105 protein-coding genes (2 of these 105 cut by a window edge) are annotated in these 113186 nt (G+C 66.2%); 32 read left to right on the top strand and 73 right to left on the bottom strand.

The window, feature by feature from the left end; translation table 11 throughout:
• The 3 genes in view from G7Y50_RS01700 to gluQRS are tightly spaced (at most 13 nt apart) and all read left to right on the top strand, a layout consistent with a single transcriptional unit that may run on beyond the window.
• A protein-coding gene (locus tag G7Y50_RS01700) for a thiamine pyrophosphate-dependent enzyme (RefSeq protein WP_165054807.1) crosses the window boundary here: on the top strand, positions 1-111 show its final stretch. 1620 nt of this gene lie to the left of the window's left edge; only the last 111 of its 1731 coding nucleotides appear in the window; its start codon lies beyond the left edge, outside the window; it ends in the stop codon at positions 109-111.
• A gap of 13 nt (positions 112-124) precedes the next feature.
• Complete coding sequence (locus tag G7Y50_RS01695) at positions 125-706, top strand: indolepyruvate oxidoreductase subunit beta (RefSeq protein WP_165054810.1); 582 nt, start codon at positions 125-127, stop codon at positions 704-706.
• Positions 707-1732 carry a tRNA glutamyl-Q(34) synthetase GluQRS gene (gluQRS, locus tag G7Y50_RS01690; protein ID WP_241156499.1) on the top strand — a complete coding sequence of 342 codons (1026 nt, stop codon included), beginning with the start codon at positions 707-709 and terminating at the stop codon, positions 1730-1732.
• Between the two features lie 21 nt (positions 1733-1753).
• Here gluQRS and G7Y50_RS01685 read toward each other — a convergent pair whose 3' ends face one another.
• Positions 1754-2650 (bottom strand): prenyltransferase, encoded by an 897-nt coding sequence (locus G7Y50_RS01685; protein WP_165054973.1) that lies wholly within the window; start codon positions 2648-2650, stop codon positions 1754-1756.
• Positions 2651-2842: 192 nt separating this feature from the next.
• Positions 2843-3406 carry a hypothetical protein gene (locus G7Y50_RS01680; RefSeq protein ID WP_165054812.1) on the bottom strand — a complete coding sequence of 188 codons (564 nt, stop codon included), beginning with the start codon at positions 3404-3406 and terminating at the stop codon, positions 2843-2845.
• A 938-nt stretch (positions 3407-4344) separates the two neighbouring features.
• On the opposite strand from G7Y50_RS01680, the gene G7Y50_RS01675 reads away from it, so the two are divergent.
• The 12 genes from G7Y50_RS01675 (at position 4345) to G7Y50_RS01620 (ending at position 18016) form a co-directional block, all read left to right on the top strand.
• Complete coding sequence (locus tag G7Y50_RS01675; RefSeq protein ID WP_165054815.1) at positions 4345-5655, top strand: hypothetical protein; 1311 nt, start codon at positions 4345-4347, stop codon at positions 5653-5655.
• Positions 5656-6022: 367 nt separating this feature from the next.
• Entirely contained in the window at positions 6023-8293 is a 2271-nt protein-coding gene (locus G7Y50_RS01670; RefSeq protein ID WP_165054817.1) for a molybdopterin-dependent oxidoreductase, read from the top strand.
• Between the two features lie 119 nt (positions 8294-8412).
• Positions 8413-9570, top strand: coding sequence for an AAA family ATPase (locus G7Y50_RS01665; RefSeq protein WP_165054819.1), 1158 nt, complete (start codon positions 8413-8415; stop codon positions 9568-9570).
• 9 nt (positions 9571-9579) lie between these two features.
• Positions 9580-10059 (top strand): hypothetical protein, encoded by a 480-nt coding sequence (locus tag G7Y50_RS01660; RefSeq protein WP_165054821.1) that lies wholly within the window; start codon positions 9580-9582, stop codon positions 10057-10059.
• Between the two features lie 32 nt (positions 10060-10091).
• Positions 10092-10541, top strand: coding sequence for a hypothetical protein (locus tag G7Y50_RS01655; RefSeq protein ID WP_165054824.1), 450 nt, complete (start codon positions 10092-10094; stop codon positions 10539-10541).
• Positions 10542-10561: 20 nt separating this feature from the next.
• On the top strand, positions 10562-10834 hold the full coding sequence (locus G7Y50_RS11875) for a hypothetical protein (RefSeq protein WP_206214725.1): 273 nt from the start codon (positions 10562-10564) through the stop codon (positions 10832-10834).
• A gap of 86 nt (positions 10835-10920) precedes the next feature.
• Positions 10921-12078, top strand: coding sequence for a (Fe-S)-binding protein (locus tag G7Y50_RS01645; protein WP_165056917.1), 1158 nt, complete (start codon positions 10921-10923; stop codon positions 12076-12078).
• A 2-nt stretch (positions 12079-12080) separates the two neighbouring features.
• Positions 12081-13382 carry a radical SAM protein gene (locus G7Y50_RS01640; protein ID WP_165054829.1) on the top strand — a complete coding sequence of 434 codons (1302 nt, stop codon included), beginning with the start codon at positions 12081-12083 and terminating at the stop codon, positions 13380-13382.
• Positions 13383-13401: 19 nt separating this feature from the next.
• Positions 13402-14820, top strand: a complete 1419-nt coding sequence (locus G7Y50_RS01635) for a B12-binding domain-containing radical SAM protein (RefSeq protein WP_165054840.1) — start codon at positions 13402-13404, stop codon at positions 14818-14820.
• Between the two features lies 1 nt (position 14821).
• Positions 14822-15358 (top strand): NADH-quinone oxidoreductase subunit NuoE, encoded by a 537-nt coding sequence (gene nuoE, locus G7Y50_RS01630; RefSeq protein WP_206214724.1) that lies wholly within the window; start codon positions 14822-14824, stop codon positions 15356-15358.
• Positions 15348-17321, top strand: a complete 1974-nt coding sequence (locus G7Y50_RS01625; RefSeq protein WP_165054842.1) for an NADH-ubiquinone oxidoreductase-F iron-sulfur binding region domain-containing protein — start codon at positions 15348-15350, stop codon at positions 17319-17321. The genes nuoE and G7Y50_RS01625 overlap by 11 nt, the downstream gene beginning before the upstream one ends.
• Complete coding sequence (locus tag G7Y50_RS01620) at positions 17318-18016, top strand: 2Fe-2S iron-sulfur cluster-binding protein (RefSeq protein WP_165054975.1); 699 nt, start codon at positions 17318-17320, stop codon at positions 18014-18016. The genes G7Y50_RS01625 and G7Y50_RS01620 overlap by 4 nt, the downstream gene beginning before the upstream one ends.
• Positions 18017-18112: 96 nt before the next feature.
• Here G7Y50_RS01620 and G7Y50_RS01615 read toward each other — a convergent pair whose 3' ends face one another.
• A complete protein-coding gene (locus G7Y50_RS01615; RefSeq protein ID WP_165056915.1) occupies positions 18113-18610 on the bottom strand; it encodes a TetR/AcrR family transcriptional regulator in 498 nt (165 codons plus the stop codon).
• Positions 18611-19663: 1053 nt separating this feature from the next.
• Here G7Y50_RS01615 and G7Y50_RS01610 point away from each other — a divergent pair.
• From G7Y50_RS01610 to G7Y50_RS01590, 5 genes are all read left to right on the top strand, one after another.
• A complete protein-coding gene (locus G7Y50_RS01610; RefSeq protein WP_165054847.1) occupies positions 19664-20128 on the top strand; it encodes a low molecular weight protein-tyrosine-phosphatase in 465 nt (154 codons plus the stop codon).
• A gap of 165 nt (positions 20129-20293) precedes the next feature.
• A complete protein-coding gene (locus tag G7Y50_RS01605; RefSeq protein ID WP_165054848.1) occupies positions 20294-21310 on the top strand; it encodes a helix-turn-helix transcriptional regulator in 1017 nt (338 codons plus the stop codon).
• A gap of 163 nt (positions 21311-21473) precedes the next feature.
• Entirely contained in the window at positions 21474-22232 is a 759-nt protein-coding gene (locus G7Y50_RS01600) for an AAA family ATPase (protein ID WP_165054850.1), read from the top strand.
• Entirely contained in the window at positions 22229-23488 is a 1260-nt protein-coding gene (locus tag G7Y50_RS01595) for a nitrogenase component 1 (protein ID WP_165054852.1), read from the top strand. Before G7Y50_RS01600 ends, G7Y50_RS01595 begins: the two co-directional genes overlap by 4 nt.
• Before the next feature lie 3 nt (positions 23489-23491).
• Positions 23492-24733, top strand: a complete 1242-nt coding sequence (locus G7Y50_RS01590) for a nitrogenase component 1 (protein ID WP_165054854.1) — start codon at positions 23492-23494, stop codon at positions 24731-24733.
• 111 nt (positions 24734-24844) lie between these two features.
• Here the strand turns inward: G7Y50_RS01590 and G7Y50_RS01585 are convergent, their stop codons facing one another.
• Complete coding sequence (locus G7Y50_RS01585; RefSeq protein WP_165054856.1) at positions 24845-25528, bottom strand: Crp/Fnr family transcriptional regulator; 684 nt, start codon at positions 25526-25528, stop codon at positions 24845-24847.
• A 140-nt stretch (positions 25529-25668) separates the two neighbouring features.
• Between G7Y50_RS01585 and G7Y50_RS01580 the strand changes: the two genes are divergently transcribed.
• The 5 genes from G7Y50_RS01580 to G7Y50_RS01565 are packed head-to-tail and all read left to right on the top strand — an operon-like array spanning position 25669 to position 29874.
• Complete coding sequence (locus G7Y50_RS01580; RefSeq protein ID WP_165054858.1) at positions 25669-26880, top strand: molybdopterin molybdotransferase MoeA; 1212 nt, start codon at positions 25669-25671, stop codon at positions 26878-26880.
• Positions 26881-26882: 2 nt separating this feature from the next.
• Positions 26883-27443, top strand: coding sequence for an iron chelate uptake ABC transporter family permease subunit (locus G7Y50_RS12140; protein ID WP_206214722.1), 561 nt, complete (start codon positions 26883-26885; stop codon positions 27441-27443).
• Between the two features lie 8 nt (positions 27444-27451).
• Positions 27452-27892, top strand: a complete 441-nt coding sequence (locus tag G7Y50_RS12135) for an iron ABC transporter permease (protein ID WP_206214721.1) — start codon at positions 27452-27454, stop codon at positions 27890-27892.
• A complete protein-coding gene (locus G7Y50_RS01570; protein ID WP_165054860.1) occupies positions 27892-28755 on the top strand; it encodes an ABC transporter ATP-binding protein in 864 nt (287 codons plus the stop codon). Before G7Y50_RS12135 ends, G7Y50_RS01570 begins: the two co-directional genes overlap by 1 nt.
• A gap of 30 nt (positions 28756-28785) precedes the next feature.
• A complete protein-coding gene (locus G7Y50_RS01565) occupies positions 28786-29874 on the top strand; it encodes an ABC transporter substrate-binding protein (protein ID WP_206214720.1) in 1089 nt (362 codons plus the stop codon).
• 301 nt (positions 29875-30175) lie between these two features.
• Here the strand turns inward: G7Y50_RS01565 and G7Y50_RS01560 are convergent, their stop codons facing one another.
• The 7 genes from G7Y50_RS01560 to relB all read right to left on the bottom strand — a co-directional run bounded on the left by G7Y50_RS01560 (position 30176) and on the right by relB (position 35723).
• Complete coding sequence (locus tag G7Y50_RS01560) at positions 30176-30760, bottom strand: TetR/AcrR family transcriptional regulator C-terminal domain-containing protein (protein ID WP_165054862.1); 585 nt, start codon at positions 30758-30760, stop codon at positions 30176-30178.
• Between the two features lie 135 nt (positions 30761-30895).
• Positions 30896-31480, bottom strand: a complete 585-nt coding sequence (locus tag G7Y50_RS01555) for a 4Fe-4S dicluster domain-containing protein (protein WP_165054864.1) — start codon at positions 31478-31480, stop codon at positions 30896-30898.
• A gap of 9 nt (positions 31481-31489) precedes the next feature.
• On the bottom strand, positions 31490-34132 hold the full coding sequence (locus tag G7Y50_RS01550) for a molybdopterin-dependent oxidoreductase (protein WP_165054867.1): 2643 nt from the start codon (positions 34130-34132) through the stop codon (positions 31490-31492).
• Positions 34133-34351: 219 nt separating this feature from the next.
• The gene (locus G7Y50_RS01545) at positions 34352-34621 is read right to left on the bottom strand and encodes a hypothetical protein (RefSeq protein WP_165054869.1); all 270 of its coding nucleotides are present in this window, start codon (positions 34619-34621) and stop codon (positions 34352-34354) included.
• The gene (locus tag G7Y50_RS01540; RefSeq protein WP_165054871.1) at positions 34611-35168 is read right to left on the bottom strand and encodes a DUF3990 domain-containing protein; all 558 of its coding nucleotides are present in this window, start codon (positions 35166-35168) and stop codon (positions 34611-34613) included. The genes G7Y50_RS01545 and G7Y50_RS01540 overlap by 11 nt, the downstream gene beginning before the upstream one ends.
• Positions 35162-35386, bottom strand: coding sequence for a DUF3791 domain-containing protein (locus G7Y50_RS01535; RefSeq protein WP_165054872.1), 225 nt, complete (start codon positions 35384-35386; stop codon positions 35162-35164). Before G7Y50_RS01535 ends, G7Y50_RS01540 begins: the two co-directional genes overlap by 7 nt.
• 109 nt (positions 35387-35495) lie before the next feature.
• Positions 35496-35723, bottom strand: a complete 228-nt coding sequence (gene relB / locus G7Y50_RS01530) for a type II toxin-antitoxin system RelB family antitoxin (RefSeq protein WP_165054874.1) — start codon at positions 35721-35723, stop codon at positions 35496-35498.
• 128 nt (positions 35724-35851) lie between these two features.
• On the opposite strand from relB, the gene G7Y50_RS01525 reads away from it, so the two are divergent.
• Together G7Y50_RS01525 and G7Y50_RS01520 are read left to right on the top strand one after the other, a co-directional pair.
• Positions 35852-36136 carry a type II toxin-antitoxin system RelB/DinJ family antitoxin gene (locus tag G7Y50_RS01525; RefSeq protein ID WP_165054876.1) on the top strand — a complete coding sequence of 95 codons (285 nt, stop codon included), beginning with the start codon at positions 35852-35854 and terminating at the stop codon, positions 36134-36136.
• Positions 36129-36566: a PIN domain-containing protein gene (locus G7Y50_RS01520; protein WP_165054878.1), complete on the top strand. Its 438-nt coding sequence runs from the start codon at positions 36129-36131 to the stop codon at positions 36564-36566. Before G7Y50_RS01525 ends, G7Y50_RS01520 begins: the two co-directional genes overlap by 8 nt.
• A gap of 198 nt (positions 36567-36764) precedes the next feature.
• Here the strand turns inward: G7Y50_RS01520 and G7Y50_RS01515 are convergent, their stop codons facing one another.
• The 4 genes from G7Y50_RS01515 to G7Y50_RS01500 form a co-directional block, all read right to left on the bottom strand.
• Complete coding sequence (locus G7Y50_RS01515) at positions 36765-37208, bottom strand: hypothetical protein (RefSeq protein ID WP_165054882.1); 444 nt, start codon at positions 37206-37208, stop codon at positions 36765-36767.
• 113 nt (positions 37209-37321) lie between these two features.
• Positions 37322-37735: a dUTP diphosphatase gene (dut, locus tag G7Y50_RS01510; protein WP_241156500.1), complete on the bottom strand. Its 414-nt coding sequence runs from the start codon at positions 37733-37735 to the stop codon at positions 37322-37324.
• Between the two features lie 31 nt (positions 37736-37766).
• Positions 37767-38216, bottom strand: coding sequence for a transcriptional regulator NrdR (gene nrdR / locus G7Y50_RS01505; protein ID WP_165054889.1), 450 nt, complete (start codon positions 38214-38216; stop codon positions 37767-37769).
• Between the two features lie 98 nt (positions 38217-38314).
• Complete coding sequence (locus G7Y50_RS01500) at positions 38315-38581, bottom strand: hypothetical protein (protein WP_165054893.1); 267 nt, start codon at positions 38579-38581, stop codon at positions 38315-38317.
• Between the two features lie 112 nt (positions 38582-38693).
• Between G7Y50_RS01500 and lexA the strand changes: the two genes are divergently transcribed.
• Positions 38694-39326, top strand: coding sequence for a transcriptional repressor LexA (gene lexA / locus G7Y50_RS01495; protein WP_165054897.1), 633 nt, complete (start codon positions 38694-38696; stop codon positions 39324-39326).
• A 61-nt stretch (positions 39327-39387) separates the two neighbouring features.
• On the opposite strand, the gene hflX is transcribed toward lexA, so the two are convergent.
• From hflX to G7Y50_RS01370, 25 genes are all read right to left on the bottom strand, one after another.
• On the bottom strand, positions 39388-40716 hold the full coding sequence (gene hflX, locus G7Y50_RS01490; RefSeq protein WP_165054911.1) for a GTPase HflX: 1329 nt from the start codon (positions 40714-40716) through the stop codon (positions 39388-39390).
• Complete coding sequence (dapF, locus tag G7Y50_RS01485) at positions 40716-41669, bottom strand: diaminopimelate epimerase (protein ID WP_165054915.1); 954 nt, start codon at positions 41667-41669, stop codon at positions 40716-40718. Before dapF ends, hflX begins: the two co-directional genes overlap by 1 nt.
• A gap of 32 nt (positions 41670-41701) precedes the next feature.
• Complete coding sequence (miaA, locus tag G7Y50_RS01480; protein ID WP_241156501.1) at positions 41702-42685, bottom strand: tRNA (adenosine(37)-N6)-dimethylallyltransferase MiaA; 984 nt, start codon at positions 42683-42685, stop codon at positions 41702-41704.
• A gap of 9 nt (positions 42686-42694) precedes the next feature.
• On the bottom strand, positions 42695-44044 hold the full coding sequence (miaB, locus tag G7Y50_RS01475) for a tRNA (N6-isopentenyl adenosine(37)-C2)-methylthiotransferase MiaB (protein ID WP_165054927.1): 1350 nt from the start codon (positions 44042-44044) through the stop codon (positions 42695-42697).
• 9 nt (positions 44045-44053) lie between these two features.
• A complete protein-coding gene (locus G7Y50_RS01470) occupies positions 44054-44356 on the bottom strand; it encodes a stage V sporulation protein S (RefSeq protein WP_206214727.1) in 303 nt (100 codons plus the stop codon).
• Between the two features lie 161 nt (positions 44357-44517).
• Complete coding sequence (locus G7Y50_RS01465; RefSeq protein ID WP_165054939.1) at positions 44518-45591, bottom strand: ATP-binding protein; 1074 nt, start codon at positions 45589-45591, stop codon at positions 44518-44520.
• Position 45592: 1 nt separating this feature from the next.
• Positions 45593-47158 carry a ribonuclease Y gene (rny, locus tag G7Y50_RS01460; RefSeq protein ID WP_165054941.1) on the bottom strand — a complete coding sequence of 522 codons (1566 nt, stop codon included), beginning with the start codon at positions 47156-47158 and terminating at the stop codon, positions 45593-45595.
• 212 nt (positions 47159-47370) lie between these two features.
• Positions 47371-47847 (bottom strand): regulatory protein RecX, encoded by a 477-nt coding sequence (locus G7Y50_RS01455; RefSeq protein ID WP_165054944.1) that lies wholly within the window; start codon positions 47845-47847, stop codon positions 47371-47373.
• Between the two features lie 9 nt (positions 47848-47856).
• Complete coding sequence (recA, locus tag G7Y50_RS01450; RefSeq protein ID WP_165054955.1) at positions 47857-48912, bottom strand: recombinase RecA; 1056 nt, start codon at positions 48910-48912, stop codon at positions 47857-47859.
• A gap of 362 nt (positions 48913-49274) precedes the next feature.
• A complete protein-coding gene (gene pgsA, locus G7Y50_RS01445; protein WP_165054965.1) occupies positions 49275-50537 on the bottom strand; it encodes a CDP-diacylglycerol--glycerol-3-phosphate 3-phosphatidyltransferase in 1263 nt (420 codons plus the stop codon).
• 3 nt (positions 50538-50540) lie between these two features.
• The gene (gene rimO / locus G7Y50_RS01440; protein ID WP_165054981.1) at positions 50541-51920 is read right to left on the bottom strand and encodes a 30S ribosomal protein S12 methylthiotransferase RimO; all 1380 of its coding nucleotides are present in this window, start codon (positions 51918-51920) and stop codon (positions 50541-50543) included.
• A 21-nt stretch (positions 51921-51941) separates the two neighbouring features.
• Positions 51942-52439, bottom strand: coding sequence for a YajQ family cyclic di-GMP-binding protein (locus G7Y50_RS01435; protein WP_165054966.1), 498 nt, complete (start codon positions 52437-52439; stop codon positions 51942-51944).
• Positions 52440-52483: 44 nt separating this feature from the next.
• On the bottom strand, positions 52484-53578 hold the full coding sequence (locus tag G7Y50_RS01430; RefSeq protein ID WP_165056913.1) for a helix-turn-helix transcriptional regulator: 1095 nt from the start codon (positions 53576-53578) through the stop codon (positions 52484-52486).
• A 31-nt stretch (positions 53579-53609) separates the two neighbouring features.
• Entirely contained in the window at positions 53610-56288 is a 2679-nt protein-coding gene (locus tag G7Y50_RS01425) for a DNA translocase FtsK 4TM domain-containing protein (protein WP_241159485.1), read from the bottom strand.
• Between the two features lie 126 nt (positions 56289-56414).
• Positions 56415-58319, bottom strand: coding sequence for a ribonuclease J (locus G7Y50_RS01420; protein WP_165056595.1), 1905 nt, complete (start codon positions 58317-58319; stop codon positions 56415-56417).
• 104 nt (positions 58320-58423) lie between these two features.
• On the bottom strand, positions 58424-59323 hold the full coding sequence (gene dapA / locus G7Y50_RS01415) for a 4-hydroxy-tetrahydrodipicolinate synthase (protein WP_241156622.1): 900 nt from the start codon (positions 59321-59323) through the stop codon (positions 58424-58426).
• A gap of 137 nt (positions 59324-59460) precedes the next feature.
• Positions 59461-60231, bottom strand: coding sequence for a 4-hydroxy-tetrahydrodipicolinate reductase (gene dapB, locus G7Y50_RS01410; protein WP_165056594.1), 771 nt, complete (start codon positions 60229-60231; stop codon positions 59461-59463).
• Between the two features lie 336 nt (positions 60232-60567).
• Complete coding sequence (locus G7Y50_RS01405; protein ID WP_165056593.1) at positions 60568-62799, bottom strand: polyribonucleotide nucleotidyltransferase; 2232 nt, start codon at positions 62797-62799, stop codon at positions 60568-60570.
• A 171-nt stretch (positions 62800-62970) separates the two neighbouring features.
• Positions 62971-63258 carry a 30S ribosomal protein S15 gene (rpsO, locus tag G7Y50_RS01400; protein ID WP_165056592.1) on the bottom strand — a complete coding sequence of 96 codons (288 nt, stop codon included), beginning with the start codon at positions 63256-63258 and terminating at the stop codon, positions 62971-62973.
• Positions 63259-63438: 180 nt separating this feature from the next.
• Positions 63439-64203, bottom strand: a complete 765-nt coding sequence (gene recO, locus G7Y50_RS01395) for a DNA repair protein RecO (RefSeq protein WP_165056591.1) — start codon at positions 64201-64203, stop codon at positions 63439-63441.
• 6 nt (positions 64204-64209) lie between these two features.
• On the bottom strand, positions 64210-66378 hold the full coding sequence (locus G7Y50_RS01390; RefSeq protein WP_165056590.1) for a PASTA domain-containing protein: 2169 nt from the start codon (positions 66376-66378) through the stop codon (positions 64210-64212).
• A 323-nt stretch (positions 66379-66701) separates the two neighbouring features.
• On the bottom strand, positions 66702-67115 hold the full coding sequence (locus G7Y50_RS01385; RefSeq protein WP_165056589.1) for a hypothetical protein: 414 nt from the start codon (positions 67113-67115) through the stop codon (positions 66702-66704).
• On the bottom strand, positions 67115-69568 hold the full coding sequence (locus G7Y50_RS01380; RefSeq protein WP_165056588.1) for a molybdopterin-dependent oxidoreductase: 2454 nt from the start codon (positions 69566-69568) through the stop codon (positions 67115-67117). Before G7Y50_RS01380 ends, G7Y50_RS01385 begins: the two co-directional genes overlap by 1 nt.
• 70 nt (positions 69569-69638) lie before the next feature.
• Positions 69639-70052, bottom strand: coding sequence for a hypothetical protein (locus G7Y50_RS01375; protein WP_165056587.1), 414 nt, complete (start codon positions 70050-70052; stop codon positions 69639-69641).
• 9 nt (positions 70053-70061) lie between these two features.
• Positions 70062-72632, bottom strand: a complete 2571-nt coding sequence (locus tag G7Y50_RS01370; protein WP_165056586.1) for a molybdopterin-dependent oxidoreductase — start codon at positions 72630-72632, stop codon at positions 70062-70064.
• Between the two features lie 154 nt (positions 72633-72786).
• Here G7Y50_RS01370 and G7Y50_RS01365 point away from each other — a divergent pair, with 154 nt between their 5' ends.
• Positions 72787-73479 carry a Crp/Fnr family transcriptional regulator gene (locus G7Y50_RS01365; protein ID WP_165056585.1) on the top strand — a complete coding sequence of 231 codons (693 nt, stop codon included), beginning with the start codon at positions 72787-72789 and terminating at the stop codon, positions 73477-73479.
• On the opposite strand, the gene era is transcribed toward G7Y50_RS01365, so the two are convergent.
• The 11 genes from era to G7Y50_RS01305 form a co-directional block, all read right to left on the bottom strand.
• Positions 73461-74420, bottom strand: a complete 960-nt coding sequence (gene era / locus G7Y50_RS01360; protein WP_370457947.1) for a GTPase Era — start codon at positions 74418-74420, stop codon at positions 73461-73463. The genes G7Y50_RS01365 and era overlap by 19 nt on opposite strands.
• An 18-nt stretch (positions 74421-74438) precedes the next feature.
• Complete coding sequence (locus G7Y50_RS01355; protein ID WP_241156620.1) at positions 74439-74996, bottom strand: diacylglycerol kinase family protein; 558 nt, start codon at positions 74994-74996, stop codon at positions 74439-74441.
• Between the two features lie 9 nt (positions 74997-75005).
• The gene (gene ybeY / locus G7Y50_RS01350) at positions 75006-75551 is read right to left on the bottom strand and encodes an rRNA maturation RNase YbeY (RefSeq protein WP_165056584.1); all 546 of its coding nucleotides are present in this window, start codon (positions 75549-75551) and stop codon (positions 75006-75008) included.
• Positions 75552-75572: 21 nt separating this feature from the next.
• Positions 75573-76538: a PhoH family protein gene (locus tag G7Y50_RS01345; RefSeq protein ID WP_165056583.1), complete on the bottom strand. Its 966-nt coding sequence runs from the start codon at positions 76536-76538 to the stop codon at positions 75573-75575.
• A 299-nt stretch (positions 76539-76837) separates the two neighbouring features.
• Positions 76838-78106, bottom strand: coding sequence for a tRNA (N(6)-L-threonylcarbamoyladenosine(37)-C(2))-methylthiotransferase MtaB (gene mtaB / locus G7Y50_RS01335; RefSeq protein WP_165056911.1), 1269 nt, complete (start codon positions 78104-78106; stop codon positions 76838-76840).
• Positions 78106-78954 carry a 16S rRNA (uracil(1498)-N(3))-methyltransferase gene (locus G7Y50_RS01330; protein ID WP_165055892.1) on the bottom strand — a complete coding sequence of 283 codons (849 nt, stop codon included), beginning with the start codon at positions 78952-78954 and terminating at the stop codon, positions 78106-78108. The genes mtaB and G7Y50_RS01330 overlap by 1 nt, the downstream gene beginning before the upstream one ends.
• A 69-nt stretch (positions 78955-79023) precedes the next feature.
• A complete protein-coding gene (dnaJ, locus tag G7Y50_RS01325) occupies positions 79024-80163 on the bottom strand; it encodes a molecular chaperone DnaJ (RefSeq protein ID WP_165055895.1) in 1140 nt (379 codons plus the stop codon).
• A gap of 124 nt (positions 80164-80287) precedes the next feature.
• Positions 80288-81337 (bottom strand): heat-inducible transcriptional repressor HrcA, encoded by a 1050-nt coding sequence (gene hrcA / locus G7Y50_RS01320; protein ID WP_165055897.1) that lies wholly within the window; start codon positions 81335-81337, stop codon positions 80288-80290.
• A 375-nt stretch (positions 81338-81712) separates the two neighbouring features.
• The gene (hemW, locus tag G7Y50_RS01315; protein WP_165055899.1) at positions 81713-82825 is read right to left on the bottom strand and encodes a radical SAM family heme chaperone HemW; all 1113 of its coding nucleotides are present in this window, start codon (positions 82823-82825) and stop codon (positions 81713-81715) included.
• Complete coding sequence (gene dusB / locus G7Y50_RS01310) at positions 82815-83786, bottom strand: tRNA dihydrouridine synthase DusB (RefSeq protein WP_241156551.1); 972 nt, start codon at positions 83784-83786, stop codon at positions 82815-82817. The genes hemW and dusB overlap by 11 nt, the downstream gene beginning before the upstream one ends.
• 9 nt (positions 83787-83795) lie before the next feature.
• Entirely contained in the window at positions 83796-83993 is a 198-nt protein-coding gene (locus G7Y50_RS01305) for a hypothetical protein (protein ID WP_165055901.1), read from the bottom strand.
• Between the two features lie 768 nt (positions 83994-84761).
• Here G7Y50_RS01305 and G7Y50_RS01295 point away from each other — a divergent pair.
• The gene (locus tag G7Y50_RS01295; RefSeq protein WP_165055903.1) at positions 84762-85409 is read left to right on the top strand and encodes a flavodoxin family protein; all 648 of its coding nucleotides are present in this window, start codon (positions 84762-84764) and stop codon (positions 85407-85409) included.
• Positions 85410-85424: 15 nt separating this feature from the next.
• Here the strand turns inward: G7Y50_RS01295 and G7Y50_RS01290 are convergent, their stop codons facing one another.
• On the bottom strand, positions 85425-85661 hold the full coding sequence (locus G7Y50_RS01290) for a hypothetical protein (protein WP_165055905.1): 237 nt from the start codon (positions 85659-85661) through the stop codon (positions 85425-85427).
• 68 nt (positions 85662-85729) lie between these two features.
• Positions 85730-87538 carry a translation elongation factor 4 gene (gene lepA / locus G7Y50_RS01285; protein ID WP_165055907.1) on the bottom strand — a complete coding sequence of 603 codons (1809 nt, stop codon included), beginning with the start codon at positions 87536-87538 and terminating at the stop codon, positions 85730-85732.
• A 458-nt stretch (positions 87539-87996) separates the two neighbouring features.
• Here lepA and rpsT point away from each other — a divergent pair, with 458 nt between their 5' ends.
• Positions 87997-88497, top strand: a complete 501-nt coding sequence (gene rpsT / locus G7Y50_RS01280) for a 30S ribosomal protein S20 (RefSeq protein WP_165055911.1) — start codon at positions 87997-87999, stop codon at positions 88495-88497.
• Positions 88498-88616: 119 nt separating this feature from the next.
• Here rpsT and holA read toward each other — a convergent pair whose 3' ends face one another.
• From holA to G7Y50_RS01190, 18 genes are all read right to left on the bottom strand, one after another.
• The gene (gene holA / locus G7Y50_RS01275) at positions 88617-89585 is read right to left on the bottom strand and encodes a DNA polymerase III subunit delta (protein WP_165055914.1); all 969 of its coding nucleotides are present in this window, start codon (positions 89583-89585) and stop codon (positions 88617-88619) included.
• 147 nt (positions 89586-89732) lie between these two features.
• A complete protein-coding gene (locus G7Y50_RS01270; RefSeq protein ID WP_165056909.1) occupies positions 89733-92162 on the bottom strand; it encodes a DNA internalization-related competence protein ComEC/Rec2 in 2430 nt (809 codons plus the stop codon).
• Positions 92150-92827, bottom strand: coding sequence for a ComEA family DNA-binding protein (locus tag G7Y50_RS01265; RefSeq protein WP_165055929.1), 678 nt, complete (start codon positions 92825-92827; stop codon positions 92150-92152). Before G7Y50_RS01265 ends, G7Y50_RS01270 begins: the two co-directional genes overlap by 13 nt.
• 345 nt (positions 92828-93172) lie before the next feature.
• On the bottom strand, positions 93173-94408 hold the full coding sequence (thiI, locus tag G7Y50_RS01260; RefSeq protein WP_165055939.1) for a tRNA uracil 4-sulfurtransferase ThiI: 1236 nt from the start codon (positions 94406-94408) through the stop codon (positions 93173-93175).
• 192 nt (positions 94409-94600) lie between these two features.
• A complete protein-coding gene (locus G7Y50_RS01255; RefSeq protein ID WP_165055942.1) occupies positions 94601-94861 on the bottom strand; it encodes a DNA-directed RNA polymerase subunit omega in 261 nt (86 codons plus the stop codon).
• A gap of 6 nt (positions 94862-94867) precedes the next feature.
• On the bottom strand, positions 94868-95440 hold the full coding sequence (gene gmk, locus G7Y50_RS01250; protein WP_165055944.1) for a guanylate kinase: 573 nt from the start codon (positions 95438-95440) through the stop codon (positions 94868-94870).
• 3 nt (positions 95441-95443) lie between these two features.
• Positions 95444-95752, bottom strand: coding sequence for an integration host factor, actinobacterial type (mihF, locus tag G7Y50_RS01245; protein ID WP_165055946.1), 309 nt, complete (start codon positions 95750-95752; stop codon positions 95444-95446).
• 304 nt (positions 95753-96056) lie between these two features.
• Positions 96057-96806, bottom strand: coding sequence for an orotidine-5'-phosphate decarboxylase (gene pyrF / locus G7Y50_RS01240; RefSeq protein WP_165055949.1), 750 nt, complete (start codon positions 96804-96806; stop codon positions 96057-96059).
• Positions 96800-97756: a dihydroorotate dehydrogenase gene (locus tag G7Y50_RS01235; protein ID WP_241156561.1), complete on the bottom strand. Its 957-nt coding sequence runs from the start codon at positions 97754-97756 to the stop codon at positions 96800-96802. Before G7Y50_RS01235 ends, pyrF begins: the two co-directional genes overlap by 7 nt.
• The gene (locus G7Y50_RS01230; RefSeq protein ID WP_165055953.1) at positions 97756-98571 is read right to left on the bottom strand and encodes a dihydroorotate dehydrogenase electron transfer subunit; all 816 of its coding nucleotides are present in this window, start codon (positions 98569-98571) and stop codon (positions 97756-97758) included. The genes G7Y50_RS01235 and G7Y50_RS01230 overlap by 1 nt, the downstream gene beginning before the upstream one ends.
• 4 nt (positions 98572-98575) lie before the next feature.
• Positions 98576-101803 carry a carbamoyl-phosphate synthase large subunit gene (gene carB, locus G7Y50_RS01225; protein WP_165055964.1) on the bottom strand — a complete coding sequence of 1076 codons (3228 nt, stop codon included), beginning with the start codon at positions 101801-101803 and terminating at the stop codon, positions 98576-98578.
• Positions 101803-103179, bottom strand: a complete 1377-nt coding sequence (gene carA, locus G7Y50_RS01220) for a glutamine-hydrolyzing carbamoyl-phosphate synthase small subunit (RefSeq protein WP_165055974.1) — start codon at positions 103177-103179, stop codon at positions 101803-101805. Before carA ends, carB begins: the two co-directional genes overlap by 1 nt.
• 104 nt (positions 103180-103283) lie before the next feature.
• Positions 103284-104576 carry a dihydroorotase gene (locus G7Y50_RS01215; protein ID WP_165055976.1) on the bottom strand — a complete coding sequence of 431 codons (1293 nt, stop codon included), beginning with the start codon at positions 104574-104576 and terminating at the stop codon, positions 103284-103286.
• Positions 104560-105504 carry an aspartate carbamoyltransferase catalytic subunit gene (locus tag G7Y50_RS01210; protein WP_165055978.1) on the bottom strand — a complete coding sequence of 315 codons (945 nt, stop codon included), beginning with the start codon at positions 105502-105504 and terminating at the stop codon, positions 104560-104562. The genes G7Y50_RS01215 and G7Y50_RS01210 overlap by 17 nt, the downstream gene beginning before the upstream one ends.
• Positions 105505-105507: 3 nt before the next feature.
• Positions 105508-106095, bottom strand: coding sequence for a bifunctional pyr operon transcriptional regulator/uracil phosphoribosyltransferase PyrR (gene pyrR, locus G7Y50_RS11970; RefSeq protein WP_241156562.1), 588 nt, complete (start codon positions 106093-106095; stop codon positions 105508-105510).
• A gap of 822 nt (positions 106096-106917) precedes the next feature.
• Positions 106918-110391, bottom strand: coding sequence for an ATP-binding protein (locus G7Y50_RS01200; RefSeq protein WP_165055982.1), 3474 nt, complete (start codon positions 110389-110391; stop codon positions 106918-106920).
• 37 nt (positions 110392-110428) lie between these two features.
• Positions 110429-110725 (bottom strand): addiction module antidote protein, encoded by a 297-nt coding sequence (locus tag G7Y50_RS01195; RefSeq protein ID WP_241156569.1) that lies wholly within the window; start codon positions 110723-110725, stop codon positions 110429-110431.
• Entirely contained in the window at positions 110725-111021 is a 297-nt protein-coding gene (locus G7Y50_RS01190; RefSeq protein ID WP_165055987.1) for a type II toxin-antitoxin system RelE/ParE family toxin, read from the bottom strand. Before G7Y50_RS01190 ends, G7Y50_RS01195 begins: the two co-directional genes overlap by 1 nt.
• Before the next feature lie 427 nt (positions 111022-111448).
• Between G7Y50_RS01190 and G7Y50_RS01185 the strand changes: the two genes are divergently transcribed.
• The gene (locus G7Y50_RS01185) at positions 111449-111625 is read left to right on the top strand and encodes a hypothetical protein (RefSeq protein ID WP_165055989.1); all 177 of its coding nucleotides are present in this window, start codon (positions 111449-111451) and stop codon (positions 111623-111625) included.
• Positions 111626-111875: 250 nt separating this feature from the next.
• Here G7Y50_RS01185 and G7Y50_RS01180 read toward each other — a convergent pair whose 3' ends face one another.
• Together G7Y50_RS01180 and G7Y50_RS01175 are read right to left on the bottom strand one after the other, a co-directional pair.
• The gene (locus G7Y50_RS01180) at positions 111876-112700 is read right to left on the bottom strand and encodes a hypothetical protein (RefSeq protein ID WP_165055992.1); all 825 of its coding nucleotides are present in this window, start codon (positions 112698-112700) and stop codon (positions 111876-111878) included.
• A 105-nt stretch (positions 112701-112805) separates the two neighbouring features.
• Positions 112806-113186 carry the 3' portion of a hypothetical protein gene (locus tag G7Y50_RS01175; RefSeq protein ID WP_165055994.1) on the bottom strand. Its footprint extends 105 nt past the window's final position, so only the last 381 of its 486 coding nucleotides appear in the window; the start codon falls outside the window, past its right edge; its stop codon occupies positions 112806-112808.

Raw genomic sequence — 113186 nt, 5'->3', positions numbered from 1 at the left:
GCCCTCGCGCGCGACGCCGAGACGGGCACGGCGTTCATCGACGCCGGATTGTGCATCGGCTGCGGCCAGTGCGCCCAGTACTGCCGCTTCGACGCCATCGTCGCAGAGTAGGGAGGTTCCAGTCATGTCTGCAACAACTGTTTTGCTGTGCGGCGTCGGCGGCCAGGGCACCATCCTCGCAGCCGACCTGCTCGCCCGCGCGGCGCTCGCCGCGGGGCTCGACGTGAAGGTGTCTGAGATCCACGGCATGGCCCAGCGCGGCGGCGCCGTGACCACCGTCGTGCGCTTCGGCGACGAGGTGGCCTCCATGGTGTCCGACCTCGGCTGCGCCGACATCATCGTGTCGTTCGAGACCACCGAGGCGCTGCGCAACCAGGCGCAGCTCAAGGCAGGCGGCTCGCTCGTGGTGAACGACGAGGCCATCAAGTCGCTGCCCGTGCTCACCGGCAAGGCGCAGATGCCGGCCCGCGCGCGCGAGGACCTCGTCGGCCTCGGCGCGCTGCTCATCCCCGCCGAGCGCCTTGCGCGCGAGGCGGGCAACGTGAAGGCGTCGAACGTGGTGCTGCTCGGCGCGCTCTCGGCGCGCCTCGACTTTCCCGTGAGCGCCTGGGAGGACACCATCTCCCGCCGCGTGCCGCCGAAGACCGTCGAGGCGAACCTCGCGGCGTTCGCCGCGGGCCGCGCCTTCGTGCTGAACGAGGCGTAGGTGCGCGACGTCGCCCGCACAGGGGGGACGCGCGTCGTCGGGCGCTTCGCCCCCTCGCCGACGGGGCGCATGCACGCGGGCAACATCTTCGCCGCGCTCATGGCCTGGCTCGTGGCCAAGTCGCAGGGCGGGGACATGGTCCTGCGCATCGAGGACCTCGACCGCGAGCGCTCCAAGCCGCGGTTTCGCGACGCGGTGCAGCGCGACTTTGAGTCGCTCGGCCTCACGTGGGACGCCGGCCCCTTCTACCAGCACGACCGCGACGAGGCGTACCGCGCCGCCTTCGACGCGCTTTCCGCACGCGGCTTGACCTACCCCTGCTTCTGCACGCGCGCCGACCTGCACGCGGCCTCGGCCCCTCACCAGGGGGAGAAGCACGTCTACCCCGGCACGTGCCGGAGCTTGACGGACGCCGAGCGCGCCGTGCGTCGCGAGCGCCTGGAGGCTGAGGCCCGTGCAACCGGCGCGCCCGCGCGGCGGCCCTCGTGCCGCCTGCGCGTGGACGAGCGCGTGATCGAGGTGGACGACCAGATCCAGGGCCCCTACGCGCAGCGGCTCGACCGCGAGTGCGGCGACTTCCTCGTGCGCCGCTCGGACGGCGCGTTCGCCTACCAGCTCGCGGTGGTGGTCGATGACGCCGCGCAGGGCGTGAGCTCGGTGGTGCGCGGGGTTGACCTCTTATGCTCCACGCCGCAGCAGGTGTACCTGCAGGACCTGCTCGGCCTTCCGCATGCGCGCTACGCGCACGTGCCGCTCTTCGTGGCGCCTGACGGGCGCCGCCTCGCCAAGCGCAACCGCGACGCGGCCTTAGACGAGCTGCTCGCGCGTTTCAAGACGCCGGCGGGCGTGGTGGGGCACGTGGCGTACGCGGCGGGGCTCATCCCGGCCGACGAGCCCGTGATGCCCGAGCAGCTGCTGGAAGGCTTCGACCTTGACGCCCTCGCACGGCGCTGGCGCGGCCAGATTGCCATCGCGTATCCGCCTGGCGGCGGGGAGGGAGCAGAGGGCGCCGGCGCGGCGCGGTAGGGAAGCCCTGCGCCGGCGGCGTCAGAGCACGAGCGTCATGCCGCGGCTTGCGAGCACGGCGGCGGCGTAGAACGCCCCGAGCGCCACGTTCAGGCTGCAGATCTGCGCCATGGCCCCGATGCGCGCCGGGCTCACGAGCGGGTTTTTGCGCAGCGCGTTGGCGATGGGGTAGACGGCGAGCAGCATGAAGGGCATGACGACGAGGCCGCCTGAGAACCACACGCCGACGATGACGACGACGGCCGCCACCCATGCGTACATGAGCGCGTGGTAGAGCCTCACGGCCCGCGCGCGTCCGAGCAGAACCGCAAGCGTCTTGCGCTGCGCCGCGACGTCCTTCTCGATGTCGCAGGTGTTGTTCGTGAGCATGATGAGCCCGATGCCGATGACGGTGGGAACGGCCCACAGAAGCGCGCGCCCGTCCAGGCTGCCGGTGAGCACCTGGTAGCATGCGAGCGGGATGAGGCCGCCCATCACGAACCCGCTCACGAGCTCGCCGATGGGCAGGTACGAGATGGGCGTCTTGCCGCCCGAGTACAGAAAGACGATGAGCGCGCCTACGAGCGCGATGGCGAGCGGGATCCAGCCCGCCTGCATGATGGGGTAGATGCCGAGAGCGAACGCCGCGGCGAGCATGCCGAGGGCGAGGCGCAGGGCGGAGGCGGGGTTCACGTTGTTGTACACGAGGACGGCGTCTGACGCCTCGACGTTGTCCTCCTTCGAGTCGGTTCCCTTGACGTAGTCGAAGTAGTCGTTGAGCGTGTTCACGGCCGACTGCATGAGGACGCAGATGACGAGCAGCGCACACGCCATGGTCGCCGAGAGCACGCCTGTCGTGGCGTAGGCGCAGGCGCAGGCCAAAAGCACGGGCAGGATCGATGCTGGCCAGGTGTGGGGGGCGGCGAGGAGCCACGCCATCCGAGGCGTGAGGCGCGCGTACGCCGCGCGGTCGCGCGGGGCGGAGGCAAGGGAGGCTGCGGGCTGCGCCGGGGACTCTGCCGCGGGGCGGCGCGCGTTCGTGCGCTCCGGGGTGGTTTCGCTCATGGGAGTCGCCTCCTTCGGGCAACAGAAAGCCGCCCGCATAAGCAGGCGGCTTTCACGGGCTGCATGCTAGTTGGTCATGAGGGCGGTGGCAACGTCGTTGCTCGTGGAAGCTGCGGGCTCCCACACGTTGCCGTTCTTCGTGTACGCGATGGTGATGGGCTCGGTCTGCGCGAGCTCCACGTTGTCAAGCGCGTCCATGATGGTCGAGCCGATGAGGTCGTTGACCTCCTCCTCGCTCATGTCCATGAGGCTCTCGTCCTCCATGATGCCGGTGGCGGCCTCCTCGAGCGCCTGCTCGAAGCCCGAGTAGCTCTTGCAGGTCATGGTGATGACAGCCTCGGCAGTGTCGCCGTCAACTGTGACGCTGTCGATGGTGTAGTCGAAGCCCGCGAGGTAGGACTTGATGAACTCGGCGCCGTCGATGCCGTAGTCGGACAGCTCGTCGGCGTCCATGTCGGCGATGAGCGTGTTCACGACCTCGTCGTCGAGCGTCTTGTAAGAGTTGAGCTCGTCGGTGATGGCGTCGCGGATGACCTGCTCGTCGTTGGAGCCGCAGCCGGTGAAGGCGACGAGCGAGAAGGTGAGCAGAGCGCCCAAGAGGATCGCGGCGATCAGCTTCTTCATCTTCATGTTGCTTCCCCTTTCGTCCCGCCGCGCGCGGCGGTCCTCGTTTTCCCACGCAGACCATGATAGACCATCCGGCGCCCCTCCCCACGGTGAAAGGGCAAAACGGTTAGCCGAAGGCCCTCTGCGCCATCCCGCGTTCCGAGCGAAGCCCGCGTCAGGTGTCCCCCCCCGTGTCCCGAGCAAAGTGCCCGTGTCAGGTATTCACCCCGTGTCATCCTGGGCAAAGCGCCCTCTGGCGCACGCGCCCCTGTCATCCTGGACAGGCCTCGCAGGTGCCCACCCCGTGTCCCGAGCAAAGCGCCCGTGTCAGGTATCCACCCCGTGTCATCCTGAGCGGAGCGCCCGCAGGGCGCGCAGTCGAAGGATCTGGTCGCAAGGGGGTTGCGCATGCGAGCGCGCCATGCCCGGGGCCAGATCCTTCGACTCGCTTCGCTCGCTCAGGATGACACGGGGGGGGGCTGCTCGCTCAGGATGGCAGGGGGATGCGCTCCCAAATGACTGAGGAGAGCGCGGACACTCTCGGATGACAAGGGAGCGCGGACGCTTTCGGATGACACGGGGGCTGCTCGCTCAGGGCATGAGAGAGAGGCATTCGTGCTGCGCGTGGATTCGCTGCCGTACGCGCGAACGCGCCAGGCAGTCGCCGCCGTGCGTGCGAACGTGTCAGGCAGTCGCTGGCGATGTGCGCAAACGTGCCAGGCAGTCGCTGCCGATGCGCGCAAACGTGCCAGACAGTTTCTTCGATGTGTTCCCATAGGCAACACACGGCGCGGCAATGTCGCGATGTTAAACACGCCCAGATTTTTGCTGACTACGAATCCCCAGCTCAAAACGATAGATTTGAATAAAGCCCCCGAGCGCTGAGAAGCTGGCACCGCAGGTGCGCTCCCCGCGCCCCGTCGGGGCGACCAGACGGCGTTTCGACATGAAGGGGTGCGGTCATGAAGCCAGAGCACATGAGCCTCGTTGACGAGGGCGATGGGAAGGTTCGCGTCGAGGCGTCGTTCGCCGCGGCGGACGTCAGCAGCGTTTTCGAGGTCGTCAGGCGCATACTGGCCTACACGAACGCCGTGGACTCCACGAGCGACGAGGACATCAGGACGCTCTTGCTCGAGAAGCTCGGCCAGGACGAAGTCGAGAGCCGCTGCGCGGAGGGCGTGCCGGCCATCCTCGTTCCCTGGATAGTGGACGCGCTTGACTTCGAGACGATCCTCGATCCCGTCGTGGTCGACGCGCCTCAGCCGACGCAGGGCGTCCCCTACGCGCTTGCCGTCGAGGTGACGCGCAAGCCGCGCTACGCGCTCGCGTCATATGAGCCGGTTCGCGTGCAGCTGCCGAAGAGCGAGGTCACTGACGAGGAGGTCGAGGGCTATCTCAGGCAGATCGTCTTGGACCACGCCGCGTATGCGGAGGTCGAGGAAGATCGGCCCGTGAGGCCGGGCGACAGGGTCAACGTGGCCATCACCACCTTGAGGGGCGCGGAGCTCGTGGAGCACCTGACGTCGCCGAGCCGCTCGTTCGACATAGGGGAGGGGTGGTTCTCCCCGGAGTTCGACGAGAACATCACGGACATGAGGCGCGGGGAGACGAAGACGTTCGAGTTCCAGGCGCTCGGCCTGCACTCCCGAAACGAGCACGACACGGAGACGCTGACGTGCACGGTGACGGTCTCCTCCCTCGCCGAGTTCACCCCGCCGGAGCTCACCGACAAGTGGGTTGCCAGCCACGTCGAGGGCGTGGGAAGCGTGCGGGAGCTTGAGGAGGCGATCCGCGCGCGCATGGCGCAGGAGCGCGCAAAGCCTGACGAGGAGGCCCTGCTGCGCCCCGTGGCGCAGGAGCTGTCCCGACGCCTCGACATGCACATCTCCGACGCCCTGTACGAGAAGGTCGTCAACGACCTCATCTTCCAGATAAGCAGGCAGGCCGAGCAGCGGAACCTGCCGCTCGACGACTACCTGGCGACGCAGGGCATGGACCGGGAGGCGTTCGGCACCTACCTCATGGACCGGGCGCGCGAGGCCATCCTCGAGGGGTTCGCCCTCGACTCCTACGCGGACCACTTCGGCCTCGAGCTCGCCGACGCCGACGTTGACGAGGTGTTCCTCGAGATGGCGGGCGGCAGGGTAGCCGCGGCCTCAAGCCTGAGGAAGCAGTATGAGCAGGGCGGCCATATGTACGAGATCCGCGAGAAGGCGCGCAGGCTCAAGGCGAACAAGCACGCCGCGCAGCGGGCGGTCCTCACGTTCGGCTGAGGAGAGGCGGCACGCGTGCGGTATGCGCAAGCTGCTTGCGGCCAGGCCTTTCGACTCCGCGCCCTGCGGGCGCTTAGCCCAGGATGACGCGGACGGGCGACCTGCGAGCGCTCCCCGCGCCGTTCGCGACGCGCCCGCATGCGCAAGCTGTCCGCAGCGCGCTTCATCCCCCTTTGCGCCCGTGGACAATTCGGGGGCCGGTGTTGCCTTAGGCGGCGCTTTCCAGGCGGTGTCGGGGTAACGAACAGACGGGAGATACTGTTGATGGCGAAGGCCCCCGTTCTTCGATACGTTGAAAGGGTGAGGTCAAGAGGCCTCGCAAGAGTAGTGCAGGAAATGGAAGAGAAAGAAGAAGGAGGAGAAGGAAATGGCGACAGAGGTCAAACCGATTCTATGTCACAGCAGTCATGAGCGATGTGGTTTGCTTGCCACTGTTGTGGACGGGCGTCTGGCCAAGCTCGAAGGCGACCCGACTTCGCCGAACAACGCAGGGCGTGTATGCGAGCGACTCAAGTACATTCCCGAGTGGCATGACCACAAGGATCGCATCAACTACCCGCTGAAGCGCGTCGGCGCGCGCGGCTCGGGCAAGTGGGAGCGCATCACGTGGGAGCAGGCGGCAACTGAGATCGCGGAGAAGCTTCACCAGATCGTCGACGAGTATGGTGAGGAGTCCGTTGTCCTGCAGCGCGGCACGGGCCGCACCGACGAGTGGTACGCGGCGCTGTTCTTCAACCTGCTGGGCTCGCCCAACGTCAACGTAGGCGCTTGCGACATCTGCTGGTGCCCGACGATGACGGCCGACTCGATGATCTACGGCAACTTCGCCAGCCCCTCGGCGGGCCCGGAGAGCACGGTCATGCTCACCTGGGGCAAGAACCTCATGGAGTCCGGCGACTTCCCCGAGACCTGGCAGCAGCTCGACGCTTTGGCCCTCGGCAAGGCGAAGCTCATCGTCGTCGACCCCCGCTGCATTGACTTCGCGCGCAAGGCCGACCTCTGGCTGCAGCTGCGCCCCGGAACCGACGGCGCCATGGCCCTCGGCTTCCTCAACGTCATCATCGAGGAGGAGCTCTACGACAAGGAGTTCGTCGAGAAGTGGTGCTACGGCTTCGACGAGCTCAAGGAGCGCGTCAAGGACTACCCGCCTGAGAAGGTCGCCCAGATCACGTGGGTGCATCCCGACAAGATCCGCGCCGCCGCCCGCATGTGGGGCAACGCGCGACCGGGCGCCTGCGGCTGGGGCCTCGCGACCGACACCATCGGCCGCAACGCGACTGACGCGAACCGCCTCAAGGGCTTCCTGCGCGCGATCTGCGGCAACATGAACGTCTCCGGCGGCTGCTCGCTGGTGGCGCCTCACTACATGAAGTTCCGCCACACCAACGACCTCGGCCGTCCGGACCTGCTTCCGAAGTCCAAGCGCCACACCTGCGGCCAGGAGACCTTCCCGATCCACACGTGGGCGAGCTACGAGCTGATCAGCGAGGCCCAGTCCCGCGTGTACAAGCGCGACTACGCGTCCGTGTACAACTACAACTGCTCCGCCCCGTCCGCCATCACCTACAACGCGATGATCACGGGCAAGCCGCAGGCCGTGAAGGCCTCCTTCATCCAGGCGGGCAACCCGTTCTCGATGGTGGCCGACACGAAGCAGACCTACCAGGCCCTCAAGTGCCTCGACCTCATCGTCACGCACGAGTACTTCATGACCCCCGCCGCGGCGCTGTCCGACTACGTGCTGCCGGGCGCGACGTGGCTTGAGCGCCCCCTGTCCTTCCCGTACGCCCTCTGGGGCTGCGCGGACGTGAACTGGTGGGGCTACCGCGCGGTGCAGCCCATGTACGAGCGCAAGGACAACTACAGCTTCTGGAAGGCCATCGCCGAGAAGTACTTCCCCGAGGACATCGTGAAGGAGTATTGGCACTGGAAGGACAAGGAAGAGGTTGCCCTGTGGATCATGGAGCCGCTCGGGTACAAGACCTTCGACGAGTGCGTCGAGCGCCGCTACCTCCATCCGCCGGTGCCGAAGTGGCATGAGGAGCTCGATCCCGAGACCGGCCAGCCGTACGGCTTCGCCACGCCGACGGGCAAGGTCGAGCTGCACTCGACCATCATGGAGAAGCTCTGCGGCCCCGAGTCCGCCGTCCCCGACTACGAGGAGCCCTTCGAGTCGCCGGTCAGGACCCCGGAGATCGCCAAGGAGTACCCGCTGATCCTCATCGCCGGCTCCCGCTTCATGCCGATGTACCACTCCGAGTATCGCCAGATCTCCGGCTTCCGCTCGCGCTGCCGCGACCCGTACTTCGAGATCCACTTCGAGACGGCCGCGAACCTGGGCATCGCCGACGGCGACTGGTGCTGGATCGAGACGCGCCGCGGCAAGTTCCTGCAGAGGGCCAAGCTCTCCTCGGGCATCCTGCCCCGCGCCATCGCCGCGCAGCACGGCTGGTGGTATCCCGAGCTTCCCATGGAGGAGCCGTGGCTCGGCGGCTGGTTCATGTCGAACACGAACATGGCAACCGACAAGGCCCCCGAGAACTGCGACCCCTACGCGGGCGGCTTCAACATCAAGCAGGGCCTCTGCAAGGTCACCAAGGCCGCGCAGTACCCGTTCAACACGGTTTTCAGCAACTAGCTGGTAAAACGCGCGCAGCTGTCGCGTGAGGCAGCCTCGGGCCCGCCGGCATCGCGCAAGCGGTGCCGGCGGCCGGGGAGGGAAGACCGGTCAGTCAGCTCATCGAGAAGGAGAGTGCCATGCAGCTGAAGAGCGTCGCCTTGGAGAACTTCAAGGCCTTGAAAGACATCGACATCGAGTTCGGGAAGTTCACGGTGCTCACCGGGCTGAACTCCGTCGGCAAGACCACCTTGTTCCAGTCGCTTGCCCTCATGAAGCAGAGCATCGAGCGCAACGAGGTGACCTTCAACGACTACCTGCTGCGCATGGGCGACTACAAGGAGATCGTGTATGCTCACGATGCCAGCCTCGACATGAAGATCGCGCCGCGCTTCGAGGACGAGGCCTACGGCGAGAGCACCTACGAGGCCCTCATCCGCGAGCGGGGCATCGTGGAGAGCTTCATCGACAACGGACGGCACGTATGGCGCTGGGACAGCACCGCGCCGGGCGTCATCGAGCCCTACCACCGCGTCTTCCTCTCCCAGGCTGCCAAGGGCTACGGCGGCGGCGAGTACCTCGTGCATGATCGCGCCGAGATCACCAAGGCCGTCGAGGGGCAGAAGCTCGTCTACGACTGGTTCACGAACATGCTGTACCTCTCCTCGAACCGCGGGTTCACGAAGTACAGCTATCCGCTGCTCGCGGGAGCGCCGACCATCGAGGACGTGTCCAAGCGCGCCGGCGACCACTCCCTGCTCGAGGAGTGGCTGTCGAACCTGATCATGTACAAGATCAACGAGGCGAAGCGCTACCCGGGCGTCCGCAACCAGCTCGAGGTCATGCAGGACCGCCTGTCGAAGATCGGCGTGAACATCAACCCCTACGTCATGGGCGGCCCGAGCGTGGTCATGGACCTCGACGAGGGCGGCATGTGGGTCAGCGCCGTGAACTCAGGCTACGGCGTCAACCAGTCCATCGCCGCGATCGTGCTCGGCACGCTGTACCAGCCCGGCACCCTCATCATGATCGAGGAGCCTGAGATGCACCTGCATCCCGTCATGCAGCGCCGCATCGCCGAGATCCTGGTCGACATCGCCAACGAGGGCAAGCAGGTTGCCATCACCTGCCATTCCGACCACATCCTTCGCCGGCTCAACCAGATGGTGGGCGAGGGCGTCATCGCCGCTGACGACGTCAAGCTCTACAACTTCAAGCGGTCCGAGAGCAAGGCCACGTTCGCCGAGGAGATCTCCATCTCCGACCGCGACACGCTGGAGGCGTTCTTCGAGGGCTAGGAGAGGCTCATGGCATTGGCGATCAACGACGTGCTCGACCGGCTCCGCCAAGCGCAGGCCGAGTACGAGGCGGCATTGGCGACCGAGGACCCCATGGAGCGGCACACGGCGCTGCGCCTGGCGTACGGCGGGCTCTCCCAGGCAGCGTCCGATGCCTACATGATCTATTCGTCCAAGCCGAAGAACAACGCGTTCAAGGAGGGCGGGCTGTCAACGTGGGCCCGCGCGGAGCTGGAGGCCATGACCAACACCATGGGCGCGCAGTACTTCCGGCAGGGCCTCACGTCCACGAGCCGCATGGAGGGGGAGTTCGATCGCTGGCTTGCGCGCGTGCGCGTGTTCGTCGACCGGCTCAACGCCGACTTCCAGCTCGACGTCGGCCAGGTGGCCGCGAAGGACTGGAAAGAGGACGAGATCAAGCGGAAGCAAAGGCAGATAGAGGACTTCAACAAGAACATGATGGGCACCGATGGCGTCGTCGGCTGGTGACCGCGGCCATCAGACAGAGGCAGGAGCATGGCATGATTGATGATTCGACTGGATACACGACGAAGGGCGTTCCGTATTACGTCAGGATGGTGAACGGCTGTCAGACCCTGATCGGCCTCGACGAGGCTGACTATCGCACGCTTCTGATGATGGGCTTCCAGGACGAGGAAGTGTACCTGAGCGTCAGGAGGCAGACGGGCGCCTACGCCGCCGACTACGAGCTCGAGGTGCGCGCGGGGCTGAACACCATCAAGATGGAGGGCGTCCCGCTCTTCCAGCTCTGCCTCGACGACGAGCAGACCAAGCAGCTCAAGGATCGCGGTTACGTGGAGGGACGCGAGATCGAGCTGTACATCAAGAAGTCCCCCCACCGCATCCCTTCACGTCAGATCAGACCCGAAGACGTTGCGATCAACATCTTCAACGAGAACGACCCCATGCTCGATGCCCCGGAAGTCTGGCTTCAGCCTGAGGGCCTGTAAGAAGAAACGGAGAGGAATCCATGTGCTTTAGACCTGCGACGGTCAACCAGGTTGACCACAAGTGCCCGGAGTGCGGCACGAACAACTTGCCCGAGGCGACCATGTGCGCTCGCTGCTTCGCCCCGATGACGCCGCTGAGCGAGCAGGACGTGGCCGCGCAGATGGCGGCCAAGGAGGCGGGCATGCCGGCACCCGCAGCCCCTGCCGCCCCCGCGGCCCCCGCGGCTCCTTCGGTGCCGATGGCGCCCGGGGCTCCGGCTGCGCCGAAGGACGACAACGCGGTGTACTTCTAGTCCGTTGAGGTGATGATCGGGCGAGGTCGAAAGCGCTTGCATGCAGGTGCTTTCGACCTCGCCCGACGAGCGTGAGGATGCTCAGCATGATGACAGGCGACGCGAGAGAGATGATAGAGGCGGAGGCGGCGAAGTGCCTGGACTGCGGCGCGTGCACCGCATCCTGCGACATCCTTCCCGCCATCGACCCCGCCCGTCCCGGGTCGCTCGCACGGCAGGTGCTCGCCGGGGAGCTCGGCATGCGGGAGGAGTGGTTCATACCGCGCTGCGCGCTCTGCCGCCGCTGCGAGACGGCGTGCCCCGCCCAGGTGAGGATAGCCGACATGGTGACGGCGATGCGGTCCCTGCTCATAGCCGAGGGGAGAATCGACGTCGAGCGCTATCGCGCCATGTGGGTCGACTACGACTGGAACGCCATCAGCCTGTTTCGCGACACGTACGCGCTCGGCGTCCCCTCCGAGCGCGTGGCGTCCTCGCCTCTGGCCTTCATGCCCGGATGCTCGCTGTTCAACGAGGGGTACGAGCTGCTCCCGGCGCTCATGCGCCTTCTGGACGGCGTGTGCGGCGCGAAGGTGGCGCTGCTGCCCGACTGCTGCGGCATGCCGCTGGCGGAGATGGGCCTGCGCACCCGCTACGAGCGCTTCGCCGACGGGCTGTGGGAGCGCATAGCCGACGCAGGCTACGAGGAGGTCCTCGTAGCCTGCCCGAACTGCCTGGCGCAGCTCGAAAGCCGCGGAGAGGCTTTGGGCGTGCGCGTGACGTCCGTGTACGAGCGCCTGGCCTGCGCGGGGGTGAAGGCGCCGGCGCGCCCGGGCGTCACCGTCTCCGTCCACGACTCGTGTCCTGCGCGCGGAACGCAGCTCGGGGCATGGGTGAGGGAGATCCTCTCCGGCTACGACCTCAGGGAGATGGAGTGCTGCGGCGACAAGTCGCGGTGCTGCGGGTCGGGGGGCGCGGTCTCGCTGTTCGACTTCACCATGCGGGAGGTTCGCGCGCAGCGCCGAGCGGAGGAGTTCGCGCGCACCGGCGCCGACTGGTGCGTCTGCGCCTGCATGTCAAGCTGCAGCACCCTTGACGTCCCGCCGGCAAGCGGCAGGGTGAGGCACGTGCTGGAGCTTGTCCTCGACCAGGAGATCGACCGCGCGGAGTGCAGGCGGAAGATGGATTTGATGTGGCAGGGGGACCAGGGCGCGCGCAACGAGCACCGCCTGGCGCATTCGCGCCCCCTTGCCAAGGAGAGGTGACCATGTTTCAGGTTCCGGATAACGCGCGGGTGATCAGCGAGACGAGCAGCGTGTGCCCGCATTGCCTGGCGAGCATCCCGGCGGTCGTGTACGAGCGGGACGGCGAGGTGTACCAAGGCAAGAGCTGCCCGGAGCACGGCGACTTCGAGGTGTACGTCTGGCCTGACGCCGCGCACTACGAGTGGTGCTCCGGCTTCGACTTTCCCGCCAAGACGCGCGCCGCCCAGACCCCGTCGTCGGGGTCATGCCCCCACGACTGCGGCCTGTGCTCGTCCCACCGAAACTGGATATCCCTCGCCGAGATCGAGGTGACGTACCGCTGCAACATGCGCTGCCCGGTGTGCTTCATGTCAGCCGGCGAGCAGCTCAAGGAGCCTTCCTTCGAGGAGCTCGTCGAGCAGATGCGCGGCATACGCCAACGCGAGTACTCCGAGGCGACGCTGCAGATCACAGGCGGCGAGCCGACGGTGCGCGCCGACCTGCCCGAGATCATCGCCGCGGCCCACGAGGCGGGCTTCGAGGTGGTCGAGCTCAACACGAACGGCATCGCCCTCGGGCGGGACCCGGGCTACGCGCACCTCCTCAGGGAGTCCGGCTGCTCGAACGTGTACCTGCAGTTCGACGGCGTGACGAGCGAGGTGACGGAGAAGCTGAGGGGCGAGGGCGTCCACGAGCTGAAGATGCAGGCCATCGAGCACTGCCGGCAGGCGGGCCTGCCGGTCATCCTGGCTCCCGCGGTGGTCCGCGGGGTGAACGACCACCAGCTCGCCGACATCATCCGCTTCGCGATGGGAAACATGGACGTCATCGAGGGAATCTCCTTCCAGCCCGCGTTCTTCTCCGGGCGGTTCGACGTGGAGCGGGAGCGGCACATCACCATGGGCGACGTCGTCAAGATGATCGAGGAGCAGACGGACGGCATGGTCAAGGCCCGGGACTTCTACCCGCTCAACTGCGTGAGCCCGCTGTGCGACTGCTCGACCTACCTGGTGGGGGATGACGAGTTCTTCATCCCGCTGTCCCAAAGCATCGGCGAGCAGGAGTACAAGGACTTCTTCGCCGACGGGAGCACCCAGGGCTCGACCTTCGTGGACGTCGCGCTGCGGAAGTACCGCGGGGCCATCCCGCGGGGCCTGCCGATCCTCGTGATGTGCTTCATGGACGCGTGGACGTTCGACGCCAAGCGCGTCGAACGTTGCAACTTAGGCGTGCAGGCCCCTGACGGGCGAACCGTGCCGTTCTGCGCCTACCATCTGACGAACGCCGAAGGGCAGAGGCTGTACCCCTACCCGACGCAGCGGTAGCGCGCGGAAGAGCGGTGCCATGGACCTGGTTCTGATCAACCCCCACGTGGTCGACGCGAGCACGTTCCCCAGCGGCGAGTTCTTCTCCTGCACGGCGCCGAACATGGGGATAGCCTACATAGCGGCAGCGGTGGAGGCCGTCGGGCGCAGCGTCCGCATCATCGACGCGAACGCGCTGCACCTGAGCCTCGACGAGCTGCACGACGCCGTCCGGAGGCTTGACCCTGACGTGGTGGGCGTCACCGCGACGACGACGACGCTGATGGACGCCTTCGACGCGGTGCGCGCGGCGCGCCGCGCCTGCCCCGGGGCGTTGCTGGCGCTCGGGGGCATACACGCCTCCCGCTTCCCGCGCGAGACGCTCGCGGAGTGCGCAGAGCTTGACCTGGTGTGCGTCGGGGAGGGCGAGGAGACGTTCGTCGAGCTCCTCGACGCGATCGAGGGCGGCGCGCGCGACTTCGCGGGGGTGCGCGGGCTGGCGTTCCGCGACGGCGAGGGCGCGATCGTCCTGACGCCCGAGCGCCCTTGCATCCAGGACCTGGACGCCTTGCCCTTCCCGGCCCGGCACCTGCTGCCGATGGAACTCTACGCCTCGGGCGGGCACCCGCACCGGACGGCCTCGATCGTCTCGAGCCGGGGCTGCCCGTTCGGCTGCAAGTTCTGCGCGGCGCCCTTCATCGGCGGAAGCCGCTACCGGAAGCGCTCGGCGGAGAGCATCCTCGACGAGATCGGGGAGATCGTCGAGAAGTTCCACATGAACAGCTTCGAGTTCGTCGACGACCTGTTCACGCTCGACAAGCGGCGCGTCATGGACATCTGCGACGGCATCGTGGAGCGCGGGTACGAGGTCAACTGGACGTGCAGCGCCCGCGCCGACACGGTATCGCCTGAGATGCTGCGCGCGATGGCGGGCGCGGGCTGCCGCATCGTGTACTACGGGATCGAGTCGGGGTCCCAGCGCATCCTCGACCTGGTCGGCAAGCGCGAGACGCTTGCCCAGATGGCCGACGCGGTGAGGTGGACCCACGAGGCGAGCATGCGCTCGTGGGGCTTCTTCATCATCGGCTTTCCGAGCGAGACGGCGGAGGAGATCGAGCGGACCATCGCGTTTGCGAGCGAGATCAACCTCGACTACGCGGAGTTCTTCATCTGCTCCGCGTTCCCGGGCAGCCCGCTCTACGAGCATGCGGTCGAGCAGGACCTGGTGCGCAAGGACACGTGGGCAGACATCTCCTACGGCAAGTACAACATCGAAAGCGCGCATGTCACGCCCCAGGAGATGCACGAGTACCTGATCCGGGCCTACCGCAGCTTCTACACCTCCGATGCCGCGATCAGGCGCCTGAGGGCCTACGGGCAGGAGGACCTCGTCGAAGAGATCATGCGGCAGACCTCTGACGAGTTTCTGAGGGCTGCGCGTGAGGGCGCGGGAGACTAGCGTGGACGCAAAGCGAGAGTCGTTGCTGCCGACGCTGCAGGCCGTCCAAAGAGAGCACGGGTACGTGCCCGACGAGCAGGTCGGAAAGATCGCCGCCTCCCTCGGCATCACGAAGGCCGACGTGTACGCGGTGGCGAGCTTCTACGGCCAGTTCAGGTTCAACCCGCCCGGGCGGCACTCGGTCAAGGTGTGCGCGGGCACGGCGTGCCACGTGAGGGGGAGCGCGCTCATCCTCGACGAGTGGTCGCGCCTCTTGGGGATAGAACCGGGGCAGACCACCGCAGACGGCGCGTTTGACCTCGAGCGCGTCGCCTGCATCGGGTGCTGCAGCGTCGCTCCCGCCGTCATGGTCGACGGCGAGGTCCACGGGTGCATGAGCAGCGCCGAGGTTCGCACGGTGTTCAACGAGGTCTGCGCGGGCGACGAGCGTGCGCGCCGCGCCGCGGGGGCGGACGGCGACGCGGGTGAGGGCAATGGTGCGGGCAGGGGCGATGGTGCGGGCGACAGCGCGGGCAGGGGCGTGGGCGATGCCGGCTGACGTCAAAGGCGCTCGCGACGGCGCGGGCGGCGAGAGGCTGCGCGCGATCGCGGTCGGCACGGCGACGTGCGGGCGCTCGGTCGGCGCGCTCGAGGTCCTCGAGGCGCTTCGCGTCGAGATCGCGGAGCTCGGCTTGCCCTACCGGCTGGTCGAGGTGGGGTGCTTGGGGCATTGCTATGCAGAGCCCCTCGTCACGGTCGAGGCGCCCTCAGGGCGCGTGAACGCGTTCGGCTACCTTGACGCCGTGGCGGCGCGCTACCTGCTGAGGACGTGCTTTGGCGAGGAGGAGCCGGAGAGCGACTTCTATCTGGGGCGCCTCGAGGACGACGGGGCGATCGCATCGGAGGCGCTTGCGGCGCGCAACGCCCTCGAGCGGCGGGTGGTCATGGAAAACTGCGGGATCGTCGACCCCTGCTCGATCGACGACTACCGGCGGCGCGGAGGCTATGAGGCCCTGCGGCGCGCGCTTGAGCTCAGCCCCGACGACGTGATCGAGGAGATCGCCCAGGCGGGCCTGCGGGGCCGCGGAGGAGCCGGCTTTCCCACCGGCGTGAAGTGGCGTGCGTGCCGGGAGGCCGACGGGGCGGAGAAGGTGATCGTCTGCAACGCGGACGAGGGCGACCCCGGGTCGTTCGTCGACCGCGTGATCATCGAGAGCGACCCCCATGCCGTCCTCGAGGGCATGCTCATCGCAGGGTACGCCGTAGGGGCGCGCGAAGGGCGCGTGTACGTGCGCGCGGAGTACCCGCTGGCCGTCGACAGGATGCGCCAGGCGATTCGCCAGGCGCGTGACGCACGCCTGCTCGGCGAGGACGTCCTCGGGGCGGCGCTCTCCTTCGACGTGGACGTGTTCGAGGCGGCGGGCGCCTTCGTGTGCGGGGAGGAGACCGCGCTGATCGCCTCGATGGAGGGGCGGCGCGGCGAGCCGCGCCTGAGGCCCCCGTACCCCGCTGAGCGGGGATTCCTCGACCGCCCCACCGTGATCGACAACGTGAAGACGCTCGCGTACGTCCGCCACATCATCGAGCGGGGCGCGCGGTGGTTCAGGGGCATCGGAACCGCGTCGTCTCCCGGGACGGGCGTGTTCTGCCTGACGGGAAAAGTGGCGCGGCCCGGGCTGGTGGAGGTCCCCCTGGGCTCGACGCTGCGCGCGATCCTCTACGACGCGGGCGGCGGCATGGTGGACCCCAACGCCGAGAAGCCGGGGAGGGAGACGCCGAACATAGGGAACGGCGGGTACTGCACGCGTCCGCGCGCTCCCGAGACCGTGTTCAAGGCGATCCAGATCGGCGGCCCCTCGGGAGGGTTCCTCCCCGCGTCGGCGCTCGACCTGCCGGTGGACTTCGAGTCGCTCCGCGACGCCGGGATCATCATGGGCTCAGGAGGCATGGTGGTCATGTCGCAGGATGACTGCATGGTCGAGATGGCGCGCTACTTCCTGGAGTTCACGCAGTCCGAGTCGTGCGGCAAGTGCGTGCCGTGCCGCGTCGGCGGGCAGCTCATGCTCGACATCTTGGGGGCTGTGGCCCGCGGGGAGGGGAGCGAGGAGAGTCTTGAGGCCTTGAGGAGCCTTGCTGTGCACCTGCGGCGAGCCTCCGCGTGCAACCTCGGGCGCACGGCGCCGAGCCCCGTCATCACGGCGCTGAGGTTCTTCGAGGACGAGTTCAGGGCCCACGTCGAGCGCCGCATGTGCCCGGCGCTCGTGTGCCGTGACCTGATCTCGTACGAGTTCGAGGACGTCGGGTGCACGAGCGCCTGCGAGCAGTGCAGCGTGGTGTGCGAGGCCATCACGTCGGCGCTCGGATATGACGGGTTGTCGGGGCGGATGTACCGCACCCACGAAATCGACGATGACCTGTGCGTGCGGTGTGCCATCTGCGTTGACTCGTGCGCCGGCGTCAACCACCGCGCGGTGCGGAAGGTGACGCCGGCGAAGCGCCAGCGGACGAAGGGAGGGGCATGAGCACGGTGAGCCTGGTCGTTGACGGCCGTCGCATCGAGGCAGAGCACGGGGAGAACCTGCTCGGCGTCCTGCTGCGCAGCGGATCCTACGTGCCGCACCTGTGCTTCGCAAGCGCCGACCTGCCCGTGCGGGCGGCATGTCGGCTGTGCACGGTCGGCGTGGAGGGGCGCGACGAGCCCGTGTTCGCCTGCGAGGCGAAGGCGGAGGCCGGCATGGTCGTCGACACGCGCGACGTGCAGGCGCTCGCATGGGCGCGCGCGAGCTTCGACCTGGTCATGGCAACGCATCAAGTGCGATGCGGCTCATGTGCGCGCTTCCGGGAGCAGGGGACGTGCGACTTGCGAGAAATCGCGCATCACCTGGGCGCTCCGCTGCGCTCGAGCTGGGGGTCGTGCGCAGCGCCGCGCCCGGGCGGGAACTCCGGCGCCGCGCCGCGCGGGAGGGAGGCGGTCCTCTGCGACGCAGCGGGGCCGATGAGGGTCGATGCGCAGGCGTGCGTGCGCTGCGGCCGCTGCGTGGATGCCTGCTCGTCTGCGGGGGCGGGCATCCTCTGCTTTCTCGGCCGGGGCTCGGCGTATCGGGTGGCGTGCATAGGGGACGGCGGCGACGCTTCCGCCAGCGCCCGCGCCTGCACGGCCTGCCGGGCTTGCGTTGACGTCTGCCCGGCAGGCGCCCTGGAGCTTGCGCGTGTTTAGCGGGCACCTGGCGCTGATGACACGCGCCGGGCGGGACGCTCTTGGTACAGGTGGCGGCGACGTCCGACGAGGCGCCTGCTTGAGGCGCTTGAGGCGCTAGAGGCGCAGGACGGTGTCGACGTAGCGGATCATGTCCTCCACGGGCGTGGAGCACTTGTTCTTGAGCCACCACACCGTCAAGGTGCTGACGGCGCCGAAGTACATCAAGGCCTCCACTTCCAGAGGAACGCACGGGCGGTTCTCGTCCTGCTTCCTGAAGTTCAGGAAGTCAGAGGTGCCTGCGATCATGCTCGTGAGCACGTGGTCGCTGATGCCCTTCACGACGAAGAGGTTGCCGAAGAACCGCTGGTACTTGTACACGTAGTTGAATATGGCCTCGTGAGGAGAAGGGGGCTTGCCCGACTCGCCCCTGCGCGGCGAGTCGGCGGCGATGAGGTTGGCCTCCTCGGGCATGATCTCGTATATGCCGTAGTTGAGCAGGTCGAACTTGCTCTCGAAGTGGTTGTAGAACGTCGAGCGGTTCACATGCGACCGAGCGCAGATGTCCTTCACGCTGATGTTGTCGAAGTGACGCTCCTCGATCAAGGAGAACAACGCATCCCAGAGCATCTTCCGGGTGACTCGACCGCGAAAGTCGTTTCGATTCGGTTCGCCTGCATCTGCATTCATAATTCCCCCTAGCTTGTCAGTTTTCGCCCAGGGCAGCTCCAAAGCGCCATGCCGCGCTCGCTCGCTGCTGATCAGAGTCAACAAGCTTTTTCAACTATATTAAACTGCTGTGGGGAGTCTGAATAGTAAACAAATGCCAGCTAAGTGTCGGCTTTAAGGACACTGGGAGAAGATCGATCTAATACCGCGTCGTTTTGCTCTCTTTAGTGGTCGTCAGCGCACGTTTGCCGCGAGGTTCACCTGCAAGTGCTAAGCGCTTCGCGCTTGCTTTTGACGCCACGAGGCTTGGCTTCTCCCGCACATCATGACGCGGGCACACGCGCTCGAACTCGCGCCTAGGAGCACATCTCTTCCCGGCCATCCCGAGCAGAGCACCCGCGTCAGGTACCCACCCCGTGTCATCCTGAGCGGAGCGCTCTTGCAGTGGTTCTAGTCTCCTCGCCTGCGCGAAACGCCTGCTGTGTCATTCCCCATGTCATCTCGAGCAAAGCCCGCGCTAGATGCCCACCTCGTGTCATCCTGAGCAAAGCCCGCGTCAGGTGATCCCCCGTGTCATCCTGAGCGGAGCGCCGTAGGCGCGGAGTCGAAGGATCTGGTCGCAAGAGGGTTGCGCATGCGGGCGCGCCATGTCCGGAGCCAGATCCTTCGACTCGCTTCGCTCGCTCAGGATGACACGGGAGAGATGGCGCAGAATCACAGGGCCGCCTTCTTCGGCAGCAAGCTTGCGTTCATTCTAAGGCGGTTTAGCAGCCCACGGGTGCAAGGGAGCAGTTCTGCACCTGACTTTTCGTTGCGTAGCGCCTTGCCCGTAGGCTCGTCGTAGAAGCATTCTATAATGAACGTCAAAGAATTGAAGGAGCGCGTTAGCGCGTCAACGCGGGCGTTTCCATGGGCGCAGCTGTGTGTGGATCGCTTGCGAGCGGACTGATGCCAGTCGACGCGCGATGCGCGCCAGGACGGCAAAGCCGAAGGAGAACTATGAAGCCGACTAAGATCCTGTTCGTGTGCCACGGCAACATCTGCCGCTCGCCGATGGCCGAGTTCGTGATGCGCGACCTGGTTGAGAAGCGCGGGCTCGCGGACGTGGTGGAGGCGTCCTCCGCGGCCACGAGCTCTGAGGAGCTCGGGAACCCCGTGCACCACGGCACGCGCCGCAAGCTCGCGAGCGTGGGCATCTCGTGCGCCGGCAAGACGGCGCGGCGCCTGCGCAAGGACGACTACGCTCGCTTCAACCTGCTCATCGGCATGGACGAGGCGAACGTGCGCAACATGCGCCGCTTGTTCGCCGGCGACCCCGAGGGCAAGGTGCGCAAGCTCCTCGAGTTCGCCGGCAGCATGGGGGACATCGCCGACCCCTGGTACACGGGCGACTTCGACGCCACCTACCGCGACGTCCTCGCCGGCTGCACCGCCCTGCTCGATGACCTTGAGGCGCGAAAGTAGGGCGCTATTCTTCTCAACTTGCCTCTGACCTGGGCTTTGCAACCGCTGGCTGCGCGGTTTACGCCTAAAAAGCACGCTGCGGTTGGTGGCGGGCAACCGCAGGGTCGCTTAACTTTGCAACGGCATTTGAGATAATGAGGATGCAGCAAAGAGAAAGGCAGTACCGTGAACTTCAGAGACAACCTCGTGCACCTGCGTGCGGTGAACAACATGACCCAAGAGCAGCTTGCCATGCGCCTGGGGGTGAGCCGCCAGTCCGTCGCGAAATGGGAGGCGGGCAAGTCCTATCCCGAGATGGACAAGCTGCTGGCGCTGTGCCAGGTGTTCAGCTGCACGCTCGACGAGCTCGTGCAGGGTGACCTCACGGCGCGGGAGGCGGACAGCTCTCTCGCCGTGAGCGGGTCGGCACAGCCGGAGGACGTCTTCGGCTACGACGAGCAGATGCGCTCCTTCGCCAACAAGATCTCCAACGGCGTCATGGCCATCATCCTCGGGGTGGCCCTCTGCGCGATGTTCGGCGCAATCGGGGAGGCGAGCGAGGGGGCGGCGCACGCCATCTCGTCGAACGTCTTCGTCTCGCTGAGCATCCTGCTGCTCTTCGCGGGGATCGCAGCGGGGCTTGCGCTCATCATCCCCGCTGCCATGAGCCATTCGGCCTTCGTGAAGGCCCATCCGTACGTCAGCGACTTCTACCGCCCCGAGGACAAGGCCCGGGCGCGGTCGGCGTTCTCGCGCGAGCTCATCGGCGGCATCTGCTGCATCTTCCTCGGCGTCTGTGCCGTGGTGTTCCTCGCTGACACGAGCTACGAGGACGTCTTGGGCACGCCCGTCATGCTCTCCCTCATCGCCGTCGGCGTGCGCTTCATCATCCACGGCGGCATGATGCTCGGGCGCACCAACCTGCACGACTACAACAAGAGCGCGGGGGAGTACCTGACGCCGGAGGAGATAGCCTCGTCGGACCTGCCCCATGAGCAGAAGCAGCAGATGATTTCGGCCCACGAGTCCGACAAGCGCATCGGCGCGATCTGCGGCGCCGTCATGATGCTCGCCACCATCGTGGGGCTCGTGCTCCTGTTCGCGTCGCCGTTCCAGCTCTACTTCTGGCTCGCATGGGTCGTCGGCGGACTGCTCTGCGGCATCATCGCCGTGCTGATGAAGGCGTTCAGCGCCAACGCTTGATGAGCTGCGCGCGTGAGGTTTGCAGACTCGGGCGAACGCAGGCGGACGCGGCCGGAGGCATGTTGCCGTTGCAACGTCTTTCGGCCTGAGATCAACTATCCTTGTTCGCAGATAGCAAAGAGGCGCAGCTCAGCGAAGGTTGCGCGGCAGAAGAGGAGGCTTCGTGAGGCGCGTTGCGATCTACGGAAAAGGGGGGATCGGCAAGTCGACCACCACCTGCAACGTGGCGGCGGCCTTGGCTGCGCGCGGCCTTGTGGTCCTGCAGATAGGGTGCGATCCCAAGGCGGACTCAACGCGCCTGCTCATGGGCGGGCAGCGCATCCCGACCGTCTTGGATGAAATGCGCGATGGCGGCGCGGCGGCCCTGGATGACATCGTGTTCCGATCGGCGTCGGGCGTCTACTGCGTGGAGTCGGGCGGGCCGCTGCCGGGGGTCGGCTGCGCGGGCCGTGGCGTCATCACGGCGTTTCAGCAGCTTGACGCCTTGCATGCCTTTGACGTCCTGTGCCCTGACGTCGTTCTGTACGACGTCTTGGGCGACGTGGTGTGCGGGGGCTTCGCCATGCCCCTGCGGAGCGCGTACGCCCAGCACGTCATCGTCGTCTCCTCAGGTGAGATGATGTCGCTGTATGCGGCGAGCAACATCTTGGCGGCGCTGCGCCACTTCGAGGGCCGAGGCTACGCTGAGTTCGCCGGGCTCGTCGCCAACTGCCGAAACGTGCGGAACGAGGACGAGACCCTGGCGCGCTTCTGCGAAGAGGAGCAGGTGAGCCTGGTTGCGCGCATTCCCCGAAGCGATGAGGTCTTGGAGTCGGACGAGGCCGGGGCGCTGTGCTTCGAGCGCTTTCCCGAAAGCGCCGCCGCCCGCGCATACGGGGGCTTGGCCGACTTCGTGGCAGCGCTTCCCGAGGCTACCGCATGACCGACCTTCGCTACCGCGTGCGCCTGCCGCAGCGTCATCGCGACCGCCTGCGCGTACCCGAGAGCCACACCTTGTTCGTGTGCCCGCCTGCGTGCGGGCGTCGCCATGCGCTGCGCGTCTTGGAGAACGACACGTCGGATGACTACTCGTTCTGCTTTCTCAGTCCCTCTGACATCGCCTTGGGTGATTACGAGCGGCACCTGCCCTTGGTGGTGGCCGACCTCGTCGCGCGGCTGCCTGAGCGCCCGCGCGTCGTGACGCTCGTATTCAACTGCGTTGACGACTTCCTGGGCACCGACGAGCAAGCGCTCGTGCAGACGCTTGAGGAGGCCGTGCCCGGCATCCGCATCGCCGTCACGCGGGTCAACCCGGTGTCCGAAGGGGGGCGGGAGAGGTCGTCAGGCATGCAGGGAGGCATATACGACCTGCTTGAGCCGCAGGAGCGGCATGATGATGCCATCACGGTGGCAGGGCGCTTCGACGACCTTCCCGCAACGTCTGAGTTCGTCGCGGTGATGCGCTCGTGGGGCGTGAGCGAGGTGCGCAACGTCGCCTCTTGTCGAACCTTCGACGAATACCAGCGCCTCGCGTCGAGCGCGCTCGCGCTCTCGGTTTCCTGGATCGGGCGGCGCCAGTGCCTCCAGCTCGAGCAGCGGCTGCACATGCCGACGGTGCACTGGCAGACGGTCTATGACGTTGACCGCATGGCCGCCAACTACGCCGCGCTCGCCCAGGCGCTGCATGCGCGCGGCGTGGGCGATGAGGCGACCCGCTCATGTTTCGAGGCGCCGGCACCTGCCCTTGCGCGCGCACGTGAGCGTGCTGAGCGCTCGCTCGAGCAGGCGCGCGAAGCGGTAGGGAGCCGGCCCGTTGCCGTTGACTCCCTTGCGACGCATGAGCCGCATGCGCTGGCGCAGTCGCTTGCCGACGCGGGGTTTAACGTCGTCGCCGTCATAGCCTCGCCGACCAAGGAGCCTCAGCGAGCAGGAGCGCGCGAGCTTGAGCGCACGCATCCTGAGATCATGCAGCTGGAGTGCGCTGCTGACCGCGGTACGGATGCCCCGCGCGACGCAGAGGGGCTTCTGGCCGTCGGTGCTGACGCGGCGGCTTGCTTTGACGCGCATGCCACGGTGGACATGTTCCATGACGAGGGATGCTTCGGTTTCGACGGCGTGGCGCGCCTCTATGACGCGCTGGCGCGCGCGGCGCGGCAGGGGCGCTCGTCAGTCGCGGGCGATGTGGAAGGGCTGGTGTGAGCCATGCAGCTGTCGCGCTTCCTCCCGCCCTTCGCCTCCGACTACTCCGGCGCAGCGAGCGTCCTTTCCGGCTGCGACGCGCAGCTGGTCTTCGTCGACCCAGGGTGCTGCTCGTACAGCTTCCTCGAGGCCGAAGGCGTGCGCTCAGACGATGCGGAGCGTCCGGTGCTCTCCGCGCATCTGCGCACCGTCGACACCGTGCTGGGCGCTGACGAAGCGCTGACATGCCAGGTCAGCGCCGCGCTGAGGCGCTCGCGCCCCCGTTTGGCCGCGCTTTTGGGCACGCCCGTCCCCTCGCTGGTGGGCATGGACCTCCCCGGGTTGGCGCGCCAGATCGCCGCCGAGGCCGCTGTTCCGGTCGTCGGCATCGAGACTGACGGGTTCGCCGGCTATGACGTCGGCGTCAGGCGGGTGTACGAAGCCGCTCTGCGGCTGTGCGACGCGTCGTCGCCCCAACATGACCGCGGCAGCCGGCAAGCAGGCGCGGCGTCAGGCCGGCAATCAGGTACGGACGACTCCGCTGCGCGCGACGCCTCGAAACCGCGCGCGGCCCTCGTGGGATTCAACCCGTTCGACTTCGGAAGCAGCGAGGCCGTACGCGCTGTGATGCGCTTCGTCGAGGACGGCGGGTGGACGCCGACGTTGCCCTTCGGTGCTGAGCACGCGGAAGCCGAAGACCTGGCCTGCTGCAAGGTTGCGCTCGTCGGCTCCGAGTCGGGCCTCGAGCTCGCCCGTGCGCTCGAAGCGCGCTTCGACATTCCCTTCCTCTGCTGGTCACCGGCATGCTTCGGCCACGACATGGGGGAGCTGGCGGCAATCGCCGCGAAGGGGGATCCTTACGCGTTCCTCACGGCAAGCTCATGCGCATGCGGAGAGCCCAGCGCGCGCGTGCTGGTGGTGGCCGAGCAGCTGTCCGCCCATGCGCTGGCGCATGAGGTTGCGCGGCGGGCGCACGGCGTTTCGGTTGCGACGGCCTCGTTCTTCACCGACGAGCGCGCAACGCGGCGGCTGGGAACGATCGAGCTTGACTCCGAAGAGCGCCTGGCAGCGCTTTTGGCGCAGGGCGCCTGCGATGTCCTGGTGGCTGACCCGCTGCTCTTGAGGCTTCCCGAGGCACGTGGCATGGCGGTGGTGCCCTGGCCTCATCGGGCGGTTTCCGGAAAGCTGTACGACCGATGCAGCGACAAGAGCGGGTGGGAGAGCGTGTGTGCGCAGACGCTGAACGCCTGCGCGCGCTTGGCCTGACCCGCTGCCTGACCCGCTGCCGCCGAAGGCCTTGCCGCAAGCCCGCTTCGCTGCGACGTCCTCGGTGCAAGGCGTTCAGCGCACGTCCTCCACCGCTTCAACGCATGCCGCCTACCGTTCGCCGAGCAGCGTGAACTCGTTGCGGTCGCAGGCGATGAGCCCCTCCCTCCGCATCTTGCCGAGCTCGCGGGAGAGGGCGGTTCGCTCGACGAAGAGGTAGTCGGCAAGCTGCTGACGGTCGAAGTCGATGGTGAAGGAGCGGGCTCCCGCCCTCTCGGCTTGCGCGGCGAGAAACGACGTGATCTTGCCGCGCACCGAGCGCTCTGACAGCACGCAGATCCGCCGTGCCATCTGCTCGTTCATCTGCATGATGGCCTTGGTTGCGTTCTCTTGCACGATGTTGGCGTAATGGCGGCATCGCTCGCAGCCCGTCACCCTCACGTCCATGCTGAAGCTCACCACCGCGCAATCCTGCGTGGCTACGATGTCGAGCGGCGACGTGGCCACGCCGCTTGTCAGCGCGTCTCCGGCGATGATGGATCCCGGGGAGTACTCGCTGATGATCGAGTGATTCCCCTCGCGGTCAACCCAAACGTTCACGGCACGTCCCCGTGCGAGCACGCCCGCAGCGCGCCTGTTGTCGCCGCTGCGGAATATGATCTCGTCCTTCGCATAGCAGCGCTGCCGGGCCTTGAGGCAGACGAGAACCTGCTCGAGCTTCTCGGCGGGAATCCCCTCAAAGAGCGGGAGACGCGCAAGCGCCTCGTGGTCAATCGTGGTCGGATGATGCTGCATTGCGTGCTGCTCCTTCGGCGAAACCCAGCGGCATGTCGCGCGAGATTCGGTCATGTTGCCATGGCAACTTATTATTCTGAAATAACTATTATTCTAATACATGTATTAAGTAAGGACAACTTGCGGAGGGGGAATCTGCCGTGAAGTTCGAAGTCGAGAAAGCGCTCACGCGCCCTGAGGCCGTCAGCGCGCTCACGAGTCGCTGGAAGATGCCCGTCGAGACGGAGACGATAAGGCTCGGCGAAGCGTACGGGCGCGTTACGGCCCGCGAGTACCGCGCGCGGTGGAACGCGCCTGCGCATCGCGTGTCGGCCTTTGACGGGGTGGCCGTCAGGTCAGCGGACTTCGCAGGCGGCGTGCCCGACGCGTCGGCGTGGAAGCCGGGCGTCGACTTCGTGCGCGCCGACACGGGAGATGACTTCCCCGACGCGTTCGATGCGGTGATCGCCATCGAGAACGTGGCGACCCTGCCGAATGGCGGCCTTTCTTTCGCTGAGGTCAAGGGGGTCAAGCCGGGCGGCGGCGTCCGCGCGGCGGGATCCCAGCTTGCGGAAGGAGAGCTTCTCTGCGCAGAGGGAACCGTGCTGCGTCCCGAAGACGTGGCGCTGCTCGCTGCCGGCGGCTTTGACGCAGTTGAGGTGAAGCGCAAGCTGCGCATCGGCTACCTTCCCACGGGAAGCGAGCTCGTAGCGGTGGGCACGCGTCCCGAAAGAGGCGAGACCATCCAGAGCAACGGCCTCATGATCAGGGGATTCGTGCAGCAATGGGGCGCCTGCCTCGTCGAGTGTCCCATCGTCGCCGATGACGAGGAGCTTCTCGGCGCAGCGATCGACGAGCTTGTGGCGAGCTGCGACATCGTCCTGGTGAACGGCGGCTCCTCGCGTGGATCCGAGGACTTCTGCGCCCAGCTTCTGCAGGAGCGCGCCTCGTACTTCTCGCATGGCATCAAGGCGGTTCCCGGGCGGCCCGTGGGCCTTGCCGTCATCAACGGGAAGCCGGCGCTCAACGTCCCCGGCCCCATGCTGGCCGCATGGCTGGCCTGCGACTGGCTGCTCCAGGCGCTCATATGCTTCTACCAGGGCCAGAAGATGCCGCGGCGCATGACGCGAAGCGCCTTGCTCGACGATTCGCTCGCAGCGCGCCCGCAGTTCGAGCGCCTGGTGCGCCTGGTTGCCGACGAGCGCGACGACGGGCTGCACGTTTCCGCGCCCTCCCGTGCATCCTCGCTCGCCCAGAACGTGCGCACCGTCAACGCCTACTGCGCCTTGGCGCCGGGATGCAGCCTTGATGCGGGAAGCGAGCTTATGGTGGAGATGTTGGGCACCTCGGCGCAGGGGAGGGCGAGGAGGTGAGGGTGCGCGCGTGGCACTTCTGGGTGAAGATGGGACTTTTGGCTGCGGTGCTGGTCGTCGTCTACCTGTGCTCGTTCGTCGTCGGCAGCGTCGAGGCATCGGTGCCGCTGGTGGTTGACGTCCTGCTCTCGCGCCTGACGGGGATCGAGCCGTATTGGTCTACCGTGACCGACCAGATCATGCTCGGCGTCCGCTTTCCGCAGATCACGCTCTCGGTGCTGATCGGCGGTGCGCTGGCGGTGTCGGGAGCGTCGTATCAGACGGTGTTCAAGAACCCCATGGTGTCCTCGGACATCTTGGGGGTGTCAGCAGGCGCGGGCTTCGGAGCGGCGCTCGCCATGCTCAACGGGTGCACCTGGTGGCAGATCCAGCTCGCCGCCTTCGTCGGCGGCTCGGTCGCCGTGCTGCTCGCCTACGTCATCGGCGCGGTGCTCGGCCGGCAGAACCTCACGGTGCTCGTGCTGGCGGGCGTGGTGACGTCCAGCTTCTTCCAAGCGCTCATCTCCATCGTGAAGACGGTGGCTGACACTGACGCGTGCTCCCCTCGATCACGTTTTGGCTGATGGGGAGTTTGAACAAAGGTGATAACGCCGATCTGGCCCTCATGTGCCCGGCCGTCGTCCTGTCGCTGGCCCTGCTGTTCGCGCTTCGCAACAAGATCGACGTCCTGGCTGCAGGGGAGGACGAGGCTCGATCCATGGGGGTCAACGTCAACGTGGTCAAGGGCGTCGTCATCGTGGCCTCCACCCTCATGACGGCGTGCGCGGTCTCCGTTGCGGGCATCATCGGCTGGATCGGCATGGTGGTTCCCCACATCGCCCGCACGATAACAGGCGCGTCGTTTTCCAAGCTGCTGGGAAGCTCGTTTCTCGCCGGCGGCATCTTCCTGCTGCTCATCGACGACATCGTGCGCTCCTCGTTCTCCGACCTGCCCTTAGGCGTGCTCACGGCGCTCATCGGCACGCCGATGTTCGTGTTCCTCCTCATCCACACGCGGAAGGAGTGGGTGTGATGCTCGACGTCAGCAACGTGAGGTTCTCGTATCGCCGGGGCAGGGAAGTGCTGAAGGGCGTCAGCTTCAGCATCGACCGCGGTGAGATACTGTGCCTTCTGGGGTCGAACGGAACGGGGAAGACGACGCTTCTGCGCTGCCTGCTCGGGTTCGAGAGGCCGGATGGCGGGCGCATCCTCATTGACGGCGAAGACGTGACGCGGATGCGTCTCGAGAGGCGCGCCCGCTACCTGGCCTACGTGCCGCAGTCGACGAGCATCGCCTTTCCCTACACGGCGCGCGAGGTGGTGCTCATGGGGCGTGTGGCGCACCTTTCCGCCGGCGCCAGCCATACGGCGCGTGATAGGCAGGTGGTCGACGAGGCGATGGAGCGGCTGCAGATAGCGCACTTGGCCGAGTGCCGCTACCAGGAGATGTCGGGAGGGGAGCGCCAGATGGTGCTCGTCGCGCGGGCGCTTGCCCAAGACGCTCGGCTGCTGGTGATGGACGAGCCCACCGCCAACCTCGACTACCACAATCAGGTCAAGATCCTCACGGCCCTCAAGTACCTGGCGGGGCAGGGCCTGGGCATCCTCATGACCTCGCACTATCCCGACCATGCCTTCCTGGCGTGCACGAAGGCGGCGCTCATGAAGAGCGGCGCGCTCATCGACGTCGGCTCGCCTGACGACATCGTGACCAGCGAGTCGTTGACCAACTTGTACGACACGCCGGTCCATGTGGGCGGAACGTTCGTGGGCGGCCTCGTGGTCAAGACGTGCATCCCCCTGCTTGACGAAACGGCCTACACCCGCGCGCACGCTGGCGTTCGAGCGGGCTCCAAAGAAAGCCAAGAGCTCAAGACGAGCTTGGGAAGGGCTTGAGAACAACCGAAGAGAAAGGACTTCAAAGCTATGACGAAACGAAACATGCGAAAGATCGCCAGCATGGCGCTGTCGACGCTGCTGGCAGCGGCGCTCGCGTGCCTTGCGCTTGCCGGCTGCGCGTCAAGTGAGCCGAAGGCGAGCGAGAGCAGCAGCGCAGCTGCCGAGGCTCCGGCTACGCGCACTGTAACCGACATGGCGAACAGGACCGTCGAGATCCCCGCCGAGGTTGACAGCATCGCCACGTTCGGCTCGGTGGGGGTGCTGAACGCCTTCGTCGAGTGCATGGGCAAAGGCGAGGCGATCGTGAACGAGATGCCGGCGAACTTCACGAAGAACGACAAGTGGGCCATGCAGTACAAGTTCGCGCCGCAGATCAAGGAAGGGGAGGTGTTCGAGACGGCTGACGGAGTCGACATCGAGAAGACGCTTACCGTCAACCCCGACCTGTGCATCACCATGACCGAGGAGACGGCGCAGCAGCTGGAGGAAAACGGACTTGCCTGCATCGTCCTGAAGTGGAATGACGTCGAGGACGTGAAGAAGGCCGTCACCTTGATGGGAGAGGCGCTCAACGTCCCTGATCGCGCAAAGGACTACAACGACTACTTCGACCAGATGGTTGGCAAGGCGGAGTCCCTGACCAGCGGGCTTGCCGAGGCAGACCGCGTCAAGACACTCTACGGAGACGTCATGTCGCTGACGAACCCCCACGTCATCTCCGAGTGGTGGATCGAAACCGCGGGCGGAAGCAGCGTGACGAAGGAGGCGCATGTCAAGAACTCGCTGGAGTACACCATGGAGGATCTGCTCGGCTGGCAGCCCGAGGTCATCTTCTCGTCGAACGTGAAGGTGGGCGACATCCTCGCTGACGCGAACCTGCAGAACATCCCCGCCATCCAAAGTGGGCGCGTGTACGCCGTCCCGACGGTAGCGCATGTGTGGGGCAATCGCACGGTCGAGCAGCCGCTCACCGTCATGTGGGCGATGAGCAAGCTGTATCCCGACCTGTACTCCGAAGCTGAGCTTGCCGAGGACATCACGTACTTCTACGAGCACTTCTTCGAGTGCCCGATGACCGAAGACGAGGTGAGCGGCATCATCAACTACGGCGCCTAGCGCTCAGGCAGGCTTGGGCAAGCCGAACGAGAGCATGCTTGAGCACGCTGGAATCGAGCAGGGCGCGTCAGAGCAAAACGGGTTCGAAAAGCGAACCCTCTTCGACAGGTTCCCAGCACCGCGCCTTATATCCCTCCCGAGGTGCGGTGCCGGGGCCTTGCGCGCCTAGGCTTCGCGTTCCCAAGCCTGACGACTGTCGCCTCCATTGCCATGGTGAATCCTCAGAACGTATAGTAACGTAGTACATTCTATTGCAGGAAGAAGGGGAGCGTCAGCAAGGCATTCGGGCAAGCTGACCGCGTTATCTCAATTCTTCTCCCAGTTGTTTCTTCGGCGGTTCCAAGAAGAGCCACTCGACTTCGTGGGGCATGCTCTCCACGCACCACTGGGCAAGCTCTTCGGCGGGAACTGGTTCCTTGTCAAGCAGCCAGTTCACCATGACGTGGGAAAGTCCTTGGAAGTAGAAGTCGAGAGAGAACGCAACCTTCGGGCTGAACTCGTCCATCCCGTGAAGCTTTTTGAGGTGCTCTACCGCGTGGTCCTTGAAGTGATAGAAGGTGCGCATGTGCTGCGATTCTCTCCCGTAGGTATTCTGGAGGGAGTTGCGATAGAAATCCCTGTGTCTGCACAGCGCGTCAATGTAGAGGCGAATCGTCTGGAGCCAGTCGTTTTCATAGCCGAACTTATCGGTTGCCGCATCAGTGTCGCGGTTGTTGACCCATGCCATCAGATCATACTTGCTCTCGAAATGGTTGTAAAAGGTCGCTGTAGTCATGCCGCAGTTCGCGGCGATTTCCTTGACCGATATCTTGTTGGCCGGCTTGTCTTCGGCGATCTCCATGAGAGAGCGGGCGAATATTTCCTTTGTTCCAACTCTTTCAATCATAAGATCCCCCTTACCACTTCCCCCCTTCGCCGCGATTGTGACAAGCCCTGCCGTACGGCAAAAGCAGAAGGCGCGGCCCACCTCCTATGGTAGCAGACCGCGCCGCTCATCTACTCTATGATCAGAGGTGCTGCTTTAGTTGAAAACCTCGTCGTAATCAGAATCGAGCATGATCTCCTTGATGACGCAAGCCAACGAGGGGTCGGTGACATCCGAAGACGGCAGAACCACGAAATCGCGCACGTAGCCCTTATCGCCGTATTTGGCCTTGAGCTCGTCAAGCGGGCCAAACCATATGACGCGCATGGGGCATGCTGCCTCGCACGAGGGGCGCTCTCCCTGAGCCACGAGGCCCACGCAGCCATCGCATTTGCCAGCTTTGCCTATCTCGGGGTTGAGAACCACAGCCCCGTAGGGGCAAGCTGCCACACATGAGCCGCAACCAGCGCACTTGTCCTCGTCGAGGACGACCATGCCCGTTGCTGCGTCCTTGGAAAGGGCCCCTTGAGGGCAGGCCTTGGCGCAGGCGGGGTTGGCGCAGTGGTTGCAAGCCATGGACACGTGGTACATGCCAACCTCAGGGTATGCTCCAGTGGTGAAAGAACGAACCTTGCGATAGTTGACGCCGATCGGCAGACGATGCGAGTCCTTGCAGGCAACCTGACAGGTCTTGCAGCCAATGCAGTTATTCGCATCGAAGAGGAAGCCGTATTCTGACATAGTAATCACCTAACCCTTCAGGGGAACGCGCGGCTCCCACTCGTGATCTGGCCTCAAGACCAAATCACCCTCGTATTTCTCGAAGTTCACGCGCGTGGAGTTCCAAGCGTTGCTGCCGTTGGCAGTGGTCTCAGCAGCCGAGCACAGATAGTTGTCAGCACCAGCAAGGTCGATGCCAGTTGCCTCATCAACCTCGACCGCGCAGCCATGCGGCAGATCAAGGGTCGAAGGCATAACGAATCGGCTCACCTGGGCGCGACGCAGCACTTTGCCATTGTCGTTGTAAAGCATCACCACGTCACCAGTCTCGATGTCCTTCTCAGCGGCGTCGGCAACGCTGATGTAAACGGGATTCGCCCATGCCTCACGCAGGTAGGACAAGTTGTCATGATCAGTGTGGGAGTGGCGCAGGGTGTGGGAGTTCGACACCATATAGGGGTGCTTGCCTGGAATCTGCCTCTCCCAATCCTCGAAGCCCTCGACATAGCCGCGAACGGTGGGCAGATACTTGGGCAGAGGACTCACGGGCTGGTAGTTGGGCCAACCGTTGTGAATCTTGTCGAACCAGTCGGACTTGGTCTGGCAGTATATCTCGAACTTGCCGGAAGGCGTGTCGAGCGGGCAGCCCTCGGGATCGCGCACGAAGTCCTCGTAGGCAATGTAGACACCTGGGTAGCCGGCATCATCACGCCTGTAGCGGTAAATGCCATCCTCCAGGAACTGGTCGAGCGAGATGACGCCCTCCTGGACTTTACCCTTAACGCCAAGCTTCTCGAGGTCCTCCTCGGTGATGGTTACGAGCGGTCGGTATCGGTCTCCCAGCTTCGGAGGTTTGGCCTCGCTCTCTTCCACCTCGCCTTCGTCAGATTCGAGCATAGCATCCGCCCAGTTCGCGGAACCGCCCTCGACGAGCAGGCTCTCGTCGACTTCCTCGTCGTCAGCCACGATGACCTTTGCGCCGGAGATGCTGTTGAACCAATGCTGCTTCTCGCTGTCAGCCATGAACTCGCTGATGTCAACGCCAAGCTTCTCGGCAAGCGCCCAGGCGATGTCATAGTCGCTCTTAGCCTCATAGAGAGGGTCGACGACCTTGTTGTTGATGAGGGCGAAGTCGCGATAGGTGGCGCCCACTGACGTATAGAAGTTGTACATGTAGCGCTCCCAACGCGTCGCAACGGGAAGCACGACGTCGGCATACTTGGCCTCGGTCTTCATCCAGTATGCCTGCGCGCACACAAAGTCAACCTTGCGGAAGGCCTTGATGCCCTTCGCGGTGCCCTCGAACGAGCCCAGCCGGTTGTGGTGCTCGCTCACGATAACGTGGATGTCGGTCTGCTTCTCCTCGCAGGGACGCATGCCGGCTAGGGCATCGCCACAATCATGGAAAGGCGTGCCGTTGAGGACAGACTCCCAAACCTCGTTGCTGGGTATGTTCATCTGAACTGGGTTCTTCAAAGCGGTGGGACAGCAGGTGAACGCACGTCCGCCGGCGCCGTTGCTCGCCAGCGTCGGACCCCGGTCAAAGGAGCCGTACTGTTGGTCGTTGGAGCAGGCGTTGCCGGGCGTGCCGAAGTGACCGCCCATTGCAGCGACGGTCATGAGCAGCTGCGGGAAATTCTCCGCACCGGTATTGCGCGCTGGCGCGCCGCTTGTGTGGATGGAGACCTTGTTCTCAGCTCCCATGATGCGAGCGAACTTTTCGATCTTGTCGACAGGACAGCCGCAGATAAGGCTTGCCCACTCGGGGGTCTTCTCGATACCGTCGTAGACGCCCATAACATAGTCCTTGAAGTTCTCGTCGATCTTGGCATCGTCGGGCATGTGGGCCTTGTCAAAGCCAACGGTGCAGCGCTCGAGAAAATCCCAGTTGACGATTGAACCGCCGTCGTCCTGGGTAAGCATGGAGTGAGCTACACCTAGCAGGAAGGCAGTGTCGGTGCCCTGACGCACCGGAAACCATTCGGCGTCGAACACGCCTGCGGTGGCGTTGTACTCGGGGCCGACGAAGACGAATTTCACTCCCGCCTCATGCGCGGGTTTCAGGTAGTAGGCGGAAGGGAACTCGGCCCACGCGCCGTTGTGGCCGTACAGGACGATGTAATCCGAGTTTACGTTGTCGTAGCGGTCGTTAACGTTCATGTTCTGCAAGCCGTACATGGCCGGGTTGTACGTGAATGTGCCCATGGAGTCAACCGAAGAGAGATCGACGTAACCGCCGAACTTGGAGAGCACTGAACCCAAATAGCCTTCGAGCGACATGATGTTTATGAAGAGGATGGACTCGTTGCCGTACTTCTCCTTTGCCTTGACAAGCTCGCTCGAGATGATGTCGAGCGCCTCGTCCCAGCTGATACGCTCCCACTCGTCCATACCTCGGAGATGCCCGTTAGGCGCTTCGGGACTCCAGCTCTTGCGCTTCATGGGGTACTTGAGCCTGCCCGGCCCGAACGTCTTCTCCCATTGGGCATATCCCATGGGACACGCCCTTGCCTGAGGCCACTCCCAGCTATCCTCATGCGTATCATCGGTCTTGGTACGCACGTACTCGCCGTTCTTGACAAGCACCTTGACTAGGCAGCGCCCGCCGCAGTTCGTGGCGCAGGGAACGTTGTACCATGTGCCCTTTGACGCCTTTGCGTTCGAATCCGTCATGTTCCTACCTCCTCATCCTCGCATATTCTTATGCTTGAGCGGGTCAGGCGCTTTCGGCGGAGCGCAACAAACCCGCCTGATACGATGCTATGGGGGAGAGGCAGGGCATTTCAACTGAGGAAATCGGCGTATAGTCAAGATGCTTTGCACATTCATAAAACAGTAAAGACTTTGATGAAGGGCTTCAGAGTCAACTCTTGATGAGCTGGGGTAGGAGCGTCAAGTGACGTCGTGCAGGCAGTCGTTTCTGGAACTCCCTTTGGCCTCGCGCTCCCAAACGCCGCGGAGGTAGTCCGGGCCTTCCGCCCAAAGGCGAGTCTCGAAGTCGAACAGCATCGAGTAAGTGCTCGAGCTGGCAAACGCCACAAGCAGCTCGTCGAAGGCACGACCCGTCTCGGCAGCGAGGTCTTCTAGCATCATGCGCATGACCAGGACAGCGCAAGCTTCCATCTGGGAGGCGGAGAGGGGATCGCCGAAGTCACCCGTCATAGTGGTCGCTCCCCTCGAACGTGAGGCAGCGAACAGCTTCCGGGGTGCGGAAGCAGTATTGGTCAGACAGCCGATTGGGCATGAGGGTCGCAGCGGCAAGTTGGTCGGCGGCCTCGGTTCCAGGCTCGCCAAAAGCCTCGGACACGTAGAGCTGTAACGTTCGCGCGGTCTGGTCGTTCGCTATTTTGCCCGCGATGACATCGAAGCCTGCATAGCGTGCAATCACGTGGGGAAAGAGGTCGTTGCGCCGATTCGCCGCCACGAAGTGGAGCCAGTCTTCGTCAGCCTCCTCGAATGCGTGAAATTGCAGCAGATGCGGCGCAGTCACTTTGAACGCGGAGACATAGCCGCCGTAGACTTCCTCGCCGGTGTCAGCCTTGCGCTTGCGAATCGAAAGGGCCACGAAGCTTCGCGCTTGCTCGTAGTCAGTGGTGAGGTAGAAGCCTCGCCCGAAGTCTTTCCCTGGAGCACATCGGTCGAGGTCGATGTGCTCCACTCGTGCGTAGCTACCGTGGTAGAGGATAAGGCCCTCGTGCAGAGTCAGCATAGTAGCGCCCCTCTGTTCTTGAGGTAGCCCTCAACGTCGGCCAGGGCGAGGTCGTAGCTGCTGAGGTGCAGGATGTCGTACAGGTCGGCTACGTAGCCGAATACGTCGTGCTGCTGGAAGAGGGCGGCAACTTGAGGGGCGGGCATGTGCCACTTCTTTTCCGCCATGCGCAAAAGCCAGCATTGCATGTCGGCGATGTCAATTTGACGCGGACTCACAGGGCCACCTCCTCTGGTTGTTAGCCTTGGGTGCATTATAAAGGGATTCGGCGGTGCGCGACGTGCGAGATGAGCGCATCATCCTCTATGCGCGCAAGCAGGCGATAGCTCATTGCGTCCTCATGGCCATGTGTATAATCTCGTCCATCGAATAGCGAACCCCGTCGTCTTCTTCGAGCGCCTGGGCATAGGCTTCGAGATCGGCCTCTTCCTCGACCTTTTCCAAGGCGGCTTCGCGAACGACGTCCGAGAACGTCTTCCCGCAGAAGTCAGCGTAGCTTTGAATCCAGGTATTTTCCTCAGGCGCGAACCTAATGGTCGTTGTTTCCATTGCCATGGCAAGTCCTTTGAACATATAACAACGTAGTACATTCTAGCGCGGAAGAAGGGGAGCGCTAGTAAGGCGCTCCTATGGGCTGTGGCGTATACTGTAGACGCATGCAAAAAAATCGAGATGGGAGAGACATGGCCACGGCGATAGTATCCGGGCGCGTAGACGAGAGCGTGAAGCATGTTGCCGATGTCTACATCAGGAAGCAGGGTCTTACCGCTACGGACGTCATAGCTGGCGTATGGGAGCACATCGCAGCTACAGGCGAAATCCCTGTGCTGGGGCAGGATGGCAACCAGAGCCGGAAGGCTGCTGCTGCCGTGAAGTTGGCCGAGCTGCGCGCACGAGCCCCTCTAGGAACGCCTTTAGCTTCGATGACGGATGAGGATGTTCGAGAGGAGTTGCGCAACCGTGATTAAAGCGCTTCTGGACACCAACATTCTCATAGACTACATGGTTCCCGATCGTCCGGGCTCCTCATGCGCCCTTCGGATCGTGGAGGCGGCGGGCAAGGGAAGGTACGAAGCTGTCGTGTCGGCAGGTTCACTCAAGGACTCTTACTACATAGTTCGCAAGCATTTCGATGACGACCTGGTGCGAGGATACCTGTCCGCCTTTATGGACCTTGCGGAGGTGGTTCCCATCGACCGTGCCGCTTGCACTTTGGCGCTTGCGTCCGACGAGCCTGATTTTGAGGACGGGCTGGTCAGGGTGGCGGCCGAAAACGCTGGAGCCGACTTCATAGTCACGCGTGATGCTGTAGCCTTTGCCGCATCGTCAGCCAGGCCGGTTGAGCCATCACTGTTCGCCGACATGATGTGCGGACCTCAATCTTGCGCTTGCCGATGACGTGAGGCTGACTGTCCGAGCGCGTTGCCCATGCAGTCTCATTAAAGGCAGAAAGATGCCATGACGGTTTCCTCATAGCCCAATTTAACAACTTTACATAACATATGTTATCAATAAAATATATGCGATGCGGTTAGGGGCCAGGTGCGCTTGACGGCTTGGGCGATCTCGCTTTGCCCTCGTGTGCGGTGCTTGAAACTAGCCCCAGATCGAGGGGGTCTCTGCGGGAGGCGTCTTCTGGCCGAGCACGTTGCTGAAGTCAAACATCGTCGAGAGGTCACCTGAGTTGACGGCCTCGATGACGCTCGGCAGCGTGATAGCCAGGTAGATTCCGTTGAACACAAGCGCCACGGCGCTGACGGCCAAGGCCACGAGGGCCTGGCGTTGGATCGCGCGGGCCGTGGCGTCTGCGGACCCCTCCGAGCTGATGACGCCGCGCACCTTCACGTACGCGATGATGGAGCACGTGAGTGCGATCGAGCTGACCAGCACGCCTCCAAGCAACATGGAGACAGGACCCGCGATGATGCCGAAGGTGACGAGCGACTGGGCTGACTTGAGCTGCGCGGTTCTCCCGAGCGTCGGCGGCTGCGCCTGGTTTTCGCCCGCCTGGTTGTCCTCTTTGCGCTGGTTTTCGTCCACAGGTTGTCTCTTTTCTAAAAACTATGCGTTTGACCTGGTGTTATATCTACGAGGCTCTGAGAGCCGTTCTAAGGCCCCGTTTTGCCTTCCCATGACTCAAGGGTCGTGAAAATCTAGCGTCCGCTGCTTCCGAAACCGCCTTCTCCGCGCTCGCTCGCGGCAAGGCTCTCGACGCTCTTAAGCGAGACGGCGGGAACGGCGATTATCACAAGCTGCGCAATGCGATCTCCGGGCTCGACGTGAAACGCCTCGCGTGCGTCGAGGTTGACGAGGATGACCTTGATCTCGCCGCGGTAGCCGCTGTCGATGAGCCCCGGCCCGTTGACGACCGAGATGCCGTGCTTCGCCGCGAGCCCGCTGCGCGGGATGACGAGCCCGGCGTAGCCCTCGGGGATGGCGAGCGAGAAGCCGCAGCTGATCGTCGCGCGCTCGAAGGGCTCGAGCACGGCGGCGTGCGTCGCACGCAGGTCAAGCCCTGCGTCGCCTTCGTAGGAATAGGACGGACGTTCGATTTCAGCGTCGGTCATGAGATAAGGCACATTAAGCGGCATGGCTCACCTACGCATTCATTTCCTTGAGGGCTTGGGCGAACTCCTCGATGCTCTGGAAGTCCTTGTACACGCTGGCGAAGCGGATGTAGGCGACGTCATCGAGCTTCGCGAGGCGCGCGAGGACCATGTCGCCGAGGTCCTTCGAGCGCGTCTCAGTGCGCGGCGAGGACCTCAGGTCGCTCTCGATGCTCGAGATGAGCCCGTCGATCTGCTCGGGTGAGATAGGGCGCTTCGCACAGGCGATGAGCAGGCCGCGCATGAGCTTCTGGCGGTCAAACGCCTCGGATGAGCCGTCGGACTTGATGATGATGATGGGGTTCTCGCCAAGACGCTCATAGGTGGTGAAGCGATGCGCGCACGCGAGGCACTCGCGCCGGCGGCGAATAGAGGCTCCTTCTTCGGCTGACCGGGAGTCAACGACCTTCGACTCATCGTGTCCGCATGATGGGCAGTACATGGCGCTCCTTAAGCTCGTTTGCGCTCCATCATACCGCATGCGGTGCAGACGGCGATCATCTGCACGAAATAAGGATGCTGGCTGCTCGAGGACGAGCGCTAGAGGACGAGCGCGACAACGCTCATGAGGATGCCCGCCGCGAAGGCAACGACCACCTGGGCACGCGTGAACCGGTTGAACGGAAGCCCGGCGAGCGAGCCAGCGCCTTCCGCATGGTCTGGGGCCGCGGGCACCTCGCGCAACATGGCTCCGTCGCCTTTTCCGGGAAAGCTGATGATGCGCGCGCTGCGCGCGGGGGCGCTCTCGCGGGCCAAACGAAGAGCGGATGTGCCTTCCACAGGGTAGTTCATCTCAAGATTCTTCATTTTTCTTCCCTCCAGGTCTTGCGTAGAACCTTTGTTCGTGGATATAATAGGACGAACAAAAGTTCATGTCAATGCCTTTTTAAAACATTTGTTCGCGAAGGAAGGAAAAGCCATGGCACAGAAGATCACGAAGCGCCAACAGGCAGTGCTCAACTGCATCGAGGACTGTATTCGGGAAAAGGGCTATGGTCCCACGGTTCGCGAAGTGTGCCAGACCTTGGGCCTCTCCTCCCCCTCCACCGTCCACGTGCACCTGAAGGCGCTCGAGGAGAAGGGCTACATCAAGCGCGATCCGCTGAAGTCGCGCTCCATCGCGCTCACCTATCAGCTCGAGGACGAGGCAACCAACATCATCACGCCGAGCTTCGGCAGGGTCGTCGACGTGCCCCTCGTGGGGGACGTGGCAGCTGGCACGCCCATCCTCGCCCAGGAGAACATAACGGACACCATCACGCTGCCCACGGACATCGTAGGGGACGCGCCGTCGTTCCTCCTCTCGGTGCGGGGCGACTCCATGATCGAGATCGGCATCAACGACGGTGACTACGTGGTGGTGAAGGAGCAGCCCGTCGCCAACAACGGGGACATCGTCGTGGCCATCGTCGACGACGGCGCCACGGTCAAGCGCTTCTACAAGGAGAAGGACCACATCAGGCTGCAGCCCGAGAACTCCAGCATGGACCCCATCATCGTGAGCGACTGCTCCATCGCGGGCAAGGTCGTGGCGGTGTTCCGCAGGCTGTAAGGGCGGGAACGCTCCTCCAGAGCGAAAGCGCGCTCCCCTGTCGCCGCCCGGGACCCCTCCCCTAGGACCTCTCCCCTTCCCGCTTAACGCGGTAGGGGGCGAACGTGTCAGCGTAGCTCGGCGGGACGAGCATCGTGAGGCGCGTCCCCTCTGCCTCGTGCGCCTCCCCTACGAGGTGGCAGCGCTCGTGCGCGAGCGCGACGAGCGAGCCTTTCGCGTAGGGTACGAGCACCTCCATGTGCACGTCTGACGCGGCGGCGGCGGCGCTGATGCGCCGCACGAGCTCCTCGATGCCGAAGCCGGTGTGGGCAGATGCCACCTGGGCGAACGGGTAGCGGGCGGCAAGGCCGGCGCGCTCCTCCTCGGTGAGGAGGTCGGCCTTGTTGAACACCTCGATGCAGGGGATGCTCTGAGCTCCTATCTGGCCGAGCACCTCGCGCACGGCCTCGGTCTGCCCCTCGAACTCGGGCGAGGAGGCGTCGATCACGTGCAGGATGAGGTCAGCGCCCGTGATCTCATCGAGCGTTGACTTGAACGCCTCCACGAGCGTGGTGGGGAGCTTCTGGATGAAGCCCACCGTGTCGGTGATGGTGATCTCGCGCCCCTCGGGAAGCTCGAACTTGCGGGTGGTGGAGTCGAGCGTGGCGAAGAGCTTGTCGTAGCTGAGCACGTCGGCGTTCGTGAGGCGGTTGATGAGGCTCGACTTGCCGGCGTTGGTGTACCCGGCGAGCGCCACCTTGAACATGCCGCTCGCATAGCGGCTCTCGCGCTGCAGCGCGCGCACCTCTCCCAGATGGGCGAGCTCGCGCTTGATCGAGGTGATGCGCTTGCGCACCATGCGGCGGTCAACCTCGAGCTGGCTCTCTCCTTCGCCGAAGCGCGACCCTACGCCGCCGCCCATGCGGTTCGAGGCCAGGTGCGCCCACATGCCGCGCAGGCGCGGGTAGAGGTACTGGTTCTGGGCGAGCCTCACCTGCAGGCGCCCTTCGCGGCTGGTGGCGTGCAGGGCGAATATGTCGAGGATGAGCGCCGTGCGGTCGATCACCTTGACGTCTTTGTCAACGATGTGCTCGAGGTTCGACTGCTGCGAGGGCGTGAGCTCGTCGTCGAATATGACCAGGTCGGCGCTGTGGGCGCGCGCGATCTCGGCGATCTCCGCAGCCTTGCCGCTTCCCACGAACGTGCGCGGGTTGAGGGCGTCGAGCTTCTGCGTGGTGGTGGCCACCACATCGGCTCCGGCAGTGTCGGCAAGGCGCTCGAGCTCGGCAAGCGAGGAGGCAAGCGGCCAGGTGAGGCCGGGGCGGTCGACGCCGACGAGGACGGCGCGCTCGCGGCGCTCCTCCGAGGTGGTGACGGGGCCGCGGTAGATGACAGGCTCGAACTCGGACATCACGCACCTGCCGCCAGTTGGGGCAGCTCGGACGGCAGCTCGACCGTGCCGGCGAAGCTCTCGGCGGCAGGCCCCGTCATCATCACGTGGTCGTCGTCAGCCCAGCGGACGTGCAGCGTGCCGCCACGCAGGATGAGGTCGTTCTCGCAGGTCGCGCGCCCGGTGAGGCAGGCGGCGACGTTCGTTGCGCACGCGCCCGTGCCGCACGCGAGCGTCTCGCCGCAGCCGCGCTCGAACACGCGCATGTGGATCCCGTCGTCCTCAACGACGGCGAACTCGACGTTGGCCTTCTCGGGGAACGCCTCATGGCGCTCGAAGAAGGCCCCCACGGCGTTGAGGTCGAGCGTCTCGAGCGACTTCTCAGCCGGGTCGGCGAACAGCGCGTCGGGCATGTCGTCCCAGCTGTCGACGAAGCACACCGCATGCGGGTTGCCCATCGACACGCACGTGAAGCGAAACGTGCCCCACGGGGACGTAAGGGGAAGCTCCTTCACGAACGCGGCGCCTTGGACTGAGGCGGCGTTCGCCGGCGCGTCCACGGGAACCTCCGCGGGCTCGAGCACGGGACGGCCCATGTCGACCGTCGCGCTCGTCAGGCGCCCCGCCTCGTCGGTCGTGAAGCTCATGGGCCGCGGGCCGGCGAGCGTGTCAGCGACGAACGCGCCGTCCTGCGCGTTCACGAAGCCGCGGTCCACGAGGAACTTGGCGAAGCAGCGCACGCCGTTTCCGCACATCTGGGCGAGCGAGCCGTCTGAGTTGATGTAGTGCATGTACGCGGCGCAGGAGGGGTCCGCGGAGGGGCGCACGAGGATGACGCCGTCGCCTCCGATGCCGAAGTGCCGGTCGCACAGCCAGCGCACCTGCTCGGCCGTAAGCTCGAGCTCGCGGCTGAAGTCGTCGATGAACACGAAGTCGTTTCCCAGACCGTGGAGTTTGGCGAAGTTGAGTTCCATTCCCTGCTTCCTTGCTTGCGTCGTCCAGATGCTCATGAGCGCTGCTCCCCTGCCCGCCGCGCCTCGAAGGCCGCGTCAGCGCTGCGTATGAGCGCGAGGGCCTCCTCGGCGAGCGCGTCAGCGTCGAAGACGTCGGCGTTGACCCAGCAGATGCGCTGGTCCTTGCGAAACCACGTGCGCTGCCGCTTGGCATAGCGCCGCGTGGCCACCTTGATGCGCTCGACGGCCTCGTCGAGCGTGCACGTCCCGTCGAGGGCCGCAACGATCTCCTTGTATCCTATGGCCTGCGGCGCGGTGATACCCGCGCGGAAGCCCTGGTTTAACAGACTTTTTACCTCCTCGACGAGCCCCTGCGCCACCATGCCCTCGACGCGGCGGTCGATGCGCTTTGCAAGGACGGCGGGATCGACGGCAAGGCCGATGAACGCGGCCGGCACGGCAGCTTCGATCTTCTGGAGGTTCTCCTTCTGCTCGGCGTAGCTTCTGCCCTCTTCGAGCAGCTCAAAGGCGCGCACCACGCGGCGCACGTTGTTCGGGTGCAGCACGGCGGCGCTTCGGGGGTCGCGCTCGCGCAGGAGCTCCCAGAGCGCCTGGGGGCCCTCCTCGTCGGCGAGGCGCGTGTAGCGCTCGCGCACGGGGTTGTCCACCTGCTCGCCCTGCGGGAAGTCGTACGCGTCAACCGCCGCGCGCACGTAGAGCCCCGTGCCGCCTGCGAGCACCGAGCGGTGGCCGCGCCGCGCGATGTCGGCGAAGCAGGCGCGCGCGTAGGTCTGGAAGAGCGCCGCTGAGTAGGGCTCGCCGGGATCGACCAAGTCAAGGCCGTGGTGCGGCACGGCGCGCTCGGAGGGCGGGACCTTGCCGGTGCCGATGTCCATGCCGCGGTACACCTGCATGGAGTCGGCGCTCACCACCTCTCCCCCGACGCGCTGCGCGATGACCTGGGCGAGGTCGGACTTGCCCGACGCCGTGGGGCCGACGACGCAGATGACGGGTGCGGGCAGGTTCAAGCGCGTCACGCTCCCCGCTTATGCGATCTCGCCCGACAGGTACCACGTGCGGGCTTCGTCAACGCGCACGTTCACGATGGTGCCGGCGAGGTCCTCGATGCGCACGCCCTGCGGGATGCGCGCGTGCACGGTCTGGTTCTTGGGGCTCTTGCCCATGAGGATGGACGCGTCGCGCTTCGACGCGCCCTCGACGAGCACGGGAACCGTCCTGCCCGCCTCGGGCTGGTTGAGCTCGAACGCCTTGTGCTGCACCAGGTCAACCAGGCGGTCGAAACGCTCCTGGATCACCTCGCGCGGCGTGTCGTCTGCCATCTCGGCCGCCGGAGTGCCCTCCCGCTTCGAGTAGATGAACGTGAACACCTGGTGGTAGCTCACTTCCTCGATGATGCGGTACGTATCCTCGAAGTCCTCGGCCGTCTCGCCGGGAAAGCCCACGATGACGTCGGTCGACAGGGCGATGTCGGGGCAGGTCGCGCGCAGCTTCTCGATGAGGCCGAGGTAGTGCTCGCGCGTGTAGCGGCGGTTCATGGCCGCAAGGATGCGGTTCGATCCCGACTGCACCGGCAGATGGAGCGCGGGCTGCAGCGAGCGGAGCGTAGCGAAGCGCTCGATCACCTCGTCGGTGAGGTCCTTCGGATGGCTCGTGGCGAAGCGCAGGCGCTCGACGCCCGCGGCGTCGACGGCATCGAGCACGTCGGCGAAGCGCGGCGCGCCGTAGAGGTCGCGCCCGTAGGAGTTGACGTTCTGCCCGAGCAGCGTGATCTCCTTCACGCCAGCTGCGACGTAGCCGCGTGCCTCGGCCGTGATGTCCTCGAGCGGGCGCGACTTTTCGCGGCCGCGCACGTACGGGACGATGCAGTAGGAGCAGAAGTTGTTGCAGCCGATGGTGATGGGCAGCCACGCCGCCCAGGCGAGCTCGCGCGAGCTGGGCAGCTCGGTGGGAAAGGAGCTCGACGCGTCGAGGACCTCCACCTGATGGCCTCCCTCGTCGATGGCCGCCATGAGCAGCGCCGGGAGCGAGCCGAGGTTGTGCGTGCCGAACACCACGTCGAGGTGCGGCAGGTCGCGCGTGAGCTTCTCGCCGTCGCGCTGGCCGATGCAGCCGCCCACGGCGACGATGCGCTTGGACAGCAGCGCCTGCGGGCGCAGGGGCACGTTCTTCAAGGAGGCCACCTGCCCGTAGAGGCGCACGTCAGCCGCTTCGCGCACGCAGCACGTCATGAAGACGACGATGTCGGCCTCCTCGATGGTGGCGACGGTGACGGCGCCGAGCCCCTCGAGCATGCCGGAGATGCGCTCGGAGTCGTGCTTGTTCATCTGGCACCCGAAGGTGTGGACGCAGAAGGTGAGGCCGAAGAGCGATGACATGGGCGGCCCCTAGGCGTGCGCGGCGTCAGCCGTGCGCGCGGCGCCGCGGATGGCGCGCGGCTCGACGGCGAAGCGGATGGCCGTGCGGTACTCGCCGTCGATCACGATGTCGGCGAAGGAGGGCACGCACACGATCTCGATGCCGATGGGCGAGAGGAAGCCGCGGGAGATGGCGATGGCCTTCACCGCCTGGTTGACCGCGCCGGCGCCCACCGCCTGGATCTCGACGACGACGCCGTCCTTTATCATGCCGGCGATGGCGCCGGCGACGGAGGCGGGAGATGACTTGGATGATACCTTGAGGCACCCGATCTCGGGCTTTTGTTCTGTCGACACGTGTTTTCCTTGTTCGTTCGATACTCCGGGTATGGTGCGTTCGGTTTGCGCCTTGCGGCATGCCTTGTGGTGCCGCTAGCAAGCGCGATAAGATATTGTATCGGTTGAGACACTTGTACGCAACAGATGCGGCGCAGCTAGGAGAGCTTTTCCACGGGGATCGTGATGGTGATGGCCTCTTGCGTCACGCGGACGCGTGGCTCGACGTCGGGCTCGAGGTAGTAACGCCGCGCGACGTCGGCGAAGGCGCCCCGCGCGGCTTCGCGCAGAAGCGCGGCGTCGGGCTCGGCGAGCTTGAGCCCGCGCATGTCGCGCGCCGGCGCGGCCTTGGCGCGCGCAGGAGCGGCTGCGGGGAAGCTCTCGGCCTGCAGGCGCTCGAGCAGCGGCGGCGCGCCCTTGATGGCGCCGTCGAGGATGCGGCGCGCCGAGCGCTCCGACATCGGCAGGCCCAGCTCGGCGGCGATCTGGGCGAACGCGGCGGGGTCAGTCGCGGTGGCGAGGCGCTTCGTGAGCGCGAGGCCGCTTGGGGCGAAGGTGCGCTCGGCGAGCGAGGTGGTCGCCGTGCCGTACTCGTACAGCGTGGCTGCGATCTCGGTGGCCGAGCCGAAGTAGACGCTGCACTCCCGGCGGTGCTCGAGCGCGAACTCGGCTGCGGTGCGCACGATGTTGCGCGGCCCGCGCATGGCGTGCACCCCGTCACGCACCTCGAAGTGCGGAAACGTCGACTGGTCGGTCTTCTCCTTGAGCTTCTCCAGGTTTGTCCTGACGACGAGCGAGGTGCCGGCGCCCTCGCACGAGGCGGCCACATAGGCTTCCTCGGCGTTCACGGAGACGGAGTAGAGTGCCATGCCGCGCCCGTGCATGCCCCACTTGTCCATGTGGGCGGTCTCGAGCTTCGAGGTGACGCGCGGCTCGAACACCCGCGTGCGCATGCCCTCGGGGATGCCGCAGCCGTCGTCGATCACGGTAAGCGTGCGCGTCACGTCATCGCGCTGCGCGGCGACGAACACCTGGCGCGCGCCGGCGTCGCGGGCGTTGCGCAGGAGCTCGATCACGATGTCCTCGGTCGAGCGGATGTCCTGGGCGGCCTGGCGCTTCTCGGCCTCGGTGCTCCGAAGACGAACGTAGCCACCTCCGAAGTCCTGCTCGACGCGGAGGTGGCTATCGCCGCACACTGACTCCACGAACGCGGTCAGCGCTTTCTCGCTCATGCTATTTTGCGTAGTCGACGGCGCGGCTCTCGCGGATCACCACGACCTTCACCTGACCGGGGTACTGCATCTCGCTCTCGATCTGGTGGGCGATGTCATGCGCGAGGACGACGGCCTGCGCCTCGTCGACCACCTCGGGCTTCACCATGACGCGCACCTCACGGCCGGCCTGGATGGCGTAGGTGCGCTCGACACCCTCGTGCGCGTTGGCGATCTCCTCGAGCTTCTCGAGGCGCTTGATGTAGGCGTCAAGCGTCTCCTTGCGGGCGCCGGGGCGTGCGGCGGAGACGGCGTCGGCCGCCTGGATGAGCACGTCGAGGATGGTGTTGGGCTCGACGTCGGCGTGGTGGGCCTCGATGGCGTGCACGATCTCGGCACGCTCGCCGAAGCGGCGCGCGAGGTCGGCGCCGATGACGGCGTGGCTGCCCTCGACCTCATGATCGACCGCCTTGCCAAGGTCATGCAGAAGGCCCGCGCGCTTGGCGGGGATGGGGTCGAGACCGAGCTCGGAGGCCATGACGCCCGCGAGGTAGGCCACCTCGAGCGAGTGGTTGAGCACGTTCTGCCCGTAGGAGGTGCGGTAGCGCAGACGGCCGAGCGTGCGCACGAGCTCGGGGTCGAGGTCGTGGATGCCGGTGTCGAACACGGCCTGCTCGCCCGCCTCCTGGACGCGCTGGTTCACGAATGAGACGGCCTTGCCGTACATCTCCTCGATGCGCGCGGGATGGATGCGCCCGTCGGCGACGAGATTCTCCATGGTGACGCGGCCGATCTCGCGGCGAACCGGGTCGAAGCACGAGATGGTCACGCACTCCGGCGTGTCGTCGATGATGAGGTTCGTGCCGGTGAGCTGCTCGAACGAGCGGATGTTGCGCCCCTCGCGGCCGATGATGCGGCCCTTGAGATCATCCGAGGGGATGTGGATGGTGGACACCGTGTTCTCGGCCGAGTGGTCGGCGGCCACGCGCTGGATCGCGAGGCTCAGGATCATGCGCGCCTTCTTGTCGGCCTCGGCCTTGGTGCGCGTCTCCGCGTCGCGGATGATGGCGGCGGACTCGTGGGTGACCTCGTCGCGCAGGGCGTCGAGCATCTCGGCCTTCGCCTCCTGCGGCGTCATCCCCGCCACGCGCTCGAGGCGGCGGCCCATCTCCACCTCGGCCGCGTCGAGGTCGCGCTCGCGGCGCTCGATCTGGCCCTGGAGGGACGAGAGCTGATGCTCGCGCGCGTCGAGCGTCTCGACGCGGCGGTCGAGCGACTCCTCGCGCTGCGACACGCGGTTCTCAGCCGCGCGCACCTCGCGCAGGCGCTCCTTGTTCTCGTCGTCAACGCGCTGCTTGTACTGGATGGCCTTGTCCTTGGCCTCGATGTCGGCCTCGCGGCGCATGGTCTCCGCCTGTCGCTTCGCGTCTTCGACAAGCGCAGATGCCTCATCAGCAGCTTTTTTCGTGAGCGCGGCAGCCTCGTCGGCGGCCTTCTTCGTGGAAGAGTTTGCGATGAAGCGCGCAACGACGATACCGAGGGCGATGCCGACGGCGACGCCGACAATGAGCAGGATCGTTTCGATCATGTGCTCCCCCTTTCGTCTAGGTTGGTTACGTCTTGAGGTTGGTCAGTCAACAAAAAATGCCGGCAACAAGCCGACATGAGCAATAAGCACGACAGGATAGACTCACTATGCAGTTATATCTATATGAAATACCCATCGGGTACGCATTGCTCAAAGCAAGAATTAAGTATACCTCATAAAGAGGGGCTTTCGCCTGAGCAAATGCGAACGGATTATCCTTCCTCACACCATATCCGCGCGGCGGAGGTTGCGACGTCGGCGGAGAAGCCCTTCGCAACGCAGCGGCGAAAGGCCGCCTCGCGCTTGTTCTTGGCGCGCGGCGGGCGCGCCTTGATGGCTGCGAGCGCGCGGGCCACCTCGTCGCCGTCGTCGGCGTCAAGGTGGTCGCGGTAGGCGTCGAGGGCGTTGACGTCAACTCCGAGCTCCTCGATCTCCGCCTCGGCGAAGCGCAGGCCCTTGCCGGCGGCGAGCGTGGCGCGCACGAGCGCCTCGGCGTAGCGGACGTCGTCGAGCGCGCCAGCACGGCAGGCGCGCTCGATCGCGTGGTCGGCCGCCGCGGGGTCAAACCCGGCGCGCAGGAGCTTCTCGCGCATGCGCGCCGTGGACTGCTCGCGCACGCTCACGCAGCGCAGGACCTTCTGGTACGCCTTGTCGGCCTGCTCTTCGATCACGTTGCTCTCCGACGGCATAGGCGCGCGCTACTTCCGCTTGCCGTCTTTCGGGAGCGGCGTGGCCGCGTCTTCGCCGAGGTTCTGGTCGAGGACCGGGATGTCGAACGCCTCGCGCACCTTGCGCTCGATCTCGTCGCGCATGTCAGGGTTCTCCCGCAGGGTGTTCTTCGCCGCCTCGCGCCCCTGCCCGAGCCGCTCTTCGCCGTAGGTGTACCACGCGCCGCTCTTCTTCGCGACGCCGCACTCGACGGCCATGTCGATGATGCAGCCCTCGCGCGAGATGCCCTCGCCGTACATGAGGTCGAACTCCGCCTGGCGGAACGGCGGGGCCACCTTGTTCTTGACGACCTTCGCGCGCACGCGGTTGCCGACGATCTCGCCGCTCTGCTTGATGGAGTCGATGCGGCGGATGTCGATGCGCACGCTCGCGAAGAACTTGAGCGCGCGGCCGCCCGTGGTGGTCTCGGGGTTGCCGAACATGACGCCGATCTTCTCGCGCAGCTGGTTGATGAAGATACACGTGGTATTCGACTTGGAGAGCGAGCCGGCGAGCTTGCGCAGCGCCTGCGACATGAGACGCGCCTGCAAGCCGACCGTGGTGTCCCCCATCTCGCCCTCGATCTCGGCGCGCGGGACGAGCGCCGCCACCGAGTCGATCACCACGCAGTCGATGGCGCCTGAACGCACGAGCATGTCGCAGATCTCGAGCGCCTGCTCGCCGGTGTCGGGCTGGGAGATGAGGACCTCGTCGATGTCGACGCCGAGGCGGGCGGCGTAGACGGGGTCAAGCGCGTGCTCGGCGTCGATGAACGCGACGATGCCGCCCATGGCCTGGGCCTCCGCCAGGATCTGGAGCGCGAGCGTGGTCTTGCCGCTCGACTCGGGGCCGTAGATCTCGATGATGCGCCCACGCGGCACGCCGCCGATGCCGAGCGCCGCGTCGAGCGGCAGCGCGCCGGTGGGGATGACACCGATGTTGAGGTCCGCGCCGCCCTCGCCGAGCTTCATGATGGAGCCCTTGCCGAACTTCGACTCGATCTGGTCGGTCGTGAGCTTGAGCATCTTCTCTTTGTCCTGGTTCATGTGCGCTCCTTTGCGTGCGGCGGCGTAGGCTGTTCGTCCTGAAACGGTATACGCCTATTATACGAACACCTGTTTGTTGGTCAAGGAGGTTTCTCCATTTTCCCTGAGAAAGTCTTGCGGGCGCGCCCTGACGCCTTGCAGCATAGCGCCGCCGCCTGACGGCGTGATGGCGGGGATTGGGCCAGGCCGTGGCGCGGAGACGCGCCCCCAGGCGCGCTGAGCATCGGCGGGAGGTCGCCCGCCTGTCGCCCCAACCTGGCGGGAATCAAGCAGAAGGGCGCTGCGTCCTGGCGGGAAAGACGCTCGCACACGGCGCGTGAAGAGGCGGCGTGTGCGAGCGTGCATCGGATTTCGCCGCTCCCCTACACCTCGCCTGCGAGGGCGCGGAGCGCCTCGAGGGCCGTCTGCTGGCGGACCTGCTCGCGTGTCCCCCCAAAGCAGCGCGTCCAAGAGCGCGTCTCGCCCTCAGCGGCGAAACCGAACCAGACGGTCCCCACGGGCTTGCCCTCCTCGGCTCCCCCGGGCCCGGCGATGCCGGTGACGGCGACGGCCACGTCGGCGCCGAGCGTGCGCCGGGCCCCGCGCGCCATGCCCTCGGCAACCTCGGCGCACACCGCGCCCTGCGCCTCGAGCACGTGCGCGTCGACGCCGAGGACGCCGTGCTTCACCTCGTTCACGTAGCTCACCACGCCGCCGCGCACCACACCCGAGCTGCCGGGGACCGACGTGAGCGCGCTTGAGATCATGCCGCCCGTGAGGCTCTCGGCCGTGGCCAGGCTCGTGCCGCTCGCCAGCGCCTTCTCGACCACCGCGCGCGCCTCGGCGTGCACGAGCGCGTCAAGCTCGGCGACGGAGGGCGCCTCCCGCCCCGCCTCTTCCCGGCCCGCTGCGTCCTGCGTCGCGCCCCGCGCTCCGTCCTTCGCCACGTCCTGCGCTTCGTCGCTCACCGCGCCCGCGTCCCCATCTGCGGCTCCGCCTTCGGCCGGCCCCTTCGCCGACTCACGGGCCTTCGCCGGCGCGAAGCCGAGAAGGTGGCGCGCCTTGGACAGGTAGTCGAGCATCGACACGATGGTGAGCACGAGCGCGACGATCATGACGAGCCATGACAGCACGTAGAGCGGATCACCGAACGCGGAGCTGACCGTGTCCGGATGCAGGCCGTCCTTCACGAGGAACAGCACGATGGCGACGATCTGGAACACCGTCTTGGCCTTGCCGTACCAGCTCGCGGCGATGACCTCGCCCTTCGTGGCGGCGATCATGCGCACGCCCGAGACGATGAACTCGCGCGCCAGTATGATGAGCACGGGCCACGACGGCAGCACGCCGAGCTCCACGAGCGCGAGCAGCGCCGCCGCCACGAGGATCTTGTCGGCGAGCGGGTCCATGAACTTGCCGAAGTCGGTGACCTCGCCGCGGCTGCGCGCGAGGTAGCCGTCGACCCAGTCGGTGCACGAGATGAGGATGAACACCCCCGCCGCCACGAGCGACTTCATCTGCGCGCTGATGAAGTCGAGCCCGAACCACTCGGGCCAGGGACTCAGGAGGGCGAGCACGAACACCGGCACGAGGCAGATGCGCGTGAGCGTGATGACGTTGGCAGGTGTCCAGAGCTTGTCGCGCATGCGCTACTCCGCTTCCATCTCGTACATGAGGGTGTCGCTGACGCGCACCTCCACGATGCTGCCTACCTCTCCGGCGTCGAGGTAGGTGACTCCGTCCACCTCGGGCGCCTGGCACTGGGCGCGCCCGAAGAGCTGCCCGTCCTCCTCGCAGCCCTCCACGAGCACGCGCACCGTGCGCCCCACGCGCTCGGCGACCCGCGCGGTGCAGGCCGCGTCGGCGATGTCGCGCAGGCGCTGGGCGCGGTCGGCCTTCTCGTCCTCGTCAACCTGGTCGGGCAGGTCGAAGGCGCGCGTGCCCTCCTCGCGCGAGTAGGCGAACACGCCCACGTAGTCGAAGGGCGCCTCCGCCACGAAGTCGCAGAGGTCCTCGAACTGCTCGTCCGTCTCGCCGGGGAAGCCCGCGATCAGCGTGGTGCGCAGCGTGACGTCGGGCACAGCGGCGCGGACGCGCTTGATGAGGGCCTCGAACTGCGCGCGCGAGCCGCGGCGGTTCATGGCGCGCAGGAGCGCCTCGTCGACGTGCTGGAGCGGGATGTCAAGGTACGAGCAGACGTTGTCGTGGCCCGCCATCACCGCGAGCAGCTCGTCGGTGACGCCCTCGGGCTGCAGGTACATGACGCGGAACCACGTGCGGGGAAACTCCTCGGCGAGGTCGGCCACGAGGCGCGCGAGCGTGCTCGGCTCGTCGAAGTCCTGGCCGTAGCGCCCCGTGTCCTGCGCGATCAGCACGATCTCGCGCGTGCCGGCCGCAACGTGCTCGGCGACGTTAGCGCGGATGTCGGAGACGGGGAAGCTGTGGTAGCGTCCGCGGATGAGCGGGATGGCGCAGTACGAGCACCAGCGGTCGCAGCCGTCGGAGATCTTCACGTAGGCGGACGGCGACGCGGAGCCTGCGGGGCCGGCAGGCGCGCCGTCGGCGGAAGCCTCGCCCGCGCCTTCACGCGCCGGCTCATCAGCGCGGAGCCCGACGCCGGCACCAGCTTCGGCCACGCCGAGGCAGCGCCCGACGACCGCGACGATGTCGTCCTCGCGCGAGCAGGGCACGAAGGCCGCCGCCTCCGTGAGCTCCTCCTCCAGGTCGGCGCCGTAGCGCGCGGGCATGCACCCCGCCACCACGACGTGCGCGCTGCCCGCCGCCACGCGCGGCAGACGCGCCGCCTCGAAGACGGCCTCGAGGCTCTCCTCGGTGGCCGATTGGATGAAGGAGCACGTGTTCACCACGATGACGTCGGCGTCCTCCACGTCAGGAGTGACCGCGTAGCCCGCCGTGAGCAGGCGCTTCTCCATGGCGGCCGTGTCGACCTCGTTCTTCGCGCAGCCCATCGTCACGAACGCCACGCGCCACGCGCCGCGTTCGCCCTCGTGCGCGTCTGCCTTCTGCATCTCGCCCATGTGACGCGCGCCCTAGCGATAGTTCACGTACTGGAGCGGCTGGCCGTAGTCCTGGCCCTTCAGAAACGCGATGACCTCCTGCAGGGTGTCGCGCGACGCCGAGCTCACGCGGAGCTGGTCGCCCTCGATCTGCACCTTGCACTTGAGCTTGAGGGCCTTGACGTCCTTGTTGATCTTGCCGGCCGTCTCCTTGTCGATGCCGTTGACGACAGTGGCCACGCGGCGCACCGACTGGCCCGTGGCGGCGATGACGTCGCCCCACTTCACGGCCGTAAGGTCAATGCCGCGCTTGATGAGCTTGCTGCCGATGACGTCGATGACCTGCTTGGCCACGAAGTCGGCCGGCGCGGACACTGTGATGGTCTGCTTGGCCTTGTCGAGCGCGATCTCGGCGCCTGAGTCCTTGAGGTCGTAGCGCTGCGCGATCTCCTTGCGCGCCTGCTGGAAGGCGTTGTCGACCTCCTGCATGTCGACGACGGACACGATGTCGAAGCTGGATTCCTTGGCCATGGGTCAAATTCCTTTCAGGTAGCTGGGGTAGGCGGAAACGTGGTTTAGCGGGAGGCTGCGGCGCCCGACGACGAGCTCGAGGAGCCGCCCGCCGCTTGCGCGGCCGAAGACGACGAAGCCGAGGACGAGGCGCTCGAGGACGCCGACGACGAGCCCTTGCCCTCGCCGTGCGCTGCCTCCCAGTCGTCCTTGATCTTCGTGAAGTCGACCGACCAGGTGGGGATGCCGCCGTCGGCCTGCGTGTACTCGATCTCCTTGCCGTCGACCGTGACGGTGATGGCGTCGACCACCCAGGCGCTCAGGCTCCACGTGCCGGTGACCTCGACGGTCTCCTCAACCGGCGGCGAGATGAGCTTGCTCTCGGTGGTGCCGTCCGTGGTGATCTCGGCGTACACGTCGCTTGAGCCGACGACCTTGTAGACGACCTGCGCGCTCGTGGGCGCCGTCTCCACAGGCTCGACCGTTTCCTCGCTCGCGGGGTTCGAGGTGTCGGTGAGGCCCGAGATGGGCACGTCGGGCACGTCCTGCGCAGCGTCCTGCTTGCCGCCGAGCACGAACACGAGCACGACGATCAGGACGAGCACCACCACGGCCGCGCCGATGATGAGCGGCAGGCGCGTCATCGAGGGCACGGGGCCGTTCTGCGCCTTCGAGTACAGGCTCGGGTACGAGTTTCCGCCCACGAAGCCCTGACGCGGCTCGCCCCTCCGGCTGCGCTCGCCGCGCTGCGCGCCCCGCGCGCGTCCGTCGGCGCGCCCGGGAGCGGCGCGGCCCCCACGCGCGGGCCGGCCAGAGCCGACGGAACGCGCGGACGACCGCGCGCCGCCTTCGCCGCGCGGACGACGCCCCTGCCCTTCGGCGCGGCGGGCGTCGACACGGGCGTATCCCGACTCGTACGCGTGCACCTCGTCGAGGTACAGCGAGGTGACCTCGGTGGGGTTGAGCCCCACGAGGCGCGCGTAGGCGCTGATCATGTTGCGGGTGTACCCGCGCGGCGGCAGGTAGGCGAAGTCGGCCTCCTCAATGGCGCGCAGGATGTCAGGGCGCACGCGCAGCCGATGCGACACGGTTGTCAGGTCGAATCCGCGCCTCTCACGCGCCTCGCGGAGAAGCCCTCCGTAGGATCTTTGACGCGCCACGTTCCTACTCCTTCACTTGCCTAGAGCCCGTCTAGAGCTCGTCGTTCTCCTTGAACGCCTTGAGCGTCTCAAGTTCCAAAGGGTCGCTCACGAGCACCTCGCGCGGCTTCGAGCCGTTCGCGGGGCCCACGACGCCCTGTTCCTCCAACTGATCCATTATACGGCCTGCTCGCGCGTAACCCACCTTCAAGCGCCGTTGAATGTTAGATGTTGAGCCCAGACCGCTCGAAACCACAATATCTGCGGCCTCCCACAGAAGCGGGTCCTCCGCGTCCGAGCCGCCGTCGCCCGAGGGTGAGGAGGCGCCGAGCGTGACCACGTTGGCGGAGAGGATCTCAGTGTGGTAGTCGGGCTCGCCCTGCTCCTTGAGCATGGACACCACGGCGTTGATCTCGTCCTCGGACACGTAGCAGCCCTGGATGCGCTGCGGCTTGGCGTACTCGGGCTTGGACAGCAGCAGGTCGCCCAACCCGATGAGGTTCTCGGCGCCCGGCGTGTCGAGGATGACGCGCGAGTCGATGCCCGAGGCCACGTTGAAGGCGATGCGGTTCGTGATGTTCGCCTTGATGAGGCCCGTCACCACGTTCGTGGAGGGGCGCTGGGTGGCCACGATGAGGTGGATGCCGGCCGCGCGCGCGAGCTGCGCGATGCGGCTGATGGAGAACTCCACCTCCTTGCCCACGTTCATCATGAGGTCGGCGAGCTCGTCGATGATGATGACGATGTAGGGCATCTCCTCGGGGTACTCCCAGTGCTCGGCCTCCTCCCCCGCCGCCTCGGCGCGCTGCTCCTCGGCGAGGGCGGCCTGCGCCTTGGCGTTGTACTGACCGATGTTGCGCGCGCCGACCTTCGAGAAGATCTTGAGGCGCTTCTCCATCTCGGCGACGCCCCAGGACAGCGCGCTCGCGGCCTCCTTGGCCTCGGTGACCACGGGCACGTAGAGGTGCGGGATGCCGTTGTAGGGCGTGAACTCCACGCGCTTGGGGTCGATCATGATGAAGCGCACCTCGGAGGGCGTGGCGCGCATGAGGATGGACATGATCATGGCGTTGATGGACACCGACTTGCCCGAGCCGGTGGTGCCGCCGATGAGCAGGTGCGGCATGCGCGCGAGGTCGGACACGATGGAGTGCCCCTCGACGTCCTTGCCGATGGCGATCTGGAGGGGCCCGGGGCCCGCGTCGCCGAGCACGTCGGAGAGGTACACCGTCTGGCGCGCGCGGTTGGGCACCTCGATGCCCACGTAGTTCGTGCCGGGGATGGGCGCGAAGATGCGCACGCCCGGCGCGGCGAGCGCGAGCGCGATGTCGTCGTTCAGGGCCGTGACGCGGCTCACGCGCACGCCGGCGGGCAGGTCAACCTTGAACAGCGTCACCGTGGGGCCGGCCACCCAGCCCACGACCTCGGCCATGATGCCGAAGTCCTCGAGCGTCTCCTGCAGGCGCGCGGACGTCTCGGAGAGCTCGGAGTCGGGGGCCCTGCCCGCCTCGCCCTTCTTGGGGGACGCGAGCAGCGACATCGGCGGCAGCTTGAAGCCCTCGAGCGGGCGCGGCGTGGCCACCGGCGAGGCGCTCGCGCTGCGGCGCGGCTTGGCAGTAGCCGAGGCGCCGGCGCGCTCCTCGGCGGCGCGCTTCTTGCCGAGCTTGCGCGTGAGGGCCACGGGCGCGTCGTGGGCGTCCATGCCAGCACCCGCGTCCGTGGCCGCGTCAGCGCCTGCGCCCCCCGCGCCCCCCGCCGCGCCGAGCTTGGTGGTGAGCGCGGAGGTGTCCGCGGCGGCGTCGGCTGCCTGGGCCTCGCCGGCCTCAGCCGAGCTGCGGTGGCGGCGCGCCGAGGCGCGCCCGACGCGCGCGGGCTTCAAAGTCGCGGTCTCGGAGGCGGCAAGCACGCTGGCGGGCTTCACGAGCACGCCCGTTGCGGCGCCGGGGTCGGCGGCAAGCCCGTCCGCGCCCGCCTTGAGCGCGCCGGCGTCGCGCCTGCGCGAACCGCGCCCGCGGCGCACGCGCGCGAAGGGGGGCGCGGCCACCACTCCGTCGCGCTCCTCGGCTGCGGCCGCCTCCGCGGCGGCAGCGGCGCGGGCGTCCTTCTTCGCGCGGATCGTCTCGATGAGCTTCGAGATGGAAAACCCGATGATGATGCCGCCGATGAGCATGACGCCTGCGAGGATCACGCACGAGATGACCTGGCCGAACAGCGTGAGTCCCACCCAGGCGATGCCCGCGCCCACGTACCCGCCGTGGCTTGTGAGCGCACGCTCGGAGAACAGCAGCGAGAGGTTGTCGCCGGTGACGCCCGTGACGGGCGTGAACAGCGCGATGAAGCCGAGCAGCGCCACGAAGATCACCATGAGGCCGCACGCCACGCGCACGGGCACGCGCTCGCGGTCGAAGCGCACGAGGAAGGTGACGCCGACGGCGGCGAGGACCACGGGCAGCACGTAGCAGCCCACGCCGAACGCGAGGTGCACGCCGCGCGAGATGAAGCTGGTCACGATGCCCTCGCCGCTCGGGGAGAGCACGGCGGCGAGCAGGAGCACGACGGCGAGCAGGATGAACACCACGCCCGCGATATCGCGGCGGGCGCGGTCGTCGAGCACGTGCGCGGCGGGCTCGGGCGATGCGGCGCGGCGCGCGGCCGCGCTCTTGCGACCCTGCGCGGTGTCGCGGGTGTGCTTCTTCTTGGTTGTGTGCGTTGATGCTGGTTGACGGGCCACGCCCAAGCTCCTTCGTGCTGTGTTTGCGGTTCGATTCAGGTGGATGGTACGACGTGAACGGCCTGCGAGGCAAGCCGCTCAACATGCGTGGATTTACAGTATAGGGGATGCGCGCAGGTGCGGGCGCTAAACCTCCAACAGGTTCACGATCACCATAGGACGCTGCTTGGTGCGCTCCCACAGAAGCGACAGCAGCGAGTCGCGCGCCACCTTCCGCACGCTCTTCGCGTCGCCGTCCTTGGACAGCGCGCGGCGGATGGCGTTGCCCACCACGCTGACCATCTCCTGGTTGAGGTAGTAGTCGTCGCCACCGGTGATGCCGTGCATCTCGACCTGCGGGCTGCCAATGAGGTCGTGGCGCTTGAACGACACGGCCGCGGCCACGCTCGCGAAGCCCTGGTTGCCGAGCGCGTTGCGCTCGTCGAGCACGTCCTGGGAGGTGTCGCCGACCGACAGGCCGTCCACGTAGACGATGCCGGACTGCACGCCCTCCCCCACCTCGATGCCGCGCGCGGACAGGACGAGCGAGTCGCCGTTCTCCATCACGAAGATGTTCTCGGCCGGCACGCCGGTGGCCTCGGCCAGCTTGGCGTGAGCGCGCAGGTGCGTGGCCTCGCCGTGGACGGGCATGAACGCGTGCGGCTGCACGATGGTGAGCACGATCTTGAGCTCCTCGGCCCCGGCGTGGCCCGACACGTGCACGCGCGCGCGGCTCTTGTCGTACACGTCGGCGCCGATCTTGGCGAGCGAGTTGATCACGCGGGTGACGGCCTTCTCGTTGCCGGGGACGGGCGTCGCCGAGATGATGACGGTGTCGCCGTGCTCGATGTCGATGGTGCGGTGCTCGCCGTTGGCGATGCGCGCGAGGGCCGAGAGCGGCTCGCCCTGGCTTCCCGTGCACATGATGACCACCTGCTCGGGCGGGATGCCCGACAGGTCGTAGGCGTCGATGAGGTCGTTGTCGGAGATGTTGAGGTAGCCGAGGCGGCGCGCGATGTCGGTGTTCTGGATCATCGAGCGGCCCGTGACCACCACCTTGCGGCCGTTCGCCACCGCCGCGTCGCAGATCTGCTGCATGCGGTGGATGTGGCTCGCGAACGACGCGATGATGACGCGTCCGCGGGCCTGGCTGATGATCTGCGCGAGGGACTTGCCCACCTCCGCTTCCGACGGCGTGAAGTTGGCGTTCTGCGCGTTGGTGGAGTCGCTCATCATGAGGTCGACGCCGATCTCGCCGAAGCGCGCGAGCGCCGCGAAGTCGGTGTGCACGCCGTCGATGGGCGTCTGGTCGAGCTTGAAGTCGCCGGTGTGCAGCACGTTGCCGGCCGGGCTCTGCAAGAACAGCCCCACGGCGCCCGGGATGGAGTGGTTCACCGCGAAGAAGTCCACCGTCATGCAGCCGAGCTTGATCTCGTCGCCCGGCTTGATCTCGATGAGCTTGGCGTTCTTGATGCGGTGCTCGGCGAACTTGCCCTCGATGAGCCCGAGCGTGAGCTTCGTGGCGTAGATGGGCACCGTGCGGTCGAGGTCCTTGAGCAGGTACGGGAGGCTGCCCGTGTGGTCCTCGTGGCCGTGCGTGATGACGATGCCGCGCAGCTTGTCGGCGTTCTCGAGCACGTAGGTGTAGTCGGGCAGGATGAGGTCGATGCCCGGGTGGTCGTCGTCGGGAAACATCAGGCCCGCGTCGTCGAGGATCATGTCGCCGTTGCACATGAAGGCGGTCATGTTCTTGCCGATGGCGTCGAGGCCGCCGAGCGGGATGATCTCGAGGCGCGCGTGCGGGTCCTTCTTGCGCGACGAGAACGCGCGGCGGGCGTCAGCCCGCTGGCCGGCGCCCTTCTGCGCCTCGGCGCCGTCGCGGGTGAGCTGCGGGCGCTTGCGCTCGAGGTTGACGTGCTTGTACGAGCTCGTCTTCTTCTTCGCGTTGCGCCCGCCCTGCGAGCCTTGGGGGCGCTGCGCGTTCTTGCGGTTGTTTTGGGGAGCGGTCTGGCCCTGTGCCGGCGCGTCCCCTTCTCTTCTTTCTTTTGCCATGTATCTCCTTAGTGCTTGTTGACGTTTCCTATCAAAACGCCGGCCCGAACGTGGTCGAGCCGGCGTCGCGTCCCTGTATGCGTCGCGCTACGCCCCAGTCGGGCTTAGGCGAGCACGCCCACCTCGCGCATGATGGAGGCCAGGCGCGCCGACTGCTCAGGCGTGGCGTCCACGAGCGGCAGGCGCACGCCGCCGACGGGGAAGCCCGCCAGCTTGAGCGCCTCCTTCACGAGGATGGGGTTCGAGGTCTCGAACAGGCCGTTCATGAGCGGCAGCAGGCGCTCGTTGGCCGCGGCGGCCGCCTCGAAGTCCCCCGCCGCGCACAGATCGACGATCTCCTTCATGCGCGCGGGCGCCACGTTGCCGATGGTGGAGATGACGCCGACGCCGCCGAGCCTCATGATGTCGTAGGTGGCCGAGTCGTCGCCCGAGTACACGTCGAAGCCCTCAGGCGCCTCGTCGATGATGCGCTTGATCTGCTCGAGGTTGCCCGACGCCTCCTTGATGGCCACGACGTTGTCGCAGTCGCGCGCCAGGCGCAGCGTGGTCTCGGGCGCCATGTTGATGACGCAGCGGCCGGGGATGTTGTACAGGATGATGGGCAGCTCGACCGCCCGGGCGATGGTGCTGAAGTGCTGGTAGAGGCCCTCCTGCGGGGGCTTGTTGTAGTAGGGCACCACGCACATGAAGCCGTCGACGCCGGTTGCCTGGACGTCGTGGGCGAAGTCGACCGTGTCGGCGGTGCAGTTGTCGCCCACGTTCGCGATGACGGGCACGCGCCCGCCCACCGCGGACACCACGGCGCGGAAGAGCTCCATCTTCTGCGGGTAGAACACCGTCGGGCTCTCGCCCGTGGTGCCGTTGATGATGAGCGCGTCAGCGCCGCCCTCGACGAGGCGGTCGGCCAGCGCGCCGGCGCGGTCGAGGTCGAGGTCGCGGTTCTCGTCGAACGGGGTCACCATGGCCGGGATCATGCGGCCGAAACGGGGTTCACCTATAGACATGAAGTTCTCCTCACTTGCCTTGCTGCGTTTCGCTCATCGAGCTGCGTTTCGCTCATTATCGCGCAACGGCACACGAGCGCCGCGGCGCAACGAACAACTGGTTGATATTGTGCCACGACTGTGCGCTTTTTCAGGCGTTACGCCATGAAGTTCTCCAAACCAACAATCAGGCCGCTGCGCTCGCCGACGCTGCGGATGCCGAGGAGCACGCCGGGCATGTAGGAGGTGCGGTCCCACGAGTCATGGCGGATGGTGAGCGTCTGGCCCATGGAGCCGAACACGACCTCCTGGCTGGCGACGTAGCCCATCGAGCGCACGGAGTGCACGGGCACGCCGTCGACGAGCGCGCCGCGGGCGCCCTCAGCGCCGGCGATCTCCGTCTCGGCGCCGGGAGCCTCGCTCGCCTGTCCGCCGCGAGCCTCCGAGATCATCTGCGCGGTGCGCACGGCCGTGCCCGAGGGCGCGTCCTTCTTCTTGGCATGGTGGAACTCGATCACCTCAGCCTCGGGGAAGTAGGGCGCGGCGGCCTTCGCGAACTGCATCATGAGCACGGCGCCCGTGGTGAAGTTCGGCGCGTAGAACAGGCACGCGTCGCCGGTTGCGCCGGCGGCCAGCTCCTCGAGCGTCTCGTTCGAGAGGCCGGTGGTGCCCACCACGCAGTTCACGCCGCGCGGCAGGGCGGCGGCGAGGTTGCCCGCCACCACGGAGGGTTGCGTGAAGTCCACGAGCACGTCGACCTCGTGCGCGTCGAGCGCCTCGGCGAGCGCGGCGTAGACCGGGAAGTCCGCCGCAGGCGCGGCGTGCGGGTCGATGCCGCAGACGACCTGCATGTCATCCGCGGCGCGAGCGGCGTCGACGACGGCCGAGCCCATGCGGCCCGCGCATCCGGCAACAGCAACTTTGATCATCATGTCTCCTTCGATTGCGTCGTTCCCATGCAAGGGGGCAGTCTCGTGAGCCCCGTGCAGATTTCCAAAGGCATTTTGGCAGAAATCTTCAGATGTTGGTCAAAATCAGGGCCCCACACCTGCGCACGGACGTGTGCGAGAAAACTTGACCTGGGGAAACGTGTGAAGACGGGAATCATCTTCCGCAAATGTGCCCCTCCGTCGGCCAACGAGGGGCAAATATCTGAAGATTTCTGCCAAAATCCCGCGGGAAATCTGCACGGTGCCCTCAACAGCGCCTCAAACAGCGACGCGGGAGCCGCAGCACGGCTCCCGCGTCAGCGTGTCAGGCTTGCCTTATGCGTCGTTGGTGTGACGGCGGCGCGGGGTGCGCGTACCCTGGCCCGGGCGCGGCTTGTCGCCCTTGGGTCCGCGCTCGCCGCGGCGCTCGCGCGGGCGGTCGTCGTGCGCGGGGGCGCTGCCGGCCGGCGCGTCCGGCTTGTCGAGACGGTCGAGCGAGATCTTGCCCGTCTTGGCGTCCACCTCGAGGACTTCGACCTTCACGACGTCGCCGAGGTTGAGCACGTCCTCCACCTTGCCCACGCGCCCGTTGGCTACACGCGAGATGTGCAGCAGACCGTCCTTGCCCGGCGTGAGCTTGACGAAGGCGCCGAAGTCCTTGATGCCCACGACCTCGCCCTCGTAGACCTCGCCGACCTCGGGCTCCTTCACGATGCCGAGGATCATGGCCTTGGCAGCCTCCATGGAGGTGCCGTCGGTGGCGCCGACGTGGATGGTGCCGTCCTCCTGGATGTCGATGGACGCGCCCGTCTCCTCCTGGATGCCGCGGACGACCTTGCCGCCGCTTCCGATGACGTCGCGGATCTTGTCCACGGGGATCTTGATGGTCTCGATGCGCGGCGCCGTCTCGCGCATCTCGGCGCGCGGCTCGGCGATCTCGGCGAGCATGGCGTCGAGGATGAACGCGCGGCCCTCGTGCGCCTGCTTGAGCGCGCGGGCGAGGATGTCGACCGACAGGCCCTTGGCCTTGTTGTCCATCTGCAGCGCCGTGATGCCCTTCGGCGTGCCGCACACCTTGAAGTCCATGTCGCCGAGGAAGTCCTCGATGCCCTGGATGTCAGTCAAGATGACGACGTCGTCGCCCTCCTTGATGAGGCCCATGGCCACGCCGGACACGGGGGCGGAGATGGGCACGCCGGCGTCCATGAGCGCGAGCGTGGAGCCGCAGGTGGAGGCCATGGAGGACGAGCCGTTCGACTCGAGCACCTCAGACACCACGCGGATGGCGTAGGGGAACTCGTCCTCGGTGGGCAGCACCGGCAGGATGGCTTTCTCGGCGAGGTTGCCGTGGCCGATCTCGCGGCGCTTCGGGGCGCCCATGCGGCCGGTCTCACCCGTGCAGAACGGCGGGAAGTTGTACTGGTGCATGTAGCGCTTGCCCTCTTCGGGCCAGATGGTGTCGAGGCGCTGCCACTCGTTGAGCATGCCGAGGGTGCACACGCTCATGACCTGGGTCTGGCCGCGCTGGAACAGGCCGCAGCCGTGCACGCGGGGCAGGTAGCCCGGGACGATGTGCAGCGGGCGCACCTCCTCGGGCGCACGCCCGTCGGCGCGCTCGCCCGTCTCGATGATCATCTTGCGCATGGCGCGCTTCTCGAGCTTCTTGAGGGCCGCGGCGATGTCGCTCCCCCAGGCGGCGCGCTCATCCTCGGAGAACTCGGTCTCCTTGACGTGGGATTTGAGCTGCTCCACCTTGCCCATGCGGGCGAGCTTGTCGGCGTCCTTGAGGGCCGCGGACATCTGCTCGAAGTAGGGCTCGATGCGCTCGGCGACGCAGGGGTCGGCGGCGTGGATGGTGTAGTCCATCGGCGTGGGGTTCACCTTCGCCAGGAACTCCTTCTGCTTCTCGCAGAACGCGGCGATGGCCTCCTGGCCGAACGTCATGGCGGCGAGCATGTCCTCCTCGGAGATCTCATGCGCGCCAGCCTCCACCATGGAGATGTAGTCGGCGGTGCCGGCGATGGTCAGCTCCAGGTCAGACGCGGCCTCCTCGTCGACGGTGGGGTTCACCACGAACTCGAGCTCGCCGGTCTCCTCGTTTTGGATGCGCCCGATGCGCACGCAGGCCGCCGGGCCCTCGAACGGCGCGCCGCCGACGAGGAGGGCCGCCGAGGCGGCGTTGACGGCGATGGTGTCGGGAAGGTGCTGGCCGTCACACACGAACGGCGTGACCACGATGTGCACTTCGTTCTTGTACCCGTCCGGGAAGCCCGGGCGGATGGGGCGGTCGATCATGCGCGCCGTGAGCGTGCCGTGGTCGGACGGCTTCGTCTCGCGCTTCAGGTAGCCGCCGGGGATGCGCCCCACGGAGTACATCTTCTCCTGGAAGTCCACCGTCAGCGGGAAGAAGTCGAAGTCGCGCTCCTGCTTGGACACCACGGCGGTCACGAGCACGGTGGTGTCGCCGCAGGTTGCGAGAACGGCGCCGGTGGCCTGCTTGGCCAGCTCGCCGGTCTCAAGTCGGTATTCCTTGCCGTACAGCTCAAAGGATTCGACGATCTTGGTCATGTTTTTTCGTATCTTTCTCTTCACCTCGTGCGCCTCATTGCGCGTGAGCTTCTTCGAGGGGCGGCTACTTACCTTCACCGCGCCTCTCGAGCAAAGCCGCCCCACTGGCAGCTTCGACCGATTCAACAAACACAAGGCCCGCAAAGCTTGCGGGCCTTGATGCTGACGCGATTAGATGTTGTCGCGAATGCCGAGCTTCTTGATGAGCGCGCGGTACTCGTCGATGTCGCGCTGCTTGATGTACTTCAGCAGGCCGCGACGCTTGCCGATGAGCATCATCAGACCGCGACGGGTGTGGTTGTCCTTCTTGTGCACCTTGAGGTGCTCGGTGAGGTTGCGGATGCGCTCCGTGAGGATGGCAACCTGCACCTCGGCGCTGCCGGAATCGCCCTCGCCCTTGCCGAACTCCTTGACGAGCTCTGCGGTGCGCTCCTTGCTGATGCTCAGTTTGTCAGCCATGTCTCCACCTTTCGTGTTCGTGCGGGCTCCATCGCCCGTGCCTTGCGGCATGTCTCTTTCGTCAGATCTGGGCAGGCAAGAGGGTGGCCCATGCAAGCTAAGGTCAGACGAGCTGCGCCTATGCACAGCTTTTCTAGTATATGACAGCGGCACTTCAAAAGCAAGGGGCAATCAGAAGGCTCAGAGCAGGCCGCAGGTGAGGAGAAACTGGACCGACTTGAGGCGGACGCCGAGGTGGGCGGCGGCCCACACCTGGCAGAGCTGGAGCAGGTCGACGCCGGCCTGCACGGGCGCGTCCATCTGCTCGATCTGGGCGAAGGTGGAGGCGATGAGGGCGCGCGCCCAGGCGCGGGTCTGCTCGGGCAAAAGCGTGGTCTGGGCCTGGGCCGCGCAGCGCGCGCACATCACGCCGCCGTCGGGGGCCGAGAAGCGCACCTGCCCCGCCGCCGGCTTTGCGGGGGCCCCGCAGGCCACGCACGCCTCCAAGCTCGGGCGCAGGCCGGCGAGGGAGAACGCCTTCAGCAGGTGGGCCGCCGTGATGACGGGAACCTGCGCCACGTCGGCGCGCGCGAGCGAATCGAGCGCCACGCCGGTGGCGGCGAACAGGCGCGGCGCGCAGACGTGCTCGAGTGACACGCGCTCGACGAGCTCGGCGGCGCACGCGGCCCCCGCCGCGCGCTCGACGCTTGAGCGCAGCGCGTCGCGGGCCTTGAGGAGGCGCGCCTCCTTCACGATGTCGAGGCTTCGGCCCCGCGCGCACAGAAGGTCGACCTCGCTGTAGAGCTCGAGCCGGCTCGCGAACGAGCTGCGCGGCTTGCGCGCTCCCTTCGCCACCGCGCGCAGCTGGCTGCCGTCCTCGGCGAGCAGCGTGAGGATGAGGTCGCTCTCCCCCAACTTCGTCTTGCGCAGGACGAGCGCGCGGGCGCGGTAGGTGGGCGCGGACACGGCCTGTCAGGCGCCTTGCTTCATCACGGGGGTCGTCGACACGATGTTGTTGTCATCGTCCCAGGTGATGGAGCCTTTGAGCGTGGTCTGCCCGCTCGGGTTCTCCACGGCGATGCCGAAGATGAAGCCCACCTCGACGCCTTGGATGCTGAAGTTCACCGTGTTGTTGCCGACGTAGGTGAGCTCGATCGTGTCCGGCTTGGTGTTGTAGACCTTGCCCGCGTAGGTGATGACCGGCGAGTCGGTGAAGAACGCGCGCGTGAACTCGATGAGGTCGGTCGAGCGGTTGTGGGCCACGTAGAGCGTGACCGCCGAGCCCGAGGGGAGCTTCGTGCCCGCCAGCGGGTCGGTTGAGACGGCCGTGCCCTCGGGGAGGTCCTCGGTGTTGTACTGCTCCGTGGTCACCTTATAGCCCTCGGCCTCGAGCGCGCGCGTGGCGTCGGCGGTGGACAGGTCCCTCACCTCGGGCACCGTGTAGGCCTGCGCGACCTCCACCGTGACGGGCTCGCCCGCCTTCGCGCGCGTGCCGGGCTCGGGCGCGACTGACAGCGCCGTGCCCTCGGGCTCGTTCGACTTCACGAGCACGTACTCGACGTTCCCGAAGCCCTCCTCGGCCATGAGCTTCTCCACCTCGGCCTGCGGCTTGCCCACGACCTCGGGGACGATGCGGGCCGTGGCGACGCGCAGCGTGATCTCGCTGCCCTTGTCAGCACGCTGGCCCGCCGCCGGGTCGGTCTCGAGCACGAGGCCCTCGACCTCGTCGGACTTCACCTGCGTGGTCATGGTGGTGAAGCCCTTCTCCTCGAGCAGGTAGCGCGCGTCGGCCTGCGACTTGCCGGCCACGTCGGGGATGACCTTGCCGCCCCAGAGCTCGGCGTGGTAGGTGCAAAGCGCGATGGCCGCGCAGATGACGGCGCAGGCCACGACGATGCCGGCGACGACCGCCTTGCGGGGACGCGGGCGGACGGGCGCGTCGGGGACGTCGGCGCTGCCTGCGGAAGCGGCGGAGTTGTGGGGATCGGACGGCTGGTCGGCATGATCGGCGGACGTGACGCGCTCGGGCGCGGATGCGGTCCCCGCTGGGGCCTCTGTCGGGGCGTCCGCAAGGATCGGGGTGTCCGTCGCAGCTCCTGCCAGGACCTCGGGCGCGGGCGCCGGCTCGGGCATGGCCTCGGGTGCAGCCCCCGCCTCGGGTATGGCTTCGGGCTGCGGCTCGGGCTCGACGGCGGGCAGGTCCTCGAGCGCGGGGTGCGCGCCGGGCGCCGCGACGGCCCCCTGCTTCTGGAGCTCGCGGGCGCGCTTCGCCTGCTCGCGCTCGAGCTTGCGCTGCGCCCTCTTCTGCCGGCGCGCCTCCTTGCGGTCGACCTCGGCGCGGAAGGAGGTGGCGCGCGGCGCCGGGTCCTCCTCGATGCGCGGGAGCTCCATGGTGTCGCCGGCGCGCCCTGACGACGAGGGCGGCACGTAGCTCGAGTCGACGAGGCGCTCGAGCCCGCTCAAATCGGCGGTCACCTCGGCCGAGATGCCCTTGGGACCGAACATCGCGCGCGCCTCGGCGAAGGGGGTGTCGGGGCGAGACTCGAAGGACGCGGGCTCCTTGGCGTCTGCAGCGGGCGTGCCGTCAACGGCGGGCGTGGCAGGCTTGGCGACTGCGGGCGTGCTGTCGACGGCGCGCTTCGCGGGCTTGGCGACTGCGGGGGCGTCGAGCTTCGCGGATGCGGAGGCCTCAGCGAGCGCGGGAGCCTCATCGGAGCTGGCGGCCTTTCCCGAGGCTTCGTTGGCCTCAGCAGGCGCGGCAGCCGCCTTTTCGAGCTCCTTCGCGGACCCTTTCGCGAGCTCTTTCGCATCAGGCTCAGGCGCATCCTCGATCGCGATGTCGGGCACCGACACGATGGTCGGCACCTTAATGACGGGCGGCACGGCGTCGCGCAGCGCGCGCACCTCGCCGAGCGCCTCGGCGATCACCTGGTTGGGAGCTGCGTCGGCAGGCGACGGCGCAGCGGACGTGCCCGAGGGCGCGTCCTTGCCGGCGCAGGCGGCCGGCGCGTCTCCGTCGGCTGCGGCGGCTTTCCCTGATGCAGCCGCCTCCTCGGCAGCGAGCGCACGCAGGTCACATCCGCATTCGTCGCAGAACTTGGCCTCGGCGCGGTTCTCGGTTTTGCAGTTAGGGCATATCATGAAAGAGCTCTCCTCGTTACGGCTGCGCCCATTATAGCCAAAAAGAAACCCCACATGAATTTCGTTGCCAATTCACATCAAGTTCACCTGCGAAAAGGACGTCCGAGGACAACGGCAGACTCCCTCAAAATGACATGGGGAGAAAGCCAGGCGAAAAGGACGCCTTAAGGAGACGGCGCCCAGGGGCATTGGCAATCGGAGTCATGGGGAGGGAGCCAGGCGCCAAGAACGCCAAGGGGCCGCAGCATGAGCCCTCGACATGAGAGCTTGCTACGGCCCCTGGAATCATCTGTCAGGTGGGAGCCAGAGAAGAGAGATCGCCCTTAGATCCCCTTTTCCGCGTAGAAGACGCCGTCGCGCGTCTCCTCCCACTCCGGCTGCTGCCAGATGTGGAAGCCCTGGTCGAGGAGCTCCTCCTTGCGCTTTGAGAACCCGCTTGCGGGATCCTCCGGGTCTCCCCAGGTAAGTGCTCCCGTCGGGCAGTTGAACACGCAGTACGGAACGTTCCCCGTCGTGGAGTCCCCTCTGCAGCCCAGGCACTTCTTCGTGAAGACCGGGTGCCATTTGAGGTACAAGTTGGGCCATTCTCCGCCGGCCTGGTCGATCCCGCCGCCGCCGATCGTTCGAATGAACAGGCGATACTCGTCAAGCGGCATGTCGTAGGCGTTCTTGCACCCCATGGAGCACGTCCAGCATCCCGTGCAACGGTTGACGTCGATGAGGGTTGCGCAGCTCATTATCGGACCGCCTTTCTCACTTCGCAGAGTTGGTCGAATATGACTTCCGGCGTCGTAAAGCCGGATGCGAACTTCTCGGTGGCCGGGGAGCCGCAGGCAACTTGGATGGCATCCCACAGCGCGCCGTTCACGTACGACATTGGCGTCGCGGTCTCGGGCGCATTCTGAGGCGTCGCGAGCACCTGGGGGCAGTCGGTGTCAGGGTAGTAGGTCTCCGGGAAGCTGTACCACGTATGGGCGATGCCGGGAGCCACGTCCTCGCGCAGGATGAGCTTGCTCCTCATGACGCCGCGGTCGTTGAACACCTCCACTTCGTCACCGTCGCGCAATCCGCGCTCCTGAGCCGTCTTCGGGTTGAGGGCGACGCCGAACTGGGTGTAGGCGAGCTTCTCCATCTCGGGAATGTTGGTGAACTGTCCTTGCATGAAGTACTTGTGGCGCGCGATGAACAGGTGGAGCGGGTATTTCTTCTTCATCTCCTCGTCGAGGATGTGCGTCGCCTGGAGGTCAGCCAGCATGTCGCCCGTCATGGCGTGCGCCTCGCTGTAGAACTGGATTCTCCCTGTCTCGTTCACGTGGAGCAGCAGTCCCGCGTACGGGTCAGCAGGATCGTCGGGCACGTCGAGGTGAATGGCCGTCTGCTTCTTGAGGCGCTCGTACGTAACGGGCTCGACCTCCCCGACGCGGTCGGCATCCTCGTCGGCCGCCACGAAGCCCATGGTCGGAGTGGGGTTCTCGTCAAGGATGGCGGCAGCCCACTCCTCTTGCGTCTTCTGGAAGTACTGGCCGACGCCCGTCGACTCAGCAAGCGCACGGTAGATGTCCGCCGCCGTGCGCGACTCGCCAAGCGGCTCGATCGCCGGCTCGCAGAGCACGACGCAATGGTCGGTCTCGCTGCACACCTCATGGCGCTCGAACGTCGTCGCCTCGGGCAGGATATAGTCAGCCCAACGACACGTGTCGGTCATGCGAATCTCGCAGGCGACCACCAGGTCGAAGACGGGGAGGATGCGCTCGCACCACAGCTCCTTGTTGGGCCAGTTGAGCAGAGGATTGCCCTCCATGTTGAGGAGGACCTTGTACTGCTGGGCCTCGGGGTCGTTCACGCTGTTGATGACATCCTCGACCGGCGCGTAATCGCCGAGGTCAGTCGGAAGGCCTTCCGGGAACCGGATGTGCATGCGATCGATCATGTGGGGGCCGGCGTTGTCGAGACCGGCGGAGATGATCGTGCCGCCGTTGGGCGCGCCGTGGTTGCCCGTGAGGTACGTGAGCAGCTTGATGGCGCGGATGGTCTGCGTTCCGTTCGAGTAGCGCAGCCCATCGCCGATCGCGATGAGCGAGGGCGACGACTCGTAGTACAGCTTGGCGAGATGCTCGACTTGGGCAGCGGGAACGCCGCAGGCGTTCTCGGCCGCTTCAGGCGTCCACTTCTGCAGGTGCTCTTTGAGCAGGGTGTACGAGGATTTGCAGACAACGCCCCCGATTTCGCACTCATGCTCGAGAGCGGGCTTCGCGTCGCCGTACGTCACCTCGTGGCGGAAGTTGAAGCGCGGAATCGCAGTGAGCGCGCCTGCCTGCTCGTCGCAGAAGACGAAGTCCGCCGGGCTTCCGCCTTCGAACACTTCGGAAGCGCGAACGTACTTGTGCGTCTCGGTGTTCACCAAATAGGCGGCCGCCGTCTCGCCGAGCAGGAACTCCTCGTTGACTGGATAGTCCCTCACGATGACGTGGGCCATGCCCAGGGCGAGCGCCGCGTCGGTGCCGGATCGCACGGGAACCCACTCGTCGGCTTTCGCAGACGTGTTGTCGTACAGGTTGCTGATATGCACGAGCCTCGCGCCGCGCTCCTTGGCGTCGAGGACCATGTGGGTCAAGCGCGCCGGACGCGTGAACCCGAGCGGGTTGCCGCCCCAGATGATGACGAGATTGTCGGCGTCTGCGATGTTGTAGCGCCCGCCGACGATTGCCATGCCCTCGTCGACGACGTCCATCTCGACGATGGCGTAGTCGACGGCCTCATACTCGAGTTTGGACGCGCCGAACGTGTTGAGATAGCGCTGTCCGAGCAGGTGCGTGATCGAATCGGTGCTCGCCGGGATGCCGCAGTAGTACAGGTTCATCACGATGCTGCGCGGGCCGTACTTCTCGGCTGACTCGTTGATCTTCGCGCTGATCTCGGAAATGGCCTGATCCCAGCTGATGCGCTCGAACTTGCCCTCGCCGCGCTCGCCTGTGCGCTTCATCGGGTAGAGCAGCCGGTCCTCGTTGTAGGGAACCTGGCAGCTCGCAATGCCCTTCTGGCAGATCTGCACGCCCGGGCCCACTTTGTGCGGGAACACCGCTTTCTGCACGCGCGTTATCTTGCCGTCTCTCGTATGGGTTTCGAGCAGGCAACGCTCATGGCATCCGTACCCTTGGCAAGGATGGTACGTTATCTTGGTCTCTGACACTTCTCGCTCCTCCTTTTTCTCTCTCTAGCTCTTCCCGCCGGTCGGCTTGGGCGGCCGCTCGGCAAGTTGCCTACACCAGGTACTCGTCGAAATCCCCGTCCGCCATGCAGTCCTTGACGCGCATGACGAAGTTTCTGTTCGCCAGCTCCTCGTTGGGAAGGGCGGGGCAGCCGTCGGCAAGCGGCTCGCCAACGTGTTTGGCGCGCAGCTCGTCGACGTCACCGAACTCGAGGGCGCGCATGGGGCAGCTGGCCACGCATGCGGGCTGCTCGCCTATCGCGCGAAGGTCGGCGCAGGTGTCGCAGCCTTCGGCGGACACCGATATGTTGTAGATGCGCGGAGTCCAGCCGCTTCCCGTGCAGAACGAGCGCACGACACGGTAGTTGGTGCCAACGGGCAGGTTGTGGGCGCTCTTGCAGGCCACCTGGCAGGTGTGGCAGGCGATGCAGCTCTCCGCATCGAAGTAGAATCCGAGTTTCGCCATGATGCTCCCCTATTCTTCCACCAGCGGCACGACAGGAGGCACCTCGCAGTCGGGGGCCAGCTGTATCGGGCCGTCGTACTTCTCGTACTGCACGAGGTTGGAGTTCCAGCCGTTGAGGAACGGCGTCGTCGTGCGATTTGAGCTCGTCAGCACGTTGTCAGCGCCTGCGACATCGACCCCCGTCTCGGGATCGAGGCGCAGGGTGGCGCCATGCGGGATGACGATGACGCCGGGCATGACGGTGCGCGTCACGGACGCCGGGCGCAGGAAGGCGCCGTTGTCGTTGAACACGCGAATGGTGTCACCCGTCTTGATGCCGCGCTCGGCGGCGTCATCCTTGTTGATCCACACCGGATTCACGAGCGCTTCGCGCATCCACGGCAGGTTGTCGCAGTCGGTGTGGGCGCGACGCAGGTAGTGGGCGTGCGTCAGCTGGATGGGATAGTCGCCTTTGACCTTGTTGTCCCAGTCGGCGAACGAGTCCTTGTAGCTGAGCGGAGCGTCGAGCCACTTGGGCAGCGGCGAGACCTTGACGTAGTCGGCAACGCCCTCGCCGCCGTCAGCGTAGCCGTTGACCATGTCGTACCAGTCGCTCTTGGCCTGGCAGTAGATCTCGAGCTTGCCCGATGCGCTCGTCTCAATCGGATGAGCCTCGGGGTCCTCGCGGAAGTCAGACAGGGGTATGGTGACGAACCGGTCGCCCTCCTCGCGCGGGATGCGGTAAACACCCGCCTCAACGTAGTCCTCGAAGGGCATGAGCCCGGGCTGGGGGCTGCCCGTCACCCCGTATCGGTCAAGATCCTCCTGGGTGACCTGCGCCACCGGCATCGGCTGGCCCTCAGGCGTGTAGCCCATGACGGCCGTCTGCGCGATCTGGTTGAACCACTGCTGCGCGTCGCTCATGGGGTTGAGCAGGGTGTCGTAGTCGATTCCCAGCTTGGCGGCCAGCGCTGCCGCGATCTCCCGGTCGCTCTTGCTCTCGCCTTGCACAGGAATCGGAGCGCGCGACGCAAACGACGTCTCCTTGTCCTTGAAGAAGCCGTAGAAGTGGCCCTTCAACGTCTCCCAGCGTGTGGTTACGGGCACGACCACGTCGGCGTATTGCGCGTCGAGCTTCATGTAGTAGGCGGAGGCGAACACGAAGTCGACCTTGCGGAACGCCTCGATGCCCTTGTTGGTGTTGGCTTGCGTGGAGAGGAAGTTGTTGGTCTCGGACACGAGCACGTGGATGTCCGCCGTCTCGCGGCGCACCTCGTGCGGCAGGGCGATCCCCTGCCTGGGGTCTGCCAGCATGCAGTTGCCCGCATCCCAGTACTCGCCGTCGACGATGGCATCCCAGATGAGGTCGAGCGACACGGTCTTGCCCACCGCATTGCCCGCTGTCGAAAACTGCGCCATGGTGCTTCCGGGAGGCGTCGCGATCAGCGTGCCGGAGTTCATGGCGCCGTAATACTGGTCATTCGAGCACGAGTTGCCGGGCTTGCCGTAGTGGCCGCCCATAGCCGCAACGGTCATGAGCAGCTGCGGGTAGTTCTCGGCGCCCTTGCAGCGCGCCGGAGCGCCGTTCGCGTGGATCGAGACGTCATGCTTGCAGCCGAGGATCTCGGTAAGCTGCTCGATGAGCTCGACCGGCGTGCCGCAGAGCTCAGAAGCCCACGCGGGGGTCTTCGGTACGCCGTCGTAGGCGCCCAGCACGTAGTCCTTGAAGTTCTCATCGGTCTTGGCGTCAGCCGGCATGTGGTCGGCGTCAAAGCCCACGGTGCAGCGGTCGAGGAAGTCCCAGTCTATGAGGGAGCCGCCTTCGTCCTTGGTGATCATCAGGTAAGCCACGGCCAGAAGCAGGGCCGTGTCGCCGCCGGGGCGCACCGGGATCCACAGCGCGTTGGCGAAGCCGGCGGTCTCGGAGTACTCGGGGCCGACGAACACGAACTTCGAGCCCTTCTCCTTCGCGTGCTTCAAGTAGACGCTCGGGTTGCCGAACGCAGCCCACGCGGCGTTGTGGCCCATGAGCACGATGTACTCGGAGTTGGCCAGGTCCATGCGGTCATTGGAGTTGCCCCATGGGGCCGACCAGCCGAACAGGGGATTCACCATCTGGAACGCGCCCGTGGACTGGGTGCCGGTCGTATCGAAGTAGCCCCCGAAGGCTGACAGCACGGCGCCCAGGTAGCCCTGCATGTTGATCATGTTCATGTACATGATCGACTCGTTGCCGTACGCGGCCTTGGCCTTCTTGAGCGCGTCAGCGAACAGGTCCATCGCCTCGTCCCACGTGATGCGCTCCCATTCGTCGACGCCGCGCAGCTCGCGATGCGGATCCTCGGGCGAGTAGTGCTTGCGCTTCATGGGGTGCTTGAGCCTGCCCGGCCCGAACACCTGCTGCTGCATCGCATAGCCCATCGGACAGCAGCGCGCCTGCGGGCGCTCCCAGGTGTCCTCGTGAAGGTCGTCCGTCTTCATGCGCAGCACCTTCCCGTCGCGCACGAGCGCCTTGACCAGGCAGCGTCCGCCGCAGTTGTGCCAGCAGGGCACGGCCACCCACGCGGCGCCTTCCTCGCCTTTTCTCAGCTTGTCATTCATGAAACCCCCTCACATTCGCGGATACCGATGCCATGCGCATCGTCGCCCATGAGAATATCGGAGGCGGAAAACACAGGTTGACGCTGCGGTCCCTTGTATGGGACGAATGAGTAGCAGTAAAATGTTGCAAATGCGTCATCGAGAAAGGAGCGCCTTGTCGAAATCGTGCGTCGACAACCTTTTTTGCTCGAACCTGCCTGAGCCAACCCGCTCGAAGCTCTGCTCGAGATGCCGGCAGCAGTTCCTCAAGGCCGGCTCCTTCTGCCTTCACGAGAGCTTCAGCGCGACCATGAGCGTCATCCTCGACGGCCTTATAAGCGATGTTCCGCAGATCAAGCTCAAGGACACCCTCGACGAGAGCACCATGCCGTTCTTCACGCTCTGCTTTCCGGGCCGACCCCTCTCGCTCGACTTCACGTTCTTCGACAAAGGCGACATCATGGAGCACCTCTACCCCTATAACGACATGGTGTGCCTCACGGACTGCCGCATCGCCCAGTTCGACCACGAGACCGTGAGGGCCCTGTTTGAAGAGGACAGGGAATTCGCGCGCACGCTCATGCGGATCTCGATGGCGCTCACCAGCGACGTCGCCCAGTTCTCGGCGATCATGAGATCGGAGTCAGCCTACGCGCGCGTCGTTCTGTTCATTCGCAAGCTGATGTCGTTTGGCTTGTATCTGCCGAACGGCGATATGGCCCGGGTGCTGGCCTGCAACCGGGCCTCCATCACGCGGGCCTTCGCCCGCCTGCGCGACGAGGATCCCCAGCTTCTTGCCGACTATGCGCGCAACAAGGGCCGCCAGGCGTGGCTTTCGGACGGTGCGGCCTACAGCCCCTCGCCGTAGCCGAAGCGGCGGATCTGGTTGGCGTCGCGCCGCCAGTTCTTCTTCACCTTCACGCGCAAATCCAGGAACACGCGCGTGCCCAGAAGCTGCTCGAGGTCGCGGCGCGCCTCGGTGCCGATCTGCTTGAGGGCGCTCCCCCGCTTGCCGATGATGATGCCCTTCTGGCTGTCGCGCTCCACGTAGACGATGGCGTAGATGCGCGTCAGGTCGGTCTTGCGCACGTACTCCATGTCCTCGACCACCACGCCGATGGCGTGCGGCACCTCGTCGTGGAAGCCACGCAGGATCTTCTCGCGGATGAACTCGGCGATCATGACCTCGAGGGGCTGGTCGGTCTCCATGTCGGGCGGGAACCACGCGGGGCCCTCCGGCAAAAAGTACGTGACCTCCTCCACGAACGCCTCTACGTTGTAGCCCGTCTCCGACGACAGCGCCACCATGGCGTCCCAGTCGGCGAGCTCCTCGGCGGCCTCGCGCTGGGCGGCGATCTGCGCCTCGGTCGCCAGGTCGCACTTCGACAGCACGCAGATCTTCTTCGCGCCGCGCGCCGCGCGCACCTGCTCGGCCACCCACGCGTCCCCGCGCCCGATCGGCGCGGAGGCGTCGATGAGCATGGCCACCACGTCGACGTCCTCGAGCGCCTTGATGGCCGAGGTGTTGAGCTCCTCGCCGAGCGCGTCGTGCGGCTTGTGCAGGCCGGGCGTGTCCACGATGATCATCTGGAAGCCCTCGCGCGTGAGCACGGCGCGGAAGCGGTGGCGCGTGGTCTGCGCGGTGTCCGAGGTGATGGCGATCTTCTTGCCCATGACGGCGTTCAAAAGCGTCGACTTGCCCGCGTTCGGGCGGCCGACGAGCGTGACGAAGCCCGACTTGAAGTCGTCGGGCAGCGCGTCGGGCGTGCCGCCCATGGGGTTCTCGGCGAAGAAGGCGTCTAAGTCCATGTCTACTCTCGTTTCTCGTCAGAAGATGAGCGCGCCGAGGCGCGGCAAAAACACGATCGCGGCCACGACGAGCGAGGCGGCGGCTGCGAGGTACACCGCCCCGGCGGCGCAGTCCTTCGCGCGCTTGGCGAGCTCGTTCCACTCGGGCGATACCAAATCGACCACCGACTCCACGGCCGTGTTCACCACCTCGAGCGCCATGACGAGCGCGATGCAGACCACCACGGCGAGCCAGCCGGCCTCCGAGATGCCGAGCGCGAAGCCGAGCGCCACGGCGAGCGCGGCGAACGCGCTGTGGATCTTGAGGTTGCGCTGCGAGGTGAAGGCGTAGGCGATGCCCTCCCATGCGCAGGCGAACGCGCGGGAGAGCGTGAAGCGCGCGTGCGCGTCGGCGCGGCTGTCGGCAGCGTGGCGTACGAAGCGCGCCGCGTCGGCGGGGGCGCCTTGGGCGCTGGGAGCGTCGTGGGTGGTGGCGCAGGACGGCGCTGCCTGCGCGGCGAGCGCCCCAGGCGCTTCGGGAGCTTCGGCGCGGCGCGGCGCGACAGGCGCTTCGGGCATGTTGGGCTGGCGGGACATGCGCAAACCTCAGTGCTCGCCGCGCACGCGGATGGTGTCGTCGCGCACGTGGCGCACGCCCTCGTGTCCCGCGTCGGCCCACAGCCCCAGGATCTCGCGCTCGCGCGCCTCCATCTCCTCGGCCTCGTCGTCGGCGATGTGATCGAAGCCGGCGAGGTGGAGCAGGCCGTGCACGAGCAGGAGCGTGACCTCGCCCTCGAAGGTGGTCCCGTACAGATCGGTCTGGCGGCGCGCCACGTCGGGGGCGATGACCACGTCGCCGAGCTCGAAGGGAAGCTCGTCGTCGGGCGCGTCTGCCGCGCCGTCCGGCGGGAGCAGGGCCTCGTCGAACGCGTCGTCCACGCCGTCGCACTCGAACGACAGCACGTCGGTGGGGCCGGCCTTGCCGCGAAACTCCTCGTTCAGCGCGGCGATGGCCTCGTCGGTGACGAAGCTCACGGACACCTCGGTGCTCGCGGGCATCTGCTCAGCCTCGAGCACGAAGCGCACGAGGTCCTCGACGGGCAGCGCGCGCAGCTCGTCTGCGCGATGGGCGTAGTCGACGTAGATCTCCACGTGTCTCCTCTCCGCCTTGCCTCAGGACCGGCTCGCTGCCGAGGCCGCCCGGTCGTAGGCGGCCACGATGGCGGCCACGAGCGAGTGGCGCACGACGTCCTTGCCGGTGAACGTGCAGAACGCGATGTCGTCGACGCCCTCGAGGATGCTGCGCGCCCGCGTGAGGCCCGAGGCCCCGCGCGGCAGGTCAACCTGCGAGGCGTCGCCGGTGATGACCATCTTCGAGCCGAAGCCCAGGCGCGTGAGGAACATCTTCATCTGCTCGGGGGTGGTGTTCTGCGCCTCATCGAGGATGATGAAGCTGTCGTTCAAGGTGCGTCCGCGCATGAAAGCGAGCGGCGCGATCTCGATGGTGCCCGCCTCGATGAGCTGGTTCACGCGCTCGGCGTCGCACATGTCGAAGAGCGCGTCGTACAGCGGGCGGATGTAGGGGTCGACCTTCTCGGTGAGGGTGCCGGGCAGAAACCCGAGGCTCTCCCCCGCCTCCACGATGGGGCGCGTGAGGATGATGCGGCCGACCTCCTTGCGCTTGAGCGCCGCGACCGCCATGGCCATGGCCAGATACGTCTTGCCCGTGCCGGCCGGCCCCATGCCGAAGGTGATGGTGTGCGCGCGGATGGCGTCGACGTAGCGCTTCTGCCCGGTGGTCTTCGGACGGACGGCGCGCCCGCGGTACGTGAGCAGGACGTCCTCGCGCAGCGCCGTGGGCGAGAACTCCGCCGTGCGCATGAGGTCGAGCGCGTGGCGCACGTACGCGGCGTCGGGCACGTCGCCGCCCTTCACGAGCTTGACGAGGTCGGAGAAGATCGCCGTGAGTGACTGCACCTCGACGGGGTCGCCGACGAGCGAGATGGCGTTGCCGCGCACGGTGATGCGCGCCTCGTAGGCGTCCTCAAGCGTGCGCAGGATCTCGTCGGCCTCGCCGACCACGAGCGCCATGCTCACGCTGTCGGGGATGGTGAGGGTAATCTGTGTCTGATCGGTCATGCGGCTATTGTAACAGAGCTTGGGGCTGGGCAAGGGACGGGGTTTGCGTCGCCCCGGGAGCTCGGACGGAGCTCAGTCATCCTGTCAACCATAGCGGCTCGTGGCGCCTCGGGGGCTCGCGCAGAGTTCAGTCGCTCGGACAGTCCTGCTCGCACGGAAGCGCCGCTGGCGCTTCCGGCTCGTGCGGAACTCGCTTGGTGAGCACCGCCCGAGCCCCCGAGGCGCCTAACCCCTACAACACCATAAGAACTAAGACCGTCAAAGCGAATGCCATGCGTACTCCTTTGGGCCGCAGGGCGTTACAGCGTCACGTGCACGAGGGCGCCGGGGTTGGCGCCGGCCGGTGCGCTTGTCTCGTGGTAGCTCTCGGTCATGGCGCGGCCGGCCTCCTCCACGAGCGCGAGCTCGCAGGTGCCCGCGCGGCGCGCCCGGTCGGCGGCGCGCAGCTCGTCGGAGAGCGCGCGCAGGCGGGCGGCGCGGGCGGACTTCACGCGCGGCGGCACCTGGTCAGCGCGCGCGGCGGCGGGCGTGCCCGCGCGCTGCGAGTACGGGAACACGTGGATCTTGCTGAACGCACAGGCGCGCGCGATCTCGAGCGTCTCGGCAAACTCCCCCTCCGTCTCGCCGGGGAACCCCACGATGACGTCGGTGGTGAGCGCGAGCGCGGGCACCTGCGCGCGCAGGCGGCTTACGAGGCGCGCGAACTCCTCGGCGGTGTACGGGCGGTCCATCTCGCGGAGCACCTTGGTGCTGCCCGATTGCAGGGGCAGGTGCAGGTGGCGGCAGACGCGGCCGTCCGCGCAGGCAAGCAAGCTGATGAAGTCGTCATCAACGTCCATGGGCTCGACGGAGCTCACGCGGAAGCGGCACGGCGGCTCGCCGGGCTCGTGCAGGTGCGCGGTGGCGGCGAGCAGCTCCTCGAGCAGCCCGGCCAGGCGCATGTCCTCCCAGCGATACGAGCCGAGGTTGATGCCCGAGAGCACGATCTCGCGCACGCCCGAAGCGGCGAGCGTCACGGCCTCGGCGAGGACCTCGGGCGCCGGCCGGCTCGTCGCGCGCCCGCGCGCCACGTGCACGATGCAGTAGGTGCACGCGTTGTCGCAGCCGTCCTGCACCTTCACGCCCACGCGCGTGCGCGAGGAGAAGAGCGCCAGGTCAGGCTCGTGAGCCTCAGGCATCCCCGCGCCAGGGGCGGCGGGCAGGACGTCTTCGTCGGCAGCTCCAGCCGCGGCCGCTTCCGTGCGGGCGACGTCCTCGAGCCACAGGCTCATGCCGGCCTTGGGGACCACGCACACGCGCGCGTCCATGGATGCAAAGGCGCCCTCGTCGATGGCCGCGGCGCAGCCGGTGACCGCCACGCGGGCCGACGCGTTGGCCCGCAGCGCATGGCGGACGGCCTTGCGCGTCTTCTTGTCAGCCTCGGCGGTGACCGTGCAGGTGTTCACCACGATGAGGTCGGCCTCCTCCTGCAGAGCCTCCGTGCCGCCCGCGGCCAAAAGGAGCCGCTCGAAGCCGTCTGACTCCACGCGGTTCACCTTGCACCCCAGGTTGACGACGGCAAACCGCATCAGCGACCCCCCGTCCCGAGTGCCCCAAGTGCGCTGAGCGCTCCGAGCGCGCCGCCCGCGTTGCCCATGCCGCCGAGCTCGTAGAGGACGAGCGCCGGCGCCACGACGCCGGCCGTCTCGGTGCGCAGGATGGACGGCCCGAGCGACACGAGGCGCGCCCGCGGGTTGCACGCGAGCAGGCGCTCCACCTCCTCGGGCGAAAGGCCGCCCTCGGGGCCCACCACCACGGCCACGCGCGCGTCAGCCGCCACCGTGCAGCCCGCCTGCGCCATCGCGTCGGCGAGCGCCGCGCGCATCGTCGCCGTCTGGGGCGCCTCCTCCCAGCACACGAGCACGGCGGTGGCGTTCGCCAGAAGCTCGCACGCCTGGGACAGGCCCACGGGCTCGCTCACCTCGGGCACCACGTGGCGCCCGGCCTGCATGGCGGCGCTCTTCGCGACGGCCTGCCAGCGGCTCCTCTTCGCAGCGGCCTTCTTGGCGTCCACCTTCATGACCGAGCGCGCGCACCGCAGGGGCACGAACGCCTCGACGCCCACCTCGGTGGCGTGGCGGATGACCGTCTCCATCTTGTCGCCCTTGGCGAGCCCCTGCAGCAGGATCACGCGCGGGCCGTCGTCGGGCGCGTCGAGGCGGCGCGCGATGCGCACGAGCGGCACCGCGTCGTCGAAGGAGACGACCTCGCACTCGAAGTAGTCGCGCGCAGCGTCCACCACGGCGACGTGCTCGCCAGGTGAGAGGCGCAGCACGCGGGCGTGGCGCGCGTCGTCGGGCGCGAGGCGCAGCGGGAACACCGCAGCGCCTTCGTGAGCGAGCACCTGGTCATCCAGGAAGAACTGGTGGAGGGACAAGAAGTCTCCTTTGCAACGAGGGAAGGCGAACGTCGTTGGCGAAGTCAGTGCGGGACGGAGCCCTTCAGGCTAGAACATGTCGCGGAGCTTCTGCAGGGGCGAGCGGGGCTCCGAGACGTCCTCGCCCATCTCAGCGGCGAGCTCCTCGAGGATCTCGCGCTCGCGCTTCGAGAGGCGGCGGGGGATCTCCACCTCCACGTGCACGTACAGATCCCCGCGCGCGTCCGAGCGCAGGCGCGGCATGCCGAATCCCTTGCAGCGGATGACCTGGCCGTTCTGCGTTCCCTCGGGGATGCGCACCGGCACTTCCTCGTCGTCGAAGATGCCGTCGACCTCGATCTCGGCGCCGAGCGCCGCCTGGACCATGGGCACGCTCACCTGCACGTGCAGATCCTCGCCGTCGCGTTCGTAGAACTCATGCGGCTGGATGCGCACGGTGACGATGAGGTCGCCGGCCGCCGCGCCCTGCATGCCGGCCTCGCCGAAGCCCGACACGCGTAGCTGCTGGCCGTCGCGGACGCCCGCAGGCACCTCGACCGACACCTTCTGGCGGTCGGGCACGCGGCCCTGGCCCTCGCACTCCGGGCAGGGGTTCTCGATGGACGAGCCCGTGCCGTGGCACTTCGGGCACGTGGAGGACGACTGCATGTCGCCGAGGAAGGTGCGCTGCACGGTGACCACGCGGCCTTTGCCGTTGCACTCCGGGCACGTGACCTCGCGGCCGTCCTCGCCGAGGCCCGAGCCGTCGCAGTCGGGGCACGGCGCCAGGCGGTCGTACACGATCTCCTTCTTCACGCCGCGCGCGACCTCCTCGAGCGTCAGGCGCAGCCCGATGCCCATGTCGCGGCCCTCCTTGCGCACCGTGCGCCCGCCGCCGGCGCTTCCGCCGAAGAAGGTGGAGAAGATGTCGCCCATGCCGCCGAAGCCGCCGCCGAAGAGGTCCTCGAAGTCGACGTAGCCGCTGCCGCCGCCGTACGGGCTCGAGCCCGCGGCGCCCGGGATGGTGCCGAAGCGGTCGTACTGCGCGCGCTTGTTCGCGTCGGAGAGCACGTCGTACGCCTCGTTGAGCTCCTTGAACTGGTCCTCCGCGTCGGGGGCCTTGTTCACGTCGGGGTGCAGCTCGCGCGCCTTGTGGCGGAACGCCTTCTTGATCTCAGCCTCGGAGGCGTCGCGCGAAACGCCGAGCACCTCGTACAAGTCTTTAGCCATGGGTTCGTAATGCCTTTCTGTCACCTATCTCGAACGCGCGGCCTCGATGCCGGCCGCGCCTTGTTACCGTAAGGGGGTCTTTCCCGCCGTCACTGTCGCCGTCGTCTTCGCCCGCGCCTTCGCCTCACTCGTCCCTCAGCACGTGCTGGGCCGCGCGCACGGCGCGGATGACGCGCGTGTAGTCCATGCGCGTCGGGCCGATGACGGCGACGATGCCCTCGCCCTCGCCGCGCCCGTAGGTGCTCGCGATCACCGACACGCCGGAGAGCTCGACGGCCGCGTTCTCGCGCCCGATGCGCACCATCACGTGCTCGCCCTCTGCGCCCGGCGCGTCGTCGGGCGCCTGTGCGGCCTCTGCGGGCGCGGACGCCTCGTCGAACACGTGCAGGAGCACGGAGTCGTCCTCGAGCACCTGCACGAGAGGCAGAAGGGCGCTCGAGCTGCTGAACTCGGGCTTGCGCAGAAGCGAGCTCATGCCGAGCCGGTGCGCCCGCCCGATGTTGTTCTCCTGCAAACACGCGATCACCTCGTCGAGGATGAGCTGCACGAGCGGGTCGCGCAGGGCCTCGTAGGTCGGCGCGTCGAACCCCTCGCGCACCTCGCGCACCGACTTCCCGGCGAACAAGCGCCCGAGCAGGTTCTGCACGCCGGCGAGCTCGTCGGGCGTCACCTCGTCGGCGAACGCGACGCTGCGGTTCGCCACGCGGCCGTCCTCGGCCACGATCACGATGAGCGCGCGGTGGTTCGACAGCGAGATGAGCGAGAGCTGGCGGATGTGCGCGGAGAACGACGGCGCCATCACGATGGAGAGGCAGTCGGTGAGGCGCGCGAGCGCGGCCGAGGTCTGCTCCATGAGCGCGTCGAGCTCGCTGGCGCTCGCGCGCAGCTCGTCGACGATGTCGCGGTGGGGGTGCTCCTCGGCGGCGAGGCCGTGGCTCAAGAGCTCGTCGACGAAGGCGCGGTAGCCCGCGTCGGTGGGGATGCGGCCGGCGGAGGTGTGGGGCTGCGTGATGTAGCCCGCGTCCTCGAGGGCGGACAGGTCGTTGCGCACGGTAGCCGGGCTCACGCCGAGCTGGTAGCGCTCGGTGAGCGTACGCGAGCCCACGGGCATCGCCCGCTCCACGTACTCCTCGATGAGCGCGCTCAACACGCGCTGCCGCCTGTCGGATAGCACGGCACTCCTCCTTCGGCGCTCGGCCGCCTTCTGACTTCCTGCCTTCTTCTCTCCTGCCTGCGGGCACGTGGACGCGAGCCGCGCCGCGCAAGCTCTCGCAGCATTTTAGCAGCCTCGGCCCCCGAGTGCTAAACGATTGGAGGGAACCGCCGAAAATTCAACGCAAGCGCCATAATGAGCGACACGGGGCGCGTGCGAAGAGGTGCGGATGCGCGCCGCGGGGCGCGTCGTGGGGTGCGCGGATGCGCGCCGCGGAGCGCGTGCGCGAGGACGTGCGGCAAAGGGCGCGCAGATGTGCGCTGCGAAGCATGCGAGCGCTCACCGGGAGCGGGGCCGCGCCGCGGGACGCACGCGCGCTCATCGGGACGGCCCCCGCTACGGGGCGAGGTCGAAGATGCGCCCGTAGAGCTCGTTGCCGCACAGCCAGCCGCGCTTCGTGGGGCGCCAGCGACCGTCCTCATGCACGGCCAGGCCGTCGCGCTCGAGGTTCGCGAACACGTCGCGCGCGTCCGGCAGGAGCGCTGCGGCGCGCCCCACCAGCTCGTCGCTCACGCCGCGCGACATGCGCATGCCGAGCATGAGGTCCTCGGCGAGCATCTGCGCGGGGTTCAGGTCGTCGGTCACGAAGCCGTCCTGGCGCCGCATGCGGCGCGTGGCGTTCTGCGTCATCGTGGTGGCTGACAGCCCGAGCCCGAGGTAGGGCTTTCCCGTCCAGTAGGCGGTGTTGTGCTGGCTCTCGAAGCCCTCCCGCGCGTAGCTCGCCACCTCGTAGCGGTGGAACCCCGCGCGCCCGAGCACCTCCGCGGCAGCCTCCATGTGCTCGGCCTCCACGTCGTCGTCGGGCTCGTCGAGCTCGCCGCGCATCACCATGCGCGCGAACGGCGTGTGGTCCTCGATGGTGAGCGGGTACACGCTCACGTGCGTGACGCCGAGGCGCACGGCCTCCTCCGCACTCGCGCGCACGTCCTCGGTTGACTGGCCGGGCAGGCCGCACATCACGTCCACGCTCACGTTCTCGAAGCGCGTGAGCGCCGCGTCGACGGCGCGGCGGGCCTCGTCAGCCGTGTGCGCGCGCCCGAGCGTACGCAGAAGCCGGTCGTCGAAGCTCTGCACGCCGATGGACAGCCGGTTCGCGCCGAGCGCCCACATGTCACGCACGAGGCGCTCGTCCAGGCTCTCGGGGTTGCACTCAACGGTGCACTCCACCTCAGGCGTGAGGTGCATCGACAGACCGAGTGCGTAGAGCAGCTGCGAGAGGTGCCGCGATCCCACGTGGCTCGGCGTGCCGCCGCCGACGTACACCGTCTCCACGCCCGCGAGCTCGCCCTGCTTGCCCGCGCGGCGGATCTGCATCACGAGGTCCTCCACGTAGCGCGTGATCTCGGGGTCGTCGGCGGGCACGGCGCGCGTCGTGAAGTCGCAGTACATGCAGCGACTCACGCAGAACGGCACGTGGAGGTAGAGCGCCTGGTAGGGGTCATGAGGCATGTTCGCTCGCAATCTGCTCGAGCTCGTCGAACACGCGGCCGAAGTCCTCGAGCGTGGTGCAGTAGTTGATCTTGCCGCGCGCGGCGGCGGCGCCAGGAAGCCCCGCCACGTACCACATGGCGTGCTTGCGCATGCGCACGATGTTGCGCCCCTCGCGGCGCGCGAGCAGCGCGGCATGGCGGCGCGCCATGGCGAGGCGCGCGGAGACGTCGGGGAGGCTAGGTTCCTCGTTCCCTGCCAGCGCGGCTTTCACCTGGGCGAACAGCCACGGGTTGCCCTCGGCGCCACGCGCGATCATCACCGCGTCGCAGCCGGTGGCCTTGCGCATGCGCACCGCGTCGGCGCCTGAGCGGACGTCGCCGTTGCCCACCACGGGGATGCCCACGGCCTCCTTCACGCGCGCGATCACGCCCCACTCCGCGCTGCCGCGGTAGAGCTGGGCGGCGTAGCGCCCGTGCACGCAGACGGCGTCGGCGCCGGCGTCCTCCATGCGCCGCGCGAACTCGGGCGCGCTCTCCTGCCCCTCGTCCCAGCCGCGGCGGAACTTGCAGGTGACGGGGTGCGCCACCGCGGCCTTCACCGCGCGCACGATATCGGCCGCCACATCGGGTGATTTCATGAGCGCGCTGCCGTCGCCCTTGCTCACGATCTTGCGCGCGGGGCAGCCCATGTTGACGTCGAGGTATGCGAGCGCCTCGCCGAGCTCATCCTCCACCCAAGCAGCCTGGCTCGCCATGGTGGCGGGCTCGTGGCCGAACAGCTGCACGCCCACGCGCTGCTCGCCTGCGGCCAGCGCGAGCAGATGCCGCGTCTTCTCGTTGGCGTATGAGAGCCCCTTCGCCGACACCATCTCGGTGAAGGCCAAATCAGCACCTTGCTCCAGGCACAGCGTGCGAAACGCGACGTCGCTCACGCCCGCCATCGGCGCCAGCAGCACCTCGTATTTCCCGAACAGAGCCACGTGAGGCACCTAGATCGCGAGGTCGGTGCCGAGCGCGCCGACGATCACCACGAACACGGCCACGAGCACCACGGCCACCGCGACGACGGCCGCGAGCGCGCACCCCGCGCCGCGCATGCCGCGGGAGCGGGCGCGGTCAAGCTCCTCGGCGCACTTCTTCTCGTCGAAGGGGTCGTTGAGCCAGTCGTATTCCCGGGTGCTCTTCATGGGTCTCCTCGTCGTTTTCGCCGTCGGCTTCACCAGAGACTGTCAGGGTACCCCAAATCGCGCCCCCGTGCCGAACCTGCGCAGAATCACCCCGAAACACCTCATGCGAAGCGCTATCCCCCTTGCATCTCTCATACCCCCTCGCGGAGTGTGCCGGGAGCTCGGGTGAAGCTCAGTCGCTCGGACTGTCCTGCTCGCACGGAAGCGCCGCAGGCGCTACCAGCTTGTGCGGAGCTCGCTTGGTGAGCTCCACCCGGGCCCCCGGCACGCCACCCGGGGCCGCCCGCCTGAGTCCGACCCCAACACTCTCGTCGCCTGTCAGCAGTGGCGCGGCCTTTTCAAGCCTCGAGGCCCAAAACACCGACAACGCCCTCTTTGCAGCCACGGCTCGGGAAAGCTGGCTGGAAAACGCCCGTTGTCGGTGCTCCAAGCCCCGAAAACCACCGATAACGCGCATTCTGCATCCACTTTTCTCAAAAAACCACCGATAACGGCCTCGTTTCATCCAGAATCGCCTGAGGGGTGGATGGAAAAGCGCCGTTGTCGGTGACGCCGTCGGCGACCGGCGTGCGGAGCAGCGGACAAGGCGGCAAAGGCCGTCGATCAGAAGACCGCCCCGCTCATCCGCGTTGCCAGACCGACACTTCAGCGCCGAGGGGCGGAGGCTCGTTACGCCCTGCAAGCAGGGGCGAAGGCTTGTTGCTCCCTGCCAGCAGGGGCGCATGCGCTACAATGGGTCCCAAGCAAGGAAGCGAGAAGAGGAGACACATGAAGGTCCTGCTCATCAACGGAAGCCCGCGCCGAGAGGGCAACACGAACCGCGCGCTCGAGGAGGCGGCCGCCGCGCTTCGCGCCGAGGGCGTCGAAGCAGAGATCGCCTGGATCGGCAGTAAGCCGGTCCGCGGCTGCATCGCCTGCGGCGCCTGCGCGCGCAGCGGGGAGGGCCGCTGCGCGTTCGACGACGACTGCTGCAACGAGCTCATCGAGAAGGCCGCGGCGGCTGACGGCATCATCGTCGGCTCGCCGGTGTACTACGCCGGGGCCGCGGGCTCGCTCATCGCGCTGCTCGACCGCATGTTCTACGCCGGCGGGTCGCACCTGCGCTTCAAGCCAGCCGCCGGCGTGGGCGTGGCACGGCGCGCCGGCGCCGTGGAGGCGGCCGACCAGATCAACAAGTACTTCCAGATCAACTGCATGCCGGTGATCTCGAGCACCTACTGGGGCGTCGCCTTCGGGCGCACCCCCGGCGAGGCGGCCGCCGACGGCGAGGGCATGCACACCATGCGCCAGCTCGGCCGTAACATGGCGTGGATGCTGAAGAGCCTGGCCGCGGCGCGCGAGGCCGGCATCACGCCGCCCGAGCTGGAGCCGAAAACATGGACCCACGTTGTGCGCGAGGACTTGACGCAGGGATAGGAAGACGGCAGCACCCTACTTCCCCGCCAGCAAGGGCCCGAGCACGCTGAGAAGCGCGAACGCGAATACCGCGAGGCAGATAACGCCGCCGATGATCGACCACCGGCGGCGTTCCTCGGACGTCATCTTCGCTGCATCGTCCTTGTCGATGCCGGCGAGAAGCGTGATGTGCCCCCGGAACAGCAGCACAGCTATGACGAGGCACGCGGCGCACACGAGAGCGCCAACGATGAGAGCTGCAAGCTCAAACATTTGCACCGTCCCTTCGCGGTTCCGCCGTTCCCCGTGTCGTTTGGCAGCCCAGCCATCCTCCCGCTGCGCTACTCGTCCACCTTCAAAATGGCCATGAACGCCTCTTGCGGCACCTCGACGCTGCCGATGGCCTTCATGCGCTTCTTGCCGGCCTTCTGCTTCTCGAGCAGCTTGCGCTTGCGCGTGATGTCGCCGCCGTAGCACTTCGCAAGCACGTCCTTGCGCTTCGCCTTCACGGTCTGGCGCGCGAGCACGCGCCCGCCGATGGCGGCCTGGATGGGCACCTCGAACATCTGGCGCGGAATGATCTCCTTGAGCTTCTCGCAGAGCACGCGCCCGCGGTCGTACGCCTTGTCGCGGTGCACGATGAACGACAGCGCGTCGATGGGCTTGCCCGACAGCAGGATGTCGAGCTTCACGAGGTCGGAGGGCTTGTAGCCCAAAAACTCGTAGTCGAGGCTCGCGTAGCCCTTCGTGTTGGACTTCAGCTTGTCGAAGAAGTCCATGATGAGCTCGGACAGGGGTATCTCCCAGAGCATCTCCACCGTGGTCGGCGACAGGTAGTTCATGGTGACGAAGGTGCCGCGGCGCGCCACCGTGAGGTCCATCACCGCGCCCACGTAGTCGGGCGGGATGAGCACCTTCGCCTTGAGGTAGGGCTCCTCGATGCGGTCGAGCTCGCCGGGGTCGGGCATCTCCTGCGGCGAGTGCAGCGACACGCACGCGCCCGTCCCCTTCCGAAACGCGTGGTACTCCACCGAGGGCGCCGTGGCCAGAAGATCGAGGCCAAACTCGCGCTCGAGGCGCTCCTTGATGACCTCCATGTGGAGCAGGCCGAGGAAGCCCACGCGGAAGCCGAAGCCGAGGGCGTGCGACTTCTCGGGCTCCCAGATGAGCGCCGGGTCGTTGAGCGAGAGCTTCTCGAGCGCCTCCTTCAGCGGCTCGTACTGGTCGCCGTCAATGGGGAACAGGCCCGTGTACACCATGGGCTTGGCCTCGCGGTAGCCCGGCAGCGGCTCGTCCACGCCGCCCTCCATGAGCGTGATGGTGTCGCCCACCTTCACCTGGCGCACGTCCTTGAGGCCCGTGACCAAATACCCCACCTCGCCGACGGAAAGGTCAGGCAGGGGCGTCTCCGCGGGGCGGCGCGCGCCCACCTCCTCCACGAGCACCTCGGTGCCCGTGGCCATCATGCGGATGCGGTCGCCCTTTTTCATGGAGCCGTCGACCACGCGCACGAGCGCCACCACGCCGCGGTAGGGGTCGAAGTAGCTGTCGAAGATGAGCGCGCGCAGGGGCGCGGCGGCGTCGCCCACGGGCGCGGGGATGGTATAGACCACGGCCTCGAGCAGATCGTGCACGCCCTCCCCCGTCTTGCCGCTCGCCAGGACCGCGTCGTCGGCGGGGATCGCCAGGCCGTCCTCGATCTCGGCGCGCACGCGCTCGGGGTCGGCGGCGGGCAGGTCGATCTTGTTGATGAGCGGGATGATCTCCAGATCGGCGTTCATGGCCATCATGGCGTTGGCCACCGTCTGCGCCTCGACGCCCTGCGTGGCGTCCACCACGAGCACCGCGCCGTCGCACGCCGCCAGCGAGCGCGACACCTCGTAGGTGAAGTCGACGTGGCCCGGGGTGTCGATGAGGTTGAGCTGGTAGGTCTCGCCGTCGTCGGCCGTGTAGTTCACGCGCACGGCCTGGCTCTTGATGGTGATGCCGCGCTCGCGCTCGATGTCCATCGAGTCGAGCAGCTGCTCCTGCATGTCGCGCGCCGAGACCGTGCCCGTAAGCTCCAGGATGCGGTCGGACAGCGTGGACTTGCCGTGGTCGATGTGCGCGATGATGGAGAAGTTCCTGATATGGGAAGGGTCGAAGCTCATGTAGGTTCCTCTGGCGTGTTCCTCTGGCGCGTGCGGGCTCGCCGCGTTACCGCTGGTTGTGTTGTCAGTCGTCCTGTTGTCAGTCGAGACGCTATTGTATCGTGACATGCGCGAGTTTTTTCACATTCTTCGTGACTGCGCGCAATTTCTCTGGTATTCTACTGGCTTGCGTATTCAGCGATACATGCGGGCATGCCAACGCATGCCCCCTCCGCAGACGTGGCTGCACATGAGGATTCGAGTCGCTGGATGACCAACTGGTCGCAAGGCAGAAAATCCCGCCTGCCTTGAGCACGCTCCCTCTCAGGCGAGCGTGTCCTTGCGCGCTCTTGCGCGCCCGTTGGCATCCTGTCCCGGAATCCTCACGTGCACCCACCTCCTGCAGCGCTGATGCGCCCGGTCATGCGCTCGCGCGCTGGCCACCTGCAAAAACGCGTTGATTCACAAGGAGGATCGCAATGGCAAACATCAAGTCGCAGAAGAAGCGCATCATCACCAACGAGAAGGCGCGCATGCGCAACCGCGCCGTCAAGGCCGAGCTGAAGACGGCCACCCGCCACGTCAAGGACGCCGTGGCCGAGGGCAACGGCGCCGAGGCGTACGCCCGCGCGCTGGCCGCCTGCCGCCTCATGGACAAGGCGGCGTCCAAGGGCGTCATCCACAAGAACCAGGCCGCGAACCGCAAGAGCGGCATCATGGCGCTCGCCAACACCATCGTGACCGACGCCGACCGCGCCGCCTACGTGAAGCCCGAGCCCAAGAAGCAGGAGAAGACGGGCAACAAGAAGGCTGCCGCGAAGGCTGCCCGCAAGGAGGCCATGGCCGCTGCTTCCGCCGAGAAGGCGAAGCGCCGCGAGGCCCACATGAAGGCCGTCAAGGCTGCCGAGGCCCGCAAGGCCAAGGAGGCCGAGGAGGCTGCCAAGGCCGAGGCCGCCGAGGCTGAGGAAGCTGCCGAGTAGCCTCATCGCCACCAGGTGATAGGCGCCCGCCATCGGGTTGACGCAGGGCCCGCGACACATGGTCGCGGGCCCTGCTTCGTTTCGGGAGCGCTTGCGGACCGACGGCCGGCGGCGGATGCCTAGCGCCTGAGGGTGGCGACGAGCCAGTCGCGAAAGGCCGCGTCCGCGTCGGCGCCGCTCTTCATGGCGCGCTCGGCGTCGCGCGCGGAGCAGATGGCGCGGCGCAGCTCGGAGGCGGTGAACTGGCGCGCCCACGTGGCGTGGTGCTTGCACCTCCAGTCGGGCATGCCGAGCGCGCTGGGAAGCTGCGCCACCGAGCCGCGGCGCATGAGCGACTGGGCGCAGAGGAGCTCGCGCGTGCGGTTCACGCACAGGGCGATGAGCGCATGGGGCGACGCCGACTCCATCATCTGCAGGTAGCGCAGGCACTTCTTGAGGTCGCGCGCAGCGAACGCGTCGACGAGCTCCCACGGCTTCACCTCGGCCGTGCGCGCGACGAGCGAGATCACCTCGTTCTCGTTGACGGCGTCGCGACCGCGGTGCGCGAGCGCGATCTTTCTGATCTCGTTGTCGAGGTGCACCGTGTTCTCGCCGACGAGCTCCACGAGCTTCGTAGCGGCGCCCTCGGTGAAGGTGACGCCGTGCGCCGTGGCCATGGCACGCACCTGGCGCGGCAGCTCGTAGCGCTTCGGCGGCGCGCAGTCGATGACCGCGCTCTTGCCGACCGCGGCGACCGCCTTGTACAGGCGCGTGTTCTTCGCGAGCTTCTCGGCCTCCAGCAGAAGCACCGTGGTGGGGCTCGGCGCCTTGAGGTAGGCCACCACCGCCTCGGAGTCGGCCTTCTTGAGCTTTTCGGCGTTGCGCACGTAGACGAGGCGCTTCTCGCTGGCGAAGGGCATGGTGTTGCACGCCGTGGTGACGTCGGCGCCCGTAGCCGTCTCGCCGTTGAGGTCCTCGGAGTTGAAGGAGAGGTCGCCGTACGCCTCCATGCGCGTGCGCAGGCGCGCGAGCACCGCCGCGCGCTTCAGCGCGTCCTCCCCCACCACCAGGTAGGCGGGGAGCAGCTCGGTGTCCTTGCGTGTCGTCATGCCCCCATTGTACCCGAAGCGCGACGCCGTTCCCGAAGACAACGGGGAGGAACCAGGGGATGGCGAAGGGAGCGGCGGGATGGCCAGCAGAGCGGCGGGATGAGCTTGCTGTTCTGCCCCAGGAAGCAGGCTGCGCGCCCGCGTCTCTCACCCCGAGCGCTCGGTGGTGATGCTGAGGGAGCCCTTGGCGAAGGAGAGCCGGGCGTCTCCCGTCTGGTCGGTCCTGAGGATGCGCGCGCCCGCGGCCTCGAGGCGAGCGAGGGTCTCTGCGTTCGGGTGGCCGTAGCGGTTGTGGGCACCGCAGCTGATGAGCGCCACGCGCGGGCCGAGAGAAGCGGCGAGCTCATCGGTGAGCGCGACGCGGGCACCGTGGTGGCCCACCTTGAGAACGTCGACGCCGCGCAGGCCCTGCTCTGCCACGATGCGCTCGACCTGCGCGGACTCGGCGTCACCGCAGAAGAGCGCCGTCCAGTCAGCCGCGCCGTCCCCGTCGGCGTCGAGCGAGGCGAGCACGCAGAGGCTGTCGGCGTTGCCTCCCTCGTCGGCGAACGCGTGCGGCCAGACGGCCTTGAGCGTGAACCTTCCCACCGTCAGGGTGTCTCCCGGCTCCATGCCGCAGATGCCCTGCGCGCCGGCAAGGCTCGCTGCCTGCCTGCGCAGGCGCTCGCAGGAGGCGCAGGGACACGTGAGCGCGCCTGCGGCGACGCATACACGCCGTGCATGCGCGACGCCCTCGAGCACCTCCATGCTGCCGCAGTGGTCGTCGTCAGCGTGCGACACGATGAGCGCGTCGAACCCGAAGGCGCCGTTGCGCCCGAGCGCCCTGCGCAGGAGCACATCCTGGTTCCCCGTGTCCACGAGCACGGACGCGCCTCCGCTGCGCACGATGAAGGCGTCACCCTGGCCGACGTCGAGCATGATGATCTCGTCGCCCCGAAAGGTGGGCGCCACCATAAGCACGAGCGCGAGCGCGGCGGCGAGGGCGCCGCTGCCTGTGGCAAGCGTGCGCAGGCGCGGCTGGGGCCAGACGAGCCAGAGCGCCGCACACGCCGCGGCCGAGAGCGCGACGGCGGGTGCCACGGGGAAGTCCACGGCGATGCAGGCGTAGGGCAGGCGCGCCAGATGGGCCACGAGCGCCTCGAGCGGCAGGCACGCCGCGCGCGCCGCCCCGACGGCGACCGGCGCCGCCGCGGGGACCGCGCACGAGACGACTCCCGCGATGAGGCTCGCCACGCAGCCGAGCGCGAAGAGCGGCGCCGCGAGCACGTTGGCAACGGGCCCGACGAGCGGGAGCTGCGCGAAGAGCGCCGCCGAGAAGGGCTGTGTGACCAGGTTCGACGCTGCGGTGAGCGCCAGGGGCTGAACGATCGGGCCCTGCAGGGCGCGCGGGAGCGGAGCGAGCCATGAGCGGAAGAGCCCTGAGAACAGCACGATGCCGAACACGGAGCCCGCTGAGAGGAAGAGCGACGCCGAGACGGACGCAGAGGGGTCGAGCGCGACGAAGGCCATGATGCTCACCGCGAGCGCGTTGAGCGAGGAGGCGCGCCGCCCCGCCGCGGGCGCCACGAGGGCGAGCAGCACCATGGCCGCCGCGCGCACCGCCGAGAGCGGCACGCCCGCGAGCACGAGGTAGGCGCCCACCACGCCCGCGTTGAGCGCCAGGCGCGCAGGACGGGGCACGCGCAGGGCGCCGAGCACCCATCCGAGCAGGACGACGACGAGGGCGAGGTGCGCACCCGACACGGCCACCAGATGCGCGAGCCCCGCCGCCTGGTAGCGCCCGTAGGCGCCTGTTTCCCTGACGGTGCCGCGGTACCCGCACGCGAGCGCCTGCAGGATGCCCGCCTGCGCGCCGCCGTAAGCCCCGAGCGCCTCGATGGCCTGCGCGCGCAAGGCGCGGACGGGCGCGAGCGGGCCTGCGTCCTCGAGCAGATGGGGTGACCTCGCGCGCGCCGTGACGCACACGCCCTCGCCCCAGAGGAAGGTCTGACGTTCCTCGGGGACGTCCTCGAGGGCGTAGGGGGCCTCGAGCCTGCTGCCGCCGAGAAGCGTCCCGGCGTCTTCGCCGAGCATGAGGCGCACCTTCACGCGCGCGCCTGCGGCATCCTGCGCCCAGGCGAGGGCCTGCGCGCCGAAGGAGCCTGGGCGCGCGTCCTCGATGAGCGTGAACGTCCATGGGCGCGCGCTGCCGACGAGGGGCTCGGATGCAGCCCGCATGGCATACGCGCCGCATCCGGCGCAGCAGACGCCCAGGCAGAGCCCGAGCAGAACGCACCACGCCAGAGCCTGGCGACGGCGCGCCAGAAGCGCGCCGCAGACGATGGAGAGAGCGGCGCCGCCCAAGCCGAAGACGCCGGCTGCCGCCTTCGGCAGCGCGCCGAGCAGCGTGTAGGCGCCCGCGCAGGCAGCCCACAGCGCGAGCGCCGCGAGGAGCAGCGGCGGCACGCTCGGCTTAGGCGGCGCCTCGCAACCCGCCGTCCCTGATCCAGGCGCCCTACGACCTGCCGCCCCCGACCCGGGAGCCTCACGGCCCGCCGTCCCCGGCTTGGGCGCCTTGCGGTTCGCTACCCCACGCATATGTGGTCTTTAAGGCCCTCGAACTTCTTGTCGCCGATGCCGGAGACGCGCTTGAGGTCCTCGATGGTCTTGAAGGGGCCGTTCGCCTCGCGGTCCCTGACGATCTTGAGCGCCGTGGCCTCGCCGACGCCGTCAAGCGTCACCAGCTGCGCCACGTCGGCCGTGTTGATGTTGACGCGCCCTCCCGCCGCGCTTGCCGGCGGCGCGGCCGCACTCCCTGCAGCAACGCTCGGGTTCGCCGCCGCAGCCGCCTCCTCAGCTGAGGGCACGATAATCTGCTCGCCGTCACTGAGCACGCGCGCGAGGTTCACCGCGTCATGCGCCGCGCCTTCGGCGAACCCGCCCGCCGCCTCGACGGCCTCGGCGACGCGCGCCCCGGCAGGCAGGTAGCACACGCCGGGATGCGCCACGCACCCGCCCACGTGCACGCAGATCTGCGGCGCCTCCTCTGCGGCGGATTGCGCGGAGGAGGCGGCTTCCGAGGCGGAAGCGCCCCCGGGGCCCTTGACGATCTCGAAAGAGGTGCCGCCCGCCTGGAGGGCGCCTGAAGCCGCGCAGAGCACGATGAGCAGCGCGACGGCAAGCACGCCCGCGATGACCGCGGGCTTCGTCCTCCCCAGATGCAGGCGCGCGCGCCACGAGTAGGCTGAGTCCTGAAAGCCCATGCGCTCCCCTTCCCTCGTCTTCCAAGGACAGGGTAGCGACGCCACCTGGCAGAAGGGCGGCGGAAACCTGGCGGGGCCCTCATGCGAGGACCCCGCTCATCTGACGCAGATCCGCCGCGCCCGTCGCCTCAAGGTCGCACGCATCGGGCGCGTCTCTCGCTCCGCAGCCGCATGCAACCGGCGCACATGCCGCATCGCAGCCGCACCTGCCGCATCGCCGCCGCCTGCGCCAGACGCGCCTTCCGCACGTTAACCGCCCGCGCGCCAAACGCGCCTGTCGCACCGCAGCCGCGCACGCCAAGCCCACGTCAATCGCCCACGCCAATCCCGCGTCAGCCGCCCGCGTCAGGCGCAATCGGGATGCGCGCCCGCCTCCTTCTTGCGGCGCTTGTAGGCCGCGCAGGCGTAGTCGTGCACCTCGGCGGCCTCCGCGAGCTCCTCGACCCACTGCTCGACCGGCAGCTGCGCCTCGGCGGCCTCGACGTCGGCGAGCTTCGCGTGCGTCTCGGGGGCGCGCGGCATGAACAGCGTGCAGCAGTCGGGCGCGTCCTGCGAGGAGATCTCGAAGGTGCCCAGATGCTGCGCCTGCTCGATGATCTCGATCTTGTCGGTGCCGATGAGCGGGCGGAACACCGGCAGGCTCACCGCGGCGTCGGTGGCGCGGATGTTGTCGAGCGTCTGCGAGGCCACCTGCCCCAAACTCTCGCCCGTGACGAGCGCCCCCGCGCGCTCGCGGCATGCGAGGCGCTCGGCCACCTTGAACATGAGGCGGCGGTACAGGATGATGCGCAGCGACGGCGGCGCGAGCACGGAGATCTCGCGCTGGTAGTCGCCGAAGGGCACCACGTAGACGCGCGCGATGCAGCCCGTCCTCTCGAGCACGCGCGCGATGTCGTCGACGAGGAACTCCGAGGCGTCAGAGGTCTGCGGGCGCCCCGAGAAGTGCACGCCGACGCACACCGCACCGCGCCGCGCCATGCGCCACAGCGCCACCGGCGAGTCGATGCCCGAGGACAGAAGGCTCACCACCACGCCCGAGCTCCCCACGGGCAGCCCGCCGATGCCGCGCACGCTGCGCGCGTACACGTACGCGGCGTTCTGCACCACCTCGACGCCGACCGTGACGTCGGGGTCCTTCATGCGCACCTTCTTCTCGGGGAACGCCGCGCACAGAACCGAGCCTATCTCGCGGTTCATGCACATGGAGTCGATGGCGAAGTCGGTGTGGTTGCGCCGCGCGCTCACCTTGAAGCTCTCGAAGCTGCCGGCCTCGGACAGCGCCGCCTGAGCCGCCGTCCCCATGACGTCGAGGTCGCGCTCGCACTTGAAGCCGCACGACACGCGCGCCACGCCCGGCACGCCGAGGATGGCGTCGGCGCAGGCGTTCGCCGTGTCATGGCTCGTGCCCTCCTTGAGGAACACGAGCAGGCGCCCGGCGATGCGGTGGATGGTCACCACGGGAAACGCGCCGAGCAGCGACTCCAGGTTGCGCAAAAGGCGCATCTCGAAGCTCGCGCGGTTGTGTCCCTTGAGGCCGATCTCGTGGTAGTGGACCAGCACGATGCGTTGGAATTCCAGCATGTTGTACCTCACGAAGGAAGAGAAGAAGCAGGGAAAGGCGGCGGCGAAGTCAGCGCGAGGGCCCCTGATCGATCAGATGCCGCGATGGGCACTTCAACCGCATGGCGTGCGTGAAGTGCCTGGAGCGAGCAGCTGGGCGATCAGGGGCCCTCGCAGCGTGAAGCTCGTTTGCTGCGTCAGCAGCGAACGAGGCTAGTGGTTCTTGGCGTCGATGGACTCAGGGTCGTAGGAGACCTCTTCGCGGGCGATCTCGGTGAAGGCCATCGAGAGCGGCTTCTTGTCCGCCGCGCGCGCGATCTCCACGGCGGTCTGCAGCTGGATGGCGCGATCGCGCTGCCCGCGCATCATGTCATTGATGTCGTGCGCGCGCTTGGAGGCCAAGGCGCACAGCAGGAAGCGGTCGTTCTCGGTTTCGTTCAGCAGAACGTCGATCTCAGGTTCAATAATGCTCATAGACTGTTATCCTCGCGGGTTGTCGGCTTGCTCGTTCACATATGCGACCAGCTCGCCCAAGGCAAGCTCCAGGTCGTCGTTTACCAGCCGTATATCATACTCCATTTTGCGGGAAAGCTCCACCACGGCCGCGTCAAGACGCGATTCGACCGCCTCGTCGGTCTCGGTGCCGCGCCCGCGCAGGCGCTGCTCGAGCACCTCGAGCGAGGGCGGCTCGATGAAGACGAGGTGCGCGTCGGGCATCTTCTCGCGCACCTGGAAGGCCCCCTGCACGTCGATCTCGAGGATGACCTGGTCGCCCGCGGCCATGTGCTCCTCGACCGAGGCGCGCGGCGTGCCGTAGCAGTTGCCCGCGTAGCGCGCCCACTCCAAAAGCCCGCCCTCGCGCGCGAGCCGCATGAACTCGTCCTTGGACTTGAAGAAGTAGTGCACGCCCTCTGCTTCCCCGTCGCGCGGGGCGCGCGTGGTGGCCGAGACGGACACCCATGCGTCGGGCACGGCTTCAAGCAGGCGGGCCACCAGCGTGCCCTTGCCGGCACCTGACGGCCCTGAGATGACGAAGAGGTTGCCGCGCCGCATGAACTAGCCCAGGCGCTCCAACAGGGCGGCGCGCTGACGGTCGCCCAGCCCGCGCAGGCGGCGGCTCTCGGCGATCTGGAGCTCCCTCATGACCTTCTCAGCCTTGGCCTTGCCGTAGCCCGGAAGCGTCTCGATGAGCGTGGACACCTTCATGCGGCCCACGATGGGGTCCTCCTTCATGTCGAGCACCTGCTCGATCGTGAGCTTGCCCGACTTCAGGTCCTCGCGGACCTCGGCGCGCTTGATGCGGGCGGCCTTCGCCTTCTCAAGGGCTTCCGCACGTGCTTCAGGGCTGAGTTGAGGGATAGCCATGAATCTGTCTCCTTCTTCTTTCACCTATCTCGGATTGCAGGTTACGTGGTCCCGGCGGGCGCACGTCAGTACGTGAAATGCCTGCTTGAGGCCGCATAGCGCGCCGTTTGCGCGCCCCAGGGCAACTCAAGCGCCCATATTATGGATGAATCAGGCGTTGAACTGGGAAAATTAACATTTCCACCACAAATCCTCTACAGGTGGAGGCAGCCGGGGCGAAAAGAAGCCCCGCGTGGGAGGGACGGCCCCCATCCCGCGCGGGGCGCAGCAGGCGAAGCGGCGTGATTACCGCGCCGAAGAGGGCCTAGCCCTCGAGCTCGGCGGCGATGGCGTCGAAGGCCGCGGCGGGGTCGGGCGCCTGCGTGATGGGGCGGCCGACGACGATGTGCGACGCGCCCGCGGCGAACGCCTCGGCCGGCGTGGCCACGCGGCTCTGGTCCCCCAGCGCCGCGCCGGCGGGGCGCACGCCGGGCGTGACGATGAACGCGTCCGGGCCCAGAAGCGCGCGCAGGGCCGCCGCCTCCTGCGGCGAGGCCACCACGCCGGAGATGCCGGCCGTGCGCGCGAGGTCGGCCAGGGCGAGCACCTGGTCGCGCAAGGGGCGCGTCACGCCCGTGGCGGCTAGGGCCGTATCGTCCATCGAGGTCAGCACCGTGATGCCGAGCGTCGCCGGAACAGAAGCGCCGATCTCGGCCGCGCCGGCCACCGCACCGCGCTGGGCAGCCTGCATCATGGCCAGGCCGCCCACCGTGTGCATGGTGATCATGTCGGCGCCGCTCGCCGCCGCCGAGCGCGCCGCGCCCTCGATCTGGTGCGGGATGTCGTGGAACTTGAGGTCCAGAAACACCTTGAAGCCGCGGCGCTTGAACATCTGGATGATGGCCGGGCCCTCGGCGTAGTACAGCGTCATGCCCACCTTGACCCACGACGCCTTCCCCACCAGGGCGTCAGCCATGACGATGGCCTCCCAGGCGGCGTTGCAGTCGAGCGCCACGATGACGCGGTCGCGCAAGGGCAGCTCGCGGAAGTTCGGGTTGAGGTCGTTCGTTAGCATTGCAGCGCTCCTATCAGCTCGTTGACGTCAGACACGCCCTGCTCCTCGCAGTAGTCGATAATGCCGTCGATCACGTCGACGGTCGCGCGCGGGTTCATGAAGTTCGCCGTGCCCACCGCCACCGCCGTGGCGCCGGCCAGCATGAACTCCACGGCGTCGGTCCCGGTGGTGACGCCGCCCATGCCGAGGATCGGCACCTTCACGGCGTTGTGGCACTGCCACACCATGCGCAGGGCCACGGGCTTCACGGCCGGGCCCGAGAAGCCGCCCACCACGCGCGCGAGCTGCGGGCGGCGCCGGCGCGCGTCGATCGCCATGCCGAGCAGCGTGTTGATGAGCGAGATGGCGTCCGCGCCCGCCGCCTCGGCCGCGCGGGCGATCTCGGTGATGTCGGTGACGTTCGGCGTGAGCTTCACGATGAGCGGGCGGGCCGTCGCCGCGCGGCAGAGCGACACCACCTTCTCGACGCTCGGCACGTGGCAGCCCATGGTCATGCCGCCCGCGTCCACGTTCGGGCACGAGATGTTCACCTCGTATGCGTCCACCGGCGCGTCCTCGAGCGCCTCGATCACGGACACGTACTCGTCGAAGCTGTGCCCCGACACGTTCACGATGGTGGTGGCGCCCACCTCGGCGAGCCAGGGCAGCTCGTGCTCCTTGAGGTGCGCCACGCCGGGGTTCTGCAACCCGATGGAGTTGAGCATGCCCGAGGGCACCTCGGCGATGCGCGGGGAGGCGTTGCCCTCCCAGCCGTTCAAAGACACGCCCTTCGTGGTGACGGCGCCGAGGGCCGCCACGTCCACGAAGTCGTGGTACTCGCGCCCCGCGGCGAACGTGCCGGAGGCCGTGGTCACGGGGTTTCTCATGCCAAGGCCGCCCAGGTTGACGGCAAGGCTCACGCTCGTGGCGCGCGGGGTGCGCGCCGCCATCTGCTCGTTTCGCTCGTCCATTACCACATCAGCTCCTCTGCGGGAAACACCGGGCCGTCGACGCAGGAGCGCTTCTTCCCCGCGCGCGTGTCCACCACGCACGACAGGCACGCGCCGATGCCGCAGGCCATGCGCTTCTCCATGGACACTTCGCAGGGCACGCCGGACGCCTTCGCCATGCCCGCCACGATCCTCATGAGCGGCTCGGGGCCGCATACGGCCACATAATCGTAGGGCTCGCCCGAAGCTGCCGCCTCGGCGAGCGCCTCCTCGACGAGCGACGTGCAGAAGCCCGCGCGCCCGAAGCTGCCGTCGTCGGTGGCGCAGCGCGCGCCGGCGCACCCGCAGGACGCGCCAGCCGCGAGCAGCTCCTCGTAGCGCCCGCGGCACGCGAGCGCCGCCTCCGTCTGCGCGCCGAGGACCACGTCGGTGCGCACGCCGGCGCCCACGAGCTCCTCGGCCAGCATGAACAGGGGCGCCGCCCCCACGCCGCCGCCGACCAGAAGGGCGCGCGACACGGCGGCGGGCGGCTGCCAGCCGCGCCCGACCGGGCCCATGAGCTCGCACTTAAGCTCAGCCCCGAGCGTGGTCATGTGGTCGGTGCCGGCGCCCACCACCTGGTAGAGCACCTCCACCGTGCCCGCCTGCGCGTCGCGCGCGTAGATCGAGAACGGGCGGCGCAGGATGCGCTCGGGCATGAGCGGCACCCTCATGTGCACGAACTGCCCCGGCTCGACCGCTGCCGCGATCGCGGGCGCCTCAAGCTCCATGAGCCACAGCCGCGGCCCCACGCACGCGTTCGCCAGGATGCGCGCCTTCTCATTCACCAAGGTCATATCGTTATCCTCTCCACTGGGGAAGGTCCTGGAGCGCTATCACGTCGAGGCCGGAGTGGCGCATGAACTCCATGCCGGCGACCATGGCCTGCGCCCCGGCGAGCGTGGTCACGTAGGTGACGCCGTGGCGCACCGCAGCCGCGCGCATCTCGTAGCCGTCGCCGCGCGTGGCGGTGCCGAACGGCGTGTTGATGAGCAGCGACACCTCGCCGGCGGCGATGCGGTCGATGATCGACGTGCCGCCCTCGTGGATCTTGCCCACCTCCTCGCACTCGATGCCCACGGCGCGCAGCGCCCGCGCCGTGCCGGAGGTGGCCACGATCTTGAAGCCCAGGCGCGCGATGTCGCGGGCGATGGGCACCATGTTGCGCTTGTCGCGGTCGTTCACCGAGATGAACGCGACGCCGTCCTGGGGCAGCTCGTAGCTGATGGCGAGTTGGGTCTTGGTGTAGGCGGCCGGGAAGTTGCGGGCGATGCCCATGACCTCGCCGGTCGACTTCATCTCGGGGCCCAGCACCACGTCGGCGCCGGGGAAGCGGCCGAACGGCATGACGGCCTCCTTCACGCTGAAGTGGTCGAGGCGGCGGTCATCCGCCGGCAGGCCCAGGTCAGCGAGCTTCTCCCCCGCCATGATGCGCGCGGCGATCTTCGCCAGCGGCACGCCCGTGGCCTTCGACACGAACGGCACCGTGCGGCTCGCGCGCGGGTTCGCCTCGATCACGTAGATCACCGTGTCCTTGATGGCGAACTGGATGTTGATGAGGCCCACCACGCCAAGGCGCAGCGCGAGCTGGCGCGCGATGGAGCGCAGGCGCGCCTGCACGGCCTCGGACAGGGCGAACGGCGGCGTGCAGCAGGCCGAGTCGCCCGAGTGGATGCCGGCCATCTCGATGTGCTCGAGGATGCCGCCCACGAAGACCTCCTCGCCGTCGCAGAGCGCGTCCAAGTCGAGCTCGACGGCGCCCTCGAGGAAGCGGTCGAGGTAGACCGGGTGGTCAGGCGAGATCTTCGCGGCCTCGCCCATGTACTTCTCGAGCTGCGCGCCGTCGTACACGATGGCCATGCCGCGGCCGCCGAGCACGTAGGAGGGGCGCACGAGCAGCGGGAACCCGATCTGGTCGGCCACGGCGCACGCCTCCTCGAACGTGGAGGCCATGCCCGCCGCCGGGTACGTGATGCCAAGCTCGTCGAGGATGGCGGAGAAGCGGTCGCGGTCCTCGGCGAGGTCGATGGCCTCGGGCGAGGTGCCCATCACGTGCACGCCCGCCGCCTCGAGAGCGCGCGCGAGCTTCAAGGGCGTCTGGCCGCCGAGCGTGACCACCACGCCGTCGGGCTGCTCCACGTCGATGATGTCCATGACGTCCTCGAAGGTGAGCGGCTCGAAGTAGAGCTTGTCAGAGGTGTCGTAGTCGGTCGAGACGGTCTCGGGGTTGCAGTTCACCATGATCGTCTCGAAGCCCGCCTCGGAAAGCGCGTAGGACGCGTGCACGCAGCAGTAGTCGAACTCGATGCCCTGGCCGATGCGGTTCGGGCCCGCGCCGAGGATCATCGCGCGCTTGCGCGTCTTCGGCGCCACCTCGGACTCGTCGGCGTCGTAGGTCTTGTAGTGATAGGCCGTGGAGCTGGCGAACTCGGCCGCGCAGGTGTCGACCGTCTTGAACGCCGGGCGCACGCCGAGCATCTTGCGGCAGGTGCGCACGGTGAGCTCGTCGGAGCCGGTGAGGTGGGCGATCTGCGCGTCGGAGACGCCGTAGCGCTTCGCCACGCGGAAGGCGTCGGCGTCGAGCTCGTCGAGCCGCATGCCGCGCAGGGCCTCCTGCACGGAAACCATGTCGGCGATGCGCGCGATGAAGAAGGGGTCGATGCGCGTGACGTCGCAGACGCGCTCGACGCTCCAGCCGCGGCGCAGCGCCTCGGCGACGAAGAAGATGCGCTCGGCCGTGGGGCGGTGCACCAGATCCTCGAAGTCGTCGAAGGAGCCGCCCTCGATGCCCTTGCCGTCGTCACCGAGGCCGGCGCGGCTGTTCTCGAGCGAGCGCATGGCCTTGCCGAGCGCCTCCTCGAAGGTGCGGCCGATGGCCATGATCTCGCCGACCGCCTTCATGCGGGTGGACAGCGTGTCGTCGGTGCCGGCGAACTTCTCGAACGCGAAGCGCGGCACCTTCACGACGCAGTAGTCGATGGAGGGCTCGAAGCAGGCGGGCGTAGCCTTCGTGATGTCGTTGGTGATCTCGTCGAGCGTGTAGCCCACGGCGAGCTTCGCCGCCGCCTTCGCGATGGGGAAACCCGTGGCCTTCGACGCGAGCGCCGAGGAGCGCGACACGCGCGGGTTCATCTCGATGATGACCATGCGGCCGTTGCGCGGGTTGACGGCGAACTGCACGTTCGAGCCGCCCGTCTCCACGCCGATCTTCTCCAGGATGGCGAGCGACGCCACGCGCATGCGCTGGTACTCCACGTCGGAGAGCGTCTGGGCCGGCGCCACCGTGATGGAGTCGCCCGTGTGCACGCCCATGGGGTCGAAGTTCTCGATGGAGCAGATGATGATGCCGTTGCCGGCCCGGTCGCGCATGACCTCCATCTCGAACTCTTTCCAGCCCTCGATGGACTCCTCCACGAGCACTTCGCCCGCCGGCGAAAGCTCGAGGCCCTGGCTCACGATGAGGCGCAGCTCGTCGAGGTCGTGCGCGATGCCGCCGCCCGCGCCGCCGAGCGTGAACGACGGGCGCAGCACCACGGGAAAGCCCAGCTCGTCCACGATGGCCTCGGCGTCGGCCACCGAGTAGGCGTAGCCGCTGCGCGCGGTCTCGATGCCGAGCTCCTCCATGCACTCATTGAAGAGCTTGCGGTCCTCGCCGCGCTCGATGGCCGCCAGGTCGCAGCCGATCATCTCGACGCCGTACTTGTCGAGCACGCCGGACTTCGCGAGCTCCACGGCCGTGTTCAGGCCCGTCTGCCCGCCGAGGGTGGGAAGCAGCGCGTCGACCTTCTCGCGCGCGATCACCTTCTCCACGAACTCGGGCGTGATGGGCTCCACGTAGGTGCGGTCGGCCAGCTCAGGGTCGGTCATGATGGTGGCCGGGTTGGAGTTCACGAGCACCACGCGGTAGCCGTCGGCCTTGAGCACCTTGCAGGCCTGCGCGCCCGAGTAGTCGAACTCGCACGCCTGGCCGATGACGATGGGGCCCGATCCGATGACGAGGATGGACTTGATGTCTTCACGTTTCGGCATTACTCGCTCACCTTGCCTTCGCCTGCGTTGCCTAAGCCCTCGTTGCGCACGTCCGACGCGAACGTCCAGCCCTCGAGGCGGTCGGCCGCGATGTCGATGTCGAGGTAGTCCTCGCGCCCGTCCATCAGGCGCGTGAACGCCGTGAACAGGTAGTGCGCGTCAGTCGGCCCGGGCGAGGCCTCGGGGTGGTACTGCACCGAGAACGCGGGGATGTCGAGAAACGCGATGCCCTCGGCGGTGCCGTCGTTGAGGTTCACGTGCGTGAGCTGGATGCGCCCGAACTTCTCGTTGCGCACCACCGGCGCGCACTGGGCGCGCACCCAGAAGCGCAGGTCGTCCTCGTGCCCCTTGAAGCCCTCGGAGAGCTCTGGCACGAGCGGCCCCAAGCTCGGCCACACGAGGCCGAAGCCGTGGTTCTGCGCCGTGATCTCCACGCGCCCCGTGCGCAGGTTCATGACCGGCTGGTTGCCGCCGCGGTGCCCGAACTTGAGCTTCTCGATCGCCGCGCCCGCAGCCTTCGAGATCATCTGGTGCCCCAGGCAGATGCCGAACACCGGGACCTTGCCCAGAAGCTGCTCGACCTGCGCGTACGTGCCCTCGACGGCCTCGGGGTCCCCCGGGCCGTTCGAGAGGAACACCCCGTCGGGCCCCATCGCCAGCACCTCAAAGGCCGGCGTGTCCCACGGCACCACGGTGAGGTCGCAGCCCACGCGCACGAGGTTCTCGAGGATGGAGCGCTTCGCGCCGCAGTCGTACGCCACCACGCGGTAGCGCTTGGGGGCCGGGGGCTCCACGGCGAAGGCGTGGCTGGCCGGCACCGCGTCGAACGCGTGCACCGCCTCGCACGACACCGTGGCCGCCAGGTTCACGCCCACGATGGACTCGCTCGCGCGCACCTTCGCGAGCAGGCTCTCCGCGTTAACGTCCTCGGTGGAGAGCACCGCGCGCTGCGCGCCGTGGTCGCGCACGTGGCGCACGAGCGCGCGCGTGTCGACGCCCTCGACGGCCACGATGCCGTTCTTGACGAGGAACTCAGGCAGGCTCATCTCGCTGCGCCAGTTGGACGGCGTGGCGCACAGGTCGCGCACCACGAGCCCGCGCAGAGCGGGGGCGTCCGACTGGCAGTCATCCAGGTTCACGCCGTAGTTGCCGATCTGGGGGTAGGTCATGGTGACGATCTGGCCCGCGTAGGACGGGTCGGTGATCACCTCGAGGTAGCCCTCGAGCGACGTGTTGAAGCAGATCTCCCCGAACACCTCCCCTCGCGCCGCGCAGGCGGTTCCCTTGAAAACCGCGCCGTCTTCCAATACGAGGAGAGCTGGCGCTCCGGCGGGCTTGGACGTGCCCGCCAGCAGCCGCTCGCTTGTCTCGCTCATGCGCTACCCTTTCCCTCTCACGGCGAGGCCGGGCGCGCGCCCGGCCTCGCCGAACTACTCATGTGCCGCCTGCCCTCATGCCATCGGGCGCAGGCGCGCGTCGGCTACTCGACGATGGCGCCGTCCTCGAGCGTGGCGTAGCCTCCCACGTACACGTCCGTCGCGCGACCCGTGAGCTCGGCCCCGACGAAGCCGGAGTTCTTGGCCTTCGAGGCGAAGTCGGCGACGTCGACCGTCCAGGTGACGTCGGGGTCGATCACCGTGAGGTCCGCGACGCAACCCGGCTCGATCCGCACGGGGTCCACGCGCAGGATGGCGCGCGGGGCGACGCTCATGAGCTCCACGAGGCGCTCCCAGGTGATCTTGCCCGGCTTCACGAGGTGCGTGACCATGAGGCCGAGCGCCGTCTCCAGGCCGATCATGCCGAAGGGCGCGAGCTCGAACTCGCGGTCCTTCTCGAAGTCAGTGTGCGGCGCGTGGTCCGTGACGATGGCGTCGACGGTGCCGTCGACGACGCCCTCGACGAGCGCGGCCGCGTCGGCGGCTGTGCGCAGCGGCGGGTTCACCTTCAAGCTGGTATTGTAGTCGTCGCCGATGGCGTCCTCGGTGAGGAACAGGTGGTGCGGCGTGGCCTCGCAGGTCACGGGCAGGCCCTCGGCCTTCGCGGCGCGCACCAGGTCAAGGCCGCGCGCGGTGGAGATGTGCTGGATGTGCAGCGGGCAGCCCGTCAGGCGGCACAGCGCGATGTCGCGGGCGATCTGGAGCTCCTCGCCCTCGGCCGGCCAGCCCAGAAGCCCGAGGCGCGTGGACGCCACGCCCTCGTTCACCTGGCCCTCGCCGACGAGGTCCTCGTCCTGGCAGTGGCTCATGACCGCGCGCCCGAACTGGCTCGCGTAGTCCATGACGCGGCGCATCATGCCCGCGCCCTGCACGCCGCGGCCGTCGTCGGTGAAGGCCACCGCGCCGTGGGCGATCATGTCGCCCATCTCGGAGAGCGTCTCGCCCTTGAGCCCCTGGCTGCAGGCGCCGGCCACGTGCACGCGGCACTTGCCCACCGCGGCCGCGCGCGCCTTCACGTACTCCACGGCCACCGCGTCGTCCACCACCGGCTTGGTGTTGGGCATGGAGCACACGGCCGTGTAGCCGCCCTTGGCCGCCGCGCGCGTCTCGGAGGCGATGTCGCCCTTCTGCTCGTACCCCGGCTCGCGCAAATGCACGTGCATGTCCACGAGGCCCGGGATCACCGTCTTGCCCGCCAGGTCGCGCTCGACGCCCTTCGGCATGTCGAGGTCATGGCCGACCTCGACGATGCGGCCGTCGCGGATGAGGATGTCGGTGACTTCGTTGAGGCCGACCTGCGGGTCGACCACGTGCGCGTTTCTAAGCAGCAATGCCATCTTCGCTCCCTCCAAGCAGCAGGTACAGGGCGGCCATGCGGGTCAGGATGCCGGCATAGACCTGATCGAGAATGACCGAGCGCTTCGGGTGGTCGGCCATGTAGGAGTCGAGCTCGACGCCGCGGTTGATGGGGCCGGGGTGGCACACGATGGCGTCGGGCTTCATGAGGGGCTCGCGCGCCTCGGTGAGGCCGTAGAGCATGTTGTACTCGCGCAGGCTCGGGTACGGCGCCCCCTCGAGGCGCTCGCGCTGGATGCGCAGCATGTACACCACGTCGAGCTCGGGCAGGACCTCGTCGAGGCTGCTCGTCCAGTGGTCGGCGCCGAGCACGTCGGGGCGCGCCGGCAAAAGCGTGGGCGGGGCGACGACGGTGACCTCGCAGCCCATGATCTTGAGCGCGGGGATGAGGCTGCCGCACACGCGGGAGTGCCCGATGTCGCCGACGACGCCGACGTGCAGCTTGTCGAGATCGCCCTTGGTCTGCCAGATGGAGTACAGGTCGAGCAGGGCCTGCGTGGGGTGCTGGTGCTTGCCGTCGCCGGCGTCGATCACGTGCACGCCCGACACGTCGGCGATCTTGCGCGGCACGCCCGCGTGCTTGTCGCGGACGACGATCATGTCGACCTTGTAGGAGCACAGCGTCTCGACCGTGTCCACAAGGCTCTCGCCCTTGACCGTGGAGGTGGAGGAGCCGCCGAAGTTGAGGCTGTTGGCGCTCAGGCGCTTCTCGGCCATCTCGAAGGAGGAGCGCGTGCGCGTGGAGGGCTCGTTGAACATGTTCACGACGGTGAAGCCCTTGAGCGTAGGCACCTGCTTGATGCGCCGCTCGTTGACCTCGCGGAAGCGCACCGCCGTCTCGAGGATGGTCATGATGTCGTTGGCGGAGTACTCCGTGATGTCGATCAGGTGCTTGTGGTTGAAGCCCATGCCCTACTCACCTCCCAGGGGTGCCGAGCTCGCACGGGAGCCCGGTTCGATTGCCAGAATCTCCACGGCTGACACGCCGTCGACCTCCTCGAGGAAGAGCCGCACGCTCTCGTCGGCGGACGAGGGCACGTTCTTTCCCACGTAGTCGGCGCGGATGGGCAGCTCGCGGTGGCCGCGGTCGACGAGCACGGCGAGCTGCACGGCGGCCGGGCGGCCGATGTCCATGAGCGCGTCGAGCGCGGCGCGGATGGTGCGGCCCGTGTAGAGCACGTCGTCCACGAGAACGACCGTGACGCCGTCGATGTCGAACGCGATGTCGGTGGAGTGGACCTCGGGCGCGAAATGCGTCATGAAGTCATCACGGTAGAAGCTGATGTCGAGCTTGCCGAGGGGCACCTTCACCCCTTCGATCTCCTCGATCTTGCAGGCGAGCTTCTTGGCAAGCAAATCGCCGCGGGTCACGATGCCCACGAGCGCGATGCCTTGAGCTCCTTTGTTGGCCTCGAGGATCTGATGCGCAATGCGCGTAATGGATCGCTCGATCTCGCTTGCATCCATGCAAACGGACTTGACCAGGCTGTTCTCGTTCATACACACTCCCTTCTGGTTCGAGTGCGCACAGACGAAACCGAATCCCCCGCCGTCAGGCCGCTTCGCGCCTTGCGCCGCGCTTGCGTGCGCTCCTCGCTCACGTGCGCCCGCCCGGGCTCGCTCGGGCCTGCGCCCGCCGCCCGCGCGTTGCGCGCTTCGCGCCGCGCTTGCGTCCTGTCCGCCGTGTTCATCCCGCCGCCGCAGGGCAAAAAAACGAGCCCCTGCGACTGACAAAGGCTCTCCCCGCTTCGCATCTTCGCTGCGCGCGGCCGCGCGCAGGTGATGCACTTGGTTTGTACCTTGTCGGTCTCTCTGTACCGCATTTAAAGGACTCGTCCAGTATGCCACGTTTCCCCCGCATGCGTAACCCCTCGGCGCCAAGTTTTTCACAAGCGGGCGAGCCTTAGCAGCAACGGTACGGGCATGCGCTGGCAATCGTCTATTGCGCCTCGGCAGTGCTTTAACTCCCCCAATCTCCATCAGCTTCGATGCCGCAGAGAGCGTGACTTTGAGGACGACGAGTTTCTGACTGGCGTCATTGTGAAGCTCGAGAGCAACTCTGGCCTGCTCGTTTTCCACTGGGCTCAGCGATGTCTTCAGGATGGTGCTGCAGTAGCCGGCAGCGCCGTGTTCCTTCCGTGCAATCAGTTACATGGCGTAACGATTGTACGAAGGCCACATGGCGATAGGCGCCTGAGAATCGAGCGTTATCAATTTCGCGAAAAGATCATTTTGGCGGGTGATACGAAAATCGCGAAATGAGTGCTACCCAAACACCACAATACTCACCCTGCATACCCATGCTAAAGCTAAGACCGAGGATTAATCTGGTGATTCAAAGTACTTGCTCGCTATTTCTTTGATCTCTTCAAGCCATTTTGGATCAACGAATTCGAACTCGTTATCTTTTCGGCGTTCTTGTTGCATGGCTGAAGAGAAATAACAGCCTTTGCAGGAATCAGGAGTTTCCAAAGATTGAACATTGCCACCATTGGGGTAGTCGGCAATTTGCGTTCCATCGGGTAGGAATTCCCAATGTCTATCGCAATCGTTACCGTATCCGCCCTCTTTATGAAATCTTTCGCTAAATGCGAAAAAGGTTATAGTTTCATTTCGAATCAGCTCATCATAGACATCTTTCCGCATCAAAATCAGGTTATGAATAGACTCCTCGTAATAGTTTCCGGGCGCCCCATCGCATACAATCACAGTTTCGTCCGATGAAGCGTCAACAAAGCATGCGGTCTTAGGGTCAAATGTAAGATCGAGTTTTTTGATTAATGACGGAGGAGGAAGCAAGATTTGATTGCGCTCTGTTATAGTGCAATGCTTATCCGGCGCATCCAAGATTCGACACAAGCTCCCGTGCTCCATCTTGTAATCCCTGATGTTACCCTTAAAGCTTTCGTGCTCTATGGTCAAGTATCTATCATCATGGCCGCCATTGATGTGTTGCTTTGTGCCAAACGCAATCGATATGACGAATTCATTCGAGAATATAAGATCACCACCCATGTGGATTCTGCTTTTTGCAGAAAGAGCAATAGGCTGCCATTCTGTTTTGCCAACTCTGATACTTGCAATCATGCTCAGTATTTCCGAATATGCTTCATCTACATCATCGAACCATGCACGATCTTTATTCTCGGGAGATACGATTCTTCGCTCCATTTTTGGTTTAGCAGAATCAGTTACGATATTCGAGGATGGCGTGCATACATGGATTATCCCCGGCTCGTTATAGGCTTGTTCATCATATTGGCAAAAGCCACAGCGTTGGAGGCTCGCTTCGCCCAAAGCGATTTCATCAACATAATAGTTTGATGCAAGCGAACCAAGAAGCTCATATGATGCTAGATCGAAAGGCTTCATATTGGGAGTAACATAGTTGCCACGATAGGGGTTTAGCAGCCTAAACTTTCCAAGCAGTTCTTGCAGATTTCCTCCGTAATGTTCCAGCCATGACTTTGTTAAATAAACCATGCAATTCATTAGTCGGCGCTGATCAAGCTCCTCTGTTTCGAATTCGATGGGAAGAAAATCTTTGAAATCTTCTACCTGCTTTAGCCACCCTTTACACTCGCCTCCGGATTGGCAATTGAGCAGCCCACGAAGCGAATCATTCCATGACCTGATCGTCCATATCGGCGTGGAAATGAAGCTATTAGAATAGCCAAAATCTATGTAGCCCTTTTGCATTTTGTAAATGTCAAATGGGAAGAAATTCTTATGAACCAAATCTATCATGTCAGCCTGATGCATAAAGGTATCAAGGTCATCCTCGGTTGGCTGGAAATCCTCTAATTCGAGGTAGATATTTTTGGAATTGAAATCTATCGGAGTAATTTGACCTTCAGATATGCGGCAGATATTGGCAATTATGATTGAGTCGGTGACATTTTCCTCACGAACGGCACTATCGACGAATTTTTGAACGATATCAGTTCTTTTTGTCTTTTTGTCTAAATGAGAAATAGCCTTGGTAATGGCTCTCCGTGCGAACACATCCTTAACTATCTTCCACGCATCAATTGTCTCATGCAGAGCCTCACTGCTCGAATCGCATAAAGAAAACAACAAACGTTGGCTTAATGCCCTTAACGTCATGTCCGAAGAGAAGGAACACCATATTGAAAGCCACACCCATTCGATCACCGCTGCACTTGGCACTCGCCCTGTATGCGAAACAAAATCAGATAGATTTTGAATTCTGGATATGATAGGTGCCAGCTCCCAACGCTCCCATTTCTTGACAAAGAAACTGTCAACCAGTGATTCGTTAGCAAGAAAAATGGCGTTCGTGCAATTCGTTAGATTGAACGGCGTATTCAAAATGCCACTGAAATGCAGAAAAGCCCAGTCGACTTCCACTTCGCATGCGGCAACAAAGCTGTTAAAGTCCCAATTCGGCGGAAAGATGGTTTGAGTAAAGTGCCTTTCCCAATCTGGTATCAACTTGTATCTCTCCAACTTTTCAAGCATTTTCGCAAGGAATATTGGGCCTCGATTGACGTACCTATCAATGGTCGCCTGAATCATTTCATGGTCATTGGAATAGGAACTTCGTTTAGCAACCAGTTTGGCAATATTGTCTATTAACTCATCCTCGTCATAGCCACAGCCATTGATTCTATCGAAGTCGTCATTTAGGCACCTTGCAATTACGTATCTAATCTGCGATTCGCTGGAGTAGTAATAGCGAGGCTCTCCTTCCCTATAGTCGTAGCACTCGATAAATCCCTGTTCGATCATGCTCGCAAGGTATAAATCTGATTCTTTACCCAAAACGCTTTCGGCGTCGTTTTTCGAAAACCCAAGCGATTCGGAATCGAGAAGGAATTTGCAGAGTTGCTTTGTCCAATCCCATTGCTGTTTGCCAAGTGAGTCCTTTATGCATCTTTCAATCAATGCGGTTCTCTGCGTTGTAGCGTTTAGGCCGTCTTCATTTGGGTGAAACCCGCGAATCATTGATTGCATTGCATTTAGGTTGCGCGGGTTTCTTGAAAAGAGCATGTCTTGAAACTGAACTATTTTCTCATCTGCGCTCTCTGCAAGTGCGGAGAATGCACGATCAGGGTTTACACCTTGGAATTCGACCGAAGACGGCAGTACGCGTCGCAAGTCCTCCATTCTTGCTGTTGGCGACTCAGAGCGTGTAGTTGTTATTACATTTGCATGGTCAATTTCCAGCGTTTCAGAAATAAGATTGAGCGCCAACATAAAGACATCGTCGTCAAGTTCGTTACATGCGTCAATTATCAAGGTGAAGCCATCTGGATGCGCTGTGGTAAAGGATTGCAGGTTCAATTCTCCGAGCTTGATAACCCCTTCTTGATTGAAGGCAATCGCATACGGCATTCGTTTGGTTTTAAGCTTTTGCGCAAGCTCATACAGGAAATAGGTTTTCCCTATACCGCCTTCACCGTATATCAGTAAGCCTTTACGAGCTTTCGCGTCGTCGATCAGGGAATGTTTCAAGCTCTCGAGCCGATTGCTGATATATCCCTCGTTCAATGATATTAAAACGTCGAAGTCTTCTTCGAATTTCGAATAATTCAGATCCCTGTTTTCGCTAACAATTAGCTTATTAGCTAGGCGAACCGCTTCGCCTTCGGCCTCTTTATCCTCCTCTGAGACATTACGAGGGTATATCCGCGGGAGGCCTTCGCATAGCAACGGAAGTAGCGAAGTGTCCTCCCATTCGTAATGGGTCTTTTCTTTGTCTATTACGGGTTTCTTAGCGCTTAATTGCCGTTGATTTAATGCTTCAATATGTTTCTCTATGTCGCGTTTCAAAAAAACCCCGAGTAAGTCACAAGCAGAAGATTAAATTTTAGGCCGAGGTGGCTACGTCTAGTCTTAACCCAAGCGCTTTTACAACCTTCTGAACTGTGTCAAACGAAGGGTTCCCTGTAGGAGATAGTGCTTTGTAAAGACCATCGCGTGTTATGCCGGTCTCTTTGGCAAGCTGCGTCATGCCCTTAGCGCGGGCGATGTCGCCGAGCGCGGCTGCGACCACGGAGGTGTCGCCGTCTTCAAGTGCGGCTTTAAGATATGCAGCAACGTCTGCCTCTGTCTCAAGGTACTCAGACGCATCCCATTTCGTCGCCTTTTTCATCTTCGTTCCCATCATTCGTATTCTTGGTTCAGCTTCTTTGCTTTCGTGATGTCCTTCTGTTGCGAGGACTTGTCTCCACCCATAAGGAGCAAAACCAATTCATTTCCCCTTTGCGCGTAGTAGAGACGATAGCCCGGACCATAGTCGATGCGCATTTCGAAGACACCCTCGCCAACTGGCTTCGCATCCCCGAAGTTTCCCGTGAGCGATAGTCGTTGGATCCTCACAAGGATGCGAGCTCGTGCGGTAGCATCCTTGAGCCGCTTGAGCCATTTCGCGAATTCATCTGTCTGAACGATATCGATCATTGTTGGATTGTATATTATAGTCTACGTCTCGTCAATTATTTTTAGAAGACCCAATCGGAGCAACGGAGTCAATTTGACCCCGTTGAATGTATAGACCATCGGCTACCCAATTGCGTTTTGGTTTGCCATGAATGGATTGCTAGCGATTTTGCTTTGCTGTTCCCTGCTATCACGAGTACGGTGCTTTGCTATCGCAGTTTTCGAATTCCCTGTTCAAAGGGTATATCCTGACTCGATAAAACTCCTTTTCATATTCCCTGGGAATATTTTTCGGATTCTCTCGGGCTTGGAAAACTCACTGTCGGTGATTTCATTCCTGCTTTATTTTCCCTGATTAAATGGGCATTTTGATCTCGACGGCAATTATTCCTAATCCTTGCGGAGCGATTTGCACGCGATCACGTCTCTGATAGGCGTTACCTTCTTTATGGACAGACGTGCGAAAGCCGCTAAAGCAAAGCAGCTGGATAAGAAAAATGCGTATACAAGAGCAAAAAATGCGCTAATCACCAGATACCCTTTTGATTCAGACAGCGAAAACCTTTCTCGTATGGAGGAAATCCAGGAAAGAATACTTCAAATCGAGCGCGATCTGGAATCCTAATTCTGCGAGTGTTAAAACCACCGCGCCTTCAGCTTCCGGCCGACAGATGCCACAATCGTTGCAATCTGATGGAAGGAAGTGACGATGGCGCCACAGAAGAGAAGATAGATGCTCCGCGGGCGGGTGAGCGGTGCCTTTCGGCATACGTGGCAGACATGGAGGTTGCTTTGAGACATCCCCCTGGCACGTCGCGCCCACTCGACCAGGTGCGGCACCGCGACAAATATAACGCTCTTTCTCAGGGCGCCCCCTACTCCCCCAGGGCGGCGAGGCGGGTGCGGGCGGGCGTCACGAGGGCGAGCTTGTTGCCGTGCTCCACCACGAATTCGAGGCAGGCGCGCTCGCGGGCCGCGTCTCCCAGCCGATAGCAGGCCTGCGCCTCGTCCCACGCGCGCTCGACGCGCAGGCGCAGCGGGTGCTCGGCGTTCGCGCGCACCTGCTCGCACAGGTCGAGCAGCCCCTGCGGGTCCTCGGCGCAGCGCGCGCTCACGAGCTCGCGCTGCGAGGCCAGATACGCGCGGCGCTGCGCGGACGCGTCGTCGGCAAGCCCCTCGAGCAGCCCCTCCCCCTGCTCGATGAGTCCGAGCGCATCGACGGGCTCGTCGAGCTTGAGCGCGAGGGGCACCATGTTCACCACGACGGCCGCCCGGGCCTCGGGCTTCTTGAGGCTCGCCACGCCGCCGAGCTGCGTGGCCTTCACGGCCTGCGCGCGCTCCACCTGGCCCGCGTCAAGCAGGGCCTGCGCGTAGTACGACATGAACCACGAGGGCAGCTCGCCGCACTGCGGCTCGACGAGCGCGGCGACGGGCGCGCCTTGGTCGATCAGCGCGTCCGGGTCGCACTGCTCGTTGTAGAGCGCGAAGAGGCGCTCGGTCTCGACCTGCGCCTTCATGCCCATGACGCGCTGCATGGCGGCCATCGTGCCGAAGAACAGCACGAGCAGCGTGATGAGCCCCGGCAGGGACGCCGCCATGATCTGCCCGGTGAGCAGCGGCCAGATGGTCGAGGCGATGAGGGGAACGGCGGCTGCGGCGACGCAGCAGATGATGACGTAGCGCTTGAAGTAAGGCAGCATGCAGGCTCCTCGCAAAGGGAATCGTTTGCCCCAGTATAGCAAAAGACCCGGAACGGCAATCCGTCCCGGGTCCTATCCCGCGTCCCCGCTGAGCCAAGCGCCCCGCTAGGCGGCTGTCGCGTCGGCAGTGAGGGCGATGTGCTCGCTGGCAACCTGGTTGAGGGGAACGGGAAGCCTCCTGAAGTCGTCGCTGCCCAGCCAGTCGAGCGTGCCGTCGCGCATGAGCCCGTAGAGGGCCGCGGACTCGTCTTGCTCGCTGTTGAACGACACGAGCCCCACCAGAAGCGCAGGCATCTCCGCTTCGCCCTCGACGGAACCGTAGGAGGGAATCGGAGCCTCGTCAGCACGCGCGCCGAAGCGCAGGAGCATCTCGTCGACGGCGGCCTCGAACGGAAGGGCATGGTTGCAGGGGGCGTCGTCGATCAGATCGGCGATGTCGCCGTCCTCCAGATCGAGAAGGTCAACGAGCTCCCTCAAGGTCGCGCC

This window comes from Adlercreutzia sp. ZJ176 (assembly GCF_011038975.1).
Taxonomy (GTDB): Bacteria; Actinomycetota; Coriobacteriia; order Coriobacteriales; family Eggerthellaceae; genus CAAEEV01.
The sequence above is the reverse complement of the archived record's forward strand: the minus strand, read 5'-3'. Positions and strand labels throughout refer to the sequence as shown.

Excerpts from the sequence above, each read along its gene's own strand:
- G7Y50_RS01695 (WP_165054810.1), top strand. The coding sequence starts at position 125 with ATGTCTGCAACAACTGTTTTGCTGTGCGGCGTCGGCGGCCAGGGCACC.
- G7Y50_RS01685 (WP_165054973.1), bottom strand. The coding sequence starts at position 2,650 with ATGGCGTGGCTCCTCGCCGCCCCCCACACCTGGCCAGCATCGATCCTG.
- G7Y50_RS01680 (WP_165054812.1), bottom strand. The coding sequence starts at position 3,406 with ATGAAGATGAAGAAGCTGATCGCCGCGATCCTCTTGGGCGCTCTGCTC.
- G7Y50_RS01675 (WP_165054815.1), top strand. The coding sequence starts at position 4,345 with ATGAAGCCAGAGCACATGAGCCTCGTTGACGAGGGCGATGGGAAGGTT.
- G7Y50_RS01670 (WP_165054817.1), top strand. The coding sequence starts at position 6,023 with ATGGCGACAGAGGTCAAACCGATTCTATGTCACAGCAGTCATGAGCGA.
- G7Y50_RS01665 (WP_165054819.1), top strand. The coding sequence starts at position 8,413 with ATGCAGCTGAAGAGCGTCGCCTTGGAGAACTTCAAGGCCTTGAAAGAC.
- G7Y50_RS01660 (WP_165054821.1), top strand. The coding sequence starts at position 9,580 with ATGGCATTGGCGATCAACGACGTGCTCGACCGGCTCCGCCAAGCGCAG.
- G7Y50_RS01655 (WP_165054824.1), top strand. The coding sequence starts at position 10,092 with ATGATTGATGATTCGACTGGATACACGACGAAGGGCGTTCCGTATTAC.
- G7Y50_RS11875 (WP_206214725.1), top strand. The coding sequence starts at position 10,562 with ATGTGCTTTAGACCTGCGACGGTCAACCAGGTTGACCACAAGTGCCCG.
- G7Y50_RS01645 (WP_165056917.1), top strand. The coding sequence starts at position 10,921 with ATGATGACAGGCGACGCGAGAGAGATGATAGAGGCGGAGGCGGCGAAG.
- G7Y50_RS01640 (WP_165054829.1), top strand. The coding sequence starts at position 12,081 with ATGTTTCAGGTTCCGGATAACGCGCGGGTGATCAGCGAGACGAGCAGC.
- G7Y50_RS01635 (WP_165054840.1), top strand. The coding sequence starts at position 13,402 with ATGGACCTGGTTCTGATCAACCCCCACGTGGTCGACGCGAGCACGTTC.
- G7Y50_RS01625 (WP_165054842.1), top strand. The coding sequence starts at position 15,348 with ATGCCGGCTGACGTCAAAGGCGCTCGCGACGGCGCGGGCGGCGAGAGG.
- G7Y50_RS01620 (WP_165054975.1), top strand. The coding sequence starts at position 17,318 with ATGAGCACGGTGAGCCTGGTCGTTGACGGCCGTCGCATCGAGGCAGAG.
- G7Y50_RS01610 (WP_165054847.1), top strand. The coding sequence starts at position 19,664 with ATGAAGCCGACTAAGATCCTGTTCGTGTGCCACGGCAACATCTGCCGC.
- G7Y50_RS01595 (WP_165054852.1), top strand. The coding sequence starts at position 22,229 with ATGACCGACCTTCGCTACCGCGTGCGCCTGCCGCAGCGTCATCGCGAC.
- G7Y50_RS01590 (WP_165054854.1), top strand. The coding sequence starts at position 23,492 with ATGCAGCTGTCGCGCTTCCTCCCGCCCTTCGCCTCCGACTACTCCGGC.
- G7Y50_RS01585 (WP_165054856.1), bottom strand. The coding sequence starts at position 25,528 with ATGCAGCATCATCCGACCACGATTGACCACGAGGCGCTTGCGCGTCTC.
- G7Y50_RS01570 (WP_165054860.1), top strand. The coding sequence starts at position 27,892 with ATGCTCGACGTCAGCAACGTGAGGTTCTCGTATCGCCGGGGCAGGGAA.
- G7Y50_RS01565 (WP_206214720.1), top strand. The coding sequence starts at position 28,786 with ATGACGAAACGAAACATGCGAAAGATCGCCAGCATGGCGCTGTCGACG.
- G7Y50_RS01560 (WP_165054862.1), bottom strand. The coding sequence starts at position 30,760 with ATGATTGAAAGAGTTGGAACAAAGGAAATATTCGCCCGCTCTCTCATG.
- G7Y50_RS01555 (WP_165054864.1), bottom strand. The coding sequence starts at position 31,480 with ATGTCAGAATACGGCTTCCTCTTCGATGCGAATAACTGCATTGGCTGC.
- G7Y50_RS01550 (WP_165054867.1), bottom strand. The coding sequence starts at position 34,132 with ATGACGGATTCGAACGCAAAGGCGTCAAAGGGCACATGGTACAACGTT.
- G7Y50_RS01545 (WP_165054869.1), bottom strand. The coding sequence starts at position 34,621 with ATGACGGGTGACTTCGGCGATCCCCTCTCCGCCTCCCAGATGGAAGCT.
- G7Y50_RS01540 (WP_165054871.1), bottom strand. The coding sequence starts at position 35,168 with ATGCTGACTCTGCACGAGGGCCTTATCCTCTACCACGGTAGCTACGCA.
- relB (WP_165054874.1), bottom strand. The coding sequence starts at position 35,723 with ATGGCAATGGAAACAACGACCATTAGGTTCGCGCCTGAGGAAAATACC.
- G7Y50_RS01525 (WP_165054876.1), top strand. The coding sequence starts at position 35,852 with ATGGCCACGGCGATAGTATCCGGGCGCGTAGACGAGAGCGTGAAGCAT.
- dut (WP_241156500.1), bottom strand. The coding sequence starts at position 37,735 with ATGACCGACGCTGAAATCGAACGTCCGTCCTATTCCTACGAAGGCGAC.
- nrdR (WP_165054889.1), bottom strand. The coding sequence starts at position 38,216 with ATGTACTGCCCATCATGCGGACACGATGAGTCGAAGGTCGTTGACTCC.
- G7Y50_RS01500 (WP_165054893.1), bottom strand. The coding sequence starts at position 38,581 with ATGAAGAATCTTGAGATGAACTACCCTGTGGAAGGCACATCCGCTCTT.
- lexA (WP_165054897.1), top strand. The coding sequence starts at position 38,694 with ATGGCACAGAAGATCACGAAGCGCCAACAGGCAGTGCTCAACTGCATC.
- hflX (WP_165054911.1), bottom strand. The coding sequence starts at position 40,716 with ATGTCCGAGTTCGAGCCTGTCATCTACCGCGGCCCCGTCACCACCTCG.
- dapF (WP_165054915.1), bottom strand. The coding sequence starts at position 41,669 with ATGGAACTCAACTTCGCCAAACTCCACGGTCTGGGAAACGACTTCGTG.
- miaB (WP_165054927.1), bottom strand. The coding sequence starts at position 44,044 with ATGTCATCGCTCTTCGGCCTCACCTTCTGCGTCCACACCTTCGGGTGC.
- G7Y50_RS01465 (WP_165054939.1), bottom strand. The coding sequence starts at position 45,591 with ATGAGCGAGAAAGCGCTGACCGCGTTCGTGGAGTCAGTGTGCGGCGAT.
- rny (WP_165054941.1), bottom strand. The coding sequence starts at position 47,158 with ATGATCGAAACGATCCTGCTCATTGTCGGCGTCGCCGTCGGCATCGCC.
- G7Y50_RS01455 (WP_165054944.1), bottom strand. The coding sequence starts at position 47,847 with ATGCCGTCGGAGAGCAACGTGATCGAAGAGCAGGCCGACAAGGCGTAC.
- recA (WP_165054955.1), bottom strand. The coding sequence starts at position 48,912 with ATGAACCAGGACAAAGAGAAGATGCTCAAGCTCACGACCGACCAGATC.
- pgsA (WP_165054965.1), bottom strand. The coding sequence starts at position 50,537 with ATGCGCGACAAGCTCTGGACACCTGCCAACGTCATCACGCTCACGCGC.
- rimO (WP_165054981.1), bottom strand. The coding sequence starts at position 51,920 with ATGCAGAAGGCAGACGCGCACGAGGGCGAACGCGGCGCGTGGCGCGTG.
- G7Y50_RS01435 (WP_165054966.1), bottom strand. The coding sequence starts at position 52,439 with ATGGCCAAGGAATCCAGCTTCGACATCGTGTCCGTCGTCGACATGCAG.
- G7Y50_RS01420 (WP_165056595.1), bottom strand. The coding sequence starts at position 58,319 with ATGGCAAAAGAAAGAAGAGAAGGGGACGCGCCGGCACAGGGCCAGACC.
- dapA (WP_241156622.1), bottom strand. The coding sequence starts at position 59,323 with ATGTCTATAGGTGAACCCCGTTTCGGCCGCATGATCCCGGCCATGGTG.
- dapB (WP_165056594.1), bottom strand. The coding sequence starts at position 60,231 with ATGATCAAAGTTGCTGTTGCCGGATGCGCGGGCCGCATGGGCTCGGCC.
- G7Y50_RS01405 (WP_165056593.1), bottom strand. The coding sequence starts at position 62,799 with ATGACCAAGATCGTCGAATCCTTTGAGCTGTACGGCAAGGAATACCGA.
- rpsO (WP_165056592.1), bottom strand. The coding sequence starts at position 63,258 with ATGGCTGACAAACTGAGCATCAGCAAGGAGCGCACCGCAGAGCTCGTC.
- G7Y50_RS01390 (WP_165056590.1), bottom strand. The coding sequence starts at position 66,378 with ATGATATGCCCTAACTGCAAAACCGAGAACCGCGCCGAGGCCAAGTTC.
- G7Y50_RS01385 (WP_165056589.1), bottom strand. The coding sequence starts at position 67,115 with ATGAGCTGCGCAACCCTCATCGACGTCAACCGTTGCACGGGATGCTGG.
- G7Y50_RS01375 (WP_165056587.1), bottom strand. The coding sequence starts at position 70,052 with ATGGCGAAACTCGGATTCTACTTCGATGCGGAGAGCTGCATCGCCTGC.
- G7Y50_RS01370 (WP_165056586.1), bottom strand. The coding sequence starts at position 72,632 with ATGAATGACAAGCTGAGAAAAGGCGAGGAAGGCGCCGCGTGGGTGGCC.
- era (WP_370457947.1), bottom strand. The coding sequence starts at position 74,420 with ATGGACTTAGACGCCTTCTTCGCCGAGAACCCCATGGGCGGCACGCCC.
- G7Y50_RS01355 (WP_241156620.1), bottom strand. The coding sequence starts at position 74,996 with ATGTCCCGCCAGCCCAACATGCCCGAAGCGCCTGTCGCGCCGCGCCGC.
- G7Y50_RS01345 (WP_165056583.1), bottom strand. The coding sequence starts at position 76,538 with ATGACCGATCAGACACAGATTACCCTCACCATCCCCGACAGCGTGAGC.
- mtaB (WP_165056911.1), bottom strand. The coding sequence starts at position 78,106 with ATGCGGTTTGCCGTCGTCAACCTGGGGTGCAAGGTGAACCGCGTGGAG.
- dnaJ (WP_165055895.1), bottom strand. The coding sequence starts at position 80,163 with ATGGCTAAAGACTTGTACGAGGTGCTCGGCGTTTCGCGCGACGCCTCC.
- hemW (WP_165055899.1), bottom strand. The coding sequence starts at position 82,825 with ATGCCTCATGACCCCTACCAGGCGCTCTACCTCCACGTGCCGTTCTGC.
- G7Y50_RS01305 (WP_165055901.1), bottom strand. The coding sequence starts at position 83,993 with ATGAAGAGCACCCGGGAATACGACTGGCTCAACGACCCCTTCGACGAG.
- G7Y50_RS01295 (WP_165055903.1), top strand. The coding sequence starts at position 84,762 with ATGAAGGTCCTGCTCATCAACGGAAGCCCGCGCCGAGAGGGCAACACG.
- G7Y50_RS01290 (WP_165055905.1), bottom strand. The coding sequence starts at position 85,661 with ATGTTTGAGCTTGCAGCTCTCATCGTTGGCGCTCTCGTGTGCGCCGCG.
- lepA (WP_165055907.1), bottom strand. The coding sequence starts at position 87,538 with ATGAGCTTCGACCCTTCCCATATCAGGAACTTCTCCATCATCGCGCAC.
- rpsT (WP_165055911.1), top strand. The coding sequence starts at position 87,997 with ATGGCAAACATCAAGTCGCAGAAGAAGCGCATCATCACCAACGAGAAG.
- holA (WP_165055914.1), bottom strand. The coding sequence starts at position 89,585 with ATGACGACACGCAAGGACACCGAGCTGCTCCCCGCCTACCTGGTGGTG.
- G7Y50_RS01270 (WP_165056909.1), bottom strand. The coding sequence starts at position 92,162 with ATGCGTGGGGTAGCGAACCGCAAGGCGCCCAAGCCGGGGACGGCGGGC.
- G7Y50_RS01265 (WP_165055929.1), bottom strand. The coding sequence starts at position 92,827 with ATGGGCTTTCAGGACTCAGCCTACTCGTGGCGCGCGCGCCTGCATCTG.
- thiI (WP_165055939.1), bottom strand. The coding sequence starts at position 94,408 with ATGCTGGAATTCCAACGCATCGTGCTGGTCCACTACCACGAGATCGGC.
- G7Y50_RS01255 (WP_165055942.1), bottom strand. The coding sequence starts at position 94,861 with ATGAGCATTATTGAACCTGAGATCGACGTTCTGCTGAACGAAACCGAG.
- gmk (WP_165055944.1), bottom strand. The coding sequence starts at position 95,440 with ATGCGGCGCGGCAACCTCTTCGTCATCTCAGGGCCGTCAGGTGCCGGC.
- mihF (WP_165055946.1), bottom strand. The coding sequence starts at position 95,752 with ATGGCTATCCCTCAACTCAGCCCTGAAGCACGTGCGGAAGCCCTTGAG.
- pyrF (WP_165055949.1), bottom strand. The coding sequence starts at position 96,806 with ATGCTAACGAACGACCTCAACCCGAACTTCCGCGAGCTGCCCTTGCGC.
- G7Y50_RS01235 (WP_241156561.1), bottom strand. The coding sequence starts at position 97,756 with ATGGACGAGCGAAACGAGCAGATGGCGGCGCGCACCCCGCGCGCCACG.
- G7Y50_RS01230 (WP_165055953.1), bottom strand. The coding sequence starts at position 98,571 with ATGACCTTGGTGAATGAGAAGGCGCGCATCCTGGCGAACGCGTGCGTG.
- carB (WP_165055964.1), bottom strand. The coding sequence starts at position 101,803 with ATGCCGAAACGTGAAGACATCAAGTCCATCCTCGTCATCGGATCGGGC.
- carA (WP_165055974.1), bottom strand. The coding sequence starts at position 103,179 with ATGAGCGAGACAAGCGAGCGGCTGCTGGCGGGCACGTCCAAGCCCGCC.
- G7Y50_RS01215 (WP_165055976.1), bottom strand. The coding sequence starts at position 104,576 with ATGGCATTGCTGCTTAGAAACGCGCACGTGGTCGACCCGCAGGTCGGC.
- G7Y50_RS01210 (WP_165055978.1), bottom strand. The coding sequence starts at position 105,504 with ATGGGCTTCAACCACAAGCACCTGATCGACATCACGGAGTACTCCGCC.
- pyrR (WP_241156562.1), bottom strand. The coding sequence starts at position 106,095 with ATGAACGAGAACAGCCTGGTCAAGTCCGTTTGCATGGATGCAAGCGAG.
- G7Y50_RS01195 (WP_241156569.1), bottom strand. The coding sequence starts at position 110,725 with ATGGGAACGAAGATGAAAAAGGCGACGAAATGGGATGCGTCTGAGTAC.
- G7Y50_RS01190 (WP_165055987.1), bottom strand. The coding sequence starts at position 111,021 with ATGATCGATATCGTTCAGACAGATGAATTCGCGAAATGGCTCAAGCGG.
- G7Y50_RS01185 (WP_165055989.1), top strand. The coding sequence starts at position 111,449 with ATGGACAGACGTGCGAAAGCCGCTAAAGCAAAGCAGCTGGATAAGAAA.
- G7Y50_RS01180 (WP_165055992.1), bottom strand. The coding sequence starts at position 112,700 with ATGCTGCCTTACTTCAAGCGCTACGTCATCATCTGCTGCGTCGCCGCA.